We start from the raw sequence: 90,152 nt of genomic DNA, 5'->3' as shown, positions 1-90,152 counted from the left end.
CCGCCCCGCGCCCGCTGGTCCGCAGCCGGTGGCCGTACCGCCGGAGCAGATCCGGCACCACCCGCGGCCCCCGCCGCACCCCGCACCCCGCACCCCGCACCCCGCACCCCGCACCCCGCACCCCGCACCCCGCACCCCGCACCCCGCACCCCGCGGGCCTCCGTACCCGAACCACCCCGAATCATCCCGAACTATTCGAAACCATTCCGAATAACCCCCCGACGGTTTCCGAACCGCCGACACCGACCGGAAGGCACCCATGTCCGCCGCCCCACCCCCGAGTAGCCCCGTCAGGAGGGCCGGTGCCCGCGAATGGGCCGGGCTCGCCGTCCTGGCCCTCCCCACCCTGCTCATCTCCCTCGACCAGAGCGTGCTCTTCCTCGCCCTGCCGCATCTCGCCGAATCCCTTGCGCCCAGCGGCAGCCAGACGCTGTGGATCATGGACATCTACGGCTTTATGATCGCGGGCTTCCTGGTCACGATGGGGACGCTCGGCGACCGCATCGGCCGCCGCAGGCTGCTGATGACCGGCGCCGTCGCCGTCGGCGCCACCTCCCTGCTGGCCGCCTTCGCCACCAGCGCCGAAATGCTGATCGTCTCCCGGGCCCTGCTCGGCGTTGCCGCCGCGACCCTGATGCCCTCCACGCTCTCGCTGATCAGCAACATGTTCAAGGACCCGCTCCAGCGCGGCCGGGCGATCGCCGTCTGGGCCTGCTGCTTCATGGGCGGCACCGCGCTCGGGCCGGTCGTGGGCGGCATCATGCTGGAGTACTTCTGGTGGGGCTCGGTCTTTGTCCTGGGCGTCCCCGTGATGCTGATCCTGCTGGTCGCGGCCCCTCTGGTACTCCCCGAGTACCGGGACCCGGACGGCGGGCGGATCGACCTGCCGAGCGTGTTCCTCTCACTCGCCGCCATCCTGCCGGTGATCTACGGGCTCAAGGAGAGCGCCCGCCACGGCTGGGAGCCGGCCGCCGCGGCCGCGATCGCCGCCGGTCTCGTCTTCGGCGCGCTCTTCGTCGCCCGGCAGCGCGGGCTGAGCCATCCGCTGCTGGACCTCGGGCTGTTCCGGCACCGGGCCTTCACCTTCGCCCTGCTGGTCCTGCTGCTCACCATGGCCGGGATGAGCGGGATGTATCTCTTCATCACCGGCTTTCTGCAGATGGTGGAGGGACTGTCGCCGTTCGAGGCCGGTCTGTGGATGGTGCCGTCCGCGCTGGCGTCCATCGTCTCCGCGACCCTGGCGCCCACCCTGGCCAGGAGGCTGCCGCTGGGCACCGTCATCGGCGGGGGGCTCGCGCTGACCGCGGTGGGCTATCTGCTGCTCGCCTTCGTCGACCCGGCGGGCGGCTTCCCTCTGCTGATCGCCGGATTTGTGATCGGCTTCTTCGGGACCGGCCCGATCGGAGCCCTCGGGACCGATCTGGCGGTCGGCACCGCGCCGCCGGAGAAGAGCGGCTCGGCGGCCTCCCTGAACGAGACCAGCGGAGAGTTCGGGGTCGCCTTCGGCCTCGCCGCCTTCGGCAGCCTCGGCGGTGCGCTGTACAGCGGCGGGGTCGAGGTACCGGACGGGCTGACCGGGGAGCAGGCGGAAGCGGTGCGCGGCAGTGTCGAGGGCGCGCTCGCCGTCGCGGCCGGTCTTCCCGGCGGCGCTGCCGACGAGGTGCTGGCCGCGGCCCGTGAGGCGTACGTCGGTGGACTGAACACGGTCGGTCTGGTCTGTGCCGTACTGGCGGTGGCCACCGCGCTGGTCGCCGCGACCGCGCTCCGCGGGGCCGGCCCGGCGGCCGCGACCGCGGCGGACAAGGAGGCCGGGGGCGGCAGCGGGCAGGACGGCACCCCGGCGGACGGCCCGCATCCCGAACCCACCGGCGCCGCCCGCGGCTGAGCCGCCGGCCCGCCCGGGTCGGAGCCGTATCGCGAAAGGGGCGGGGCCGGACCCCCAGAGGGTCCGGCCCCGCCCCTTTCGCGGACCGTGACGCGGCGGCTACGCCCGCGCCGGACGCAGCCTCCGCCGCTCCGGCTCCCGTACCGGCACCTTCGGCAGCCGGTGCGGCAGCGCCTGGTACCAGAGGTACGAGAGCAGGAAGCCGAAGCCGAGGCAGAGCACGCCGCCCACCGCGTCCAGCCAGAAGTGGTTCGCCGTCGCCACGATCACCACGAGGGTGGCGACCGGGTACAGCAGGCCGAGGATCTTCGCCCAGGGCGCCTTGGCCACCGCGAAGATGATCAGCCCGCACCAGAGCGACCAGCCGATGTGCATCGACGGCATCGCCGCGTACTGGTTGGACATGTTCTTCAGATCGCCCGAGGCCATCGAGCCCCAGGTCTCGTGCACCAGGACGGTGTCGATGAAATTGTGCCCCTCCATCAGCCGAGGGGGAGCGAGCGGATACAGGTAGTAGCCGACCAGGGCGACCGCGGTGGTGGCGAAGAGCACCAGCCGGGCCGCCGCGTACCGCCCCGGATGCCAGCGGTAGAGCCACACCAGCACGCCGATGGTCACGACGAAGTGCAGCGTGGCGTAGTAGTAGTTCATCGTCACGATGAGCCATGTCACGGAGTTCGCCGCGTGATTGACCGCATGCTCGAAGTCGAGCCCGATGGCCCGCTCGAAGCCCAGGATCCAGTCCGCGTTCTTCAGGGCCTGGGTCTTCTGCTCCGGTACGGCATTGCGGATCAGCGAGTACGTCCAGTAACTCACCGCGATCAGCAGGATCTCGAACCAGATGCGCGGGCGCCTCGGCGACCGCAGCTCCTTGAACCGCGCGAAGCGCGAACGCGCAGGTCCGGCGGGCTCTTCCGCCATGGGTGACGGGGTGGCCGTCCGGCCTTCCAGTGTCTTCACGGTCGTTTCACCCATGGAACGAGAGTCTGCCAGATTCGCGCCCACCGACCGATCATCCCTCGGTCCCGTTCAGGGCGCACGCTCTCCACCCTGCGGACGACACCACGGAGCGTATCCCGGAGGGGACGGCCCTGGTCAGGAACGCCCGCCCGGCCCCGGTACGGAGGCCGTCGAGCCCCGTACGACCAGTTCAGGCATGAAGACGAACTCACTGTACGCGGCCGAAGCGGAACCGGGAGCGCTGGGGGGCAGGTTTCCGGAGATCTCCTCCAGCAGGGTCCGGACCGCGGCTTGCCCCATCGCGGGGACCGGCTTGCGGACCGTCGTCAGCGGGGGATCGGTGAAGGCGATCAGCGGGGAGTCGTCGAAACCGACGACGGAGACGTCGTCCGGCACTTCGAGCCCCCGTCGGCGGGCCGCTCTGACCGCCCCCAGGGCCATCATGTCGCTGGCGCAGACCACGGCGGTGCACCCCCGGTCCAGCAGGGCCGAGGCGGCGGCCTGGCCGCCCTCCAGCGTGTACAGGGAGTGCTGGATCAGTTGCCCGGTGACGGTCTCCGCGTCCAGGCCGAGCTGCTCCCGCATCGCCTCGGTGAAGCCTTCGATCTTCCGCAGCACCGGGACGAAGCGGAGCGGCCCCAGCGCCAGCCCGATCCGGCTGTGCCCCAGCGACACCAGATGGGTCACCGCGAGCCGCATCGCCGCCCGGTCGTCCGGGGAGATGAACGGCGCCCGCACCTTCGGCGAGTAGCCGTCGACCAGGACGAAGGGGACCCCCTGGGCCCTCAGTTGTTCATAGCGCTGGGTGTCGGCGGTGGTGTCCGCATGGAGGCCGGAGACATAGATGATGCCCGCGACCCCCCGGTCCACCAGCATCTCCGTCAGCTCGTCCTCGGTGGACCCGCCGGGGGTCTGGGTGGCGAGCACCGGGGTGTAGCCCTGGCGGGTCAGCGCCTGCCCGATCACCTGGGCCAGCGCCGGGAAGATCGGGTTCTCCAGCTCCGGGGTGATCAGGCCGACCAGGCCCGCGCTGCGCTGGCGCAGTCGTACGGGGCGTTCGTAGCCGAGGACGTCCAGTGCGGCGAGGACGGCCTGGCGGGTGGTCGCGGCGACGCCGGGCTTTCCGTTGAGAACCCGGCTCACCGTCGCTTCGCTGACCCCCGCCTGGGCCGCTATGTCTGCCAGTCGTGCGGGTGCGGTCACGGGATGGGACTGTACCGGGCGCATCTCAGACTGCCCACCACACGCAGGTCCCGGCCGGGACGCGGACCGTGGAGCCGGTGGCGTCCAGGGGGGCCGAGGAGAGCAGCGGACGGCCCGGCGCCGGGATCTCCACGGCCTCTTCGAGGGTGTTCAGGGTGCAGACGAAGCCGGGCCTGGCGAAGGCCAGTACGCCGGCGGGCGCGGGCCGCCACTCCATCGCGCCGTCGCCGAGGCCGGGCAGCTCCCTGCGGTGGGCGAGCGCCGAACGGTACAGCTCCAGGGTCGAGCCGGGGACGCCGGTCTGCGCCGCCACCGAGAGGCCCGCCCACTCCCCGGGCTGGGGCAGCCAGCTGCCGCCGGGCCCGAAGCCGTACGGAGCGGTGCCGCCCGACCAGGGGATCGGCACCCGGCAGCCGTCCCGCAGTCCGTCCTGGCCGTCGCCGCGGAAGAACGCCGGGTCCTGGCGGACCGCGTCCGGCAGCTCCGTCACCTCCGGCAGGCCCAGCTCCTCGCCCTGGTAGAGATAGGCGGACCCGGGCAGTGCCAGGGTGAGCAGCGCCGCCGCCCTGGCCCGCCGCAGACCGCGCTCCCCGCCGCCGTACCGCGTGGTGTGGCGGACGACGTCGTGGTTGGAGAGGACCCAGGTGGTGGGGGCGCCCACCGATCCGGTGGCCGCCAGGGAGTCGTCGATGACCTCGCGCATCGCGGCCGCGTCCCAGTCGCAGGTGAGGAACTGGAAGTTGAACGCCTGGTGGAGCTCGTCGGGGCGGACATAGAGCGCGAGCCGCTCGGCGGTGGGCGCCCATGCCTCGGCGACGCCGATGCGCTGGCCCTCGTACCCGTCGAGCAGCCGCCGCCAGGAGCGGTGGATCTCATGGACCCCGTCCTGGTCGAAGAAGGGCAGCACCTGGGCGCCGATCAGCTTCGCCTGCTCCCGCAGCCCGATGTCCGGCAGCCCCTCGGCCTTGACCATGCCGTGCGCGACGTCGATGCGGAAGCCGTCGACGCCCAGGTCCAGCCAGAAGCGGAGGATCGACTCGAACTCCTCGCGGACGGCGGGGTGGTCCCAGTTGAGGTCGGGCTGCTCGGAGGCGAAGAGATGCAGATACCAGTCCCCGGCGGTCGTCCGGGTCCAGGCGGGTCCGCCGAAGACGGACTCCCAGTCGTTCGGCGGCAGCTCGCCGTCCTCGCCCCGGCCCGGGCGAAAGTGGTAGAGCGCGCGCTCGGGCGCTCCGGGGCCGCCCTCGACGGCGGCGCGGAACCAGGCGTGCCGGTCGGAGGTGTGGTTGGGCACGATGTCGACGATCACCCGCAGCCCCAGCCGGTGGGCCTCGGTGATCAGATCGCCGGCGTCCCGGAGGTCGCCGAAGAGGGGGTCGACGGAGCGGTAGTCCGCGACGTCGTATCCGCCGTCGGCCTGGGGGGAGGCGTAGAACGGGGTGAGCCAGACGGCGTCGACGCCGAGCCCGGCGAGATGGGGGAGGCGCTCGCGGGCGCCGCGCAGATCGCCGATCCCGTCGCCGTCGCTGTCCGCGAACGAGCGCACGTACACCTGGTAGATGACGGCGTCCCGCCACCAGTCCGCCGGGGGTTCGGCGGACCGGTCGCGAAGGGTGGGAGCAAGCTCCTGGGTCATGTCGTTCCCTTGAAGGTCGTCACTGGCGCGGTGCGTTGCCGGTGTGGCGCACTGCTGGTGCTGGTGCTGGTGCTGGTGCTGGTGCTGGTGCTGGTGCTGGTGCCGGTGCTGGTGCCGGTGCGGTGCGCCGCCGGGAGGGCGCGCCGTCCGAACTGTCAAAGCTTGGGGTGATCTATAAGTAATTGGTGGCATCTGCGGCATGTACAGGGCTGTTCTGCCCCCTATGTCGATGGTCAACGCGCATCCTCATGGCGTGGATACGCCACTTCGGGCCGTGGTTCCGGTGGATCGCGCCGGAGCCACGGCCCGGGGCCGTCAGCCCTTGGTGCCGCCCGCGGTCAGACCGGCCACCAGATGCCGCTGGGCGAAGAAGAACAGCAGCCCCGCCGGGAGCATGATCAGCACCGAGGCCGCGGTCATCAGCCCCCACTCGGCGCGGTGCGGTCCGACGAAGGTCTGGAGACCGACGGCCAGCGTGTACTTGCCCTCGCTGCTGAGGAAGGAGGTGGCGAAGGCGACCTCGCTCCAGGCGGTCAGGAACGTGTAGAACATGGTGACCGCCAGGCCCGGCCGGGCCAGCGGGACGATCAGCCGCCAGAAGGTGCCGAACGGGGTGAGCCCGTCCACCCGGCCCGATTCGTCGATCTCCACCGGGACGGTGTCGAAGTACCCCTTCAGCATCCAGGCGCAGAACGGCACGGACACCGAGCAGTAGGTGATGATCAGCCCGCCGTAGCTGTCCAGCAGCTTCAGCTCGCCCAGGATGTTGTAGAGCGGCACGATCAGCACCGCCACGGGGAACATCTGGCAGATCAGGAAGGTCCACATCAGCGATTTGTGGCCGGGGAACCTCATCCGGGAGACCGCGTAGCCCGCGCTGGCCGCGATCAGCACACCGACCAGCATGGTGCCGCCCGCGATGATCACGGAGTTGAGGAACCAGGTACTGAACTCGGTCTTCCCCAGCAGATGGGTGTAGTTGGCGAGGGTGAACCCCTCCAGCTCCATGGGGTGCGTCCAGCCGTTCTCCCCGCGCAGCGACACCAGGACGATGAACACGATGGGGAAGAGCGCGATCAGGGACGCGCAGACCAGGGTGGTGTGGAGCGCGGCCGACGAGAGGCGGGACCGCTCGCCCCGGCGCCGTACCGCCGGACGCGGTGTCTCCCCGGCCCGGGCCCCGGCCGTCCGTACGGTGCCGGTCGCCGCCCCGGCGGCCTCGGTGCTGCTGCTCACTTGGCGGCCTCCTGACGGTTGAGCATGCCGCGGTAGAACACGGAGAAGACCAGGAGCAGCGAGAGGATCACGATGCCGTACGCGGCGGAGCCCGCGTAGTCCCGCACTCCCTGGAAGGCCAGCCGGTAGGCGTAGGTCACCAGGATCTCGCTCTCGGTGCCGCCGGCCTGTCCGATCACCAGATAGATGATGGGGAACATATTGAAGGTCCAGATGGTCCCCAGCAGCACGATCGTGGTGCTGACCGGCCGCAGCCCGGGGAGCGTGACATGGACGAACCGCTGCCAGGGCGTGGCACCGTCCATCTCGGCGGCCTCGTGCAGTTCGCGCGGTACGGACTGGAGCCCGCCCAGGATGGCGACCATCATGAACGGCACGCCCAGCCAGGTGTTGACCACGATCACCGACAGCTTCTGGACAAACGGATCGCCCAGCCAGTCCACCGGGGCCATGCCGATCTTCCCCAGCAGCGCGTTCAGCACCCCGTTGTCGGTGTTGTACATCAGCTTCCAGGCGAACGCGGCGACGAACGCGGGCACCGCCCACGGCAGCACCAGCAGCACCCGGTAGAGAGAGCGGCCGCGCATCCGCCGGTTGAGCAGCAGCGCCAGCCCGAGGCCGATGCCGTAGTGGAGCACCACACAGCTCAGCGTCCACAGGACCGTCCAGGTCAGCCGGGGGTAGAAGGAGCCCTCCCGGCCGGAGAGGATGTTCCAGTAGTTCTCCAGGCCGACGAAGGTGTACGTCGACGGGACGGAGAAGTCGCCGATGGTCCGCCCGATATTGGCCTCGTTGGCGTCCGTGAAGGAGAGGTAGATCCCCCGGCCCAGCGGATAGCCGACGAGCACGCCGAGGACGACGACCACGGGCAGGACCATGGCCCAGGCGTACCAGTGGGTGCTGAAAGACCGTCTGGCCTTGAGTATCAGGGTGCTCATCTCTCTCCGTACGTCGTCCCTGCGGGCCCGGGGTGTGCGGCGGGCCCCCGCGCGGCCGGGCGGCGGGGGCTCACGGGCCGCGGTCAGCCGATGGCGTAGTCCTTCAGGAGCTTGGAGTTCCACTCCTTCGCGAGGGCGTCCAGGCCCTCCTTCGGCGAGGCGTCGCCGCGCAGCACCTTCACGTAGTGCTGGTCGAAGGCGACGAAGAGGTCACCGACGCCGGGGATCACCGGACGGGACTTCGCGACCGCCAGTGCCTGCTGGAAGGCCTTCTTCGCCGGGTCGGCGGTGACCGCCGGGGTGTAGGCGGACTTCCGGGTCGGCAGGGTGTTGATCTCCTTGGCCGTCAGCTCCTGGTTCTGGGCGGAGGCCATGAACTTCACGAAGAGGTAGGAGGCGTCCTTGTTCTTCGAGCCCCGGTAGACGGAGTAGTTGTGGCCGCCGATCGGGGCCGCGGCCGTCCCGGAGGGGCCGGCCGGGATATTGGCGATGCCCAGGTTGTCCTTGGTCTTGAACGCCTTGCCGGTGTAGTCGTCGGAGACCGACCACGGACCGTTGATCACCATGGCGATCCGGCCGTCCTTGAAGGACGTCTGGGCCGCGACATAGCCGTCGGTGGAGGCCGGCTTGAGGGCCACGTCGGACTGCGCCAGCTTCAGTGCCGTCTCCATGCCCTTGACCGCGCCCGCGGAGTTCACGGTGATCTTCTTGCCGTCGACGTCGAGCATGTCGGCGCCCTCGCCGTAGAGGAACGGCAGCGAGAAGTAGCCCTCGGGGTTGAGCTGGGTGCCGGTGACACCCGTCTTCGCCTTGATGGTCTTCGCGGTGGCGATGAACTCGTCCCAGGTGGCCGGGGGCTTGGCAATCCCCGCCCTGGCGAAGATCTCCTTGTTGTAGAGGAGCGCCAGGGTGTCGGTGACCTGCGGTACGCCGACGGTCTCGCCCTTCCACTTGGCCGTGGACAGCGGGCCGGGCAGGAAGTCCGCGGCGTTGTCGAGGGCGGGGGTGCCGTCCAGCGGCTGGAGATAGCCCAGATTGGCGAACCCGGCGGACCAGCCGACATCGGTACGGATCACGTCCGGCGCGCCCTTGCCGTTCTGGGCGGCGGTCTTGAACTTCTGCTCCGCCTGGTCGAAGGAGACCGAGGTGCGGTTCACCTTGATCTTCGGGTACTCCTTCTGGAAGGCCGCGACGAGCTTGTCGTACGTCGGCCCCTCGGCCTCGTTCGACGTGTCCCACCAGGTGATCGAGCCGGAGACGCTCTGCGGGTCCTCGGCCGCCTTGCGGCCGCTGCTGTCGCCCGATCCGCCGCCGTCGCCGCCGCAGGCGGTCGCCGTCAGAGCCAGTACGCCCGCGATCGCGGCGGCCGTCATGCCCTTGCGCATCATGAACTCCTCATTGAGGTCAAGGCCCCGCCAGTCCTCAACGGGCCGGGCTGCTGCGGCGTGAAGCTAACAGTCCTGCAAGACCTTGCGAAAGGTCTTGCAGAAAGAAAACAGCCAGATTTCCAGGTTGTGACCTCCCTGTGTCCTACGGATTTCGTAGAGACACCGGGATCAAGCCGCAAGGTCTTGACCGCAGTTCCGGCCATCTCCTAGCGTCGGCCGCCGTGCGCACCGGAGTTGTTGCAAGAACCCTCAGCTCCTTGCAGCAACCGGGTACAGGGTTCCGTACCGGGTACCGGCGCGCGCACGGCCCCGGCGGCCCGGCCGCCGACACAACCGAGGAGATAAGACGTGCTCCGCAGCAGACGCACCCGCCACGGCACCGGCGGACGGAGGCGCGGCGTCGTCGCCGTCCTCGCCGGCGCCCTGTGCGCCGGACTCCTGCCCACCGCTCCCGCGCTCGCCGCCCCCGCGGCCGGGCCCCGCGCCCCGAAGCCGCCCTCCGACGCCTCGCTCGCCGCGCAGCCCGCCCGCCACGACGCCACCCGCGAGCAGTTCTACTTCGTCCTGCCCGACCGCTTCGCCAACGGCGACCGGGCCAACGACCGCGGCGGACTCACCGGCTCCCGGCTCGACCACGGCCATGACCCCGCCGACAAGGGCTTCTACCACGGCGGCGACCTCAAGGGCCTGACCCGGAAGCTCGACTACATCAAGGGCCTCGGCACCACCGGCATCTGGCTCGCCCCGATCTTCAAGAACAAGCCCGTCCAGGGCAGCGGTAAGGATGTTTCCGCGGGCTACCATGGCTACTGGATCACCGACTTCACCCAGGTCGACCCGCACTTCGGCACCAACGCCGACCTCACCGCACTGATCGACAAGGCCCATGCCAAGGGCATGAAGGTCTACTTCGACGTCATCACCAACCACACCGCCGACACCGTCGACTACGCCGAGAAGGAGTACGGGTACCGGCCCAAGGGCGCCCACCCCTACCTCGACCGCACCGGCCGTCCCTTCGACGACACCGACGGCGTCCCGAAGGACGTGGGTACGGACTCCTCCCCGTACACCCCCGTCCCCCGCGACCGGGACAAGGTCCCCGCCTGGCTCAACGACCCCCGGATGTACCACAACCGCGGGGACTCCACCTTCGCCGGTGAGAGCGGTGAGCACGGCGACTTCGCCGGTCTCGACGACCTCTGGACCGAACGCCCCGAGGTCCGCCGCGGTATGGAGCGCATCTACCAGCGGTGGGTGAACGACTTCGGGATCGACGGATTCCGTATCGACACCGTGAAACACGTCGACATGAAGTTCTGGACCGAGTGGGCCACCGCCCTCGACGCCTTCGCCGCGAAGCGCGGCCGCCCCGACTTCTTCATGTTCGGCGAGGTGTACTCCGCCGACCCGGCCGTCACCGCCCCCTATGTCACCCGCGGCAGGCTGGACTCCACCCTGGACTTCCCCTTCCAGGACGCGGCCCGCGCCTATGCCTCCCAGGGCGCCCCCGCCTCCCGGCTCTCCGCCGTCTTCGCCCAGGACCACCGCTACACCACCGACAAGGCCAACGCCTACGGCCAGGTCACCTTCCTCGGCAACCACGACATGGGCCGGATCGGCACCTTCCTCCGCCAGGACCGCCCCGGCGCCACCGACGCCGAACTCGTCCGGCGGGCCCGGCTCGCCAACGAGCTGATGTTCCTGGTCCGCGGCAACCCGGTGGTCTACTACGGCGACGAACAGGGCTACACCGGCAACGGCGGCGACAAGGACGCCCGCCAGACCCTCTTCGCCTCCACCACCCCCGACTACCTCGACGACGACCAGCTCGGCACCGACCGCACCCACGCCGCCGACGCCTACGACCCCGGCCACCCGCTCTACCGGTCCATCGCGCAGCTCTCGAAGCTCACCCGCGAACACCCCGCGCTCCGCGACGGCGTCCAGGAGGAGCGGTACGCCGAAGGCTCCGTCTACGCCTTCTCCCGTACCGACGCGAAACGGCCCCACGAATATCTGGCCGCCCTCAACAACGGCACCGCACCGAAGACCGTCCGGCTGACCACCGGCTCCCCGGACACCGTCTTCCGCACGATCCACGGCAACGGCAACGGCAACGGCAACGGTGACGGCACCGGGGCCACCGTCCGCACCGGCGCCGACGGCACCGCGACCCTCACCGTCCCCGCCCTCTCGGCGCTGGTCCTGCGCGCCGACACCCCGCGCCCGGCACCCGCCGCCAAGCCCGTGATCAGCCTGAAGGACCCCGCCGCCGGAGCCACCGGCACCGTCGAGATCTCCGCCGACGCCGACGGCGGCCCCCTCGGCCGGGTCGTCTTCGCCGCCCAGCGCGGCAATGAACCCTGGCAGGTCCTCGGCACCGCCGACCGGGCCCCCTACCGGGTCACCCAGTACCTCGGCGCCGACACCCGGGCCGGTACCCCGCTCCGCTACAAGGCCGTCGTCGTCGACGCCCGCGGCCGTACCGCGAGCGCGCTCGGCTCCACCACCGCCGGAGCCGTACCCCCGCCCGCGAAGCCCGTCGCGGTCGAACGGACCTACGCCGTCGTCCACTACCAGCGGCCCGACGGCGACTACGACGGCTGGGAACTGGTCGCCAACGGCACCCGCGCCCCCTTCACGGGACGCGACGCCTACGGAGCCTTCGCCTGGATCCGCCTCCCCGAAGGCGCCTCCGCACTCCCGTACACCGTCGAGAAGAACGGCACCGCCGACGGCCCGCAGCGCACCGTCCCGCTCGCCCGCACCGGCCAGGTATGGATCGCCCAGGGCAAGGACGGCCAGTCCGACACCGCGCCCGCCGGGGTCTACCCGCCGCAGGACCGGACCAAGGCGCTCATCCACTACCACCGCCCCGACGGCGACTACGACGGCTGGGGCCTGCACACCTGGACCGGCGCCGCCAACCCCACCGACTGGGCGAAACCACTGATGCCGGTCCGCAAGGACTCCTACGGCGTCACCTTCGAAGTGCCCCTCGCGCCCGGCGCTGGCACGCTGAGCTACATCATCCACAAGGGGGATCTCAAGGACCTCCCCGACGACCAGTCACTCGACCTCACCGCCCACGGCCACGAGGTCCGGCTCCTGGCGGGCCGCCCCGGCCATCTGCTGCCGCAGGCCGGCGCCGCCCCGCAGCTCGACCTCGGCAAATCCGAGGCCCAGTGGATCGACCGCACCACCGTCGTCTGGAAGACGAAGACCACCGCCGCGGCAAGCCGGCAGCTCGTGTACGCGGCCGGGAAACCGATCACCGTCGAGAACGGCGCCCTCACCGACGAGGGCCGCTGGCTGCGGCTGCGGCCGGGCACCCTCACCGACGCCCAGAAGGCGAAGTTCCCCCACCTCGGGGACCATCCGGCGTTCACCCTCGACCCGCGTGACCTGCGCCGGGTACCCGAAGCCCTGCGCGGACAGCTGATCGCCACCCAGCGGACCGCGTCCGGCGCCCTGCTCGCCGCCACCGGCGTCCAGACCGCCGGGGTGCTCGACGACCTGTACGCGGCGAACGCGAGCCGCGCGGCCCTCGGCCCGGTCTTCGGGAAGAACGGCGTCACCCTCTCCGTCTGGGCGCCCACCGCCCGTACCGTCTCCCTCGAACTCGACGGCCGTACGGTCCCGATGCGCCGTGACGACACCTCCGGCGTCTGGTCGGTCACCGGCCCCCGCGCCTGGACCGGCAAGCCGTACCGCTACCGGGTCGCCGTCTGGGCCCCCACCGTCCGGAAGAACGTCGTCAACCTGGTCACCGACCCCTACTCCACCGCCCTGACCACCGACTCCGCCCGCAGCCTCGCCGTCGACCTCAGGGACCCGGCACTCGCCCCCAAGGGCTGGCAGGCCCTGAAGAAACCGGCCGCCGTACCCCTCGCGGACGCCCGGATCCAGGAACTCCATATCCGCGACTTCTCCGTCGCCGACCGCACCGCGAAGCACCCCGGCACCTACCGCGCCTTCACCGAACGGCAGTCCGCCGGAATGAAGCACCTGTCCGGACTGGCCCGCAGCGGCACCACGTACGTCCATCTCCTGCCCGCCTTCGACATCGGCACGATCCCCGAACGGAAGAGCGACCAGCAGCGCCCGGACTGCGACCTCGCCGCCCAGGCCCCCGACTCGGAGAAACAGCAGGAGTGCGTCGCCGCGAGCGCCGCGAAGGACGCGTACAACTGGGGCTACGACCCGCTGCACTACACCGTCCCCGAGGGCTCCTACGCCACCGACCCCGAAGGCACCCGGCGCACCGTCGAGTTCCGCGAGATGGTCGCCGCCCTCAACGGCACCGGACTGCGGACCGTGATGGACGTCGTCTACAACCACACCGTCGCCGCCGGACAGTCCGACAAATCGGTCCTCGACCGCATCGTGCCCGGCTACTACCAGCGGCTCCTCGCCGACGGCAGCGTCGCCACCTCCACCTGCTGCGCCAACACCGCCCCCGAGAACGCGATGATGGGCAGGCTCGTCGTCGACTCGGTGGTCACCTGGGCCAGGGAGTACAAGGTCGACGGCTTCCGCTTCGACCTCATGGGCCACCACCCCAAGGCCAATATGCTCGCCGTCCGCAAGGCCCTCGACGCCCTCACCCCCGAGCGCGACGGAGTCGACGGTAAGAAGATCCTCCTCTACGGCGAGGGCTGGAACTTCGGCGAGATCGCCGACGACGCCCGCTTTGTCCAGGCCACCCAGAAACATATGGCCGGAACCGGCATCGCCACCTTCTCCGACCGGGCCCGCGACGCGATCCGCGGCGGCGGCCCCTTCGACACCGACCCCGGAGTCCAGGGCTTCGCCTCCGGCCTCTTCACCGATCCCAACCCGGCCGCCGACAACGGCACCCCGGAACAGCAGCGCGCCCGGCTCCTCCACTACCAGGACCTCATCAAGGTCGGACTCACCGGAAACCTCGCCGACTACACCTTCACCGACACCCGGGGCCGCCGGGTCAAGGGCTCCGAAGTCGACTACAACGGCGCCCCCGCCGGATACGCCCGGGACCCCGGCGACGCCCTCGCCTACTCCGACGCCCACGACAACGAGACCCTCTACGACGCCCTCGCCTTCAAACTCCCCCGGGACACCGCCCCCGCCGACCGGGCCCGGATGCAGGTGGTCGCGATGGCCGCCTCCCTGCTCTCCCAGGGCCCGGTGCTCTCCCAGGCCGGCACCGACCTGCTGCGCTCCAAATCGCTCGACCGCAACTCGTACGACAGCGGCGACTGGTACAACGCCATCCACTGGGACTGCCGCGACGGCAACGGCTTCGGCCGCGGCCTGCCGCCCGCCGCCGACAACAAGGACAAGTGGGAGTACGCCCGTCCACTGCTCCGCACCCCCGCCCTGGCCGCCGGGTGCGGCCCGGTCGAAGCCGCCTCCGCCGCCTACCGCGATCTGCTGACGATCCGCAGCACCGAGAAGGCCCTCGGACTGAGCACCGCACAGCAGGTCCAGGAGCAGGTCTCCTTCCCGCTGTCGGGACCGGACGAGACCCCCGGAGTGATCACCATGAAGGCCGGTGACCTGGTGGTCGTCATCAACGCCACACCCCAGCGGCAGCACCAGCGGGTGGCGCCCCCGGCCGGTACCGGCTACACCCTGCACCCGGTGCAGGCGGCCGGGTCCGACCGTACGGCGGCCGGCGCCTCGTACGAGAAGGAGTCCGGCACCTTCACCGTCCCGGCCCGGACCGTGGCGGTGTTCACCGCCCGCTGAGCCCCCGCGGGGCCGGTCATGCGCCCGGTCAATGCGGCCCGGTCACGCGGTCAGGAGTACGGACGAGGCCTGGGCCCCCGAGCGGGGGTCCGGGCCTCACCCGTACGCGGTGAGGGCCGGAGTGTCGCCGTGCCCGGCGGCCCCGGCTACCCAGGCCCCGGCTACCTCGGCGGCGGCACCGACGCCGGGGTGAGGCGCATCAGCCTGCTCAGCAGTTCGGAGACCGGCCCGTCGGCCGGCTCGTCCGCCAGCATCCCGGCGACGATCGCCGCCATCTCGTCGTCGTACGCCGCACTGACCGCGCACAGCGCCGCGAAATCGTGTACGAGCTGCCGCTCCAGCTCGGCCCGCGGGATCCGCCGGCCGTCCAGCCACTGGAGGGCCGTGGACTCGGCCAGCGACACCCAGGAACGGATCACCAGGGCCAGCCGCACCGGTGGTTCACCGATCCGCAGATGCGCCAGGATCTGTTCGTACGCCGCCTGCCGCACCTCGTCGATCATGGCGTTGGTGGTGGTCGAACCGGCCGCCGGGCCCCCGCGCATCAGCGCCGAGAACCCGGGGCCGTGCTCGTCGACGAAGTCGAAGTAGCGGCGCATCACCCGCAGCAGCCGGGCCCCCAGCGGGCCTTCGGGCGGCTCCCGGAACCGGTGCGCCAGATCGTCGGCCGCCCGGCGCAGCGCCGCCTCGTACAGGCTCTGCTTGCCGGGGAAGTAGTGGTAGACCAGCGGCCGGGAGATCCCGGCGGCGGCCGCGATCTCGTCGATGGACACCTCGTCGGGGGAGCGGGCGCTGAAGAGTTCCAGCGCCACACCGATCAACTGCTGTCTGCGCTCCTCGACGCCCATTCTTCGGCGTACCCCGGTCGTCATGGCCACCAGCGTACCCACTGGCACCCGTTCATCCGCTCATTCGTTCTAAAGGTCGAGTGTCAGTGCGGTGCCGTGGCAGCGGGAGACGCAGAGCAGCATGGCCCCTTCGCGTTCGGCGTCGGCGAGCAGGGTGTCCCGGTGGTCGACTTCGCCCGCCAGCACCCGCTGGGCGCAGGTGCCGCAGAAGCCCCGGCGGCAGGAGTACGGCAGCTCCGGCAGCACGGTCCGGACCGCGTCGAGCACACTCCGGCCGGGCTCCACGCGTACCGTCCGCCCCGAGCGGGCCAGTTCCACGTCGAAGGCGGTGTCCCCGGCGGCTGCCGCCCCCGGAGCCGCGGCGGTGAACCGCTCCCGGTGCGGTGTCCGTCCGGCGGGCAGCAGGGCGGCGACCGCGTCCGCCAGCTCCTCCGGGCCGCAGCAGTACACCGCGGTCTCCGGGGCCACCGAGGCCAGAAAGCCCAGCCCGGCCCGGCCGGTTCCGTCCCCGGCGGCCACCGCCACCCGGTGCCGGGAGCCGTCCGCGCGGGTGCGCGCACCACGGTGCGCTGGGCCGTTCCAGCCGGTTTCCGTGCCGGTGCCGGTGCCGGTGCCGGTGACCGCGTGCCCGTCCCCGCCGGTGCGCGCCGCGAACTCCGCGCTCTCCCTGAACTCCGTGCTTGCCGCGCACTCCGCCATCCCCTCGATCTCGTCGAGGAACGGCATCGCGGCCCGGCGGCGGCCGCAGTACAGCAGCCGCCAGTCGGCCCCGGCCGCCGCGGCCGCCCGCAGCATCGGCAGCAGCGGTGTGATGCCGATCCCGCCCGCGACGAAGAGATACGAGTCCGCCGCTACCAGCGGGAAGCGGTTCCGCGGGCCGCGCAGCCCGGCCTCCGCCCCCTCGGTGAGCACGTCGTGCACCTCGCGCGAGCCGCCCCGGCCGCCGTCGGAGGCCCCGATGAGCCGTACGGCAACGGTGTACCCGCTCCGGTCGGCCGGGTCGCCGCAGAGCGAGTACTGCCGGATCCGGCCGGACGGCAGCACCAGATCGATATGTGCGCCCGGCTCCCACGGCGGCAGCGCGGGCCCGCCGGGCACCGGCTCCAGCCGCAGCCGGACGACTCCTTCGGCCGGGACGGTCCGCCCGGCGACCACGACCCGGCGGGTGACGGTCGTCCCGCGCCCCGGCCGGTCCCGGCCGGACACCGGCTCCGTGAGGGCGGGCAGCGGCCAGAGCGGGGAGTCCGCGATCCGGCGGCGGGCCGCCCGCCGGGCGGCGAAGGCCGCTCCCGCGGCGAGGAACAGCGGCAGGGCGCGCGGGGGAGTCATTCCGGGCGGTCTCCGTCCGCGCCGCCGGGGCGGGGGAGGAGGCCGCCGTTGGCCCCGGGGGAGGCGGCCAGATAGGCGACGGCCTGGGCCGTACTGCCCTCCTGCGACGGATGGTACGAGCGGCCGAGATAGCGCGGCACCGACCGGAGCATGTCGCCCGTCGCGGGCAGGGTGCCCGCCCGCCCCGCTCGGTGGAACTGTGCGAAGGTCGCCCGGCCGCCGGTCAGCAGCGGATCCTTCGCCATGAAGAAGCGGGCGCCGCGCTGCCAGAGGAAGACCAGGGTGGCGAAGGCCGTCGCCCAGGTCCGCACCCGCCGCCGGTAGGAGCCGTCCAGATGGGTGAAGAGGTCGAAGGCGACCGAGCGGTGCTCCACCTCCTCGGCGCCGTGCCAGCGCAGCAGGTCGAGCATGACCGGATCGGCCCCGCGCCGGTCCAGTTCGGCGGCGTTGAGCACCCAGTCGCCGAGGAAGGCGGTGCAGTGCTCGATGGCGGCGATCAGCGCCACGCGTTCCAGCAGCCACCAGCGGCGGGCCCGGCCGGGCGGCAGCGTCCGGTCACCGAGCAGCTTCTCGAACATCCAGTCCACCTGGGCGGTGTACGGCGCGGGGTCGAGGCCCAGCTCCCGGAGGTGGGGGAGGACATCGTCATGGGCCTGCGCGTGGACGGCCTCCTGGCCGATGAAACCGGTGACGTCCGCGCGCAGCCGGTCGTCCCGGATCAGCGGCAGGGTCTGCCGGAAGACCTGCACGAACCAGCGCTCACCGGCCGGGAGCAGCAGGTGCAGGACATTGACGGTATGAGAGGCGAAGGGGTCCCCGGGCACCCAGTGGAGAGGGGTGCCGCTCCAGTCGAACGCCACTCTGCGGGGGTGCAGTTCGACCCGTTCGCCCTGCTCCTCGGGGTCGTCCCGCCCCGGGGCGTCCCGCCCGGGGTCGTGCCGCCCGTCCCGGGCCGCCGTGCCGGGCGCCGGGGAGCGGCCGGACCGCTCGGCCGCCCTGGTGGACCACGAGTACTCCGCCCGTTCCGGTGGCACGGGCCCGGGCCGCTTATTGGACATGGCGTCAATGTACTGACGGGTAAAGGGTGCTGGCCAGATCCGTGCGTGAGGAATCGGGGGCGGACGGGCGTACCGCCGCCCCCGCCCCCGCCCCGGGCTCTCAGCGCACCGACCACCCGCTGAACCGGACCGTCCCGCGCGCCCCGCTCCCCCCGTTCATGGCCGTCATGAAGAAGCCCACGTCCTGGGCCTCGGCCGCCCCCGGTACCGTCACCGTGGCCACCGTCCGCCAGCTCGCGCCCGCGTCCGTGGAGAGCGCCCCCGTGTACGCGTTGGCCGCCGTGCCCTTCCCCCGGGTCAGCCGCAGCAGCACCGGCGCCCTGACACCGGTGATGCGCCGGTAGGTGTCCAGGGAGCCGTCGCCGTTGGAGTCGTACGACAGGGCCACGCCCTGCGCCGGGGTGACCGCCAGATTGACGAAGCCGGGTGCGCCGGGCCGGTCCAGGCCGTTGCGGGCGATGATTCCGGCCCTGGCCCAGCCCCCGGTGTCCGCCTGGGCGTCGACCCGGACCGTCACGCTCGTCCCCGGCCGCAGCGCCCCGGCCCGGTAGGCCGTACCGAAGTGCGCGGTGCCGCGCCACAGGTCGTTTCCGGCGCCGTTGACCGCGTAGCGCCCGCCGAGCTGGCCGAAGACGGCCGCGTTGTTGCTGTACGTCTTCCAGGCGGCGGCCAGCGGTGCCGCGGTCTGCACTTCCCCGGACTGGGTGACGGAGACCGGGGCCTCGCCCTCCGGCGCGTACCGCGCGGTCAGCCGGTACGGGACCGCCCGCAGCGGCTCGGCCAGTGCCTCGTCCGGTACGGCGACGCCCCAGGAGACCGAGCCCGAACCGCCCGGTGCCACCTCCGGCAGGGTGCGGGTCGCCGGGGCCTCGGGGGAGAGGCCCGGTCCGGTGAGGGTGAGTTCGACCGGGCCGGTGGCGCGCAGCCCGCTGAGATTGCGGAAGGTGGCGGTCAGCCGGCCCGTACCGCCCGGCCGGAACCCGCGCGGGTTCGAGGCGACCGAGGTCACGCCCTGGTACGGCGCGGCCGCCAGGGCGTCCCGGACCCGGAGGGCCGTGGTGTACGGATCCCCGGTCGGCGCGGACGGATAGACCCGGCGGTCCTTCGTCCAGGCCTCCTCCTGCGGATACCAGTCGAAGGACTTCGGCGCCCGGCCGGCCTCCAGCGCGTCCGCGACCTCGGCCAGATAGGCGTCCCACTGCGGGAGGTGGACATCGGCGATCAGCCCGTTCCAGTCCCGGTTGGCGTAGTTGGAGAGGGCGTTCGCCGCCGGGCGGCCGGCCCAGGTCGTGATCAGCGCCCGGGCGGTCCGCTCCAGCTCCACCGCCTCGGCGGGGCCGGTCGCCAGCCGTTTGGCGTCCTCCAGCCAGGGCCCGAGGAGGAAGGAGCGGTGGCAGCCGGCCATGGTGTCGGCGAGCCGCATCAGCCGCAGCCAGAGCGCCGACACCCCGCGGAAGGCGGCCGTGTCCCCGCTCGCGCGGGCGGCGCGCAGCGCGAACTGGAGGGTGCGCGACCGGTTCGCCAGCGCCTGCCGTGCCAGCTCCGTCAGATCGTGGCGGTACGCGTCGGAGTCCCGCAGCGCGGGGTCCGCGTTCAGCAGCGCGGCGAAGGCGGTGTCGAATCCGGCCGGGTCGAAGGCGGTTCCGATCGACGTGGTCAGCGACGGTCTGCGCAGGAAGTGCGAATCGTAGGGCCGTCCGTCGGTACTGGTCAGCTTGTACGCGGTGGCGGCGAGCGCGCCGAAGGCGGCGGCCGCGGAGGCGTCCTCGGCGCCGTAGCGGATCCGCGCGTACTCCCGGAACCACGCCCCGCGGTCGATCTTCTCCCGCCGCCAGGCCAGTTCGCTGAAGAGCTCGAAGGCCGCCGGGTCGCGCTCGGCCGCCTCCGGCATGTAAGCGGTGCCCACCAGGGCGCTGCCGCTCTTGTCGCGCCAGGCGGTGAACCGGGCCGTCCAGCGGTCGGTGTTGGCGCCGATGGTGGTGCGTCCGCCGAAGTTGGGGATGGTGCCGAAGGCGTACGGCGTCCCGCCCCACTCGGCCTCCCGGTCCCGGGTGGTGTCCAGATCGGACAGCCCGTCGACGATCAGCATCCGCCGTTTGTCGACGGCGTCGAGGAGCGCCCGGCGGGGGTTGGACTGCCAGCCCAGGATCACCCAGGTCGCGCCGGGCCGGGCGGTCCGCAGGGCCTTCTCCACCGCGCGTGCCGCGTCCGGCACGGGTACGTCGCCGGCGTGGCCGCCCTCGTGCAGCAGGTCCATCTTGAACAGGTCGCAGGCGCCGAACAGCTCCGCCTGGTGGCGGTAGAAGGCGGCAGCCACCTTGGGGAAGACCTTCGTACGCGGATCCAGCCAGTCGGGGCGCGGCAGCCCGTTCCACAGGCCCTGGGCGACCACCCGGGCGCCCGGATTGCGTTCGGTGAAGCCGCCGGGGACGGTGCCGAAGTAGCCGGGCAGCACCGGGCGCATGCCCAGCTCCCGCAGCCGGGCGGCGATCCTGCCGCCCAGTTCGGCGCGGGCGTCCAGCAGGGCGGGCGAGACCGGGCCGCCGTACTCGCTCATGTTCTGGAGCAGCCACCACGCCTGGTGGGAGGGGGCGGGCAGCCAGGTGCGGGCCTCGGTGTCGGAGTAGCCGAAGTCCTGGAGCAGCCGGTGGTACACGGCCTCCTGGCCCGGGGTGACCAGGACCTCGTTGCAGCCGTGCAGCGCGAGGACGTCGATCAGCCGCTCCCAGCGGGCCCAGTCGGCATAGGGCGCGGTGTAGCCGTCGTGGGTGTCGTTGTAGGCGAAGCGGTGCGGTACGGTCGCGGACCGCTCCAGCGCGGGGCGCGGCGCGGGCAGTACGTCCGGCAGCTCGACCCGGCTGCCCGACCAGGAGATATGCGCCCGGCAGACGTACTTCAGATACCAGTGGACACCGGTGAGGAGGACCGCGGGCGAGGTGCCCGCCACCTCGATGCGTCCGGCCTCGCCGGTCACCGCGAAGCGCTCCGCCCCGCCGGTGAGCGTCAGCCGGAACTGGTCCGCGTGCCCGGGCAGCAGCCGTCGCAGCGCCGCGCGGGCCGCGTCCGCGGAGGGCGCGGCGGCCGGGGGGCGGGCCGGCGGTCCGGTACGGGGCGCGGCGGCGGCAGCCGTGCCGCCGAGGGCCGCCGTGGTGCCGATCGCCCCCGCGGTGCCCAGAACCGCACGTCTCGACAGCTCGAACATCAGGCTCCTCCGTGCACATACGAGTGAATCCGTACAAAGTGCTGCAACCCACGTCATAGCGGTACCGCGCGTGGCGCACGTTACCCGCCGTTCCGCCTCCCGCACGGGCGCCCGCGGGGCACCATGGCCGGATGCGGACGCCGAAGACGACGGGCGCGGTCCCGAAGACCCTGATGGCACTGGCAGTTGTGGCGCTGGGACCGCTCACGGCCTGCGGGCCGGGCGACGACGGCGACGGGCGTGGCGGTACCGCGCCGCCCTCCCCGGCGGCGACCGGCACCCTGGAACAGCTCGCCGCCCGGGCCGGGTGCGAACCCGAGATCCGGGCGGGGGCGCAGGAGCTGCGCCAGGCCCGGTGCGCGACCGGGGACGGCACGTACATCCTGGTCACCTTTGCCACCGACCGCGGCCAGCGGGAGTGGATCAACGCGGCCAACGACTACGGCGGTACCTACCTGGTGGGCCGCCGCTGGGTGGCCTCGGGCGCCGAGGCCACGGTCACGGCCCTGCGCGCCCGGCTCGGCGGCGAGCTGGAGAAGGGCGCGGACCACGGCGGCGGGACCGGTACGCCGGGCCCCGGGGAGCACGGGGGCCACGGAGCGCAAGGGGGCTGATCCGGCGGGCCCGTAAGAGGGTTGGTACGGCGGAGCCGGGTCCGGCCCCGTGGGGCGGGCCGGACCCGGCGGTCTCCCTGTCGGCCGCCGGGCGGCCGCGGTTGGACAGCGGTATACGGCGGCGCGGCGGTACGGCGCCGGTGCTCAGCGGCAGCGGCGGCCCTCGTTGATACAGGCGGTCATCCGCCGCATCAGCCCGTCGTCGAACACATTGATGAAGTCGCCGTGGTCCGTGACCGGTTTGTGGAGCTGCTCGGGGAAGGAGTCCACGGCGAACCCCGGCCCCGGCGGCAGGCTGTAGACGATCCGCTGGACCAGTTGCGGAATCGCCCGGAAACCCGCCGGACAGCGCCCGGCCCGGTCGGTGAAGGCGACATGCGTCCGGTGGTTGGCGCTGTCGGTGTTCCGGCCGTCCCAGCAGCTCTGGAAACGGAAGGTGCGGACCACCTGGCTGCCGCGCGGACAGAGCGGGTACTTGTCCTTCAACTGCCGGTCCTCGAAGCCGGTGCAGCTCCAGGAGGCATTGGCGTTGGCCGGGCCGTTGACGAACGCCTTGGCATCACCGGTGATGATCCGCAGCAGCCGGGGCATGGCCGTGACCCGGCCGTTCGGATTCCCCGTGAACGAGAGCGTCACCCGCGCCGGGGTCTGGATCTCGCCGACGTTCTTGTCCCGGCCGCCGCCGTCGGCGTCCGCGTCGCTCTCGGACCGGCCGTTCTGGAGCCGGAGCACCGGCCAGTAGTACGAGGAGCGGTCACCGCGGTTGCGGCAGGTGGTGGCGCCGCGCGCGAGGTCGTCGTCGCTCGCGAACGCGTTGTTGGCCTGGTTGCCGATGTAATCGTGCATATGGTGCGCGCCGTTGGACACACCCGGCGCGACGATCACATTGTCGGAGTTGAACAGGCCGTTGGCGTTGGTGCCGCAGTCGGTTGTGAAGACACCGCGGGAGGCGCCGCGGCGGTTCGGCGGCAGCTCCGCATTGGGGCGTACGGAGCGGATATCGGCGAAGTCGGAGCGCACCGGCCCGTTCCCCGCCTGCCCGTTGCCGCCTCCGTTGTTGCCGTTGCCGTTGCCGTTGCCCTTGTTGGGCCGGGCCGCCGCGCCCGCGTCGTCCGCCCGCAGGGTGCACTGAGCCAGCTCCCGCATCCCCTCGAAGAGCAGCCCGCCCTCGTTCACCGCGGTGACGATCCGCTGGATTCCCGCCCGCCGCTGCTCCAGCAGCGGCCCGAGCAGCTCCTTCCGCGCCAGCCCGGGATCCCGGCCGAAGCGCTCCCGGCCGTCCGCGAACCGCCGGTAGGCCTCCGTGATCCCGCTGTCCATCGCGGCCAGCTCCCGGTCCACCACCGGCCGGGCCGCCGGGGGCAGCGCCCGCGGCAGACCGTCGGCCACTTCGGGACAGTCGATGGTCGAGACCGGCGCCGCCCCGCCCGGAGGCGGTCCGGCACCGGTCCGGCCGGGTCCGTCCTCGCCCGCGGAGGCGTACACATCGACGAGCACCACCCCGCCCCCGCCGAGCACCAGGGCGGCCACCGCGACGACCGCACGGGTCACCGGGCCGGAGCGTTTCCTTCTGTTGCGTCCCATGGAACTCCTCAGCTGCTTCGTTGCCGGGGAGGGGTCGGATGAAAGCCCCGGCAGAGGGAGAAGCGCGTCGTTCCATACGCGGCGCGGGCCCCGGATGTTCACCCCGGAACCGCCGAAGGGAAGCCCGCGGCCGCGTGGCTACGCCGGGCCGTGGTCCAGATACGCCAGGACCGCCAGCACCCGCCGGTTGTCGTCGTCGGAGACGGGCAGGCCCAGCTTGGCGAAGATATTGGAGGTGTGCTTGGCCACCGCCCGCTCGGTGACCGTCAGCTGGCCCGCGATCGCCGCGTTCGACCGGCCCTGGGCCATCAGCTCCATGACCTCCAGCTCCCGCGGCGTCAGCCCGCCCATCGGCCGGTCCTGGGACCGGCGGGTCAGCAACTGGGAGATGACCTGCGGATCCATCGCCGTACCGCCCCGGGCCACCCGCCGTACCGCGTCCACGAACTGCTCCGCGTCGAAGACCCGGTCCTTGAGCAGATAGCCGACGCCGCCGTTCCCGTCGGCCAGCAGCTCCCGCGCGTACAACTGCTCCACATGCTGGGAGAGCACCAGTACCGGCAGCCCCGGCCGGGCCCGCCGGGCGGCCAGCGCGCACTGGAGCCCCTCGTCGGTGTGCGACGGCGGCAGCCGGACGTCGACGACCGCGACGTCCGGCGCCAGCTCCGTGAGGGCCCGGCTCAGCTCGGGCCCGGTCTCCACCGCCGCCAGGATCTCGAAGTCGTAGGCCTCCAGCAGCCGGACCAGGCCGTCGCGCAGCAGGAACAGGTCTTCGGCTAGGACAACGCGCACGGAATCTCCATGGTGACCATGGTGGGGCCGCCGGCCGGTGAGCTGACGGCGAGGACGCCGTCGAATGTACCGAGGCGCCGCTCCACCCCGCTCAGCCCGGAGCCCCCGCCGACGACCGCCCCGCCCCTGCCGTCGTCGGTGACGGCGATCCGCAGCGAGCCCCCCTCGTACGAGATGTCCACCCAGATCCGGGCGGCCCCCGCGTGCTTGACCGCGTTGGTGAGGGTCTCGCTGACCGCGAAGTACGCCGCGGACTCCACCGGCGCCGCCATCCGGCCCGGCAGTTCGACGTCCACCTCGGTGCTCACCGGCAGCCGCAGCGCCAGTGCCTTCACCGCGTCCCCGAGCCCCCGCTCCGCCAGCACCGGCGGATGGATGCCCCGGACCAGGTCCCGCAGCTCGGTCAGGGCCTCCGCCGACGACTCACGGGCCTTCGCGATCAGCTCCTTCGCCTTCGCCGGATCCCTCTCCACCAGCGCCTCGATGGTGCCCAGATGCATACCCATCGCCACCAGCCGCGCCTGCGCCCCGTCGTGCAGATCCCGCTCGATACGCCGCAGCTCGGCCGCCGACGAGTCCAGCGCGTCGTGCCGGGTCTCGGTGAGCCGGTCGATGCGCTGCTCCAACTGCTGCTGCCGGTCCGGTGTGAGCACCGTGCCCACCAGCAGGAAGTGCGCCCGCACCAGCCCCGGACCGAACCTCAGCCCGCTCGTCAGCAGCACCGCGCCCAGCAGCGCCGCGAGCAGCGCCGTACCCCAGCCGCCGATGGGGACGAAGGCGTACCAGTACGGGTCCTCCAGTGAGGTCACCGGCAGCCACAGCCCGGCGCCCAGCAGCAGCCCGAAGAGGCCGTGCAGCACCAGCCCCGGCGCCAGCAGCGCGATCACCGCACCCGCCGTCATATCCATCAGCAGCCACAGCAGATCCCGCCAGGTCGCCGGGTCCTTCAGCAGGAGGGTGCACCGCTCGACCTGCCCGGTCACACCGGTCCGCAGATCGTGCGGAAAGGGGCGGTACGAAGCGGGTATCGGTATCCCGCCCCAGCGGCCCGAGAGCAGCCGCCGGTGCGCCGAGTGGGCGCGGACCAGACCGACCAGGACGGGGGTGGTGAACACCCCCACCCCCAGCGGGATCAGCACGACCGACACCAAGGTCAGTACGAAGAGGACGATGGAGACCGTCAGCGCGAGCAGCGAGAGCACGAATCCGCGTACCGGCGCCACCAGCAGCTCCCGTACGGAATCACCGGCTTCACCGGCCACCGCCCGGAACACGGCACTCCGGCCCGGTGCTCCCGCCCGCGCGGCCGCGCCGCTCCCCGCCGGTTCCGTCGGCACCGTACCCATGAAGCTCTCCTCACCCTCTCGACCGCCCCCGGCCGCACGGCCGCGGCCCGTTCTCCGGTCTCCGACCAGTCTCGGCCCCGCGTCCGCCACGGGACACTGGGCCCCGCACCCCGCCCGGGGTGGTGCCGGCACCACCCCCCGGCCCTCGCCCTACGGCTCCGCACAGGGGGCTCTGACGGCTGGGACGCACCGGCCGTGGTTTCTAGCGTCGGAGGCGACCTGAAAACAGGCGTTCCGACCTTGGGGGCCGGCACCATCATGAGGCGCAATCTCGCCGCACGCATCGGCATATGGAGTGCGTACCACCGTAAGACCGCGATCTTCGGCTGGCTGTTGTTCGTCGTACTGGCCGCGGCCGTCGGCGGATCGTCCGGAGTGGTCGAGATGACGGACTCCGAGAGCGGCGCCGGCGATTCCGCCCGCGCCCAGCGGATCCTGGAGGAGTCGGACCTGGAGGGGCCCGCGACCGAACTGGTACTGGTCGGCAGCGCGGAGAAGGACGGCTGGAAGGCCACCGCCGCCGAGCTGGTGCGGGCCGTCGAGGCGACCGGCGCCACGGCGAAGACGGAGCCGCCGCTGCCATCTGCCGACGGCAAGGAGGCCCTGATCCGCTTCGAGATGAAGGGACCCGCCGACGAGGCGGCCGACCGGGTCGAACCGGTGCTCCGGGCGGTCCGGGAGGCCGGCGAAGCGCGCGAGGGCGTCGAGGTCCACCAGTTCGGCGAGGCCAGCGCCGACAGATGGCTGAACGATCTGCTCGCCGACGACTTCACCAAGGCCGAGTTCACCGCCGTACCGCTGGCCCTCGGGATCCTGGTGGTCGCCTTCGGCGCGGTCGTCGCGGCGCTGCTGCCGGTCGCGCTGGCCCTGACCGCCTGCGCCGCGGCCTACGGACTGCTGGCCCTCGCCAGCCACCAGCTCCACCTCTTCCAGACCACGTACTCGGTGATGTTCCTGATGGGGCTGGCCGTCGGCGTCGACTACTGCCTCTTCTACCTGCGGCGCGAGCGCGACGAAAGGGCCGCGGGCCGGGACGCCGAAACCGCCCTGCGGATCGCCGCGGCCACCAGCGGCCGGGCCGTCCTGGTCTCCGGGATCACCGTGATCCTCGCCATGTCCGGGATGTTCCTCTCCGGGCTGATGCTCTTCGAGGGCTTCGCGCTCGCCACCATCATCGTCGTACTGATCGCCGTCATCGGTTCGGTGACCGTGCTGCCGGCCCTCCTCGCCTGGCTCGGCGACCGGGTGGACGCCGGGCGCGTGCCCTTCCTGCACCGCCGCCGGCGGGCGAAGGGCGGCCGCGGCGACGGGGCGTTCGCCGGTACGGTGCTCCGGCCGGTGCTCGCCCGGCCCGGACTCTTCGCCGTCCTGGGCACCGTCCTGATGCTGGCCCTGGCGGCCCCCGCGCTCGGTATGAAGACCGAACAGCTCGGCATGGAGAAGCAGTTCGGCTCCGACTCGGCGCTCACCGTCGCCTACGAGAGGATCACCGGCAGCTTCCCCGGCGGGCCCGACCCGGCGCGGATCGTGGTCGAGGCCGACGATATCGACGCGGCACCCGTCCGCGAAGCGCTGGCCGCCTTCGACAAGGAGCGGACCACCGTCCACAGCGCCGAGGACATCGCGGTGATCGAGGTCCCGCTGCCCGGCGACGGCAGCGACGGCCGCTCCCGGGCGGCGCTCGCCGAACTGCGGGACCGCACCGTCCCCGCGGCCTTCGCGGACAGCGGCGCCCGCGCCCATGTCACCGGTGAACTGGCCGAGTCCGTCGACTTCACCGCGCAGTTGAAGGACGACATCGTCCCGGTCTTCGTGTTCATCACCGCGGTGACGTTCCTGATCATGCTGTTCTGCTTCCGCTCCCATGTGATCGCCGTGACGTCCGTGCTGCTCAACCTGCTGTCGGTGGCGGCGGCGTACGGAGTGATGGTCGCGGTCTTCCAGCACGGCTGGGGCGCGTCGCTGCTGGGCACCGAGGCGGTCGGCGCCATCGAGAGCTGGCTGCCCCTCTTCGTCCTGGTGGTCCTGTTCGGGCTCTCGATGGACTACCACGTCTTCGTGGTCTCCCGGATCCGCGAGGCCCGGGACAGGGGAGCGGACACCCGCGCCGCGATCGCCGAGGGCATCCGCCGCACCGCGGGCGCCGTCACCGGCGCCGCCGTGATCATGGTGGCGGTGTTCGCGGTCTTCGGCACCCTGACCATGCAGTCCATGAAGCAGATGGGAGTGGGCCTGGCGGTCGCCGTCCTGCTGGACGCGACGGTGGTACGGATGGTCCTGCTGCCGTCGGTGATGGCCCTGCTGGGGGAGCGCAACTGGCACACGCCGAAGCTGCTGCGCCGCCTTCCCGAACTGGAGCACGGCGACGCGTCGGACGACGTCGCGCCGGTACCGGCGGGCCGCCCGGAGACCACTCCGGTCTGACACCGCCGCCCGGCTTCCGGCCGGGAGGCGCCGGGCGGGGGCGGCTCCGGGGGAGGCGCTCGGCTCGGGCCGGTGGCTTCCGCGCGGAGGCCCGCACCGCGTCCGGCTTTCCGCCCGGTGGCCCGCGCCCGCCCCCGGCGCACCGCCCGCCCGCCCCCGTACCCGTGCTGCCACGCGGGCCGGGGGCGGGCGTCACGGTTACCGGAGGAGGGCCCGGCCCGTACGGCCGGGGGACCGGCCGGGCCGTACCGCGCCGCCGGTATACCGTCCCGCCCGGCTCACCCTGCGGGCCTGCTCCGCCCGGCTCACTCCGCCAGCAGCCGGGCCTCCAGTTCCGGGGAGATACCCACGCCCGGCACGGACAGTTCGCCGCCGGCCTCCCGCAGCCAGTCCCAGGTGTCGGCCACCGTCTCCGCGAGCGGCCGGGTCCGCAGGCCCGCGGCCAGCGCCCGGTCCACGTTCAGGGTGTACAGCGCGCCCACCAGATCCGGTGCCTGCTCCGGCGGAACCCACACCGGGAGGTCCGTCCACGGCGAGACACCCGCCGCGAGGATCCGGTCCGCGGGCGTCCAGCGCAGCTCCACCGGCTCGCGCCCGGCCCCGCCGGTGACCCGGACGCACTCGTCGAGGAACTCCCCGAACACCGTCCGGCGCTGCTCGCCCACCATGTTGTACGGGCCGCTCAGCCCGGCCTCGGCCGCCGACAGGATCCACTCGGCCATATCGCGGATGTCGATGTACTGCACGGGCGCGTCCGCGGGTTCCGGCGCGAGCACCGTCCCGCCGCGGGCGATCCGGGACAGCCACCACGGCAGCCGCCCGATGTTCTCCCAGGGCCCCAGCAGCAGCCCGGCCCGGACCAGCAGCGATCGGTCCGCCCCGAAAGCCGCCACCGCCGCGAGCTCACCGCCCCGCTTGGACTCGGCGTACGGCACGTCCTCGTCGTCCGCGGACGCCTGCACCAGCGGCGCGGACTCGTCCGAATCCGGCGGCGCGGGCCAGGTGTAGACCGAACAGCTCGACACGTACACATACCGTCCGGCGCGGTCGGCGAGCAGCCGCGCCGCGTCGCGCACGGCCGTCGGCGAGGACGCCCAGGTGTCGACCACGACATCCCACTCCCCGTCGGCCAGCACCGCCAGATCCTCCGGCCGTGTCCGGTCGCCGACGAGAGCGGTGACCCCGTCCGGCGCGGGCCTGCTGCCCCGGTTGAAGACCGTGACGTCCCAGCCCCGCGCCAGGGCGGCCGCCACCACCGCCCGTCCGGCGAATTCCGTACCACCCAGCATCAGAAGTCTCATGCACCGACACTGCCTCCAACCGCCCCCACCGGGCCAGAACTTCCGCTGACGGAGTAACCCCGCGCCCGCGCCGCTCCGGGCACGGCCGGGCTCGCGCCCGCCGCTTCCACCGGGCCCGCCGCCCCGCCCTCCCCGCACCGGTGGTCCGCCCTGGTGGCCCGCCCTGCGTCGGGCCGGTGGCCGAAGCCCCGCCCTCCCCGCGCCGCCGCCCCGCACCGGTGGCCCGCCCTGCGCCGGGCCGGTGGCCGACGCCCCGTCCGGTCCGTCCCGTCCGTCCCGTCCGCCCCGGCCGGTCCGTCCCATCCGGTTCGGCCGGTCCGTCCCATCCGGTTCGGTCCGCCTCGTCCCGTCCCGTCCGCCCCGCGCCGGGGACGCTTCGCGCGGGTCCGGCAGAGCCACCCTCGCCGCCTTCGTCGCACGGCCCCACGTCACGGCGTCGGCCGGGAGCCCGGCCCCGGCCGCTCCGGCGCCCGCCGTGGAGCAGGTGCCGCGCCAACACCGGCAAGCGCGCCGGTCCCGCCGACCCCGCCGGAGGCGCCCCGCGGCACGTTGACACGTTTATCCGCCCGGCTCTTCCCGCCCCCGGGCGGCGGTGGCAGCATGTGGGGACCATGACAGAACCCCGGCCGCCGATGCGCGCTCTGCGGGCCGCACTTTTCGCGGCGGTGTGCACCGCATTGTCGGCTGTGGGGCATATGTTCATGTCCGGTCATGATCTCCCGGCGGCCGTGCTGCTGCCCGCCTTCGCCGTGGCCGCCGTGACCGGCTGGCTCGCCGGAGCCCGCCGCCGCGGTCCGCTCGCCATCGGTACGGGGCTGCTCGCCGCCCAGGGCGCACTGCACTATCTCTACGCCGGCGCCCAGGGGCACTCCACCACTCCCTCCGGCGGCCACGGGCCCGGCTACGGGACGGGCACGGGCACGGCCATGGGCACCGCGAGCACCGGCACGGCCCCCGGCACCACCCCCACCGGCGGACTCGCGGGCACCGGCCTGCCCGAGAACCTGCTGACCGGCGGTACGGGCATGCTCGTCGCCCATGTCCTCGCCGCCGCCGTCTGCGCCCTCTGGCTCGCCCGCGGCGAGAAGGCGTTCTTCGAACTGGCCCGCGCCTGCGCCGCCCTCGCCTTCACCCCGCTGCGGCTGCTGCTCGCCTCCCCGGACACCCCCCGCACCCCGCGCCGCCCGGCCGTATCCCGGACGACCTCGCCCGCCCGCGCCGGTGCCGCCGTACTCCTCGGCCACACCCTGGTGCGCCGCGGCCCGCCGCGGCCGCCGTACCGCCACCGTGCCACGGCCCCTGGAGCCGCTGTCTGACCGGGGGCCGCATCCCCCCATGTCAACACACTCACCTTCAGGAACACCCATGGCCATCGACACCCCTGCCCACGGCAGAACCGAGACCGAACAGGAGGCGGTGACCGGCTCCCTCTGGAGCAGGCTGCGCCCCCTCGTCCTCCGGATCCACTTCTACGCCGGTCTGCTCATCGCCCCCCTGCTGCTGATCGCCGCCGTCAGCGGACTGCTCTACGCACTCTCCTTCCAGGCCGAGAAGGTCGTCTACCGGCAGGAACTGACCGTGCCCGCCGGCGACCGCTACGAGGGCCCGCTGACCCTCGCCGACCAGGTCGCGGCCGCCCGCAACGTACGCCCCGACGGCACCGTCACCGCGGTCTGGCCCGCGACCGGCGAACGCGACACCACCCGGGTGCTGATGGACGCCCCCGGGATCCCCGAAGGCACCTCCCTCGCGGTCTTCGTCAATCCCCGCACCGGTGAGATACGCGGCGAGCTGCCCTCGTACGGCAGCTCCGGTGCCCTCCCGCTGCGGACCTGGCTCGACGAGCTGCACCGCGATCTGCACCTCGGCGAGTTCGGCCGCAACTACAGCGAACTGGCCGCGAGCTGGCTCTGGGTCGTCGCGCTCGGCGGACTCGCCCTCTGGCTCGGCCGCCGCAGGGCCTCCCGGCGCGCCCTGTTCGTGCCCGAACGCGGCACCAAGGGGCGCCGCGGGACCCTCTCCTGGCACGGTGTCGTCGGCCTCTGGGCCGTCGTCGGACTGGTCGTCCTCTCCGCGACCGGACTGACCTGGTCCCGCTACGCCGGTGAGAACATCGGCGCCGTCCAGGACCAGCTGGGCGGTGCCACCCCCGCGGTCTCGGCGAGCCTCGACGGCTCCTCCGGCGGCGGCGACCACGCGGGCCACGGCGGCGGCGGTGGCGGTGCCGCGCACCAGGGCCCGGACGTCGGCATCGACGCCGCGCTGGCGTCCGCCCGCGCGGCCGGCATCGGCGGAAAGCTGGCGATCACCTTGCCCGGCGAGGGCACCGGCTATGTCATCAAGGAGACGGACGCCACCTTCCCCGTCCATCTCGACTCCGTCGCCGTCGACCCGGCCGACGGCAAGGTCATCGACGAACTCCGCTTCTCCGAGCACCCGATGCTCGCGAAGCTCACCCGATTCGGTATCGACGCCCATATGGGAGTCCTGTTCGGGCTGGTGAACCAGCTTCTGCTGGCCGCCCTCGCGCTGGCCCTGATCCTGGTGATCTTCTGGGGCTACCGGATGTGGTGGCTGCGACGGCCCACCAAGGGCCGCTCCCCGGTCGGCCGCCCGGTGCCCCGCGGCGCCTGGCGAAAGGTTCCGCCACTCGCTCTTGCGCTGCTGGCGGCGCTGACCGTCCTGGTCGGCTGGTTCATTCCGCTGCTCGGGATCAGCCTGCTGGCGTTCCTGGTGGTGGACGCGGTCCTCGGACTGGTGGCCAAGGCCCGGGCCGGCCGCGCGGCGGCCTGACGCACCGCGGTACCGCACGGTCCGTACGGCTCCCGCCGACCCGTACGGACCCGCGGGCACCTCGGGAACACGGCGCTTCCGCGAAACGCCGCGGTCCCCGGCCCCGGGTACGGCACCCGGGGCCGGGGACCGGCCCGTACGAGAAAACAGGTGTCCGGCCGGGCACGCCCCCGGAACCGGCGTACCGGCCGCCGCGCGCCCGGCCGGACACGCTCATGGCGCCCCGCCGGGCACCCGGCACCCCCGGCCCGGGGCGCGTACCCGGCTCAGGGGGCGTACTTGTAGCCCACGCGCCGGACGGTCTGGATGGTGTGCCGGTGCTCGGCACCGAGCTTTCGCCGGAGCCGGGCGATATGGACGTCGACCGTACGGCCGTCACCCACGTGCCCGTACCCCCATACCGTCGTCACCAGATGGTCCCGGGTGTGCACCCGCTGCGGCCTGGCCACCAGATGCGCCAGCAGCTCGAACTCCAGATACGTCAGGTCCAGCGCCCGGCCCCCGACCCGGGCCACCCGCTCGGCCGGGTCGATCGCCACCGGCCCGTCACCGCCCTGGACGGACGGCAGGGAGCCGCGGGCCGCCGGAGCCGCGGCGGGCGCGGCGGCGGGCACCGCGGGGTCCCGGACCGCGGACGGGGCCGGGGCGGACGGCAGTTGGTCCGCGGGCACGAGGACCAGATAGCCGACCATCGGCGGCCGCCCGGGCAGGGCGGGCACCTGGTGCTGGGGCGCGGGCAGCCAGGTCGCGCCGGGCGGCAGCAGCTCGGTGAGCGTGCGCAGCGCGCCGGGCGGTACGACCTCGTCGGGGGCGACGGCCCGCAGCCGGTGGCGCTCCGGGCGCGCGGCGGGCGGCAGGACCCCGGCCCGGCCCGGGGCGGTAACGGCGGCGCGGGGCGCGCCGACCGCCGCGGCCTGCGAGAACGTACGGGTACGGGAGTTGACGATATTCGCCATGAGAGGTCAGCTCTCTTTCGCGCGGAGGGGTCGACGAGTCGGTGGTACGGACGTACGTCGTGCGCGCTGGCCGAAGGCCGGAAGACCGGTTTTAGAGGGCCCGCGCGTTCACCGCGCGGCAACACACCCGGTCGAAGTCGTGGTGCTGCCGGGAAGGCCAGAACGGTTCGAGGTCACTGGGACCCGTCACGGAGTTCTGGAAGCCGGTCATGTGCTCATTGAACCAGATGAACTCCCCGTTAAGGAGGGAGTCTCTCACCTGTCGAGATGCCTGTCTCATCACACCGGCGGGAGGTTTGCGCCGCCGGGGAACGCGCGAGGGTGCGGGCCGTGGGGGCCCGGATGCGTGCCGAAACCGCGGCCCCGCAACGACGGCCCCGCCACGACGGCCCGTCACCGCGGCCTGCAACGAAGGCCCGTCGCCGCGGCCCGTACCGGTGGCCCGCAACGGCGGCGTACGGCCGGGGCGGCGCACCCGCCCGGGCGTGCGAAAGGGGTGCACGCCGTCGCCCGGCGTACACCCCTTCACCCTTCACCCTTGCCCCGTCGGTCTGCCGGCCTGCCGGCCTGTCGATCCGTCAGACCTGACCGGCCTTCTCCAGCGCCGTGCAGCACGTCTCCACCAGGAGCCGGGTCACCACATAGGGGTCGACGTTCGCGTTCGGCCGGCGGTCCTCGATGTACCCCTTGCCGTCCTTCTCGACCTGCCACGGGATCCGGACCGACGCGCCCCGGTCCGACACGCCGTAGCTGTACTCGTTCCACGGGGCGGTCTCGTGCAGACCGGTCAGCCGGTCGTCGATGCCCGCGCCGTAGTTCTTCACGTGGTCCATCGGCCGGGAGCCTTCGCCCAGCGACTCGCAGGCGGTGATGATCGCGTCGTACGACTCCCGCATCGCCTTCGTCGAGAAGTTGGTGTGCGCGCCCGCGCCGTTCCAGTCGCCCTTCACCGGCTTGGGGTCCAGGGTCGCGGCGACCTTGAAGTCCTCGGCGGTGCGGTAGAGCAGCCAGCGGGCGATCCAGAGCTGGTCCGCGACCTCGACCGGCGGCAGCGGGCCGACCTGGAACTCCCACTGGCCGGGCATGACCTCGGCGTTGATGCCCGAGATGCCGAGACCGGCGGTGAGACAGTTCTCCAGGTGGGCCTCGACCACGTCACGGCCGTGGATCTCGTCCACACCGACACCGCAGTAGTAGCCGCCCTGGGGCGCCGGGAAGCCGCCGACCGGGAAGCCGAGCGGACGGTCGCCGTCGAAGAACGTGTACTCCTGCTCGATACCGAAGATCGGCTCCTGCGCGGCGAACCGCTCGGACAGCTCCACCAGCTCCGCGCGGGTGTTGGAGGAGTGCGGCGTCATATCCGTGTTGAGGACCTCGCACAGCACCAGGAGGTGCTCCCCGCCGCGGATCGGGTCCGGGCAGGAGTACACCGGCTTCAGGACCCGGTCGGACGCGTGACCCTTGGCCTGGTTGGTGCTGGACCCGTCGAAACCCCAGAGGGGAAGCTCGGCACCGGCCGGAAGGATCCGGGTCTTCGAACGGAGCTTGGCCGTCGGCTCGGTGCCGTCGATCCAGATGTACTCAGCCTTGATGCTCACGGGCCTCATCCTTTGCGGGTGCTGCGGGGTTGCTCCGCAGCCTGTCAACGGGCGATTTCCCATCCGTTGCCCGTTTGTGAACCCCGTGTTACGCCTGTGGCCGCTGCGCTCCGTGCTTCAGCAGTGAAGCGAAGCCCGCGCTGGTGATCCGCCGCACCAGCTCCTCGGCGGTCGTCCCCAGCGCCGCCGCGGTGCGCTCCGGATGCCAGTCCTCGCGGTGCAGCGCGTCCAGCAGATGCCCCCGGCGCACCTGCGCCTCCGAGAGCCGGAACGTCTTCAGATAGGCCGTCCGCCCCTTGTGGTCGCGGATCAGCTCCCCGATGTGCTGCTCCCGTCCGGGTTCGAACCCCGGCAGGAACCTCTGAACGGTGAAGCCGTCCATCGTGTACACCCGCTCGAAGCGGTAGCCGCCGGTCAGCAGGCCCGCCGCCAGTACGGTGTCGTGATCACGGCGCCAGGCCGCCTCCGCGTTCCGGGCGGCGGCCCGCAGATCCGCGAGGGACCGCAGATGCCGCCCGTCGCCGAGCCGGGCCTCGAAAGCGGGCACCGGGCGCGCGAAGTAGGCGTACTGGTACACCAGCTCCCCGTACAGGTCCTCCACCAGCGTGCCGTGCAGGGCACGGTAGTCGGCCGGATGCGGCACCACGAAGGCCGCGGCGAGGGCGTCGGCCGCGTAGAGCAGCACTCCGCACTGCCGGGGGTGGATCTCGAAGATCCGCAGGGCTTCACCGAGCCCGGGGACGGACGTCCCGGTGTACGCCGCTTCCTCCCGCGGCGAAAGGCCGTTCCGCACCGCCGACCGGGACCACTCGTCCCAGGCGACCGACGGGCCGCGGAAGTGCAGCGACAGATAGCCCGCCAGCGCGACCTGGAGCGGCAGGAACCGCAGGCGGTCCGAGGCCCGGGACGGACGGCGCGGGCCGCGCCGCCCCGAGTCCCGGAGCCGGCGGACCGGGCGCCGGTGCGCGGATACCGGGATCCGTACGGGCTCCGCCGGACCGCCGCCGGGGCCCAGCCGGGTGCCGTACGAGGCCCCGGGACCGCCGCCGCCCGACCAGTCGGCGACAAAGGCGTGCGGAACGTACGACACACCGCCGCAGGGCCCCTCGTACTCCTCCGCCTCCTCCTGCGCCCCGTCCGTACCGCGCAGGTCGCGGTGGAGCCGGAGCCCCGCGACGGGCGCGTCGCGCAGCAGCGGCACCAGCCGGATACCGCCCCATACCTGAGCCGGACCGGTGGTGAGTCCGGTCATGTCCAGCCCGCTCATCCCCGCCCGCCCTCCGTACTCGCGTCGTCGTTCCGTTTCCCGCGCGGCTTCCCCCGCTCGCGGGCGCGCTGCTCCTGGGTGTCCCGCTCCCGGGCGCGCTCCCCGTCGGCGCTGCGGTCATGGGTGAGCCGGTCCCGGGCGCGCCGGTCATGGGTGCGCCGCTCATGGGCGAGCAGAAACCGCTCCGAACGGCGGTCCAGATAGGCCCGCAGCTCGGCGGGGCGGGTCCGGCCCTCCGCGAACCTCGCGATCTCCACCAGGGCCGCCAGGTCCTCCGCGTCCCGGATGCCCACCGTCGGCACCGAGGGCGCGAGCCGCCGTACGTCGAATCCGTCCGCGTCGTACACGGGATTCACATGGACGACCGCGGTGGCCCGGCCGGGGGCCGGGATGCCGCGCCACAGCCGCAGCACCTCGCCCGCCAGCCCGGGCGGCGCGTTGTCCCAGCCGTCCGAGACGATCACCAGCCGGGCGGGGGAGTCCGCCAGGGCGTCGAGGATCCGGGTGCCCAGCGGGGTCGGTCCCACGGGGTGTGCCATCAGCGGATCGGTCAGTCCCGACGTCCAGTGCGGGCGGTACGCCGCGGCGAGCGCCTCCAGCAGGAAGTGCGCCGCCAGCGCCACCGCGAGGGGCCGCCGCCGCTTCACCCCGGAGCCGTACGAGGAGTAGCTGTCGTCCAGCACCGCCGACACCCGCCCCCAGGTCCCCGCCGCGGGCCCCGCGGCACGCCGGGCGGCCGCCCGCAGCGCTGCCGTCAGCACGGTCCGGCGGGCGGCCCGCTCGGCGCGGGGGAGAGCAAGTACATAGAGCGCCAGCCGGGTGAGCGGCAGCTCCGACAGCTCCTGCTCCGCCGTGCGTCCGCCGGTCGCCTCCGCCGTGCGCAGCTTCTCCAGCCGGGTCATCCGGGGCGCGATGCGCTCCAGGAACCGTTCCCGGGGAATGCCGTGGCGCGCGGCGAAACCCTCGGCGACGGTGAACGGCAGCTCGTAGACCGCCTGCTGTTCGTAGTGGGCGCGGCGGTGGGCGTCGAGGAGCGGATGGGCGTAGCGGGGCCGGGCGCCGGGCCGGAACAGGAAGTCGCCGAGCTCGCCCGCGCGGCCGGTGTCGAGGACCCGGGCCGGGAGGTGGGCGTGCCGGACGGCGGCCTTCAGCTCCCGCCGGTACTTGACCGCGTCCAGGCCGAGATCGGGCCGGGCCGCCAGCCAGTCCCGCTGGACCGCGCGGGTGCGGCGGTTGTTCACTCCCGCGGTGCGCAGCGCCCGGAAGAGGCGGTAGACGCGCTGCGGCGGGAGCAGGGCGAGCCGTGCGGCGATCAGCCGTCCCTCGGTGCGCTTCTGCTCCGGGGTGGCCTCGCGCGCGGTGCGCAGCAGCCGTTCGGCGATCAGGGCCGCGTTGTGGTCGTTGATGTCGAGGGCGAGCACCGCGGCGTAGAGGGAGCGGTGGTTGACTTGGACGTACTCATGGAGGAAGGCCAGCGACAGCCGCTGCTCGGCGGCGCCGGAACGGAACTCGCGCTGACCGGTGGCGGTGATCGCCGCATTGACGAGGAGGAGCAGGTCCTCGGCGGCGACGAGGTCGGAGCGGGTGTCCCCCACGGCCTCCTCGGGTTCCGCGTGCTCTTCTGCCCCTACGGGCCCTACGGGATTCACGGCCGGCCCGCCCTCCATCCACTCCGGGTACGACAACCACGGCCCAGGGGGCACGCAGGCAGGAAAAACCGGCCGGGGAATGGGGGTGCGAACAGCGTCGACATCGCTTCAGAGGCAAGTTCCGGAAGTCGCACCGGAGTCCCGCGGCCGGTGCGTTCAACCTAACATCGCACCATTGTCCGGCGCTGTGGATAAAACGGGGGCCGGGCGGAGAGCGGCGGGCAGACTGTCCGCATGACGAATCAGCGGACGACAGCGACAGCCGGCACGGAGCATCCGGACACCCCGGCGGGGAATCTCTCGGCGGATCTTCCGGCGGACGGCTCCCGGGCGGCGGACCCCGGGCGCGGGCCGGGGCGGCTCCGGATCGGGCTCGTCGGGGCCGGACCATGGGCCGGGGCGACCCAGGCGCCCGCCCTCGCGGCTCATGACGATGTCGTGTTCAGCGGAGTCTGGGCCCGCCGCCCGGAGGCCGCCGGCGCCCTCGCCGAGGCCTGGGACACCGCCGCGTACAGCGGTGAGGAGGGGCTCGACGACCTCTTCGCCGCCTCCGACGCGATCGCCTTCGCGATACCGCCCGACGTCCAGGCGCCCCTGGTGGTCCGGGCCGCCCGGGCGGGCTGCCATGTGCTGCTGGACAAGCCGGTGGCGACCCGGGTGCCGGAGGCCCGGGCGGCGGCGGACGCCGTGGCCGAGGCGGGTGTGGCCTCGGTGGTCTTCCTGACGCTCCGGTTCGCCCCGGCGACCCGTGCCTGGGTAGCCGAACAGGCGGCGACGGAGGGCTGGTTCACCGCATCCGCCCACTGGCTGGGCTCGTTCTACCACCCGGGGTCCGAGGCCCCGGCCGTCGACTCCCCCTGGCGGCGGGAGAAGGGCGGCCTCTGGGACCTGGGCCCGCATGTGCTCTCCGTACTGATCCCCGTCCTGGGCGAGGTGACCGCGGTGACGGCGCTCCGCGGCCCCGAGGACACGGTCCATCTGGCACTGCGCCATGCCTCGGGAGCCTCCAGCACGGCGACGGTGGGCCTGGCCGCCCCGCCGAAGGCCGCTGTCGTCCGCCTCGAACTCCTCGGCGACCAGGGCCCGGCGACCCTGCCCGGGTGGTCCGACCCCGTCACCGCGTTCCATGCCGCGGTGGACGCCCTCCTGGAGAGCGTGCGCACAGGCCGCCCGGCGGACTGCGACATCCGCTTCGGCCTGCGCCTGACGGAAATCCTCGCCGAGGCGGAAGCCCACCTCACCGGCCCCTGACCGCCAAGGCGGGCGCCGCTGACCCGGGGCCGACTGTCAGCGGCGTCGGAGACGATGGGACTCATGACCGATGAGCGGTACTCCCGGCTTGCTGCCGAACATCTACCCAGCGATCTTGCGGGGCGCTGGACGGCGCTGCTCCGCCCCTGCCTGCGCCTTCGCCGGACCGCGGCGGGCGAGCAGACCGTGGCCGTCCTCGGCGGGAGGCCGGAGCTTCCGGCCGGGACCGACTGGCCCGAGTGGCCCGGATACGGACCACTGTCGTTCATTGCTTCAGTGCGGTGTGCCGCGCTGCCCCGTGACGGGCTCGCCGAGCAGTTCCCACCGGACGGGACTCTGCTCTTCTTCTACTTCGACGGTCAGGCCGACGAAGACGCCGTCGTTTCCGTCTACGACCCCGAAACCCGGCCCGGGAGCCGGGTGCTGTACATCCCGGAGGGCACCCCCGTCCTCCCGGCGGACACACCCCCGGCCCTGGCCGCGTTCCCCCGCGTGGAGCTCGCTGCGCACATCGAGCAGAGCGCTCCCGACCAGGGACTTCCCCAGGTGCGGCAGGTCCTGCTCGGCGACAGCCGGGACTGGCCCCACCCCCGGGAAACCCCGGCCGGGCTCAAGCCGTTCCTGCGGGCCTTCGCCCACCTGCGCGGCTGGATCGGCCACCAGCTCGGCGGCCACGCCCTGCCCATCCAGGGCCCGGTGGAGTACGAGATCGCCTACTCCGTATTCGACGGCCCCCACCCGGAGGAGGACCGGTCTCTGGACCAGGAGACGGAGCGCTGGACCCTGCTCGCCCAGTTCAGCAGCGACAGCGACGCGAGGACGACATGGGCGGACGAGGGCACCCTCTACTGGCTGATCGCCCCCGAGGACCTCGCCGCCCGCCGCTTCGACCGGGCCCGGCTCGTCGTGCAGTGCTAAGCGCTGCGGCGTAGGGCGTCGCGGACGGCCTCGTCCGTGCGGCCGATCACCGCGGTGCCGTCGTCGGCCGTGATGATCGGCCGCTGGATGAGCTTGGGGTGGGCGGCGAGCGCTTCGACCCAGCGGTCCCGGGACTGCTCGTCCCGGGGCCACCCCTTCAGCCCCAGCTCCTTGGCCGCGGCCTCCTGGGTGCGGGTGATGTCCCACGGCTCCAGCCCGAGCCTGCCGAGGACCTCCCGGATCTCACCGGCGTCGGGGACGTCCTCCAGATAGCGCCGGACGGTGTACGACGCCCCTTCGGCGTCGAGCAGACCGAGGGCGCCACGGCATTTGGAACAGGCGGGATTGATCCAGATCTCCATGCCCCCAACGGTAGCGCGCACCCCGTCTGGCCAGGGCCGATTGTCAGTGGCCCCCAGTAGAATGGACACCAGTTCGGGATGGTCCCGCCACCGCAACTGGAGGTTGTCGATGGCCGTATCCAGACTCATGAGGAAGCCTGCCGCGGGGCACACCGCGGCGCCCGCCCCCCTGACGAAGGCACCCCTCCCGGCCGGCCGGCCGCGTGAGTGGTATGTGACGCACAACCGCCGGCTCAAGGCGATGCGCCTGGCGATAGCCCTGCTGGACTCCGGCGTTCACCACCCGGCGACCGCCGACAACATCCGGATCCGGACGACGGCCGACAGCATCGGTATCCACCCGCCGTCCGACACCACCTGCCGGATGGTCAGGGCCCTGATCCGGTACGGCCGCTGAGCCCACGGCGTCCGTACGTGCCCGGTCCGGTGCCCCGCAGCGCGGCGGGGACACCGGACCGGGCAGTACCGCCCGCCTTGGGCCCCCGGGCCGCGGGAGCCGTGCCTCAGTGCGGAATCTCGTCGATCAGCTCCCGCGCGCCCTGCCGCAGCAGGGCGACCGCGACCGAGGTGCCCAGGGTCGCCGGGTCCAGCGGCCCCGCCCACTCATGGGCGTTGAGGACCCGCTTGCCGTCGGGGGTGAAGACCTTGGCGCGCAGTGACAGCTCCCCACTGCGCTCGGCCCTGGCGTACCCGGCGATGGGGGAGTTGCAGTGCCCCTGGAGCACATGGAGGAACATCCGCTCGGCGGTGGCCTCCCGATGCGCGGCCGGGTCGCCGAGCCCGCTGACCAGGTCGATCGTCTCGGTGTCGTCCTGACGGCACTGGAGGGCCAGGATGCCCGCGCCGATCGGCGGGCACATGGTCTCCACCGAAAGGACCTCGCTGATCACGTCCGTACGTCCGATCCGCTCCAGCCCGGCGGCGGCCAGCAGCAGGGCGTCCGCCTCACCGGCCGCCAGCTTCTCCAGCCGCCGGTTGGCGTTGCCGCGCATCGGCACACATTCCAACTCCGGATGGGAGGCCGCCAGCTGGGCGATCCTGCGCACGGAGGAGGTGCCGATCCGGGTGCCCGGAGGCAGCCGGTCCAGCGTGAGGCCGTCCGGGTGGACCAGCGCGTCCCGGATGTCGTCCCGGGCCAGGAAGGCGGCGAACACGGTCCCCGCGGGCAGCGGCCGGTCGGCCGGGACATCCTTGACGCAGTGCACCGCGAGGTCCGCCTCCCCGGCGAGCAGAGCGGCGTCCACCTCCTTGGTGAACGCGCCCTTCCCGCCGAGCTTCGAAAGATCGCCCATCCAGCGGTCCCCGGAGGTCGTGACGGGCACGACTTCGGTCCGGATCCCCGGGTGCAGGGCGGCCAGTTCGGCCCGTACGCGCTCCACCTGGGCGAGGGCCATGGGGGAGGAGCGGGTGACGATACGGATGAGTTCGGGAGCGGCCATGCGGAACACCATAGGGCTTCCGGCTCCATGGTCATTTCACCGCGCCCACGAGTACGCCGGAAATACGCCGCCCCCGCGCCCCGCGCACCGTTCCGGCGCCAGCAGCCGTACCGCGCAACGCCGTTCACCGGAACCGGCCGTGCCGCGCCGCGAACCGGCCGAACTCCTCCGGCTCGGGGACGTGGACCGTACCCGTCCCCGACGATGCGCTCAGGAAGAGGAGCGGACAGGAGGAAGCATGGGAAAGCAAACCAAGTGCGGTTCGACCGAAACCGCGAACGGCAGACCATGCCAGAACCCGGCGATGATCGGCTACTCCCGCTGCCAGCACCACCGTGGCGCATGGACACCGAAGCAGCAGCGGAAGCGGAAGAAGCGCTGACCGCTCCCGGCGAAGGCGGTGTCCTTCCGGACCGGTGGCCCACGCGGCTGACCGCACGACCGAGGGCCGCCACCTCCAGCGGGAGGTGGCGGCCCTCGGTCGTTCAACGGCTTACGGCACGTGTCCGGGCCTCGGGCCCGGGCAGGGGCCGGTCCGCGGCTTAGAGGTCGAAGTACAGCTCGAACTCGTGCGGGTGCGGGCGGAGCTGGATCGGGGCGATCTCGTTGGTGCGCTTGTAGTCGATCCACGTCTCGATCAGGTCGGAGGTGAAGACACCGCCGGCCTGGAGGTACTCGTTGTCCTGCTCCAGGGCTTCGAGGACGGCCGGCAGGGAGGTCGGGACCTGGGGGACGCCCGCGTGCTCCTCGGGGGCCAGCTCGTAGAGGTCCTTGTCGATCGGCTCGGCCGGCTCGATCTTGTTCTTGACACCGTCGAGGCCCGCGAGGAGGAGGGCCGAGAAGGCCAGGTACGGGTTGGAGGACGGGTCGGGGGCGCGGAACTCGACGCGCTTGGCCTTCGGGTTGGAGCCCGTGATCGGGATGCGCATCGCGGCGGAGCGGTTGCGCTGCGAGTAGACCAGGTTGACCGGGGCCTCGAAGCCGGGGACCAGGCGGTGGTAGGAGTTCACCGTCGGGTTGGTGAAGGCCAGCAGCGACGGGGCGTGCTTCAGGATGCCGCCGATGTAGTAGCGGGCGGTGTCGGAGAGGCCCGCGTAACCCTGCTCGTCGTAGAAGAGCGGGGAGCCGTTCTGCCAGAGCGACTGGTGGACGTGCATGCCCGAGCCGTTGTCGCCGAAGATCGGCTTCGGCATGAAGGTCGCGGTCTTGCCGTTGCGCCAGGCGACGTTCTTCACGATGTACTTGAAGAGCATCAGGTCGTCGGCGGCGGCCAGCAGGGTGTTGAACTTGTAGTTGATCTCGGCCTGGCCGGCCGTGCCCACCTCGTGGTGCTGGCGCTCGACCTGGAGGCCCTGACGGTCCAGCTCCAGGGAGATCTCGGCACGCAGGTCGGCGAAGTGGTCCACCGGCGGGGCCGGGAAGTAGCCGCCCTTGTAGCGGACCTTGTAACCGCGGTTGTTCTCGACCGCACCGGTGTTCCAGGCGCCGGCCTCGGAGTCGATGTGGTAGAAGCCCTCGTTCGCGGAGGTGCTGAAGCGGACCGAGTCGAAGACGTAGAACTCCGCCTCCGGGCCGAAGTACGCGGTGTCCGCGATGCCGGTGGAGGCGAGGTAGGCCTCCGCCTTCTTGGCGATGTTGCGCGGGTCACGGCTGTACTGCTCGCCGGTGATCGGGTCGTGGATAAAGAAGTTGATGTTGACCGTCTTGTCCCGGCGGAACGGGTCGACCCGGGCCGTGGACAGGTCGGCGCGCAGCGCCATGTCGGACTCGTGGATCGCCTGGAAACCGCGGATCGACGAGCCGTCGAAGGCCAGCTCCTCCGCCGGGTCGAAGATGCCCGCCGGGATGGTGAAGTGCTGCATCACACCTGGCAGGTCGCAGAACCGGACGTCGATGAACTTGACGTCCTCGTCGGCGATGAACTTCTTCGCGTCGTCGGCGTTCTGGAACATCCAACTCCTCCTACTCCCGTCCCGGGCGGGGGCGGGTTGGTAGCTCGTCCGTACGGCCAGTGCGGTGGCCACACGCAGGCCCGACGATAGGCAGAGGGGATTTCTCCAGCATGACCCGATTGTTTCGGCCGCGTTAACCGGGCGGGTCGCCGGAGTCGGATACATCACCCCGGACCGGTCCGGGAGCACCGTCCGGGGGCTGCCCCGGCCCCGGGGGACGGACCGGGGCGCAGTACCGTGGACGGGTGGACAACAGGCAAGCAATCGGATCGTGGCTCTCCGGACCCCGCGCGGCGGCCGAGGACATGGGCGTCGACTTCGGGTACCGGGGCAAGCGGCTCGGGCTGCCCGAGGAGGGGCCCGGCTCCATCGCGCCCACCGGGCGGCGGCTGGGGGCCATCTTCGTGGACTGGGGGCTCTGCTTCCTGGTCGCGAGCGCGTTCTTCGCCGACGGCAACCGCCAGACCGGCGGCAACTGGGCGCTCGGCATCTTCCTCGTGCTGAGCGTGCTGACGCTCGGGACGGTCGGCTTCACCCCCGGCAAGCGGCTCTTCCGGCTCCGGGTGGTCGCGGTCGAGGGCGGCCCGCTGCCCTTCGGCCGGGTCCTCCTGCGCAGTGTGCTGCTCTGCCTGGGGCTCCCGGCCCTGATCTGGGACCGCGACGGGCGCGGACTGCACGACCGGTTCGCCAAGGCCGTCCAGGTACGGATCTGATCCGGATCCCGGTGCGGTGCGGTGCGGTCCGGTTCGTTCCGGTACCGGCCAGGACCGATCGGAACCGGGCGCGCGGGCGGGGTTCGGAGGCGGTCTGATCAGGGCCGGGCGCGCGGACCGGGTCCGGAGTGGTCCCTCGGGCCGGCCGGACCGGGCCGTACGGTGTCGGGCCGCCGACCGATGGACCGGAGCAGACCGGGCCGGAGCCGGGTACGGCCGGAGCGCGGACCGCGGGCCCGGGTCCGAACGAGGGCCCGGTGATACGGCCCCGCGCCCCCCGGTGACGCAGCCCCGCCGCCGGGCGCGCCCGCACCGGCGGTGAACAGCAGAGAAGCGGGGGCGCCCGGAGATCCTCCGGGCGCCCCCGCTTCTCGTTTCAGGCGGGATTCGGTCAGCGTGTCTTCGGGCCGCCGCGCGGCATCCGCATGCCCTTGGGCATCGGGCCCTTCGGCACCGGCATATTGCTCAGCAGGTCGCCCAGCGCGCGCAACCGGTCGTTGGTCGCGGTCACCTGGGGGCCGGAGAGCACCCGGGGCAGCTTCAGCATGGTCGTACGGACCTTCTTCAGCGGCACCTGGCCCTCGTCCGTACCCACGACGATGTCGTGCACCGGAACGTCCATCACGACCCGCGACATCTTCTTCTTCTCGGCCGCCAGCAGCGGCTTCAGCCGGTTGGGGTTGCCCTCGGCGACCAGGACGATGCCCGCCCGGCCGACCGCCCGGTGCACCACGTCCTGGCTGCGGTTCATCGCCACCGCGGGGGTGGTCGTCCAGCCGCGGCCCACGTTCTGCAGGACGGCGGCCGCCGCACCCGGCTGGCCCTCCATCTGGCCGAAGGCCGCCCGCTCGGCCCGGCGGCCGAAAATGATCGCCATCGAAAGGAAGGCGAGCAGGAAGCCGAGAATGCCGAGATAGATCGGGTAGCCGACCCAGAAGCCGATTCCGAGGAAGACACCGAAGGTGACGATTCCTACGGCCGCGATGACCAGACCGACCAGCGGGTCGGCCTTGCGGGTCATCTTGTAGGTGAGGGCGATCTGCTTCAGTCGCCCCGGGTTCGCAGCAGCGTCAGTGCTGTCCGTTTTTGCCTTCCTCGCCATACAGCGAAGTTTACGTGGCCCGGGGCGTGCGCTCAGCCACGGCCTCCAGTACGTGCTCCGTCTCGACCCGGTCCCTGGCGCGGCGGCGGTCCTCCAGGACCGCCGTCCACGCGTTGCGGCGGGCGGTGCGCTGGCCGCTGCCGAGCAGCAGGGACTCCACGGCGCGCAGCGCGCCGGTCACGGACGGGAGGGCGGTGGCGCGTACGGTACGTGCCTCGGCGGCCTGCATGGCGGGACCCCCTTCGGGAACGGTGACCGCGGCCGGGGCCGCCTGGCGGCGGGGGAAGACCGGTCACGGTCGGGCGGACGGTGCGGTTCGTACAGGTGGGTGCGGTGCGGTACGGGTCGTACACGGTGCGGGTCGTGTCCGGCGTGTGGTGCCCGGCGGGCGGTGCGCGTCGGCGCCCACGGCTCCCCGCAGGTTCCGCGGAGGCGCTCACGACCACCGGCCGGCCCGCTCCGGTCGCCGTCGACCGGATGCTTTCGAAGCCGTCCCACCAGGGTCACTGCTTGGTGTTACCAGTGCGTGACCGACCGGTCAAACGCCGGTGAAACCCTGATATCCGGGCCCGGAATCCCGGCGCGGCCCGTACGCCGTCCCCACCTGCGGGAAGCATACGGGCCGCGCCCGCCCCCGTATTACCGAGGGGTAATCACTTGTGCCCGACTTCACACGACGGGCAGCGTGGCCCGGTCGCCCGACAGCCGCTTCTCCATCGCCTGCTGGTACAGCCGTCCCGCCCGGTACGACGAGCGCACCAGCGGTCCCGACATCACCCCGGAGTAGCCGATCTGCTCGGCCTCCTCCTTCAGCTCCACGAACTCGTGGGGCTTCACCCACCGCTCCACGGGGTGGTGGCGCACCGACGGCCGCAGGTACTGGGTGATCGTGATCAGCTCGCAGCCCGCGTCGTGCATCTGCCGCAGCGCGTCGGAGACCTCGGCGCGCTCCTCGCCCAGCCCCAGGATCAGGTTCGACTTGGTGACCAGACCGGCCTCGCGGGCCCGGGTCAGCACCTCCAGCGACCGCTCGTAACGGAAACCGGGGCGGATCCGCTTGAAGACCCGCGGCACCGTCTCGACGTTGTGCGCGAAGACCTCGGGACGGGAGGCGAAGACCTCGTCCAGCAGCTCGGGCACCGCGTTGAAGTCCGGGGCCAGCAGCTCGACCTTGGTCCGGCCGTCCGCGCGCCCGGCGGTCTGCCGGTGGATCTCCCGGACCGTCTCCGCGTACAGCCAGGCGCCGCCGTCCGGGAGGTCGTCCCGGGCGACACCGGTGATCGTCGCGTAGTTCAGGTCCATCGTGACGACGGACTCGCCGACCCGGCGGGGCTCGTCACGGTCCAGCGCCTCCGGCTTGCCCGTGTCGATCTGGCAGAAGTCGCAGCGCCGGGTGCACTGGTCACCGCCGATGAGGAAGGTCGCCTCGCGGTCCTCCCAGCATTCGAAGATGTTCGGACAGCCCGCCTCCTGGCACACCGTGTGCAGATCCTCGCTCTTCACGAGGGCCTGCATCTTCGTGTACTCGGGGCCCATTTTCGCCCGGGTCTTGATCCACTCGGGCTTGCGCTCGATGGGGGTCTGGCTGTTCCTGACCTCCAGGCGCAGCATCTTGCGTCCGTCGGGTGCGACAGCGGACACGTGGCGCCCCTTTCTGCTATCGCGGCATTCGATTCTGCGGCGCACACCAGGGTACGCCCGTGCTTTGTACGGCCCTGCCTCGTGACAACCCGGTCACGCTGAGGCGCATTCCCCCGAACGGCTGTGTACGGCTCTGGACGGCTCCCGTACGGCGCCGCGCGGCTCCGGCCCGGACTCCCGGACCGGCCTCCCGACGTCACCGCTCCCGGAGCGGTGACGTCCGGTTCCGCCGCCGGTTCAGCCGGTGGTCCCGACCGCCCGCGGCAGCGGTGCGGCGCCCTCCAGCACCTCCCGCAGATGCCGCTCCACCACCGGCAGTACCTCGGCGATCGTGAGGTCGCGGCCCAGCTCGCCCGCGAGCGACGCGACGCCCGCGTCCCGGATCCCGCACGGCACGATCCGGTCGAACCAGGTGTTGTCCGGGTTCACATTGAGGGCGAAACCGTGCATCGAGACGCCCTTCGCGATCCGGATCCCGATCGCGGCCAGCTTGCGGTCCTCCCGCCGCTGGCCCGCGTTGGACGGCGCGTACTCCGGCCCGCTCAGCCGCGGGTCGAACTCCTCGTCGTGCAGCCGGGGGTCGAAGTCCAGGGAGAGACCGCCGAGAGACGGCCGCTGCTCCACCGGATCGCCCAGCACCCAGACACCGCTGCGCCCCTCGACCCGGCTCGTCGCAACCCCCAGCTCGGCACAGGCGCCGATCAGCGCCTCCTCCAGCCTGCGGACATGCGCCACCACGTCCACCGGGCGCGGCAGCTTCAGGATCGGATAGCCCACCAGCTGCCCCGGGCCGTGCCAGGTGATCTTCCCGCCGCGGTCCACGTCGACGACCGGAGTGCCGTCCAGGGGCCGCTCGCTGTCCTCGGTCCGGCGGCCCGCCGTGTACACCGGCGGATGCTCCAGCAGCAGACACGTGTCCGGGACCTCGTCCGCGAACCGCGCCGCGTGGACCTCGCGCTGCTTCTGCCACGCCTCCCGGTACTCGACGGCGTCCTCGCCGAAGCCCAGATGGACGAACCGCAGCTCACCCACGGCACTGCCTCCTTCGAACCTTGCTTCGCGCCGTCGCGGCCGCCGCACTCCCGCCACTGTACGGCGGGGCGCACCGGCCACGGCCGGGAGGCTCCTCCCGTCAGCGCACCCCCCATCCTCACACGTTCGGATGAAGCTCCCGCGAAGCCCGCGGGCCGGGCCGGACGGGCCGCTAAATTCGCGCCGTTCCATGAGGGCTGTGACCGGCCCGGAAGGCAGGAGACCACACGGCTGATGACGGAACGACCCCCGCAGCGCACCCCCAACCGCCAGCTCGCCGCACTCATCGCCGAAGCCGGATTCTCCAATGCAGGGCTCGCCCGCAGAGTGGACCAGCTCGGACTGGAGCACGGTCTCGACCTCCGCTACGACAAGACGTCCGTGACCCGCTGGCTCCGCGGCCAGCAGCCGCGGGGCACCACCCCGGCACTCATCGCCGAGGTCTTCACCCGCCGCCTCGGCAGACGGCTGTCCGCGCAGGACCTGGGGCTGGACGCGTGTGCCCCGGTCTACGCGGGGCTGGAGTTCGCCGCCACCCCGGAGGAGGCCGTGGAGATCGTCGGCGGGCTCTGGCGCAAGGACTCCGGCAGCCATGCCGAGCTGCGCAAGATCGCCTTCACTCCCGCCGGTCTCGTCGTCCCCAGCCGCGACTGGCTGATCGGGCGCGCCGACGAACGCGTCGGGCGCGGCGATCCCACCCCCGGCGCGGGACCGGGCGGGCCGCGCGTGCCCGTCCAGGGCGGTACCGGCGTCCCCCGCCAGCGCACCGCCGACCGGATCACCGAACGGGGCCCGGGCCAGCGGGTCTCCAGCGGCGATATCGCGGCGCTGCGCTCGGTCGGCGAGCTGTTCCGCACCATCGACAACGCGTACGGCGGCGGCCACGCCCGCCAGGCCCTGGTCCGCTATCTGGAGCACGAGGCCGAGCCGATGCTCCGCGGTACGTACGGGGAGGTCACCGGCCGCAGGCTGTTCGGCGCGGTCGCGGATCTCACCCGGCTCGCCGGGTGGACCTCGTACGACATCGCGGCACACGGTCTCGCCCAGCGCTACTTCGTCCAGGCGCTGCGGCTGGCGCAGGCCGCCGGTGACCGGGCGTACGGCTCGTACGTCCTGGTCACCATGAGCCGTCAGGCGGTCTATCTGGGCCACGGACGCGAGGCGGTCCAGCTCACCAGGGTCGCCCAGCAGGGTCTCGGCCCCTCCGCCCCGCCGGTGGTGCAGGCGCTGCTGCATGCGGTGGAGGCCCGCGGCCACGGTGTCCTCGGCGAGGCCCGCGCCTGTACAGCCTCCCTGGTCAGGGCCGAACGCGCCCTGGAGTCGGCCAGGCCCGGAGACGATGTGCCGCACTGGGCGCGCTTCTTCGACGAGGCGCAGCTCGCGGACGAGTTCGGGCACTGCTACCGCGACCTCCAGCAGTACCGCCCCGCCGTCCAGCACGCGGAACGCTCCCTCCAGCTCCGCCCCCACGGGCTGGCCCGCAGCAGGCTCTTCTGCCGGGTGGTCCTCGCCACGGCCCGCCTCGGCCTCGGCGAATTGGACCAGGCCTGCGCGCTGGGCGCCGAGGCCGCGCTCCAGGCGTCGGAGATGCGCTCGGTACGGGCACTGGAGTACGTCCGCGACTTCGAACGCCGCCTGGAGCCGTACCGCGAGGCGGCGGCCGTCCGCACCTACCGCGAGCGGGTCGCGGCGCTGGGCTAGGGCGCCAGGGGGCCGGGCGGGCCGTCCGCCCCGCGGCCCCGCCGGGAGCACCCGGCGGGGCCGGTGGCGGGTTTCGTCAGGCCGCCAGGGGCAGCTCCGGGGTGCCCGGGACGCCGAAGTCGCGCAGCACGGCACGGGCGGCCCGGCGGCCCGAGCGGAGGGCGCCCTGGACCGTGCTCGTGTCGCGGTGGTCACCGCACACGTAAAGGCCGGACAGCACCCGGACCCGGCGGCGCGGATCGTGCGGGGCGGGCATCGCCGGGACCGCGTCGGGTGTCCGGTGGACCGCGAGCAGCTCCCAGCCGTCCGTCGGCACCCCGTACACCCTCGCCAACTGGGCCCGGACGAGCGCGTCCAGACCGGCCGGCGGGGTACCCAGCACCGCCGACGTGATCAGCGCCCGGCCGTCGGGCGCCCGCGTCGGGTCGACCGCGCTCATCACCGAGGTGTGCGCCACCGGGCCGGTGCGGTCGGCGTCCAGTACCAGCGCCGCGCCCGTCGGGGGCGCCTCGGGCGCGGCATGGTGCACCAGGGTCACCGGGTGGAAGTCCGGCACCCGCAGCCCCGGCAGCAGCTCCGCCGCCTCCCGGGCGCCGGTGGCCAGGACCAGCGCCCGGCAGGACAGCTCGCCGTACTCCTCCGTGCTGACCCGGTTGATCGAAGCCTCCTTGACCCGGACCCCGGTCAGTACCGTGCCCGCCGGCAGCGCCGCCGCCAGCAGGTCCGGGATCGTCCCCGAACCGCCCTCGGGCACACAGAGACGGCCCCGGGCGAAGCCGCGCAGCGTGAGATCGGCGCACCGGCTCGACGTCGTCAGCTCCGGATCGCAGAGCAGGGCCGACAGCAGCGGGCGCAGAAAGCCCCCGACCGTACGGGCGGGGAGCCCCCGGGCGGCCATCGCCTCGGCCGCCGACCGCTCGGGACGGGACACCAGCCGCTCCGCCGAGGTGCCCGCGAGCAGGGCCAGCGAGGCGCTCAGCCGGGCCTCGTCCAGCGGCCGGGGGGCGCTCGCGAGGGCGCGTGCCATGGTCAGTGCTCCCCCCACGCTCCTCCGGGCCGCCCACGCGCCGTGCGCGCCGGAGGGTTCGGCCTGGTCGGGGTGGGTACGGGGGTACGGCACGGCGCCCGGACCCCGGCGGCGTACCACCTCCCCCGTACGGTGCAGCCTGCTGTCCCGGTGGACGAGCACGCCCGGTGCGAACGGCCGCAGGGTCAGGCCCGACAGGGCCGGGACGCGGCGCAGCTCCCGGGAGGAGGTGCTGAGGAGCCGGCCGACCCGGTCGAGCCGGAACCCGTCGGTCTCCTCGGTGGCCGTCCGGCCCCCGGGCCGGTCCGCGGCCTCCAGGACCGAGACACCGATCCCCGCCGCGGTGAGTGCGAGGGCGGCGGAGAGTCCGGCGGTACCGGCTCCCACGACGATGACGTCCGCATGGTCCGCATGGTGTGCGGTGCTGCTGAGCACGTGCCCCTCCCCGAGGTCGGCAACGGCTGGCGGGAGGTCGGGCTCCCACAGGGTCATGCCCTCGACGGGCCCGACGAATACCGGAGTTCGGCACGAGGTTAGGGAGGGGTGGCCGATCCTCGCCGCGCGCGTGCGGCGGGGCACGGGGGCGTGCGGGGCGCATGGCACCGGACGGTGTCGTCGCAGTTCGGCGCGGGGGAGCGGCGCCCGGGCGCCCGGTGGGCCGGTGGCATGCCCCGGTGGAGTGCCGACGGCACATGCCGTACCCGGCGGCCGGGAACGGCGGCACCGGCCCCGGCGCGCGGCCCGTGCGGCGGCCTGAGCCGGGAGGGGAAACCGGGGCGGATATCCGGCGGGCGCACCGGGGTGGGTGTCCCGGACGGTACGGCGGAGACGGGGGCGGCGTACCGCACGGGACCCCCGGCGGGAGTGCGGTGCGTCCCGCCGACGGCCTCCGGCGCCCGGGAGCCGCGCGCCCGCCCGGGGCTGCCGCGGCCCCGGGGGCGGCCGCCGCCCACCCGGTGCCGGGCACCGTGGGACACCGGACAGTTGGCCGGAATACCGCCGCGGCCGCCCGGGTCCGCGGCCCGGTCCGCGGACCAGGTCCGCGAACCAGGTCCGTGCCGCCGCGGTCTCCTCGCCCCCGGCACCGTTGCCGCCGCCGTCCCGGCGCCTCCGCCCGCACCCGGAGCATGCCGCCCGGCCGGTGCCGCGGGCCCGCGGCGGGGCTGGCGGCGGCCACCGGGGGCGCGGCCGTGGTTCCCGCCGCCGCGGTCGTCGCCGCGCCGGGGGCCGTGGGCAGGGAGAGCTGGGCGGGAAGGGCGGGACGTGTCCATGAAGGCCACCGGTACGCACGCGGGCCCGGCCCGGCCGGTGACGGACCCGGGCGTCTTGTCCGCAAGGCAGCGCCGTCCGCCCGGAGGACGGGCCCTGCGGCTTCCCCGGCCCTGCGGCTTCCCCGGCCCTGCGGCTTCCCCGGCCCTGCGGCTCCCCGGCCCTGCGGCTCCCCGGCCCTGCGGCCGGGCGGAGGCACCTCCGCGGGGCCGGGGGCCGGTGCGTGGCCATCGCAAGGCAGTGGGGGCCTCGGCGCGCAGCCGGGGCGCGGTTTCCCCCGTACGTCCGGCGTATCCCCGCCCGGACGGCCGCGGGGCGCGCCCGGGAAATCCCGGCAACACCGCGGGGGCCGCCCTGCCGGCAGCGCACCGGGGGAGCGCATGGGCCGGGCGGGGCCTTCCGGAGAGGGCCCTATCGTGCCCGGGAGTCCTCGGCGAGGGCCGCGGCGACGGCCGCGTCGATGCCAGGGAAAGCGAACTCGAAGCCCGAGTCCAGCAGCCTCCGCGGCACCGCCCTGGTGCTGGCGAGGACGTCGGACGCCATCTCGCCCAGTGCGGCGCGCAGCGCGAAGCGCGGGACCGCGAACACGGCCGGGCGGTGGAGCGCGCGGGACATCGCCTCGGTGATCTCGCGATTGGTCAGCGGTTCGGGCGCGGTGAGGTTCACCGGGCCGGAGAGCGACGGGGTGTCGAGGAGATGCCGCAGCGCCGCCACCTCGTCGTGCCGGGAGATAAAACTCCAGTACTGGCGGCCGTCGCCGAGCCGGCCGCCGAGACCGGCCTTGAACAGCGGGAACATCCGGCCCCACGCGCCACCGCCGCGGGCCACCACCAGCCCGGTGCGGGCGAACACGGTCCGGATGCCCGCTTCCGCCGCCGGGGCCGCGGCCGCCTCCCACTCCACGCACACCTCCGGCAGGAAACCCGCCCCCGCCGGGGCGCTCTCGTCGACCGCGCGGCCGCCCGTGTCGCCGTAGTAGCCCACCGCGCTGCCGCACAGCAGCACCCGGGGCGGGGCGTCCAGGGAGGCCACGGCCTCGGCGAGGGCCGCGGTGCCCAGCACCCGGCTGTCCCGGATCTCCTTGCGGTACGCGGCCGTCCAGCGGTGGTCGCCGACGCCCGCGCCCGCGAGATTGACCACCGCGTCACAGCCGGCCAGGCCCGCCGTGTCGACGTACTTCCGCCGGGGGTCCCACTCCACCTCGTCCCCGGCGCGCGCGGGCCTGCGCACCAGTCCGACCACCTCGTGGCCGTCGGAGCGCAGGGAGTGGACAAGCGCCGTGCCGATGAGTCCGGTTGAGCCGGAGACCGCGATCCTCATAAAGGCCATCCTGCCCCGTGACGGGGTGTGAAACAGTGACCCGCATGTCCGAACTTCCTGTAGCGGCCACGCACTCGTTCCGGGTCCGGGCCGCCCGTACCGGCGACGGCCCCGCCCTCGGGGCGCTCGACCGTGCCACCTGGTCGACGCTGCACGCCGTGATGCCCCAGCCGGAGCCCCCGTACGACCCCTTCTTCGACTCCACCCACCGCCCCGAGCACTATCTGGTGGCGGAGAACGTGGCGGAGAACACGGCGGCGAGTACGGCGGCGAGTACGGCGGAGAGCACGGACGGCTCCGGTGCCGGAGGCGGCGGCGGCGAGCCGCTCGGCTATATCCGGCTGGTGCCCCCGACCCCGCTGCCCTGCAACCGGCATGTCCGCCAGATACAGGGGCTGGCCGTATCGGAGGCCGCCCGCGGCCGCGGAGTCGCGCGGGCGCTGCTCCGGGCCGCGTACGACGAGGCCCGGCGGCAGGGCGCCGTACGGATCACGCTGCGGGTCCTGGGCCACAACGCACCCGCCCGTGCCCTGTACGAGAGCGAGGGCTTCACCGTGGAGGGCGTCCTGCGGGACGAGTTCCTGCTCGGCGGGGAGTACGTGGACGACGTCCTCATGGCCCGCCGGCTGGACTGACGCCCTTCCGGCGCCCGGGCCCGGCAGCGGCCGCCCGCCTCCGTCACTCGGGGCCGAAGCGCTCCCAGAGCCGGGGGAACCTGCGGGCCAGGTCCGCGTCGTCGTCGAAGTCGAAGGGGGTGCCCAGCGGCTCCGCGGGCTGCGGCGGGAGCCCCAGATCCGGCGCGATCGCCCCGGTGAGCTGCTCGTACGCCTCGTCGGCCGCGTACCCCAGCTCCTCGCCGTCGCCGTCGATGTCCTCGTCGAAACCGTCGAGGAGCTCGGCGAGGGAGTCCGGTTCGTGCACGCCGCCCTCGAAGACCTCCCGCCCCTGGCCGATCAGCCAGCAGCGGAAGTAGTCGAAGGCGTCGTCGCTGGCACCGCCCAGCAGCACGGCCGCCGCGCCCCACAGATCCCAGGTGTACGCACGGTTGTAGCGGGCCTCGAAATGGCGCGCGAAGTCGAGCACGGAATCGGGGTCGAGCCGGAGCAGCCGTTCGACCAGCAGGTCCGCATGGTCCTCGGGATCGCCCTCGGCGGCCTCGCGGGTGCTGTCGACGATCTCCCAGAACTCCGTCTCGTCCATCACGCGTCCAGCATCGTGCGTCGGGGCGGCCCGCGCACGCGGAGCGGGGTAATCCGCCGGAGCCGGGGTGCCGGCGCGGGGCGGGACGGGCCCGCGGCGGCAGGCGCGTGGCGAGGGGTGGTGCGGGTGAAGGGCTGCGAAACACCCGCCAAGCCGGACAGAGGATGTCGGGATTGCCTGGCACGGTCGTCGTCATGACTGCGAGCACACCGAAACAGCAGCCCCTCGCCGGACGGATCGCGCTGGTCGCGGGGGCCACCCGCGGTGCCGGGCGCGCCCTTGCCGTGGCCCTGGGCGCGGCGGGCGCCACCGTGTACGCGACGGGACGCACCACCCGCGACCGGGTCAGCGAGATGGGCCGCCCGGGCGAGACGATCGAGCAGACCGCGGAGCTGGTCACGGCGGCGGGCGGCGAGGGCATCGCCGTACCCACCGACCATCTGGACGCGGCGCAGGTACGGCGGCTGGTCGACCGGATCGACCGGGACCACGGCCGCCTCGACATCCTCGTGAACGACGTCTGGGGCGGCAATCCGCTGCTCGACTTCGCCACCCGGATGTGGGACGTCGACCTGGACCGCGGACTGCGGATGATCGACCTGGGGGTCCGCACCCACATCATCACCAGCAGCATCGCCCTGCCGCTGCTGGTCCGCCGCCCCGGCGGGCTGGTCGTCGAGGTCACCGACGGCACCGCCCGCACCAACCGGGGCCTCCGCGAGAACTTCTACTACGACCTGGCCAAGAACGGGCCCATCCGGATGGCGTACATCCTCGGCGAGGAGCTGAAGACCGTCGGCGCCGCCGCGGTCGCGGTCACCCCCGGCTTCCTCCGCTCCGAGGAGATGCTCGACCACTTCGGGCTGACCGAGGAGGACTGGCGGGACGGCATCGGGCGGCTCGACGAGCACTGGGCGCTCTCCGAGTCGCCCGCCTATCTCGCCCGCGGGGTCGCGGCCCTCGCCGCCGACCCGGACCGGGCGCGGTTCAACGGGCAGTCCCTCGACAGCGGGCAGCTCGCCCGGGAGTACGGCGTCACCGACACCGACGGCAGCACACCGGACGTCTGGGGCTTCATCCTGGCCGAGCGAGCGGGGGAGCGGCCGGATCCGGCCGGCTACCGCTGACGGTCCGCGGACCGGCCCCACCGGGGTCGCCCCGCGACTGCCCGACACCCGACGCCCGACGCCGCACGCCCGGCGGACGGGCCGGGGGACCGGTGCACGGCGGACGGCGGACGGGCCGGGGGGTACGGCCCTACGGCCCCGGCGCCCGGCCCGGCCGGTTCAGTCCCGGTCCTCGGCGGCGGGCGGCGGTGCGCCGTACCGCTCCGCCATCCGCTCCGCCGTCCGGGCGAAGGCGGCCCGCAGCTCCGCCGGGGCCAGCACCTCGGCCTCCGGGCCCAGGGAGAGCAGCTGGACGTACGCCACCTCGGACGATTCGACGGGGAGGGCGACTGTCACCAGGCCCAGGGCGTCCGGTTCGGCGGCGGCCAGGGCCTGCCGGGCGGCGGCCCGGTCCGTCGCGTACGGAAGACGCCGCGCGCCCTCCTCCGTGAGTCTGACGACGACCTCGGACCGCAGGAGGGAGCGGGCGAACTCGTCCGCCCGCTCGTCCCAGAAGGCGGGGAGGTCGAAGTCCGGGTCCCGGTCGAAGAGTCCGTCGTCGCCGAAGGGACCGGCGGCGGTGGGTTCGACGGCGGAGAACCGGTCGATGCGGTACACCCGGAACGGCGCGTCGGGAGTGGCGGAAGCGTCGGGAGCGGTCGGAAGGGCGGGAGCGGTTGGAACGGCGGGAGCGGCGGATTCCGGCGGGGGTGGTGCGGAGGCCCGGGCGGCGCGGCCGGGCGACGGCGCGGCCGTGGTGCCTGCGGCGTGACCCTGCGGCTGCGCGGCCTCGGTGGTGCGTACGGGAGTCGGCGGCGCGGCGGCCGTGGGAGCCGCGGATCCGGTCGGCGCGGCGGTACGGGCCGGATCCGGACCGTCGCCGCCCACCCGCGCGCACAGGTACCAGACGCCCGCCTTCAGCACCAGGCCGTGCGGCTCCAGCACCCGCTCCACCCGTGCGCCGCCCCGGTTCTCGTACGCGACCGTCACCCGCCGGTCGCCCCACACCGCGTCCGCCAGCGGTGCGAGCAGCGGAGGTGTCTCCGGCTCCTGGTACCAGCCCGGCGCGTCGAGATGGAAGCGCTGCGCCGCGGAGTGCGGGGCATCGCTGAGCGAGGGCGTCAGAGCGGCGGAGACCTTCAGCCGGGCGGCCGACGCCGCGTCCTCCAGGCCCATCTCGCGCAGGGCGCCCGGCAGCCCCGACAGAAAGAGCGCCTCCGCCTCGCTGCGGCCGAGACCGGTCAGCCGGGTGCGGTAGCCGCCGACCAGCCGGTAGCCGCCGGCCCGGCCCCGGTCCGCGTAGACCGGCACCCCCGCCTCGGACAGGGCCAGCGCGTCACGGGTCACGGTGCGCTCGGAGACCTCCAGCTCACGGGCGAGCTCCGCCCCCGTCATCGAGGGCCGCGACTGGAGCAGGAGCACCATTTTGATCAGCCGGGCAGCGCGCATCTCCCCATCATGCCCGCGCCGCCGCCCCGACCGCCCGGTGCGGCGGTCCGGCCAGCGGCTCCTGGAGTTCGGTGACCCACTTCGACCGGTCCGGCGGGCATTCCAGGGTCACCTCCCGGGCATAACCGGCGGAGCGGTGGCCATGGGCGTCCACCCAGCGGGCGAGCGCCTGCGACGCCGGGACCACCGCGTCCATCGAGCCGCGGTGCACCAGCGTGGCGGCCCGCTCCAGCGCCGGGAGCACCACGACCGCCGTCCCGGTGTCACCGGGCCGGACCTCGCCGCCCAGCGCCACGGCCGCGTGCACCACGACCGCGCCCCCGCCGCCCGGCGCGTCCTCGTAGTACGCGATACCCGGCCCGGCCGGGGAGACCCCGGCCGCCGCCAGCCGCCGGAACAGCTCCTCGTACAGCGGGCCGATGACGGGGCTGATGTCCTCGGGGCCGTAGCTCCGGGCCGTCGCCGTCAGCTCCGCGACCCGGACCGCGGGGACGGACTTCACGACGACCTCGTCGGCCGGCATCCGGCCCTCGTCCTCGATGGACCGCAGCCGCGCCTCGACGCCGGTCAGCCGCCCGGCGGCCGCCGCCATCGCCGCCTCCAGCTCGGCCCGGCGCAGCAGCAGCATCCCCCGCAGCTCCTCCGTACCGATCCGCTCGTCGAGGATCCGCCGCACCTGCTCCAGGGTGAAACCGAGATCCTTGAGGGCGACGATCCGGTTGAGCGCGGACAGCTGCGCGGCCCCGTAGTGGCGGTAGCCCGTCCGGGGATCGGTGTGCTCGGGGCGGAGCAGGCCGATCTCGTCGTAGTGCCGGAGCATCCGGGCGGACACCCGGCCGTGCCGGGCGAAGTCCCCGATGGTGAACACGCATCACTCCTCGGCCGGTCGATCGGACCGCTCCAGGATGCACCGGGCACAGGGCCCGGCAGTCCCCCCGGCCCCGGGGTACCGGCGCCCGGGACCGGAAACAGGATCACCCCCGGCCGGAGGACAGGATCACCCCCGGCCGGAAACGGGATCCCCCGGGACCGGAAACGGGATCACCCCCGGGCGGCGAACCGCCCGGGGGTGATCTTCGTCGGTGACGGCCGGAGCCGGACCCGTCAGAGCCCGTAACGCTCCCGGGCCTCCTTCACGGCGGAGGCCGGAACCTCGCCGCGCCGCGCGAGCTGTGCCAGCGCCGCCACGGTGATCGACGGGGCGTCCACGCCGAAGTGGCGGCGCGCCGCCTCGCGGGTGTCCGACAGACCGAAGCCGTCGGTGCCCAGCGAGGACCAGTCCTGCTCGACCCACTGGCTGATCTGGTCCGGCACCTGCCGCATCCAGTCGCTGACCGCGATGACCGGGCCCGGCGCCCCGGCCAGTGCCTTGCGGACGTACGGGGTGCGCTCCTCGCCGCGGAGCAGCGCCTCGTCCGCCTCCAGGGCGTCCCGGCGCAGCTCGCCCCAGGACGTCGCCGACCACACGTCGGCCGTGACGCCCCACTCGTCGGCGAGCATCCGCTGCGCCTCCAGCGCCCAGTGGATCGCCGTACCGGACGCCAGCAGCTGGAGCCGCGGGGAGTCCTGGCGGGGCGCGGTGCCCTCGCGGAACCGGTACAGGCCCTTGAGGATGCCCTCCTCGACGCCTTCCGGCATCGCGGGCTGCGGCTTGGGCTCGTTGTAGACCGTCAGGTAGTAGAAGACGTCCTCGGCGTCGGGGCCGTACATCCGGCGCAGACCGTCCTTGACGATCACCGCGATCTCGTACGCGAACGCCGGGTCGTAGTTGAGCGACGCCGGGTTCGTGGACGCGATCAGATGCGAGTGGCCGTCCGCGTGCTGGAGGCCCTCACCGGTCAGCGTGGTGCGGCCCGCGGTGGCACCGACGATAAAGCCCTTGCCGAGCTGGTCGGCGAGCTGCCACATCTGGTCGCCGGTGCGCTGCCAGCCGAACATCGAGTAGAAGATGTAGAACGGGATCATCGGCTCGCCGTGCGTCGCGTACGACGAAGCGGCGGCGATGAAATCGGCCATGGCGCCGGCCTCGGTGATCCCCTCGTTGAGGATCTGGCCGTCGGTGGCCTCCTTGTAGTACATCAGCTGGTCGCGGTCGACCGGCTCGTACGTCTGGCCCAGCGGCGAGTAGATACCGGCCGACGGGAAGAGCGACTCCATACCGAAGGTACGGGCCTCGTCGGGGACGATCGGCACCCAGCGGCGGCCGGTCTCCTTGTCCCGCATCAGGTCCTTCACCAGGCGGACGAAGGCCATCGTGGTGGCCATCTCCTGGTTGCCGGAGCCCTTCTGGAGGGCCTTGAAACCGCGCTCCTCCGGCTCGGGCAGCACCACCTGGTGCACCCGGCGGGCGGGGGCGGGGCCGCCGAGGGCCGCGCGCCGCTCCTGGAGGTAGCGGACCTCGGGGGAGTCCGCGCCCGGGTGGCCGTAGGGGACCAGGCCGTCGGCGAACGCGCTGTCCGGGATCGGCAGCCCGAGCAGCTCCCGCATGTCCTTGAACTCGTCGACCGTCAGCTTCTTCATCTGGTGGTTCGCGTTCTTCGACGCGAAGCCCTTGCCGAGGGTGTGGCCCTTCACGGTCTGCGCGAGGATCACGGTCGGCGCGCCCTTGTGGGCGAGGGCGGCGCGGTAGGCCGCGTACACCTTGCGGGCCTCGTGGCCGCCGCGGGAGGTGTAGAAGCAGTCGGCGATCTTGGCGTCCGTGAGCACCTTCGCCAGCTCGGCGAGGGCGGGCTCGGCGCCGAAGAAGTGCTCGCGGATGTACGCGATGTCACGCGTGGCGTACGTCTGGAACTGGGCGTCCGGCACCTCGCGCAGCCGGCGGACCAGCGCGCCGGTGGTGTCCAGGGCGAACAGCTCGTCCCAGGCGTTGCCCCAGAGCGTCTTCACGACGTTCCAGCCGGCGCCGCGGAACTGGGCCTCCAGCTCCTGGACGATCTTGAAGTTGGCGCGGACCGGGCCGTCGAGACGCTGCAGGTTGCAGTTGATCACGAAGGTCAGGTTGTCCAGGCGCTCCCGGGCCGCCAGCGCGATGGCGGCGGTCGACTCGGGCTCGTCCATCTCGCCGTCGCCGAGGAAGGCCCAGACGTGGGAGTTGGAGGTGTCCTTGATGGACCGGTTGTGCAGATAGCGGTTGAACCGCGCCTGGTAGATCGCGGAGAGCGGGCCGAGGCCCATCGAGACCGTGGGGAACTCCCACAGCCAGGGCAGTCGCCGCGGGTGCGGGTACGACGGCAGACCGGCGCCGCCGGCCTCCTGGCGGAAGTTGTCCAGGTGGGCCTCGGTGAGACGGCCGTCCAGGAAGGCGCGGGCGTATATGCCGGGCGAGGCGTGGCCCTGGATGTAGAGCTGGTCGCCGCTGCCGTCGCCCTCCTTGCCGCGGAAGAAGTGGTTGAAGCCGGTCTCGTAGAGCCAGGCCGCCGAGGCGAAGGTGGCAATGTGGCCGCCGACGCCGAATCGCGAGCCGCGGGTGACCATGGCGGCCGCGTTCCAGCGGTTCCAGGCCGTGATCCGGGACTCCATCGCCTCGTCACCGCCGAAGGCGGGCTCGGCGGAGGTGGGGATGGTGTTGACGTAGTCCGTCTCCAGCAGCCGGGGTACGGGTACGCCCGCCTTCTCGGCGTGCTGGAGGGTGCGGCGCATCAGATACGCGGCGCGGTGGGGACCGGCGTGCTGGGTTACGGCATCGAGGGATGCCGCCCATTCGGCGGTCTCCTCGGCATCGCGGTCCGGGAGCTGGTCCAGCTCGCTCGGAAGCTTGCCTACGGGGTCGGTCATGATCGCCGCCTTCCGGACTGGGAGGTGGGGTGGAGATGGTGGAGGCAGGTGGTACTGGGTTGGTACGCGATGCCTTGGGGGGTGCCTTGTCTGGCAGGACAGGGCGCTCGGGGCGTATGTGCCCCGAGTGACTGTAAGCCTCTGATCGATGATCGATCAAAGTACTTGGAGGTAAAACTTCTCCGGAGGGCGAAATTGGCATTCCGTGCCACGAAATAGGGCACGCGGTGCCGGTGACCTGGGACTTTGGGTAACCTCGCGCTCACGCTGAGCCCCACCCTGCGGGGCGGTTCCCTCTTTCAGGTGCAGCGCCCGCACAGACGAGGACGGGCAGACCAAGAAGGGGCGCGGGGAACTGCGCGACAAGCGACTACGGTCCGCGGTCGGCACTCTGCCGCGGGCGCGCTGCTCGGCGGCCGTGCCCGGAGGGGCCGGAGACTCCGGGCTGCGGTACCCCGGGGCGGTCCCGGGACCCCCGGCCGGGCCCGGGACCCCGGGGCGGCCCGCCCCCCCCGTGACCGCGCCGTCAGGCGCGCGGCGCGCAGCCCAGGACGTGGGCCTTGACCAGGGGGCCGATTTCCGGGTCGCGGCGCTGGAAGGCGTCCACCAGCGCCTGGTGCTCCTCCGCGTACGACTGCTGGACCGTGCCCAGCCAGCGGATGGAGAGCGCCGTGAAGACCTCGATGCCCAGGCCCTCCCAGGTGTGCAGCAGGACCGCGTTGCCCGCGGCCCGGACCAGCTCGCGGTGGAAGCCCACGGTGTGCCGCACCTGGCCCGCCGAATCGCCCGCCCCGTCGGCCTCGTACAGCGCCGCGACATGCGGGGTCAGCGCCGAGCAGTCGCGGGCCAGCTTCTCCGCCGCCAGCTCGGCCGCGATCTGCTCCAGGCCCGCCCGGACCGGATAGCTCTCCTCCAGGTCCGCCGCGGTCAGATTCCGGACCCGGACGCCCTTGTTGGGCACCGATTCGATCAGACGCAGGCTCTCCAGCTCCCGCAAGGCCTCGCGGACGGGCGTCTGGGAGACCTGGAGCTCGGTGGCGATACCCCGCTCCACGATCCGCTCTCCGGGCTTCCAGCGTCCGCTGACGATGCCCTCCACGATGTGCTCGCGGATCTGCTCCCGGAGCGAGTGGACGACGGGCGGGGTCATGAGAGCTCCCGAGGGGGGACCGGAGATGGGATGCCCGCCCATTATCGCCGCCGTGGTCCGGGCCCGGTCGGCCGGTGGTGCCCCCGGCGCGCTGCGCGCCCCCGGAGACGCCCGTACGGCCCCGTAGCGGCGGCCTGCCCAGTACGGCCGCGGCACGGCCCTGCACGGCCCTGCACGGCCGGGGCACGGCCCCGTACGTCCCGGTACGGCCCCGGAACACCGCAGCGCCCCCGCCGGGTGTCCGGCGGGGGCGCTGCGGTTGCCGTACGGGCCTCACGGCCGCACGAGGAGCCAGGAGCCTTACAGGCCGAGCTCGACCTCGAACTCACCGGCCTCCAGGATCGCCTTGACCGTGGTCAGGTAGCGGGCGGCGTCGGCGCCGTCCACCAGACGGTGGTCGTAGGAGAGCGACAGGTAGACCATGTCGCGGACACCGATGACGGTGCCCTCCGGGGTCTCGATGACCGCGGGACGCTTCACCGTGGCGCCGATGCCCAGGATGGCGGCCTGAGTGGGCGGCACGATGACGGTGTCGAACAGCGCACCGCGCGAACCGGTGTTGCTGATGGTGAACGTCGCGCCCGCCAGGTCGTCCGGACGGATCTTGTTGGTGCGCACGGCACCCGCCAGCTCCGCGGTCTTCTTGGCGATACCGGCGAGGTTGAGGTCACCCGCGCCCTTGATGACCGGGGTCATCAGGCCCTTCTCGGAGTCCACGGCGATGCCGATGTTCTCCGAGTCGAAGTAGGTGATGGTGCCCTCGTCCTCGTTGATCCGGGCGTTGACGATCGGGTGGGCCTTCAGCGCCTGGGCCGCGGCCTTCACGAAGAACGGCATCGGGGAGAGCTTGACGCCCTCACGGGCCGCGAAGGCGCCCTTCGCCTGGTTGCGCAGCCGCATCAGCTTGGTGACGTCGACCTCGACGACCGTGGTCAGCTGGGCCTGGCTGTGCAGCGCCTTCATCATGTTGTCGCCGATGAGCTTGCGCATCCGGGTCATCTTGACCGTCTGGCCGCGCAGCGGGGAGACCTCCAGCACCGGAGCCTTCGCGGCGGCGGCCGGGGCCTGCGGCGCGGCGGCAGCGGCGGGCGCCGGGGCGGCGGCCCGGGCGGCCTCGGCGGCGGCCACGACGTCCTGCTTGCGGATCCGGCCACCGACACCGGTGCCCTTGACCGCGGACAGGTCCACGCCGTTCTCGGAGGCGAGCTTGCGGACCAGCGGGGTCACGTACGCGTCACCGGCCGACACCGCGGCGGGGGCCGCGGCGGGCGCGGGTGCGGCCGGGGCGGCCGGAGCCGGAGCGGCCACCGGAGCCGGAGCCTGCACCGGCTGCGGGGCCGGGGCGGGCGCCGCCGGAGCGGGCGCGGGAGCCGGGGCCTCGGCGACCGGGGCGGGCGCCGCGGGGGCAGGAGCCGGAGCCGGAGCGGGGGCGGCGGGCGCGGCGGCGGGAGCCGGAGCGGCGGCCGGAGCCGCACCCGCGGCACCGATCACGGCCAGCTTGGCGCCGACCTCGGCGGTCTCGTCCTCGCCGACCACGATCTCCAGCAGCACACCGGCGGCCGGGGCGGGGATCTCGGTGTCGACCTTGTCGGTCGAGACCTCCAGCAGCGGCTCGTCCTCCTCGACGGAGTCGCCGACGGACTTCAGCCAGCGGGTGACGGTGCCCTCGGTGACGCTCTCACCGAGCGCGGGCAGCACGACGTCCGTACCGGACGCGCCACCCGCGGGGGCGGCGGCCGGGGCGGCCTCGGCGGCCGGCGCGGGGGCCGGGGCCTCGGCGACGGGGGCCGGAGCCGGAGCGGCGGCGGGCTCGGCGGCCGGGGCGGGCGCCGGCGCGGCCTCGGCGGCGGGCGCCGGGGCGGCGGCCGGGGCACCCGTACCGTCGTCGATGATCGCCAGCTCGGCGCCGACCTCGACGGTCTCGTCCTCGGCGACCTTGATGGACGCCAGGATCCCGGCGGCCGGGGCGGGGATCTCGGTGTCGACCTTGTCGGTCGAGACCTCCAGCAGCGGCTCGTCGGCCTCGACGCGCTCGCCCTCGGCCTTCAGCCAGCGGGTGACGGTGCCTTCGGTGACGCTCTCACCGAGCGCCGGAAGGGTTACGGAAACCGGCATGGTTTCTGTTGCTCCTAACGGATGGGTCTCCCCAGCTCCGGCGCGCGGGCGTGGGGAAGTGCGGAAGTGGTCGTCGGGCCGCGGCGGGCCCCGGCGTCAGTCGTGGGCGTGCAGCGGCTTGCCGGCCAGGGCCAGGTGGGCCTCGCCGAGAGCCTCGTTCTGCGTCGGGTGGGCGTGGATGAGCTGCGCCACCTCGGACGGCAGGGCCTCCCAGTTGTAGATCAGCTGGGCCTCGCCGATCTGCTCGCCCATCCGGTCGCCGACCATGTGCACGCCGACGACGGCACCGTCCTTGACCTGCACGAGCTTGATCTCGCCCTGAGTCTTGAGGATCTTGCTCTTGCCGTTGCCGCCCAGGTTGTACTTGAGCGCGACGACCTTGTCCGCGCCGTAGATCTCCTTGGCCTTGGCCTCGGTGATGCCCACGGAGGCGACCTCGGGGTGGCAGTACGTCACCCGGGGCACGCCGTCGTAGTCGATCGGGACGGTCTTCAGACCGGCCAGGCGCTCCGCCACCAGGATGCCCTCGGCGAAGCCGACGTGCGCGAGCTGGAGGGTGGGGACCAGGTCGCCGACCGCCGAGATGGTGGGCACGTTGGTCCGCATGTACTCGTCGGCCAGGACATAGCCGCGGTCCATCGCGACGCCCTGCTCCTCGTAGCCGAGACCGGCGGAGACCGGGCCGCGGCCGACCGCGACCAGCAGCACCTCGGCCTCGAAGACCTTGCCGTCGGCCAGGGTCACCCGGACGCCGTCCTGGGTGTACTCGGCCTTCTCGAAGAAGGTGCCCAGGTTGAACTTGATGCCGCGCTTGCGGAAGGCCCGCTCCAGCAGCTTGGAGCTGTTCTCGTCCTCGACCGGGACGAGGTGCTTCAGGCCCTCGATCACGGTGACCTCGGCGCCGAAGGAACGCCAGGCGGAGGCGAACTCGACACCGATGACGCCGCCGCCGAGCACGATCGCGGACTGCGGGACACGGTCCAGCTTCAGCGCGTGGTCGGACGAGATGATGCGGTTGCCGTCGATCTCCAGGCCGGGCAGCGACTTCGGAACCGAGCCGGTCGCCAGGAGGATGTGGCGGCCTTCGATCCGGCGTCCGTTGACATCGACCGAGGTGGGGGAGGACAGACGCCCCTCACCCTCGATGACGGTGATCTTGCGGGAGGCGATCAGCCCCTGGAGCCCCTTGTAGAGGCCGGAGATCACATCGTCCTTGTACTTGTGCACGGCGGCCACGTCGATGCCCTCGAACGTGGCCTTCACGCCGAACTGCTCCGACTCGCGGGCCTGGTCGGCGATCTCGCCGGCGTGCAGCAGCGCCTTGGTGGGAATGCAGCCGTAGTGCAGGCAGGTACCGCCGAGCTTGCCCTTCTCGATCAGGGCGACATCGAGCCCGAGCTGGGCCCCGCGCAGGGCCGCGGCATAACCACCGCTGCCGCCGCCGAGGATCACTAGGTCGAAAACGGTGCTGGCGTCGTTCGCCACGTCACGTCCTCCATGCATGTGCGCCGGTCACCGGTTCCCCTCGTTCGCCGGGGCGACCGGCCTGTCGGCTGGTGTGCGGCCGATGTCTCGTCGGCCCTGTGGTGAGGGCCCTGTCCTGCCGAGGCCCATCTTCGCACTTGTCGCGGGAAGACGGGACGCGGGGCGGCGGTCGGGCGGCGTTCGCTCGGTCACCTTCTCCGTTACCGGTGCGTAGAACCTCCCGTACCGTCCCCTGATTCCGGGGTACGCCGGACGGCCCACCGGTTTCGTCCACAGCGAACGCGCCCCGGCGCAGGCACCCCGGCAGCGGCCGGGAGGCGGTGCGGCGGGGGTACGGGTACGGCCCCGGGCGGGGAGCCCGGGGCCGTACCCGTACCGCGGGGCCGGATCAGCCCAGCTCGCCCTCGCCCAGCTTCTCCGCCAGCCGGACCAGGGTGCGCACCGAGGAGCCGGTGCCGCCCTTCGGGGTGTAGCCGTACGGCGCGCCCTCGTGGAACGCCGGACCGGCGATGTCCAGGTGGGCCCAGGTGATGCCCTCGCCGATGAACTCCTGGAGGAAGAGACCGGCGACCAGGCCGCCGCCCATCCGCTCGCCCATGTTGGCGATGTCCGCGGTCGGCGAGTCCATGCCCTTGCGCAGGTCGGCCGGGAGCGGCATCGGCCAGGACTGCTCGCCGACCTCCTCCGCGGTCTCGTGCAGGGCGGTGCGGAAGGCGTCGTCGTTGGCCATCACACCGAAGGTGCGGTTGCCGAGCGCCAGCACCATCGCGCCGGTCAGCGTCGCCACGTCGACGATCGCGTCCGGGTTCTCCTCGGACGCCTTCCACAGCGCGTCCGCCAGCACGAGCCGGCCCTCGGCGTCGGTGTTGAGCACCTCGACGGTCTTGCCGCTGTACATCCGCAGCACGTCGCCGGGGCGGGTGGCGGTGCCGGACGGCATGTTCTCGGCGAGCGCCAGCCAGCCGGTCACATTGACCGGCAGCCCGAGCCGGGCGGCGGCGACGACGGCCGCGAACACGGCGGCGGCACCGCTCATGTCGCACTTCATCGTCTCGTTGTGCCCGGCGGGCTTCAGGGAGATGCCGCCGGAGTCGTAGGTGATGCCCTTGCCGACCAGCGCCAGGTGCTTGGCGTCCTTGGCGTGGGTGTAGGTGAGCTTCACCAGGCGCGGCGGGTTGGCCGATCCCTGGCCGACGCCCAGGATCCCGCCGAAGCCGCCCTTGACCAGCGCCTTCTCGTCGAGGATCTGGACCTTGACACCGACCTCCTTGCCGGCCGCGCTCGCCACCAGGGCGAACGCCTCCGGGGTGAGGTCGTTCGGCGGGGTGTTGATCAGGTCACGGGCCCGGTTGACCTCCTCGGCCAGGACCAGGGCGCGCTCCGCGGCCGCCTTGTACGCCTTGTCGCGCGGCTTGGCGCCGAGCAGGGCGACCTCGGCGAGCGGGGCCTTGCCGGCGCCCTTGCCGTCGCCGCCCTGGTAGGCGGTGAAGGCGTACGCGCCCAGCAGCGCGCCCTCGGCGACGGCCTGCGCGTCGGCGGGGGAGGCGATCGGCAGGGCGAACGCGGCCTTCTTTGCTCCGCCCAGGGCGCGGGCGGCGGTACCGGCGGCGCGGCGCAGCGCCTCGGCGCCGTACGCACCGTCCTCGGGCGCGGCACCCAGGCCGACCGCGAGGACGACCGGGGCCTTCAGCCCGGCGGGGGACGGGAGCTTGACGGCCTCGCCCTCGGCGCCGGAGGCGCCCAGGGTGTCCAGGACGGTGGCGAGCCTGCCGTCGAACGCCGTGTCCACGGCCTCGGCGCCCGGCGCGACCACCGGGCCCTTGGCGCCCTTCGCGACACCGACGACCACGGCGTCGGCGCGCAGCGTCGCTGCGCCGGCAGTGCTGAGAGTGAGTGCAGTCACGGTGCTGTTGTCTCGCTTCCGTTGAGTTCAGGGCCGGGTGACGGCCACCAGGCGGCGGGGACGGCTCGGCGTCCTGTCCGGACAGAGCCTACGCGCGCCCGCCGGGCTCCCTCACGGCGGCGGCGGATCACCGGCCGGCGGCCGGTGCTTCCGGGGCGGGCGGGAGGTCCGGGTCGTGGCCGGGGCGCCGGTCCGGGGGCCCGGTCCGGGCGTCCCGCCGGGTGTCCGGAGGGCCTGCCGGACCTCGCCGCAACTGGCTTCCGGGCGGCGGGACTTGGGTGCGGCCGGGCTCAGCCGCCCAGGACGAGGACGGTCAGCGCGACGGTGGCCGCGGTCTCCGCGAGCGCCCCGAAGACATCGCCGGTGACCCCGCCGAAGCGGCGGCGGCAGTGCCGCAGCAGCACTTCGGCCGCGGCGATCGCGGCAAGGACGGCGAGTCCGTAGCGGGCGCCCGTGCCCGCGCCGTGCACGGCGCCCGCGCCCGCGCACAGCGCGGTGGTGAGCACGACGGCCATCAGCGCGGGGACCGCCGGGACGGCTCCGGCGACCGCGGCGCCCAGCCCCTCGGGCCGGGCCGCCGGGACCCCCGCCCGGGCGGCGGCGGTCAGCGCCAGCCGGGCCGCGACGGCCGCCAGGACCGCGCCCCCGGCGGCGTACTCCCAGCCCCGTCCGTACAGGGTCGCGACCGACGCGACCTGGGCGAGCAGCACGAACAGCAGGGTGATCACCCCGAACGGCCCGATGTCCGACCGCTTCATGATCTCCAGCGCGGCCGCGGGGGGTTTGGCGCTGCCCAGCCCGTCGGCGGTGTCCGCGAGGCCGTCCAGGTGCAGGCCGCGGGTGAGGACCGCGGGTACGGCGACGGTCGCCACGGCCGCGGGCAGCGCACCGGCCCCGGCCAGCCAGAGGGCACCGCCCGCCGCTGCCGCCGCGGCCCCGACGACCAGCCCGGCGAGCGGTGCGCACAGCATTCCGGCCCGGGCGGCGGCCCGGTCCCAGCGGGTGAGCCGGACGGGCAGCACCGTCAGGGTGCCGAACGCGAACCGCAGGCCGGTGACCGGACCGGCGGGTGCGGGGTCGGGGGCGGGATCGTTCACCGGCGAAGGGTAGCCCACGGTCCCAAGGCCCCCGCCGGAGCGTTCCGGATGGCCCTGAGACCACCCGGAAAAGTGGATAAAACAGAGAAAACGGGAACGGTGCAGGGGGAGAGGGAGGTGACGGCACCCATGGGGACGTGGTTCCACGACAACATCACCGAGCCCGGCAAACTGCCGATGCTGCTCGCGCTCGCCGCCTTCGTCCTCACCTTCCTCCTCACCCGGACGGTGACCCGGCTGATCCGGGCGGGCCGCGGCCCCTTCCGCAACGTCACCCCCGGCGGTCTCCATATCCACCATGTCGTCCCGGGCGTCATCCTCACCGTCGTCGGCGGCTTCGGTGCCGTCGGCAGCGGCCGCCAGGGCTGGGGCGCCGCCGTCTTCGCGGTCGTCTTCGGCATCGGCGCCGGGCTGGTCCTCGACGAGTTCGCGCTGATCGTCCATCTCGACGACGTCTACTGGACGGAGGAGGGCCGCCGCAGTGTGGAGGTGGTGGTCGTGGCCACCGCCCTGGCCCTGCTGGTCCTCGGCGGCTTCTCGCCCCTCGGGGTGGACACGCTCAGCGACAGCGAACGGCAGGACCGGGCCACCCTGATCGCCACCCTGGTCCTCAATCTCCTGCTGGTCCTCGTCGCCTTCTTCAAGGGCAAACCGGTGACGGCGCTGATCGGGGTCCTGGTGCCGTTCGTCGCGCTCTTCGGCGCGGTACGGCTGGCCCGGCCCGGCTCGCCCTGGGCCCGCCGGTTCTACCGCACCCGGCACCGGGCCAGGGCCCGCGCACGGCTGCGCTCGTACCGCCACGACCGCCGCTGGGACGGGCCCCGGCGCCGCTTTCAGGACCTGATCGCCGGGGCGCCCGACCGGCTGCCGTCCCGGGCCCGGCCCCCGGGGCCCGGCGGCTGATCCCCGCGCCGCCGGAACACCCCGGCCACCGCGCAGAGCGCCACCGCCGCCGCGATCGCGGCCAGATGCTCCTTGCCCGCCAGATTCGGCTTCACCACCACCTCGGCGACCATGGCCGCCACCACCGCCGCGGCCGTGAACCAGGCCCGCCACCGCAGACACACCACCACCGCGAGCCCCACCACCGCCGCCGAAGGGCCGGTGTCCACGACCCGGGCGTCCGTCTCCGGCAGCCCCAGCGGCCCGCCCGGCCCGACCGCGATGCCCAGCCGGGCGTACAGCGTCCCCGCCAGGGTGCAGACATAGGCGACCAGCAGGGTGCGGCGGCGGCCCAGCGAGATCTCGGCCACCCCGAACACCAGCAGCACCTGCGCCAGCGCGCCCCACACCGGCAGGTCGAGCGCCGGGACGAACAGCGACAGCGGGGTACGGAGCAGGGCGAGCCACAGCGGATCCTCCGCCCGTACGAAACCGGCCGCGCGGACCGCGCCGTACCCCCACTCCTGGTGCTGCACCAGCTGGAAGCCGGCCGTCAGGGCCACCGCGGCGAGCGTCAGCGGCACCGCCCGCCAGGTCCGTACGGCGAGGGCCCGGCGCACCTCGCCGAAGAGCGGCCCCCACTCGCGCCGCGCGAAACCGGCGGCCGTCTCCCGTACTGTCACCGGGCGCCCTCCGCCCGGCCGCCCTCCAGATGCCTGCGGTGCAGCCACTTCGGCAGCCCCGGGGCCTCCAGAAAGCCTTCGGCGCGGCCCGCCGCCAGGCCGATCCGCGGCAGATCGGCGCTCTTCTCGAAGAGCAGGAAGCGGGGCTCCCAGATCGGCCGGTACTTGGCATTGGCCCGGTACAGCGATTCGATCTGCCACCAGCGGGAGAAGAAGCTCAGCAGCGACCGCCACAGCCGCAGCACCGGCCCCGCGCCGAGCCGGGAGCCGCGCTCGAAGACCGAGCGGAACATCGCGAAGTTCAGCGACACCTGGGTCACACCGATCTCGCCGGACCGCTCCAGCAGTTCGATGACCATGAACTCCATCAGCCCGTTGTCGGAATCCCGGTCACGCCGCATCAGGTCCAGCGAGAGCCCCTTTGGACCCCAGGGGACGAAGCTCAGCAGCGCCCGCAGCTCCCCCTCGGCATCGGTGCACTCCAGCATCACGCACCGGCCGTCGTCCGGATCGCCGAGCCGCCCCAGCGCCATTGAGAAACCCCGTTCGGTGGCCCCGTCGCGCCAGTCGTCGGCACGCCGCAGCAGCACGTCCAGCTCCGCGGGCGGAATCTCCTCGTGGCGGCGGATCCGGACCGAGTACCCGGCGCGCTTCACCCGGTTGTAGGCCTGCCGTACGGTTCGCATCGCCCGGCCCTCCAGGGTGAACTCGTCGGTCTCGACGATCGCCTCGTCGCCCAGCTCCAGCGCGTCCAGGCCGTGCCGGGCGTAGATCGTCCCGGCCTCTTCGCCCGCCCCCATCACCGCCGGGATCCAGCCGTGCTCCCGGGCCTGCTCCAGCCAGGGGACGATGGCGCCCGGCCAGGCCTCCGGATCACCGATCGGATCCCCGGAGGCCAGACAGACCCCGCCGACCACCCGGTAGGCGACTGCTGCCTTGCCGGTCGGCGACCACACCACGCTCTTCTCGCGGCGCAGCGCGAAGTAGCCCAAGGAGTCCCGCTCGCCGTGGCGGCCGAGGAGTTCGCGCAGCCGCTCCTCGTCGCCGGGGCTGATCGGATCGACCGCGCGGCGGGAGCGGAAGGCCGCGTACAGCACCCCCAGGAGCAGCAGGGTCGACATCACGTTGATCGTCACATCGACCCACCCGGGCGTGTGGATCGCCGGGACGTCGGTGTCCTTGGCGGCCAGCGAGATCAGCCGCAGGACCCCGTACCGCCAGCGCTCCAGGAAGGACGGCGAGCCCGGGGCGGTGTTGGTGACGGTCACCAGCACGGCGGCGAGCAGTGAGGTCACCAGCAGTCCGCCGGCCGCGACCGCCGCGGCCAGCTTGGGGTTGGCCCGGTCGCCCTTGGCGTAGAACTCCCGCCGCCCCAGCAGCAGCGCGCCGCAGAAGGCGGTGGTCAGGACCAGCGACACCCAGTTCTGCGCATGGGCCCTGATCGCCTCGTCCCGGGCGAAGGCCAGCACGAACAGCAGCAGAAACGCCCCCGCCAGCACCATGTTGAGGATCCACGCCGCCCGTTTGCGGCGCCGCATGGTGATGGCCAGAAAGAGTGTGAACACCCCCGAGGCGAAGCCCGCGGTGAGCAGATAGGGGGTGAAGTAGTCGTCGATGTTGTGGCGGCGGATGTCCTGGCCGAACGAGACCCAGACGGCGCTCAGCAGATTGACGAAGGTGACGGCGCGCAGATACCAGACGGTGAACGCCCAGCTCCGGCGGGCGCGGGCGGTGGTGACGGGGCGCTGAGCATCGCTGGACAAGCGGACCTCTCCCATGAAACGCGATCATATGGGGCATCGCTGGACATGGTGGGTCAGGATGCGGCCGCCGCCCGTCGGTGGCGGCGGCCGCGTCCGTCGCGTCAGTCCCCGGCTTTCTCCGCCGTACGGCCGTCCGTCGCGGCGCCGTTCGCCGCAGCGGTGTCCGGCGCACCGGCGTCCGTGGTGCCGGCCTCCGGCACCTCCGCCGGCCCGGTGTCGCCGTCCACCGCCTCGGCGGCGGGCTCCGGCTCCACCTGCTCCGCCCGCTCGGGCAGCTCCGCCAGCAGTGCGGCAGCCGCCCGTACGAGGGGGAGTGCGAGCAATGCCCCGGTTCCTCCACCTGTAGTGACGCCCTGCTCCAACAGCGGGTTGAGCGCCATCCGGTCCAGAGCCTTCGCCTGGCCCGGCTCACCCGCGAGCTGCCCGGCCAGCCACCAGTCCGGCGCCCGGAACGCGGCCCGCTGCCCCACCAGCGCACACGCCGCCGAGACGACTCCGTCGAGGATCACGGGGGTACGGCGCACGGCGCACTGGAGCAGGAAACCGGTCATCGCCGCGATATCGGCGCCGCCGACCGCCGCCAGCAGCTCCATCTGGTCGCCCAGCACCGGGCGGGCCCGGCGCAGCGCGTCCCGGATCGCCGCGCACTTGCGCATCCACGCCAGATCGTCGATCCCGGCGCCGCCGCGGCCCGTCACCACGGACGCGTCCGTACCGCAGAGCGCGGCGATCAGCACGGCCGCCGGGGTCGTTCCGCCCACGCTCAGATCACCCAGGACGATCAGATCCGTCCCGGCGTCCGCCTCCTGGTCCGCGATCGCCGCGCCGAGGCGCACCGCCGCGTCCACCTCGTCCGCGGTGAGGGCGTCCTCGATGTCGATCCGCCCGCTGCCGCGCCGGATCCGGTGCCGTACGACCTCCTCCGGCAGCAGCCCCGGATCGCAGTCCAGCCCCGCGTCCACGATCCGCACCGGGACCCCGGCGGCCCGCGCCAGCACCGCGACCGGGCCGGTGCCCTCCAGCACCTCCCGTACCAGGAGATACGCCTCCCCGGCGCGCCGCCCCGACACATCGAGCCCGGCCACCCCGTGGTCACCGGCGAACAGCACCACCTTCGGCCGCTCGATCACCCGCGGCGGCGACACCCCCTGCGCGGCGACCAGCCACTCCCCGAGCTCGTCGAGCCGCCCGAGCCCGCCGGGGGCGACGGCGAGACGGGCGCGGCGGTCTTCGGCGGCCTGGCGCAAGGCGCCGTCGGCGCGGCCGATCAGATCGGAGAAGTCATCGAGATTCACCCTGCTCATTCGCCGAACAGTACCGGGACGCCTCCCGCTGCGGGGTACGCCCATGAACCTCCCGGGCCCCGGGGCCCTGCCGTACCGCGGGCCTCGCGCCTCGGGCCGGGCCTTGCGCCGGGGGCGCAGCGAGGGCGGCGAGCGACGCGCAGGGCCCGGGGCGCCGGTCCCTCCGGGCGCGGTTCCGGAGCAGCGCGCCTGCGGTGGAGTGCCGACTGCGGCCCGTCGGGGGCTGTTCGCGCAGTTCCGCCCCCTATGCCTTCGGCATGGTGGGACCCCCAGCGCCCCTTCTTGTTCGTATCGCCCCTGTATGGGCCGGACTCCAGGCGGTTGGCCCTTTCCAGCAGGGCGAGGGACGGGTACCCAGGGGCGCGGGGAACTGCGCGACAAGCCGCAGACGGCGGATCGTCGGCAAACTGCACCGGCCGGGCAGGACGCAACCCGACCCGAGGCCACGCCACCAGGCACAGGCGGAGGAGCCGTGCGAACGACCACAACGAGCCGCAGCCGGAATTCGGGCTCCAGCCGAAACGGAGCTTCCCGAGGGGAGGTCCTTGACCCGGCAGGTGCCTGGAGGGAAGGGCACCCCCGGGCAAGGCGCGAGCCGCTCGGGCGCGAACCCCTTGGCCGTCAAGCACGCAGCGGGACCGCCTGGCCCGCCACCACCAGGAGCAGATGCTCGCACTCCGCCGCCACCGCCGCGTTCAGCCGGCCCAGCTCGTCCCGGAAGCGGCGCCCCGCCGCGGTCGGCGGGACCACCCCCGACCCCACCTCGTTCGTCACCGCGACGACCATCCGCGGAGTCTCCCGCACCGCCCGGACCAGCTCCGCCGTCCGCTCCCGCAGCGCCCGCTCGCCGCCGCCGTACCAGGTGTCGTCCGACCATGCCCCGACCCGGTCCATGGCATCGGTGAGCCAGAGCGACAGACAGTCGATCAGCAGCGGCGGTCCCGGCTCCGCCAGCAGCGGTACGAGTTCGCAGGTCTCCTCGGTCCGCCAGGACGCCGGGCGCCGCTCGCGGTGGAGCCCCACCCGCTCCGCCCACTCGCCGTCGCCGTCCCGGGTGCCGCTCGTCGCCACGTACAGCACGTCCGGGAAGGACTCCAGCCGCCGCTCCGCCTCGACGGACTTGCCGGACCGCGCGCCCCCGGTGACCAGCGTGCGCCGGGGGACGTCGGGCACCGCGTGGTACTCGCCCACCAGCAGGGTCGACCCGTCGGGCACGGCCCGGGCACCGGCCGCCGCGAGCCGGCGGTCCAGCTCCGGCCCGCCCGGCACATCGTGGTCCAGATGGACGGCGACGATATCGGTGGTCGGCCCGATCGCGCCCACCGCGCGCAGCCGGGCGACCGCGTCGGGCCGCCCCACGACGTCCGCGACGACCATCTCGTACGGGCGGGACGGCGCCGCGGGGGCCGCGGGCGCGCCGCCCGGCGGCAGATACAGCAGCCGGTCGCCGTCGGGCGAGGTCACCTCGTACCCCGTCCCCGGGGCGTCCATCGGCACCGCTCGCACCCGGTGTCCGCTGATCAGGGTCAGCACCCGCCCGTCGGGGACCCGGCCCGCGGCGGGCAGCCCGGCGGGGAGCTCGACGGCGGGCCCGTCGTGCGGATGGGTCAGCAGGACCTGGCGCACGCCCACCAGGGAGTGCCCGGCGCGTGCCGCGGCGAGTGCCGCGCCCGGGGTGAGGTCGAGCAGCAGCGCCCCGTCCACCAGGAGCGCGGTCGCGGCCCGGGCCCGGGACCCGCGGGCGAGGGCGCAGACCGCGCAGGGACAGTCGGACCTCGGGAGTCCGGCGGGGGCACCGGTGCCGAGCAGAGTCAGTTCCACCCCTTGATCCTCCCGTGTCCCCGGCACCGTTGCGCGCCCGGCTACGCTGCGGGCAGGACGGAGATCACCTACAGCCCTCCGGAGGCGGACATGGCATGGACGTGGCGGTTCGAGAAGTCCGACGGTACGCAGGTCCCGCCCGCGGTGGAACCCGAGGAGTTCACCACCCAGGGAGATGCCGAATCGTGGATCGGTGAGCACTGGAAGGCCCTGCGGGCGGGCGGTGCCGATCAGGTCGTCCTGCTGGAGGACGCGACGGTGATCTACGGCCCGATGGGCCTGGACGCGCCCGAGTAGCCGCGGCCGGAGGTGGTGCGGCGCCCGCCCGGCGGGCGCCGCCCCCTGCTCAGATCTCGCCCAGCGTCACCTGCGCGCTCTTCCGCTCCCCGTTCCTCGTATAGACCACGGTCACCTTGTCGCCGGGCCGCTCGGCGGCGAGCGCCTCGGCCAGCGAGGTGATCGTGGTGACCGGTGTGGCGCCCAGCTTGGTGATGATGTCGTTGGGCCGCAGCCCCGCGTCGTCCGCCGGGCCGCCCTTCTCCACCTCGACGACGGCCGTCCCGGCGGGCTGGTAGCTGTCGTCGAGCACGGTCCGCGCGGTGATGCCGAGCGCGGCCCGGCCCGAGTCCGTGACCCGCCCGTCCTTGATGATCTGGTCGGCGACGGTCCTGACCATCGACGCGGGGATGGCGAAGCCGATCCCGGGTGCCGCGCTGTTGCCGAGGTCGGGGTCGGTCGCGGCGAGGGTGGGGATGCCGATCACCTCGCTGTCGAGATTGACGAGCGCGCCGCCGCTGTTGCCCGGGTTGATCGCGGCCGAGGTCTGCACCATGTTCCCGATGGTGGCGCCCGTACCGCCGCCCGACGAGCTTTCGGTGACGGTCCGGCCGACGGCCGAGACGATGCCCTGGGTGACGCTCCCGGACAGCCCCAGCGGTGAGCCCATGGCGAGAACGATCTGCCCGACCTCCACCTTGCTGCTGTCGCCGAAGGTCGCGGGCTTGAGACCGGCGGGGACCCGGTCGAGCCGGAGGACCGCCAGGTCCTGTTCCGGATAGGCGGAGACCAGCTGTGCCGGCACCGGCTCCTCGCCGGTGGCGACGGTGACCTGGAAGGTCTGCCCGGAGTCGATGACATGGGCGTTGGTGATCAGATGGCCCCGGGTGTCGTAGACGACGCCGGAGCCGAGATTGTCGCCGGTCTCGATCTGCACGACCGACGGAAGGACGTTCCGGATGACGGTCTCGTAGTCGTTCTGGAGATCGTTGGCGGCCCTCGGGGCGGACGCCAGGGTCGAGCCGGCCGGTACGGCGCCGGGCGCGGGCTCGCTCCCGCACCCCGCGACCAGCCCGGCCAGGGATATCGCGGCGGTCAGGGCGAGCAGACGGCGGCGTACGGGCGGGCGGGAGCGGGGTGCGTCGTCCATGCTCGGAGTCTCCCCGCGACCCGCCCCGGACGGCCTGTTGTACGCCTCCGATCAGGTGGCCGCGCCCCGCCCCGCCGTCCGCCGCCGCGGATACCCCGCGGACCCCGCGCCCGGTCCGCACCGCCCCGCCCGCCGGGCCCGGCCGGGCACCCTCGCCCGGCCCCGGGCCGCCCGGCCCCGGGCCGCCCGGTCCCGAGGGAGGCCGCGCCCGGCCCCCGCCCAGGTCAGACCCGTACCGCCGCCGTCTCCCCGGCCCCGTCCGCCGCGCTCCCGGGCACGGCGGGCACCCCGGGGACCGCGGCGGAGGCCAGGAACTGGGTCGCCGCCAGCTCCCCGTACAGCGGGTCCCGTTCGACCAGCTCGGTATGTGTGCCCACCGCCCGCACCCGGCCCGCGTCCATCACCACGATCCGGTCGGCCAGGGTCACCGTCGACAGCCGGTGGGCCACCACCAGCACCGTCACCTCCCGTGCCACGTCCGCGACGACGTCCCGCAGGGCCATCTCGTTGACCGCGTCGAGCTGGGACGTCGCCTCGTCGAGGAGAAGCAGCCGGGGGCGCCGCAGCAGCGCCCGGGCGATCGCGACCCGCTGGCGCTCCCCGCCGGAGAGCTTGGAGCCGCGGTGGCCGACGACGGTCTCCAGACCGTCGGGCAGCCGGTCGACGAGTCCGTCGAGCCGGGCGCGTACCAGCACCTCCCGGACCGCGTCGTCGTCCGCGTCCGGGGCGGCGAAGACGAGGTTCTCCCGCAGGGTGCCCGAGAGGACCGGAGCATCCTGCTCCACATATCCGATGGACGCCCGCAGCTCGGCCAGCGGCCACTCGCGGACATCCCGCCCGTCGACCAGGATCCGGCCGCCGGACGTCTCGTAGAACCGCTCGATCAGCCCGAAGACGGTGGTCTTGCCCGCGCCGGAGGGGCCGACGAACGCGGTCATCCCGGGGCCCGGCACGGTGAAGGAGACACCGTGGTGGACATCCGGCAGTTCCGGGCGGTAGCGGAACCGGACGTCGTCGAACTCGACCGTCGCGGCCCCGGTCCGGTCCGCCGCGGGGGCTCCGGCCGGGGGCTCCGGGTCCTCCGCAGCCAGCCGCTCGGCCTCCACGATCCGGGCGATCGCGGCGGATCCGACCTGGTACTGGGTGGCCGCGTCCACCAGCGAGGTCACGGGCTCGATCAGATAGAAGAGGAAGAGCAGGAACGCCACCAGGGTGGAGACCGGGATCTCCCCGGACGCCACCCGCGCGCCGCCGACGCCCAGCACCGCCAGGAACGACACCTGGACGGCGAGCCCTATCGACGTGAAGGCCACGGCCTCCCACTTCGAGGACCGTACGCCGTACTTCCAGGCCCGTACCGCCGCCGCGTCGACCACCGCGGTCTCACGCGCCTCGGCCCCCGACGCCTTGATGGTCCGGAAGGCGCCGAAGGCCCGCTCCAGCACCGTCGAGATCTCGCCGACCGCCTCCTGGGACTTCTTCGCGGCCTTGGAGATCTGCGGCATCACCATGGCGACCGCCCCGCCGATCAGCACGATCACCCCCAGGGTGACCCCGAGCAGCACCGGGTCCATCACGGCCATCAGCACGATCGTGGCCAGGAAGGTCACCCCGCCGCTGATCGCCGAGACCACGGAACGGGTGGTGACCGCCTTCAGCAGGGTGGTGTCCGAGGTGACCCGGGACATCAGATCGCCCGGCTGGGTCCGCTCCACCTCCGGGAGCCTCAGCCGCAGCAGCCTGCCGATCAGGGTGCGGCGGGCGGCCAGCACCACCGATTCGGCGGTGCGGTCGAGGACGTACGCCCCCACCGCCTCGATCGCGGTACCGACCAGCACCAGCGCCGTGAGCAGGATCAGCACCCCGGCGATCGCGTCGTCGCCGCCCAGCTTGTCCACCAGCGATTTGGCGGCCAGCGGCTGGGCGAGCCCGGCCGCGGCACCGGCCAGCGCGCAGAACGCGCCCAGCGCCACGGCCCGCCGGTGCGGCCGGAAGTGGCCGTACAGGGCGCGCCAGGTCTCCCCGGCGGTCAGCGGGGGAGTGGTGGACGGACGGACCTCGTCAGCGGCCCCGGGCCGGGCGGGGTCGTCATTTCGGGTGGTGTCGGTGGTGCTCACGTGTCCGGTGACGCGGAAAGTGCCTGCCGTGCCTGACAGCGGGCCGGAAATCACCGGCGATCGCCGGGTCGGGGCGGACCGGAGCGGCCCCGTACCGGCGGATCAGCCCCGGACCCCGCAGAGGTGCAGCAGCGCGGCGGTCCTGCGGTACGGATCCGTCCGCCCCGCCCGGTCCTCCGCAGCCAGCAGCCGCTCCAGGTCCGGCGGCAGCACCCGGGCGCCGTCCGGCGGTACCGGGAGGCGGGCGTCGTCGGCCCACTCGCTGAACACCTGTACGCCGTACCAGACGTGCAGCGGGGCGGCGATCCCGGCGAGGGTCGAGGAGAGCGCGTCCAGCCGGTCGGCCCGCAGAGTGCGGCCGGTCCGCTCGTCCGTGAAGGAACCGGCGTCCGGCTCCAGGGCGGCGAGCGCCCCGGCCCAGTCACCGGCGAGGCCGGGCCCGAAGGCGAGCGCGTCGGCGTTCCGTACGACCAGGGAGAGCAGTCCGCCCGGCGCCAGCACCCGGGCCAGGCCCGCCAGCACCGCGTCGGGTTCGGTGGAGCACATCAGCACCCCGTGGCAGAGGACCACGTCGAAGCTGCCGGGCGCGAAGTGGGCCCCGGTCTCCCGGCCGTCGCCCTCGATCAGCCGGACCCGCTCCTGGATGCCCGCGGGCTCGGCGGAGAGCGCCTCACGGGCGTCCGCCAGCAGTCCGGGATCGGCCTCCAGACCGGTGACGGTGTGCCCGGCCCGGGCCAGCCGCAGCGCCTGGAGCCCGCGCCCCGTGCCGACGTCGAGGATCCGCAGCCGCTGCCCCACCGGATAGCGGGCGACGATCTGCTCGTCGAGCTGGCGGGCGAGCAGCTCCTCGCGGAGCAGCTCCCGTACGGCGCCGGGGGAGGGGGGCCCGGCGGTGCCGGGGGCCGGGACGGGGGATGCCGGGAGCACCGGATTTCCGGGCAGGCCGGACGGAGGACCGGCGAGTGCCGGTCCGCCCGGCGGCGAACCGCCGGGCGACTGACCGCTCAGGGCCGCTCTCCGCGCTTGACCTGGGGCTTCGGCAGGCGCAGCCGGCGCATCTGAAGGGTCCGCATCAGACCGTAGGCGACGGCACCGCGCTTGGGCTCGTCCGGGAAGCGCTCGTTCAGCTGCTTCTTCATCCGGATCGACAGCCCCACCGAGTCGATGATGATCATGACGATCACACCGAGCCAGAGCAGCAGGGCGATGGTCTGGAGCTGACCGACGCGGACCATGCTCAGAATGAGGATGATCACTGCCATCGGCAGGAAGAATTCCGCGATGCAGAAGCGGGAGTCCACAAAATCGCGGACGAAGCGGCGGACCGGACCCTTGTCCCGGGCGGGCAGATACCGCTCGTCCCCGTTGGCGAGGGCCTCGCGCTGGCGCGCGAGCTCCACCCGCCGGGTCTCCCGCGCCTGCTTCATCGCGGCTTTGCGGTCGCGTGGCTGCGTGGCGGCACGGCGGCGCTGGCTCTGCGCCTCGCTCCGCTTGGGAGTCGGGCGGCCCTTCGGGGCCTGCGGGTCACGGGTCTGCTGGGAGTCGGCCGCCGTCAACTGCTCGGTGGGGGCCTTCTCCGTCTTCGCACGGCTACGGAACACAAAGCCCAAGGGTACGGGGTCGAGTGCATGGACCCAACGCCGGAGGGGAACGAATCGGCAACACCGTGCGTGTACCGGGTGGAGGCTGCACCGACATCGGCACCGGTGCGGCCGCCGCGGCCGGGGCCGCCCGAGGGCGGACCGGCCGGTGCGGGGAGTGAGCGCAGGACGTCCCGGAGGACCCCGCCGGGGCGGCGACCCTGACACTCGTCTACTCCTTGCGCCGGATCGGACGCCGTCCGCAGTCGTCCTTGGGGAGGAGCGCATCCGTGCTCGAACAGTGCGGTAATGGAGGCAGGGCCCGTACTGTGGGTTCTGTTGGAGTGCTGGAGCTGTAGTCCGTCAGAAGGGGGCGCGCGAAGCCCATGAGCGGTGTCATGAAGCGTATGGGGATGATCTTCCGCGCGAAGGCGAACAAGGCCCTTGACCGGGCCGAGGACCCGCGCGAGACCCTTGATTACTCGTATCAGAAGCAACTGGAGCTGCTGCAGAAGGTGCGCCGCGGAGTCGCCGACGTCGCGACCTCCCGCAAGCGCCTGGAGCTCCAGCTCAACCAGCTGCAGGGCCAGTCCTCGAAGCTGGAGGACCAGGGACGCAAGGCGCTGGCGCTCGGCCGGGAGGACCTGGCCCGGGAGGCACTGTCCCGCCGCGCCGCCCTCCAGCAGCAGGTCAGCGACCTGGAGACGCAGCACACCACCCTCCAGGGCGAGGAGGAGAAGCTGACCCTCGCCGCCCAGCGGCTCCAGACCAAGGTCGACGCCTTCCGCACCAAGAAGGAGACCATCAAGGCCACCTACACCGCCGCCCAGGCCCAGACCCGGATCGGCGAGGCCTTCTCCGGCATCTCCGAGGAGATGGGCGACGTCGGCCTGGCGATCCAGCGCGCCGAGGACAAGACGGCCCAGCTCCAGGCCCGCGCCGGGGCCATCGACGAGCTGCTCGCCTCGGGTGCCCTCGACGACCCGACCGGGATGGCCAAGGACGACATCGCGGCCGAACTGGACCGGATCTCCGGCGGCACCGACGTCGAGCTGGAGCTCCAGCGGATGAAGGCCGAACTGGCGGGCGGCAGCACCGGCACCCCCCAGCAGGCCATCGAGGGCGGCACCCAGGACAACCAGGGCCGGCCGGACTTCAACAAGCACTGAGCGAGGGGCTCGTCATGATCGTGGTACGGATCATGGGGGAGGGCCAGATGAGGCTGGCGGACAGCCACTTCGCCGAACTCAACAAGCTCGACGACGAACTGCTCGCCGAGCTGGAGCGGGGCGACGAGGACGGCTTCCGCCGCACCTTCACCGCCCTGCTCACCCGGGTCCGGGAGCTGGGGGAACCCCTCCCGGACGAATCCCTGGAACCCTCCGAGCTGATCCTGCCCGCCCCCGGGGCCACCCTGGAGGAGGTCCGCGGGATGTTCGGCGACTGGGGCTTCATCCCCGGCTGACGCTCCGGCCGGGCCCGCCCCGGCGGAGCGAGCGGGCCCGTCCCGCGCCTCCGGCACGCACTCCGACACCCGCCACGCCCACCGGCCACCGCCGGTGGGCGTGGCGCATGGTGCCCGGATCGCGCCCGTACCGCGCCCGTTGGGGGCTTCCGGGCGGCGGCACGCCGTACCGTTGCTTGACGTGACGACCCTCGCCGACGGTTTCGACCGCTCCCGGTGCTGGCTGCGCGAGCACCCCATGGCGCTCGACGGAGCCCTCGCCGCCATCGTTTTCCTCTGCATGGTGGTGGGCTCGTTCGCCGAGCCCTACGGGTACGGGGAGCACGGCCCCCGGTTCCGGGTCCGCACCCCCGACGAGCGCAGCCTGGCCCTGATGACCCTGGCCGCCGCCGCACTGGTGCACCGCCGCCGCAACCCGATGGCGGTCCTGGCCTTCACCGGCGTGCTGACCGCCGTGGAACTCGTCTACGGCAACCGGCCCGCCCCGGTCGCCATGGCCGCCGTCATGGCCCTGTTCACCGTGGCCTCCCGCACCGGCCGCGCCACCACCTGGCGAGCCGGTCTGCTGACGATGACCACCCTCACCGGGACGGCCATGTTCTTCGGCAGCACCCCCTGGTACACCCAGGAGAACCTCGGCATCTTCGCCTGGACCGGAATGGCCGCCGCCGCGGGCGACGCGGTGCGCAGCCGCCGCGATGTCGTGGAGGCCATCAAGGAACGGGCCGAACGGGCCGAACGGACCCGGGAGGAGGAGGCCCGCCGCCGGGTCGCCGAGGAGCGGCTGCGGATCGCCCGCGATCTGCACGACGTCGTCGCCCACCACATCGCCCTGGTCAATGTGCAGGCCGGGGTGGCGGCCCATGTCATGGACCGCCGCCCCGACCAGGCCAAGGAGGCGCTGGCCCATGTCCGGGAGGCCAGCCGCTCCGCGCTGAACGAACTGCGGGCCACCGTGGGACTGCTGCGGCAGTCCGGCGACCCCGAGGCCCCCACCGAACCGGCCCCCGGGCTCGACGTCCTCGACGAACTGGTCACCACCTTCCGGCAGGCCGGGCTCCCGGTGGAGGTGGCCCGCGCCGACGAGGGCACCCGCCGTTCCGCGGCGGTCGACCTCGCCGCGTACCGGATCATCCAGGAGGCCCTGACCAATGTCCGCAAGCACGCGGGCCCCGACGCCAGGGCCGAGGTCAGCGTGATCCGGGTGGGCTCGACCCTGGAGGTCACGGTCCTCGACAACAGCATCTCCGGCCGGCCGCCGTACGCCGCCGCCGGAGGCGAGCCCCGGACCGGCCCCGGGGACGCCGCCCGGGCCCCCGGCGGCCCGGCCCCCGACGCCGTCCCCGCCGCGGGCGGCCCGCCGCACGAGATCGGCGGCACCGGCCACGGCCTGCTCGGCATGCGGGAACGGGTCTCCGCGCTCGGCGGCCGGCTGACCACCGGACCCCGCTACGGAGGCGGCTTCCGGGTCCAGGCGATACTGCCTCTCACCGCACGTTCGGGGGAGGACGTATGACGATCAGGGTCCTGCTGGTCGACGACCAGACACTGCTGCGCAGCGCGTTCCGGGTCCTGGTGGACTCCGAACCGGACATGACCGTGGTGGGGGAGGCCGCGGACGGCGCCGAAGCCGTCGAACTCGCCCGCGCCGAACAGCCCGACGTCGTCCTGATGGACATCCGGATGCCCGGCACCGACGGACTGGCCGCCACCCGCACGATCAGCTCCGACCCCGGACTGGACGGCGTACGGGTGGTCATGCTGACCACCTTCGAGGTCGACGAGTACGTGGTGCAGTCGCTGCGCGCCGGGGCCTCCGGCTTCCTGGGCAAGGGGGCCGAACCCGATGAGCTCCTGAACGCCATCCGGATCGCCGCGGCGGGCGAGGCGCTGCTCTCACCGGCCGCCACCAAGGGGCTGATCGCCAAGTTCCTGGCCCAGGGCGGCCCGGACGAGGAGACGGCCGAGCCGTACTCGGAGCGTCTGGAGGCACTCACCGGACGGGAGCGCGAGGTGCTGGTCCTGGTCGCGGGCGGCCACTCCAACGACGAGATCGCCGAACGGCTCGCGGTCAGCCCGCTGACCGTGAAGACCCATGTGAATCGCGCCATGGCCAAACTCGGCGCCCGGGACCGGGCCCAACTCGTCGTCATCGCCTACGAGTCGGGGCTGGTCCGTCCAAGGGTGGACTGATACCGCGGGCGCATACTCCACCTGCGGTATGCGCGGCATAAAGAACGGGACCTGGGGGCGACGGGTCCGCCCTCCGGGTGGCTGATCGTATAAGCGGGCCGTTGTGCCCCGGCCGTCCCCGGGAGTCTCCCGGGACATCTGCCCCGAAGGAGAGTCGAACCGGTTATGTCCTGGCTGTCCAGCTTCAGCCTGAAACAGCGTGCCCTGGTCGGGCTGATGTCCATCATCGCACTCGTCTTCGGGGCGATCGCGATACCCCAGATCAAGCAGCAGTTGCTGCCCTCGATAGAACTGCCCGTGGTGTCGGTTCTCGCGCCCTACGAAGGCGCCTCGCCCGATATGGTCGAGAAGCAGGTCGTCGAACCGCTGGAGAACTCCATCGAGGCGGTCGACGGCATCAAGGGCATCACCTCCACGGCGAGCGAGGGCAACGCCGTGATCATGGCCAGCTTCGAGTACGGCGAGGGCGCCAAGCAGCTCGTCGCCGATGTCCAGCAGGCCGTGAACCGGGCCAGGGCCCAGCTGCCCCAGAATGTCGACCCGGAGGTCATCGCCGGTTCCACCGACGACATTCCGGCCGTCGTCCTCGCCGTCACCTCCACCACCAAGGACGAGCAGGCGCTCGCCGACCAGCTGGAGACGGTCGTCGTCCCGGCCCTGGAGGACATCGACGGGGTCGGCCAGATCACCATCGACGGCGTACGCGACCTCCAGGTCTCCGTCACCCCCGACCAGGCGAAGCTGGCCGGGGCGGGCCTGACCACCGCGGTGCTCGCCGAGGCCCTCAGGGCGGGCGGCAGCAGCATGCCGGCCGGCTCCTTCAGCGAGGACGGCAAGAGCCGGACCATCCAGGTCGGCACCGGCTTCACCGACCTCAAGCAGATCCAGGAGCTGCGGATCCCCCGCGCCGCGGGCGCGCCGGTCCGCCTCGGCGATATCGCGGTGGTGCAGCAGACCCCGGCCGCCGCGGTCTCCCTCACCCGTACCAACGGCAAGCCCAGCCTCGCGGTCTTCGCCACCATGGACAACGACGGCAGCGCCGTCGCCATCTCCGACGCCGTCAAGGACAAGCTGCCCGAGCTGCGCCGTGACCTCGGCGCCGGATCCGAGGTCACGGTCGTCTCCGACCAGGGCCCGGCGGTCTCCAAGGCGATCTCCGGACTGACCACGGAGGGCGCGCTCGGCCTGGTCTTCGCCGTGATCGTGATCCTGGTCTTCCTGGCGTCCCTGCGCTCCACCCTGGTCACCGCGGTCTCCATCCCGCTCTCCGTGGTGCTCGCGCTGATCGTCCTGTGGACCCGTGACCTCTCCCTGAACATGCTCACCCTCGGCGCGCTGACCATCGCCATCGGCCGGGTCGTCGACGACTCGATCGTGGTGCTGGAGAACATCAAGCGCCATCTCGGCTACGGCGAGGAGCGGGAGAGCGCGATCATCAACGCGGTGAAGGAGGTCGCCGGCGCGGTCACCTCCTCCACCCTGACCACGGTCGCCGTCTTCCTCCCCATCGGTCTCACCGGCGGCATGATCGGCGAGCTGTTCGGTTCCTTCTCGCTGACCATCACCGCGGCCCTGCTCGCCTCGCTGCTGGTCTCCCTCACCGTCGTCCCGGTGCTGTCGTACTGGTTCCTGCGCGCCCCCAAGGCCGTCCGGGACCTCGACCCGGACGAGGCCCGGCGGATCGCCGAGGAGAAGGAGGAGCGCAGCCGGCTCCAGCGCTCGTACCTCCCGGTCCTGCGCTTCGCCACCCGCCGCCGGATCACCAGTGTGGTGCTGGCCTTCGTGATCCTCGCCGGTACCTTCGGCATGGCCTGGCTGCTGAAGACCAACTTCTTCGACCAGGGCGAGCAGGAGGTCATGTCGCTCCGCCAGGAGCTGCCCGCCGGGACCAGCCTGGAGGCCGCGGACGGTGCGGCCAAGAAGGTCGAGAAGGTCCTCTCCGGTATCGACGAGCTGGAGAACTACCAGGTCACCGTGGGCTCCACCGGCTGGATGGCGGCCTTCGGCGGCAGTACGGGCGCCAACCAGGCCACGTACCAGATGACCCTGAAGGACGCCGCCGACTACGAGAAGGTCCGGGACCGGATCGACGACGAGCTGGCGAAGCTCGACGGCATCGGCGACACCACCATCTCGGCCGGTGACGGCTTCGGCAGCCAGGACCTGAGCGTCGTGGTCAAGGCCGCCGACGCCGCGACCCTGAAGACCGCGTCCGAGCTGGTGCGCAAGGAGGTCGCCGGGCTGAAGGACGTCACCGACGTCCAGAGCGACCTGGCCCAGTCCATCCCCCGGATCTCGGTCTCGGCCAAGCCCGAGGCGGCCGCGGCCGGCTTCAACGACGCCACTCTCGGCGGGGCGGTGCTCCAGGCCGTCCGGGGCACCCCGGCGGCCAAGGCGGTTCTCGACGACACCGAGCGCGATGTCGTGATCACCTCGGCGAAGCCCGCGACGACCATGGCCGAACTGCGGGAGCTGCCGCTCGGCGCGGTGAAGCTGGGGCAGATCGCGGAGGTGAAGCTGGCCCCCGCGCCGGTGTCGATGACCCGGATCGACGGCGCCCGGGCCGCCACGATCAGTGCCAAGCCGACCGGTGACAACACCGGAGCGGTCGGCTCCGCCCTCCAGTCCAAGATCAAGGGGCTGGATCTGCCCGAGGGCGCCAGCGTCTCCATCGGCGGTGTCTCCGAGGACCAGGACGAGGCCTTCGCCTCCCTCGGACTGGCCATGCTGGCGGCCGTCGCGATCGTCTTCATGCTGCTGGTCGCGACGTTCCGTTCGCTGGTCCAGCCGCTGATCCTGCTGGTCTCCATCCCGTTCGCGGCGACCGGCGCGATCGGACTGCTGCTGATCACCGGCACCCCGATGGGCGTACCGGCGCTGATCGGCATGCTGATGCTGATCGGTATCGTCGTCACCAACGCGATCGTGCTGATCGACCTGATCAACCAGTACCGGCGGCAGGGTCTCGGAGTCGTCGAGTCCGTCGTCGAGGGCGGCCGGCACCGGCTCCGCCCGATCCTGATGACCGCCCTGGCGACGATCTTCGCCCTGCTGCCGATGGCCCTCGGGATCACCGGCGAGGGCGGCTTCATCGCCAAGCCGCTGGCGGTCGTGGTGATCGGCGGGCTGATCTCCTCCACCCTGCTGACCCTGGTGCTGGTGCCCACGCTCTACACCATGGTCGAACTGCGCAAGGAGCGCCGTGCGGCGAAGAAGGCCGCGAAGCGGGCCGCCAAGGACGGCGGCACCCCGCCGCCGGACCAGGCGGACGAGGCGCTGACCCTTCAGAAGGCGTAGGCCGTACCTGCCGGACGGGCCCGTCCGGCGGGATCCCCGCCGGACGCCCCCGGGGCCCGCTCGCGCACCGCGAGCGGGCCCCGGCCGTTCGCCGCCCGTACGGGCGGGGCAGGGCCCGGGCGGGGATCATTCCCGCACCACGGCAGGCCAAATGCCGCTAAAGCGTACAAATCACTCATGGGTGCGGCACGATGTGGGAATGACGGAGTACGTACTCATTCCCGGCGCCGACGGCCGCGCCTGGTACTGGCACCGCGTCGTACCGGAGCTGCGCTCCCGCGGGCATGAGGCCATCGCCGTCGATCTGCCCGAGAGCAGGACCGCGGGGCTCGCCGAGTATACGGACGCGGTGATCGAGCAGCTCGACGCCGCCCCGGGCCGGCTGGTGGTGGTGGCCCAGTCGCTCGCCGGGTTCATCGCCCCGCTGCTCTGCGAACGGACCTCCGTCGAGAAGCTGATCCTGGTCAACGCGATGGTCCCGGCCGCCGGGGAGAGCGCGGGGGAGTGGTGGGCCGGAACCGGGCATCCGGAGGCCCGCCGGGCCGCGGCTCTGCGGGACGGCCGGGATCCGGACGCGCCCTTCGATCCGCTGGTCGACTTCTTCCACGACGTACCGCCGGAGATCGCCGACGAGGCGCTGGCGATCGGACCGCCCGGTGGCCCCTCCGAGGCCCTCTTCGCCGACCCCTGGCCGCTGGACGCCTGGCCGGACGTGCCGACCCGCTTTCTCCAGGGGCGCGACGACCGATTCTTCCCGCTGGAGTTCCAGCGGAAGGTGGTGGCGGAGCGGCTGGGCGTCCCGGTCGAGCCGCTGCCGGGCGGACATCTGATCGCCCTCGCCCGCCCGGAACAGCTCACCGACTGGATCTGCGGCTGACCCGGGTCCGCGCGGACCCGGGTCAGCCGCAGGCCGGGCAGAACTAGGGGAGCGCGAGCATCCGCTCCAGCGCCAGCTTCGCGTAGTGCTCCGTCTCCTCGTCGACCCGGATCCGGTTCACCAGCGTGCCCTCCGCCAGCGACTCCAGCGTCCACACGAGATGCGGCAGGTCGATCCGGTTCATCGTCGAGCAGAAGCAGACCGTGCGGTCGAGGAAGACGACCTCCTTGTCGGGGTGCGCGTTCGCCACCCGGCGCACCAGGTTCAGCTCGGTGCCGATCGCCCACTTGGACCCGGCCGGCGCCGCGTCCAGCGTCTTGATGATGTACTCCGTCGAGCCGACGTAGTCCGCCGCGGCGACCACCTCGTGCTTGCACTCGGGGTGCACCAGCACATTCACACCGGGGATCCGGGCCCGGACGTCGTCCACGGAGTCCAGCGAGAACCGTCCGTGGACCGAGCAGTGCCCGCGCCACAGGATCATCTTCGCCGCGCGCAGCTCCTCGGCGGTGAGCCCGCCGTTCGGCTTGTGCGGGTTGTAGACCACGCAGTCGTCGAGGGACATGCCCATATCGCGTACGGCGGTGTTCCGGCCCAGATGCTGGTCGGGCAGGAACAGCACCTTCTCGCCCTGCTCGAACGCCCACTCCAGGGCCCGCCGGGCATTGGACGAGGTGCAGATCGTGCCCCCGTGCCGTCCGGTGAACGCCTTGATGTCCGCCGACGAGTTCATATACGACACCGGGACGACCTGCCCGGCTATCCCGGCCTCGGTCAGCACGTCCCAGCACTCGGCGACCTGCTCCGCCGTGGCCATATCGGCCATGGAGCAGCCGGCGGCCAGATCCGGCAGGACCACCTTCTGGTCGTCGGAGGTGAGGATGTCCGCCGACTCGGCCATGAAGTGGACACCGCAGAAGACGATGTACTCGGCCTCCGGGCGGGCCGCGGCGTCCCGCGCCAGCTTGAAGGAGTCACCGGTGACATCGGCGAACTGGATGACCTCGTCGCGCTGGTAGTGGTGGCCCAGCACGAAGACCCGGTCGCCGAGCTTCTCCTTCGCCGCCCGGGCCCGCTCCACCAGATCCGGATCCGAAGGGGAGGGCAGATCGCCGGGGCATTCGACGCCGCGCTCGCTCCTCGGATCGGCCTCCCGGCCGAGCAGCAGCAGCGCGAGCGGCGTCGGTGCCACGTCGAGCGCGGCGTTCCGCGGCTCCGTACCAGTTGGGGTGGTGGTCACGTCCCACACACCTTTCTCTCTGCGATCAGCCTTTTCGTCTGTTTGACGTTATCTATGATAACCACTTCGTGTCACTTTGACGATCTCGATAGCGTCAATGTGACGCACCTCCCGATCCGCCACCGCCCGCCACCGCACGGCCCCGGCGGCCGCCCGGTGCCGCCGGGGCGATGTGCGAGCATGAAGGGGAACGACGCGCCCCCGGCCCGGAATGAATCCGCGGCCGCCCCGGTTGCAATGTCGGCAAGCAGTCTCCGTACCTCCCCCTGCCTCCGGCGGGGAGAGCCCATTCCGGGAGTGATGAAGCAGATGTCCGTATCGGACGAGACCCAGACCGTGAGCGACGGCATCCTCCTGTCCGACGCCGCCGCGGCCAAGGTGAAGGCCCTGCTCGACCAGGAGGGCCGCGACGATCTGGCGCTGCGCGTCGCCGTCCAGCCCGGCGGCTGCTCCGGCCTCCGTTACCAGCTCTTCTTCGACGAGCGCTCCCTCGACGGCGATGTCGTGAAGGACTTCGACGGCGTCAAGGTCGTCACCGACCGGATGAGCGCTCCCTACCTGGGCGGTGCTTCGATCGACTTCGTGGACACCATCGAGAAGCAGGGCTTCACGATCGACAACCCGAACGCCACGGGCTCCTGCGCCTGCGGCGACTCCTTCACCAGCAGATCGGCCCGCTGCCGGTCACCCTGGAGAAGTCCGCGCCGGGGCAGTGGAGCGCCGGGCATGTCGGGATCGCGATGCCCGGCGACTGG

Annotated in this window: 68 protein-coding genes and 1 pseudogene; 24 read left to right on the top strand and 45 right to left on the bottom strand. The window is 73.0% G+C overall.

Annotated elements, in window-relative coordinates:
- Nucleotides 1-259: 259 nt before the first annotated feature.
- Nucleotides 260-1,885: an MFS transporter gene (locus tag ACWDR0_RS15070; protein WP_456352107.1), complete on the top strand. Its 1,626-nt coding sequence runs from the start codon at nt 260-262 to the stop codon at nt 1,883-1,885.
- A 99-nt stretch (nt 1,886-1,984) separates the two neighbouring features.
- Here ACWDR0_RS15070 and ACWDR0_RS15065 read toward each other — a convergent pair whose 3' ends face one another.
- From ACWDR0_RS15065 to ACWDR0_RS15055, 3 genes are all read right to left on the bottom strand, one after another.
- A complete protein-coding gene (locus ACWDR0_RS15065) occupies nt 1,985-2,860 on the bottom strand; it encodes a phosphatase PAP2 family protein (protein WP_456352106.1) in 876 nt (291 codons plus the stop codon).
- A 120-nt stretch (nt 2,861-2,980) separates the two neighbouring features.
- Nucleotides 2,981-4,072 (bottom strand): LacI family DNA-binding transcriptional regulator, encoded by a 1,092-nt coding sequence (locus ACWDR0_RS15060; protein WP_456352105.1) that lies wholly within the window; start codon nt 4,070-4,072, stop codon nt 2,981-2,983.
- A 1-nt stretch (nt 4,073) separates the two neighbouring features.
- The gene (locus tag ACWDR0_RS15055; protein ID WP_456352104.1) at nt 4,074-5,684 is read right to left on the bottom strand and encodes a glycoside hydrolase family 13 protein; all 1,611 of its coding nucleotides are present in this window, start codon (nt 5,682-5,684) and stop codon (nt 4,074-4,076) included.
- Between the two features lie 30 nt (nt 5,685-5,714).
- On the opposite strand from ACWDR0_RS15055, the gene ACWDR0_RS15050 reads away from it, so the two are divergent.
- A complete protein-coding gene (locus ACWDR0_RS15050; RefSeq protein ID WP_456352103.1) occupies nt 5,715-5,855 on the top strand; it encodes a hypothetical protein in 141 nt (46 codons plus the stop codon).
- A gap of 144 nt (nt 5,856-5,999) precedes the next feature.
- Here the strand turns inward: ACWDR0_RS15050 and ACWDR0_RS15045 are convergent, their stop codons facing one another.
- The 3 genes from ACWDR0_RS15045 to ACWDR0_RS15035 all read right to left on the bottom strand — a co-directional run bounded on the left by ACWDR0_RS15045 (nt 6,000) and on the right by ACWDR0_RS15035 (nt 9,243).
- Entirely contained in the window at nt 6,000-6,920 is a 921-nt protein-coding gene (locus tag ACWDR0_RS15045) for a sugar ABC transporter permease (RefSeq protein WP_456352102.1), read from the bottom strand.
- The gene (locus ACWDR0_RS15040; RefSeq protein WP_456352101.1) at nt 6,917-7,858 is read right to left on the bottom strand and encodes a carbohydrate ABC transporter permease; all 942 of its coding nucleotides are present in this window, start codon (nt 7,856-7,858) and stop codon (nt 6,917-6,919) included. The genes ACWDR0_RS15045 and ACWDR0_RS15040 overlap by 4 nt, the downstream gene beginning before the upstream one ends.
- 83 nt (nt 7,859-7,941) lie before the next feature.
- Nucleotides 7,942-9,243: an extracellular solute-binding protein gene (locus ACWDR0_RS15035; RefSeq protein WP_456352112.1), complete on the bottom strand. Its 1,302-nt coding sequence runs from the start codon at nt 9,241-9,243 to the stop codon at nt 7,942-7,944.
- Between the two features lie 426 nt (nt 9,244-9,669).
- Between ACWDR0_RS15035 and pulA the strand changes: the two genes are divergently transcribed.
- Nucleotides 9,670-14,982 carry a pullulanase-type alpha-1,6-glucosidase gene (gene pulA / locus ACWDR0_RS15030; RefSeq protein WP_456352111.1) on the top strand — a complete coding sequence of 1,771 codons (5,313 nt, stop codon included), beginning with the start codon at nt 9,670-9,672 and terminating at the stop codon, nt 14,980-14,982.
- A gap of 161 nt (nt 14,983-15,143) precedes the next feature.
- Here pulA and ACWDR0_RS15025 read toward each other — a convergent pair whose 3' ends face one another.
- From ACWDR0_RS15025 to ACWDR0_RS15010, 4 genes are all read right to left on the bottom strand, one after another.
- Nucleotides 15,144-15,854 (bottom strand): TetR/AcrR family transcriptional regulator, encoded by a 711-nt coding sequence (locus ACWDR0_RS15025; protein ID WP_456352100.1) that lies wholly within the window; start codon nt 15,852-15,854, stop codon nt 15,144-15,146.
- A gap of 45 nt (nt 15,855-15,899) precedes the next feature.
- Nucleotides 15,900-17,159, bottom strand: a complete 1,260-nt coding sequence (locus ACWDR0_RS15020) for a PDR/VanB family oxidoreductase (RefSeq protein ID WP_456352099.1) — start codon at nt 17,157-17,159, stop codon at nt 15,900-15,902.
- Nucleotides 17,156-18,217 (bottom strand): metal-dependent hydrolase, encoded by a 1,062-nt coding sequence (locus ACWDR0_RS15015; RefSeq protein WP_456352098.1) that lies wholly within the window; start codon nt 18,215-18,217, stop codon nt 17,156-17,158. Before ACWDR0_RS15015 ends, ACWDR0_RS15020 begins: the two co-directional genes overlap by 4 nt.
- A 100-nt stretch (nt 18,218-18,317) precedes the next feature.
- On the bottom strand, nt 18,318-21,419 hold the full coding sequence (locus ACWDR0_RS15010; protein ID WP_456352097.1) for an alpha-N-acetylglucosaminidase TIM-barrel domain-containing protein: 3,102 nt from the start codon (nt 21,417-21,419) through the stop codon (nt 18,318-18,320).
- A 131-nt stretch (nt 21,420-21,550) separates the two neighbouring features.
- Between ACWDR0_RS15010 and ACWDR0_RS15005 the strand changes: the two genes are divergently transcribed.
- Nucleotides 21,551-22,033 (top strand): hypothetical protein, encoded by a 483-nt coding sequence (locus tag ACWDR0_RS15005; protein ID WP_456352096.1) that lies wholly within the window; start codon nt 21,551-21,553, stop codon nt 22,031-22,033.
- A 144-nt stretch (nt 22,034-22,177) separates the two neighbouring features.
- Here the strand turns inward: ACWDR0_RS15005 and ACWDR0_RS15000 are convergent, their stop codons facing one another.
- The 3 genes from ACWDR0_RS15000 to ACWDR0_RS14990 all read right to left on the bottom strand — a co-directional run bounded on the left by ACWDR0_RS15000 (nt 22,178) and on the right by ACWDR0_RS14990 (nt 25,755).
- Complete coding sequence (locus ACWDR0_RS15000; protein WP_456352095.1) at nt 22,178-23,617, bottom strand: DUF1996 domain-containing protein; 1,440 nt, start codon at nt 23,615-23,617, stop codon at nt 22,178-22,180.
- Nucleotides 23,618-23,755: 138 nt separating this feature from the next.
- Nucleotides 23,756-24,409 (bottom strand): response regulator transcription factor, encoded by a 654-nt coding sequence (locus tag ACWDR0_RS14995; RefSeq protein ID WP_456352094.1) that lies wholly within the window; start codon nt 24,407-24,409, stop codon nt 23,756-23,758.
- On the bottom strand, nt 24,394-25,755 hold the full coding sequence (locus tag ACWDR0_RS14990) for a histidine kinase (protein WP_456352093.1): 1,362 nt from the start codon (nt 25,753-25,755) through the stop codon (nt 24,394-24,396). Before ACWDR0_RS14990 ends, ACWDR0_RS14995 begins: the two co-directional genes overlap by 16 nt.
- A 258-nt stretch (nt 25,756-26,013) precedes the next feature.
- Between ACWDR0_RS14990 and ACWDR0_RS14985 the strand changes: the two genes are divergently transcribed.
- Nucleotides 26,014-28,179, top strand: coding sequence for an MMPL family transporter (locus tag ACWDR0_RS14985; protein ID WP_456352092.1), 2,166 nt, complete (start codon nt 26,014-26,016; stop codon nt 28,177-28,179).
- A 305-nt stretch (nt 28,180-28,484) separates the two neighbouring features.
- On the opposite strand, the gene ACWDR0_RS14980 is transcribed toward ACWDR0_RS14985, so the two are convergent.
- On the bottom strand, nt 28,485-29,480 hold the full coding sequence (locus ACWDR0_RS14980) for an NAD-dependent epimerase/dehydratase family protein (RefSeq protein WP_456352091.1): 996 nt from the start codon (nt 29,478-29,480) through the stop codon (nt 28,485-28,487).
- Between the two features lie 701 nt (nt 29,481-30,181).
- On the opposite strand from ACWDR0_RS14980, the gene ACWDR0_RS14975 reads away from it, so the two are divergent.
- Nucleotides 30,182-30,796 carry a hypothetical protein gene (locus ACWDR0_RS14975; protein WP_456352090.1) on the top strand — a complete coding sequence of 205 codons (615 nt, stop codon included), beginning with the start codon at nt 30,182-30,184 and terminating at the stop codon, nt 30,794-30,796.
- 49 nt (nt 30,797-30,845) lie between these two features.
- Complete coding sequence (locus ACWDR0_RS14970) at nt 30,846-32,273, top strand: PepSY-associated TM helix domain-containing protein (RefSeq protein WP_456352089.1); 1,428 nt, start codon at nt 30,846-30,848, stop codon at nt 32,271-32,273.
- A gap of 266 nt (nt 32,274-32,539) precedes the next feature.
- Here ACWDR0_RS14970 and ACWDR0_RS14965 read toward each other — a convergent pair whose 3' ends face one another.
- The 4 genes from ACWDR0_RS14965 to ACWDR0_RS14950 form a co-directional block, all read right to left on the bottom strand.
- The gene (locus ACWDR0_RS14965; protein ID WP_456352088.1) at nt 32,540-33,229 is read right to left on the bottom strand and encodes a winged helix-turn-helix domain-containing protein; all 690 of its coding nucleotides are present in this window, start codon (nt 33,227-33,229) and stop codon (nt 32,540-32,542) included.
- Between the two features lie 578 nt (nt 33,230-33,807).
- Nucleotides 33,808-34,827 (bottom strand): glutamine synthetase, encoded by a 1,020-nt coding sequence (gene glnII, locus ACWDR0_RS14960; RefSeq protein ID WP_456352087.1) that lies wholly within the window; start codon nt 34,825-34,827, stop codon nt 33,808-33,810.
- 88 nt (nt 34,828-34,915) lie between these two features.
- Complete coding sequence (locus ACWDR0_RS14955; protein WP_456352086.1) at nt 34,916-36,094, bottom strand: ARPP-2 domain-containing protein; 1,179 nt, start codon at nt 36,092-36,094, stop codon at nt 34,916-34,918.
- Nucleotides 36,091-37,761 carry a hypothetical protein gene (locus ACWDR0_RS14950; protein WP_456352085.1) on the bottom strand — a complete coding sequence of 557 codons (1,671 nt, stop codon included), beginning with the start codon at nt 37,759-37,761 and terminating at the stop codon, nt 36,091-36,093. Before ACWDR0_RS14950 ends, ACWDR0_RS14955 begins: the two co-directional genes overlap by 4 nt.
- Before the next feature lie 216 nt (nt 37,762-37,977).
- On the opposite strand from ACWDR0_RS14950, the gene ACWDR0_RS14945 reads away from it, so the two are divergent.
- Entirely contained in the window at nt 37,978-38,994 is a 1,017-nt protein-coding gene (locus tag ACWDR0_RS14945) for a Gfo/Idh/MocA family protein (RefSeq protein ID WP_456352084.1), read from the top strand.
- A gap of 63 nt (nt 38,995-39,057) precedes the next feature.
- The gene (locus tag ACWDR0_RS14940; RefSeq protein ID WP_456352083.1) at nt 39,058-39,912 is read left to right on the top strand and encodes a YwqG family protein; all 855 of its coding nucleotides are present in this window, start codon (nt 39,058-39,060) and stop codon (nt 39,910-39,912) included.
- Here ACWDR0_RS14940 and ACWDR0_RS14935 read toward each other — a convergent pair.
- Nucleotides 39,909-40,274, bottom strand: coding sequence for an arsenate reductase family protein (locus ACWDR0_RS14935; protein ID WP_456352082.1), 366 nt, complete (start codon nt 40,272-40,274; stop codon nt 39,909-39,911). The two genes, ACWDR0_RS14940 and ACWDR0_RS14935, sit on opposite strands and share 4 nt — an antisense overlap.
- 127 nt (nt 40,275-40,401) lie before the next feature.
- Between ACWDR0_RS14935 and ACWDR0_RS14930 the strand changes: the two genes are divergently transcribed.
- The gene (locus tag ACWDR0_RS14930; protein WP_456352081.1) at nt 40,402-40,671 is read left to right on the top strand and encodes a hypothetical protein; all 270 of its coding nucleotides are present in this window, start codon (nt 40,402-40,404) and stop codon (nt 40,669-40,671) included.
- 106 nt (nt 40,672-40,777) lie between these two features.
- On the opposite strand, the gene hemC is transcribed toward ACWDR0_RS14930, so the two are convergent.
- Nucleotides 40,778-41,713, bottom strand: a complete 936-nt coding sequence (gene hemC / locus ACWDR0_RS14925; protein ID WP_456352080.1) for a hydroxymethylbilane synthase — start codon at nt 41,711-41,713, stop codon at nt 40,778-40,780.
- Between the two features lie 238 nt (nt 41,714-41,951).
- Here hemC and ACWDR0_RS14920 point away from each other — a divergent pair, with 238 nt between their 5' ends.
- A complete protein-coding gene (locus tag ACWDR0_RS14920) occupies nt 41,952-42,095 on the top strand; it encodes an HGGxSTG domain-containing protein (RefSeq protein WP_456352079.1) in 144 nt (47 codons plus the stop codon).
- Between the two features lie 160 nt (nt 42,096-42,255).
- On the opposite strand, the gene glnA is transcribed toward ACWDR0_RS14920, so the two are convergent.
- A complete protein-coding gene (gene glnA, locus ACWDR0_RS14915) occupies nt 42,256-43,665 on the bottom strand; it encodes a type I glutamate--ammonia ligase (RefSeq protein ID WP_456352078.1) in 1,410 nt (469 codons plus the stop codon).
- Between the two features lie 245 nt (nt 43,666-43,910).
- Here glnA and ACWDR0_RS14910 point away from each other — a divergent pair, with 245 nt between their 5' ends.
- Nucleotides 43,911-44,378 carry an RDD family protein gene (locus ACWDR0_RS14910; protein WP_456352077.1) on the top strand — a complete coding sequence of 156 codons (468 nt, stop codon included), beginning with the start codon at nt 43,911-43,913 and terminating at the stop codon, nt 44,376-44,378.
- Between the two features lie 391 nt (nt 44,379-44,769).
- Here ACWDR0_RS14910 and ACWDR0_RS14905 read toward each other — a convergent pair whose 3' ends face one another.
- The 4 genes from ACWDR0_RS14905 to lipB form a co-directional block, all read right to left on the bottom strand.
- Nucleotides 44,770-45,480, bottom strand: coding sequence for a DUF4191 domain-containing protein (locus tag ACWDR0_RS14905; RefSeq protein WP_456352076.1), 711 nt, complete (start codon nt 45,478-45,480; stop codon nt 44,770-44,772).
- Between the two features lie 10 nt (nt 45,481-45,490).
- The gene (locus tag ACWDR0_RS14900) at nt 45,491-45,709 is read right to left on the bottom strand and encodes an SCO2195 family GlnR-regulated protein (RefSeq protein ID WP_456352075.1); all 219 of its coding nucleotides are present in this window, start codon (nt 45,707-45,709) and stop codon (nt 45,491-45,493) included.
- Between the two features lie 440 nt (nt 45,710-46,149).
- A complete protein-coding gene (lipA, locus tag ACWDR0_RS14895; RefSeq protein WP_456352074.1) occupies nt 46,150-47,121 on the bottom strand; it encodes a lipoyl synthase in 972 nt (323 codons plus the stop codon).
- A 237-nt stretch (nt 47,122-47,358) separates the two neighbouring features.
- Nucleotides 47,359-48,153, bottom strand: coding sequence for a lipoyl(octanoyl) transferase LipB (gene lipB / locus ACWDR0_RS14890; RefSeq protein WP_456352073.1), 795 nt, complete (start codon nt 48,151-48,153; stop codon nt 47,359-47,361).
- Nucleotides 48,154-48,387: 234 nt separating this feature from the next.
- Here lipB and ACWDR0_RS14885 point away from each other — a divergent pair, with 234 nt between their 5' ends.
- Complete coding sequence (locus ACWDR0_RS14885) at nt 48,388-49,854, top strand: regulator (protein ID WP_456352072.1); 1,467 nt, start codon at nt 48,388-48,390, stop codon at nt 49,852-49,854.
- A gap of 76 nt (nt 49,855-49,930) precedes the next feature.
- Here ACWDR0_RS14885 and ACWDR0_RS14880 read toward each other — a convergent pair whose 3' ends face one another.
- Nucleotides 49,931-51,316: an NAD(P)/FAD-dependent oxidoreductase gene (locus tag ACWDR0_RS14880; protein WP_456352071.1), complete on the bottom strand. Its 1,386-nt coding sequence runs from the start codon at nt 51,314-51,316 to the stop codon at nt 49,931-49,933.
- Between the two features lie 1,245 nt (nt 51,317-52,561).
- Nucleotides 52,562-53,479: a TIGR01777 family oxidoreductase gene (locus ACWDR0_RS14875; protein ID WP_456352070.1), complete on the bottom strand. Its 918-nt coding sequence runs from the start codon at nt 53,477-53,479 to the stop codon at nt 52,562-52,564.
- Between the two features lie 35 nt (nt 53,480-53,514).
- Between ACWDR0_RS14875 and ACWDR0_RS14870 the strand changes: the two genes are divergently transcribed.
- Complete coding sequence (locus ACWDR0_RS14870; RefSeq protein WP_456352069.1) at nt 53,515-54,105, top strand: N-acetyltransferase family protein; 591 nt, start codon at nt 53,515-53,517, stop codon at nt 54,103-54,105.
- Nucleotides 54,106-54,148: 43 nt separating this feature from the next.
- Here the strand turns inward: ACWDR0_RS14870 and ACWDR0_RS14865 are convergent, their stop codons facing one another.
- Nucleotides 54,149-54,670, bottom strand: a complete 522-nt coding sequence (locus ACWDR0_RS14865; RefSeq protein WP_456352110.1) for a DUF4240 domain-containing protein — start codon at nt 54,668-54,670, stop codon at nt 54,149-54,151.
- A gap of 194 nt (nt 54,671-54,864) precedes the next feature.
- Here ACWDR0_RS14865 and ACWDR0_RS14860 point away from each other — a divergent pair, with 194 nt between their 5' ends.
- Nucleotides 54,865-55,797 carry an SDR family oxidoreductase gene (locus ACWDR0_RS14860; RefSeq protein ID WP_456352068.1) on the top strand — a complete coding sequence of 311 codons (933 nt, stop codon included), beginning with the start codon at nt 54,865-54,867 and terminating at the stop codon, nt 55,795-55,797.
- 159 nt (nt 55,798-55,956) lie between these two features.
- Here ACWDR0_RS14860 and ACWDR0_RS14855 read toward each other — a convergent pair whose 3' ends face one another.
- The 8 genes from ACWDR0_RS14855 to ACWDR0_RS14820 all read right to left on the bottom strand — a co-directional run bounded on the left by ACWDR0_RS14855 (nt 55,957) and on the right by ACWDR0_RS14820 (nt 68,749).
- On the bottom strand, nt 55,957-57,225 hold the full coding sequence (locus ACWDR0_RS14855; protein WP_456352067.1) for a helix-turn-helix transcriptional regulator: 1,269 nt from the start codon (nt 57,223-57,225) through the stop codon (nt 55,957-55,959).
- 7 nt (nt 57,226-57,232) lie between these two features.
- Nucleotides 57,233-58,093: a MerR family transcriptional regulator gene (locus tag ACWDR0_RS14850; RefSeq protein WP_456352066.1), complete on the bottom strand. Its 861-nt coding sequence runs from the start codon at nt 58,091-58,093 to the stop codon at nt 57,233-57,235.
- A gap of 236 nt (nt 58,094-58,329) precedes the next feature.
- On the bottom strand, nt 58,330-60,999 hold the full coding sequence (gene aceE, locus ACWDR0_RS14845) for a pyruvate dehydrogenase (acetyl-transferring), homodimeric type (protein WP_456352065.1): 2,670 nt from the start codon (nt 60,997-60,999) through the stop codon (nt 58,330-58,332).
- Between the two features lie 526 nt (nt 61,000-61,525).
- Nucleotides 61,526-62,149, bottom strand: coding sequence for a GntR family transcriptional regulator (locus tag ACWDR0_RS14840; protein WP_456352064.1), 624 nt, complete (start codon nt 62,147-62,149; stop codon nt 61,526-61,528).
- Nucleotides 62,150-62,449: 300 nt separating this feature from the next.
- Complete coding sequence (gene sucB, locus ACWDR0_RS14835; RefSeq protein WP_456352063.1) at nt 62,450-64,264, bottom strand: 2-oxoglutarate dehydrogenase, E2 component, dihydrolipoamide succinyltransferase; 1,815 nt, start codon at nt 64,262-64,264, stop codon at nt 62,450-62,452.
- 96 nt (nt 64,265-64,360) lie between these two features.
- Nucleotides 64,361-65,749 carry a dihydrolipoyl dehydrogenase gene (gene lpdA / locus ACWDR0_RS14830; protein ID WP_146479705.1) on the bottom strand — a complete coding sequence of 463 codons (1,389 nt, stop codon included), beginning with the start codon at nt 65,747-65,749 and terminating at the stop codon, nt 64,361-64,363.
- 388 nt (nt 65,750-66,137) lie between these two features.
- Nucleotides 66,138-67,652 (bottom strand): leucyl aminopeptidase, encoded by a 1,515-nt coding sequence (locus ACWDR0_RS14825; RefSeq protein WP_456352062.1) that lies wholly within the window; start codon nt 67,650-67,652, stop codon nt 66,138-66,140.
- 290 nt (nt 67,653-67,942) lie between these two features.
- Nucleotides 67,943-68,749 (bottom strand): adenosylcobinamide-GDP ribazoletransferase, encoded by an 807-nt coding sequence (locus ACWDR0_RS14820; protein ID WP_456352061.1) that lies wholly within the window; start codon nt 68,747-68,749, stop codon nt 67,943-67,945.
- Nucleotides 68,750-68,878: 129 nt separating this feature from the next.
- Between ACWDR0_RS14820 and ACWDR0_RS14815 the strand changes: the two genes are divergently transcribed.
- Complete coding sequence (locus ACWDR0_RS14815) at nt 68,879-69,652, top strand: hypothetical protein (protein WP_456352060.1); 774 nt, start codon at nt 68,879-68,881, stop codon at nt 69,650-69,652.
- Here ACWDR0_RS14815 and ACWDR0_RS14810 read toward each other — a convergent pair.
- The 4 genes from ACWDR0_RS14810 to ACWDR0_RS14795 all read right to left on the bottom strand — a co-directional run bounded on the left by ACWDR0_RS14810 (nt 69,583) and on the right by ACWDR0_RS14795 (nt 75,202).
- Complete coding sequence (locus tag ACWDR0_RS14810) at nt 69,583-70,314, bottom strand: hypothetical protein (RefSeq protein WP_456352059.1); 732 nt, start codon at nt 70,312-70,314, stop codon at nt 69,583-69,585. The genes ACWDR0_RS14815 and ACWDR0_RS14810 overlap by 70 nt on opposite strands.
- On the bottom strand, nt 70,311-72,092 hold the full coding sequence (locus ACWDR0_RS14805) for a phosphatidylglycerol lysyltransferase domain-containing protein (RefSeq protein ID WP_456352058.1): 1,782 nt from the start codon (nt 72,090-72,092) through the stop codon (nt 70,311-70,313). Before ACWDR0_RS14805 ends, ACWDR0_RS14810 begins: the two co-directional genes overlap by 4 nt.
- Before the next feature lie 86 nt (nt 72,093-72,178).
- Nucleotides 72,179-73,381: a nicotinate-nucleotide--dimethylbenzimidazole phosphoribosyltransferase gene (locus tag ACWDR0_RS14800; protein WP_456352057.1), complete on the bottom strand. Its 1,203-nt coding sequence runs from the start codon at nt 73,379-73,381 to the stop codon at nt 72,179-72,181.
- Nucleotides 73,382-74,002: 621 nt separating this feature from the next.
- Nucleotides 74,003-75,202, bottom strand: a complete 1,200-nt coding sequence (locus ACWDR0_RS14795) for a bifunctional adenosylcobinamide kinase/adenosylcobinamide-phosphate guanylyltransferase (RefSeq protein WP_456352056.1) — start codon at nt 75,200-75,202, stop codon at nt 74,003-74,005.
- Nucleotides 75,203-75,292: 90 nt separating this feature from the next.
- Here ACWDR0_RS14795 and ACWDR0_RS14790 point away from each other — a divergent pair, with 90 nt between their 5' ends.
- Nucleotides 75,293-75,499 carry a hypothetical protein gene (locus ACWDR0_RS14790; protein ID WP_456352055.1) on the top strand — a complete coding sequence of 69 codons (207 nt, stop codon included), beginning with the start codon at nt 75,293-75,295 and terminating at the stop codon, nt 75,497-75,499.
- Nucleotides 75,500-75,548: 49 nt separating this feature from the next.
- On the opposite strand, the gene ACWDR0_RS14785 is transcribed toward ACWDR0_RS14790, so the two are convergent.
- The 4 genes from ACWDR0_RS14785 to ACWDR0_RS14770 form a co-directional block, all read right to left on the bottom strand.
- Nucleotides 75,549-76,628, bottom strand: coding sequence for a S1C family serine protease (locus ACWDR0_RS14785; protein WP_456352054.1), 1,080 nt, complete (start codon nt 76,626-76,628; stop codon nt 75,549-75,551).
- 224 nt (nt 76,629-76,852) lie between these two features.
- On the bottom strand, nt 76,853-78,661 hold the full coding sequence (locus ACWDR0_RS14780; protein WP_456352109.1) for an ABC transporter ATP-binding protein: 1,809 nt from the start codon (nt 78,659-78,661) through the stop codon (nt 76,853-76,855).
- Nucleotides 78,662-78,847: 186 nt separating this feature from the next.
- A complete protein-coding gene (locus ACWDR0_RS14775) occupies nt 78,848-79,672 on the bottom strand; it encodes a class I SAM-dependent methyltransferase (protein WP_456352053.1) in 825 nt (274 codons plus the stop codon).
- A 77-nt stretch (nt 79,673-79,749) separates the two neighbouring features.
- Nucleotides 79,750-80,346 carry a DUF3043 domain-containing protein gene (locus ACWDR0_RS14770; RefSeq protein WP_456352052.1) on the bottom strand — a complete coding sequence of 199 codons (597 nt, stop codon included), beginning with the start codon at nt 80,344-80,346 and terminating at the stop codon, nt 79,750-79,752.
- 365 nt (nt 80,347-80,711) lie between these two features.
- Here ACWDR0_RS14770 and ACWDR0_RS14765 point away from each other — a divergent pair, with 365 nt between their 5' ends.
- The 6 genes from ACWDR0_RS14765 (at nt 80,712) to ACWDR0_RS14740 (ending at nt 88,157) form a co-directional block, all read left to right on the top strand.
- On the top strand, nt 80,712-81,494 hold the full coding sequence (locus tag ACWDR0_RS14765; protein WP_456352051.1) for a PspA/IM30 family protein: 783 nt from the start codon (nt 80,712-80,714) through the stop codon (nt 81,492-81,494).
- A 17-nt stretch (nt 81,495-81,511) separates the two neighbouring features.
- The gene (gene pspAA, locus ACWDR0_RS14760) at nt 81,512-81,790 is read left to right on the top strand and encodes a PspA-associated protein PspAA (protein ID WP_456352108.1); all 279 of its coding nucleotides are present in this window, start codon (nt 81,512-81,514) and stop codon (nt 81,788-81,790) included.
- Nucleotides 81,791-81,971: 181 nt separating this feature from the next.
- The gene (locus ACWDR0_RS14755) at nt 81,972-83,306 is read left to right on the top strand and encodes a sensor histidine kinase (RefSeq protein WP_456352050.1); all 1,335 of its coding nucleotides are present in this window, start codon (nt 81,972-81,974) and stop codon (nt 83,304-83,306) included.
- A complete protein-coding gene (locus ACWDR0_RS14750) occupies nt 83,303-83,983 on the top strand; it encodes a response regulator (RefSeq protein ID WP_456352049.1) in 681 nt (226 codons plus the stop codon). The genes ACWDR0_RS14755 and ACWDR0_RS14750 overlap by 4 nt, the downstream gene beginning before the upstream one ends.
- Before the next feature lie 165 nt (nt 83,984-84,148).
- Complete coding sequence (locus ACWDR0_RS14745) at nt 84,149-87,280, top strand: efflux RND transporter permease subunit (protein WP_456352048.1); 3,132 nt, start codon at nt 84,149-84,151, stop codon at nt 87,278-87,280.
- Nucleotides 87,281-87,479: 199 nt separating this feature from the next.
- Entirely contained in the window at nt 87,480-88,157 is a 678-nt protein-coding gene (locus ACWDR0_RS14740; protein ID WP_456352047.1) for an alpha/beta fold hydrolase, read from the top strand.
- Nucleotides 88,158-88,200: 43 nt separating this feature from the next.
- Here the strand turns inward: ACWDR0_RS14740 and nadA are convergent, their stop codons facing one another.
- Entirely contained in the window at nt 88,201-89,406 is a 1,206-nt protein-coding gene (gene nadA, locus ACWDR0_RS14735; protein WP_456352046.1) for a quinolinate synthase NadA, read from the bottom strand.
- A gap of 300 nt (nt 89,407-89,706) precedes the next feature.
- Between nadA and ACWDR0_RS14730 the strand changes: the two are divergent.
- Nucleotides 89,707-90,060, top strand: a pseudogene (locus ACWDR0_RS14730) (HesB/IscA family protein); the annotation flags it as partial.
- Nucleotides 90,061-90,152 lie beyond the last annotated feature (92 nt).

This window comes from Streptomyces sp. NPDC003691, assembly GCF_053981115.1.
The sequence above is the reverse complement of the archived record's forward strand: the minus strand, read 5'-3'. Positions and strand labels throughout refer to the sequence as shown.

What these genes read in the sequence shown, in the direction of transcription:
- ACWDR0_RS15070 (WP_456352107.1), top strand. Translation starts at nt 260, where the DNA reads ATGTCCGCCGCCCCACCCCCGAGTAGCCCCGTCAGGAGGGCCGGTGCC.
- ACWDR0_RS15065 (WP_456352106.1), bottom strand. Translation starts at nt 2,860, where the DNA reads ATGGGTGAAACGACCGTGAAGACACTGGAAGGCCGGACGGCCACCCCG.
- ACWDR0_RS15060 (WP_456352105.1), bottom strand. Translation starts at nt 4,072, where the DNA reads ATGCGCCCGGTACAGTCCCATCCCGTGACCGCACCCGCACGACTGGCA.
- ACWDR0_RS15055 (WP_456352104.1), bottom strand. Translation starts at nt 5,684, where the DNA reads ATGACCCAGGAGCTTGCTCCCACCCTTCGCGACCGGTCCGCCGAACCC.
- ACWDR0_RS15040 (WP_456352101.1), bottom strand. Translation starts at nt 7,858, where the DNA reads ATGAGCACCCTGATACTCAAGGCCAGACGGTCTTTCAGCACCCACTGG.
- ACWDR0_RS15035 (WP_456352112.1), bottom strand. Translation starts at nt 9,243, where the DNA reads ATGCGCAAGGGCATGACGGCCGCCGCGATCGCGGGCGTACTGGCTCTG.
- ACWDR0_RS15025 (WP_456352100.1), bottom strand. Translation starts at nt 15,854, where the DNA reads ATGACGACCGGGGTACGCCGAAGAATGGGCGTCGAGGAGCGCAGACAG.
- ACWDR0_RS15020 (WP_456352099.1), bottom strand. Translation starts at nt 17,159, where the DNA reads ATGACTCCCCCGCGCGCCCTGCCGCTGTTCCTCGCCGCGGGAGCGGCC.
- ACWDR0_RS15015 (WP_456352098.1), bottom strand. Translation starts at nt 18,217, where the DNA reads ATGTCCAATAAGCGGCCCGGGCCCGTGCCACCGGAACGGGCGGAGTAC.
- ACWDR0_RS15010 (WP_456352097.1), bottom strand. Translation starts at nt 21,419, where the DNA reads ATGTTCGAGCTGTCGAGACGTGCGGTTCTGGGCACCGCGGGGGCGATC.
- ACWDR0_RS15005 (WP_456352096.1), top strand. Translation starts at nt 21,551, where the DNA reads ATGCGGACGCCGAAGACGACGGGCGCGGTCCCGAAGACCCTGATGGCA.
- ACWDR0_RS15000 (WP_456352095.1), bottom strand. Translation starts at nt 23,617, where the DNA reads ATGGGACGCAACAGAAGGAAACGCTCCGGCCCGGTGACCCGTGCGGTC.
- ACWDR0_RS14990 (WP_456352093.1), bottom strand. Translation starts at nt 25,755, where the DNA reads ATGGGTACGGTGCCGACGGAACCGGCGGGGAGCGGCGCGGCCGCGCGG.
- ACWDR0_RS14985 (WP_456352092.1), top strand. Translation starts at nt 26,014, where the DNA reads ATGAGGCGCAATCTCGCCGCACGCATCGGCATATGGAGTGCGTACCAC.
- ACWDR0_RS14980 (WP_456352091.1), bottom strand. Translation starts at nt 29,480, where the DNA reads ATGAGACTTCTGATGCTGGGTGGTACGGAATTCGCCGGACGGGCGGTG.
- ACWDR0_RS14975 (WP_456352090.1), top strand. Translation starts at nt 30,182, where the DNA reads ATGTCCGGTCATGATCTCCCGGCGGCCGTGCTGCTGCCCGCCTTCGCC.
- ACWDR0_RS14970 (WP_456352089.1), top strand. Translation starts at nt 30,846, where the DNA reads ATGGCCATCGACACCCCTGCCCACGGCAGAACCGAGACCGAACAGGAG.
- ACWDR0_RS14965 (WP_456352088.1), bottom strand. Translation starts at nt 33,229, where the DNA reads ATGGCGAATATCGTCAACTCCCGTACCCGTACGTTCTCGCAGGCCGCG.
- ACWDR0_RS14955 (WP_456352086.1), bottom strand. Translation starts at nt 36,094, where the DNA reads ATGAGCGGGCTGGACATGACCGGACTCACCACCGGTCCGGCTCAGGTA.
- ACWDR0_RS14950 (WP_456352085.1), bottom strand. Translation starts at nt 37,761, where the DNA reads ATGGAGGGCGGGCCGGCCGTGAATCCCGTAGGGCCCGTAGGGGCAGAA.
- ACWDR0_RS14945 (WP_456352084.1), top strand. Translation starts at nt 37,978, where the DNA reads ATGACGAATCAGCGGACGACAGCGACAGCCGGCACGGAGCATCCGGAC.
- ACWDR0_RS14940 (WP_456352083.1), top strand. Translation starts at nt 39,058, where the DNA reads ATGACCGATGAGCGGTACTCCCGGCTTGCTGCCGAACATCTACCCAGC.
- ACWDR0_RS14935 (WP_456352082.1), bottom strand. Translation starts at nt 40,274, where the DNA reads ATGGAGATCTGGATCAATCCCGCCTGTTCCAAATGCCGTGGCGCCCTC.
- ACWDR0_RS14930 (WP_456352081.1), top strand. Translation starts at nt 40,402, where the DNA reads ATGAGGAAGCCTGCCGCGGGGCACACCGCGGCGCCCGCCCCCCTGACG.
- hemC (WP_456352080.1), bottom strand. Translation starts at nt 41,713, where the DNA reads ATGGCCGCTCCCGAACTCATCCGTATCGTCACCCGCTCCTCCCCCATG.
- ACWDR0_RS14920 (WP_456352079.1), top strand. Translation starts at nt 41,952, where the DNA reads ATGGGAAAGCAAACCAAGTGCGGTTCGACCGAAACCGCGAACGGCAGA.
- glnA (WP_456352078.1), bottom strand. Translation starts at nt 43,665, where the DNA reads ATGTTCCAGAACGCCGACGACGCGAAGAAGTTCATCGCCGACGAGGAC.
- ACWDR0_RS14905 (WP_456352076.1), bottom strand. Translation starts at nt 45,480, where the DNA reads ATGGCGAGGAAGGCAAAAACGGACAGCACTGACGCTGCTGCGAACCCG.
- ACWDR0_RS14900 (WP_456352075.1), bottom strand. Translation starts at nt 45,709, where the DNA reads ATGCAGGCCGCCGAGGCACGTACCGTACGCGCCACCGCCCTCCCGTCC.
- ACWDR0_RS14885 (WP_456352072.1), top strand. Translation starts at nt 48,388, where the DNA reads ATGACGGAACGACCCCCGCAGCGCACCCCCAACCGCCAGCTCGCCGCA.
- ACWDR0_RS14875 (WP_456352070.1), bottom strand. Translation starts at nt 53,479, where the DNA reads ATGGCCTTTATGAGGATCGCGGTCTCCGGCTCAACCGGACTCATCGGC.
- ACWDR0_RS14870 (WP_456352069.1), top strand. Translation starts at nt 53,515, where the DNA reads ATGTCCGAACTTCCTGTAGCGGCCACGCACTCGTTCCGGGTCCGGGCC.
- ACWDR0_RS14865 (WP_456352110.1), bottom strand. Translation starts at nt 54,670, where the DNA reads ATGGACGAGACGGAGTTCTGGGAGATCGTCGACAGCACCCGCGAGGCC.
- ACWDR0_RS14860 (WP_456352068.1), top strand. Translation starts at nt 54,865, where the DNA reads ATGACTGCGAGCACACCGAAACAGCAGCCCCTCGCCGGACGGATCGCG.
- ACWDR0_RS14855 (WP_456352067.1), bottom strand. Translation starts at nt 57,225, where the DNA reads ATGCGCGCTGCCCGGCTGATCAAAATGGTGCTCCTGCTCCAGTCGCGG.
- aceE (WP_456352065.1), bottom strand. Translation starts at nt 60,999, where the DNA reads ATGACCGACCCCGTAGGCAAGCTTCCGAGCGAGCTGGACCAGCTCCCG.
- ACWDR0_RS14840 (WP_456352064.1), bottom strand. Translation starts at nt 62,149, where the DNA reads ATGACCCCGCCCGTCGTCCACTCGCTCCGGGAGCAGATCCGCGAGCAC.
- sucB (WP_456352063.1), bottom strand. Translation starts at nt 64,264, where the DNA reads ATGCCGGTTTCCGTAACCCTTCCGGCGCTCGGTGAGAGCGTCACCGAA.
- ACWDR0_RS14815 (WP_456352060.1), top strand. Translation starts at nt 68,879, where the DNA reads ATGGGGACGTGGTTCCACGACAACATCACCGAGCCCGGCAAACTGCCG.
- ACWDR0_RS14805 (WP_456352058.1), bottom strand. Translation starts at nt 72,092, where the DNA reads ATGGGAGAGGTCCGCTTGTCCAGCGATGCTCAGCGCCCCGTCACCACC.
- ACWDR0_RS14800 (WP_456352057.1), bottom strand. Translation starts at nt 73,381, where the DNA reads ATGAGCAGGGTGAATCTCGATGACTTCTCCGATCTGATCGGCCGCGCC.
- ACWDR0_RS14790 (WP_456352055.1), top strand. Translation starts at nt 75,293, where the DNA reads ATGGCATGGACGTGGCGGTTCGAGAAGTCCGACGGTACGCAGGTCCCG.
- ACWDR0_RS14785 (WP_456352054.1), bottom strand. Translation starts at nt 76,628, where the DNA reads ATGGACGACGCACCCCGCTCCCGCCCGCCCGTACGCCGCCGTCTGCTC.
- ACWDR0_RS14765 (WP_456352051.1), top strand. Translation starts at nt 80,712, where the DNA reads ATGAGCGGTGTCATGAAGCGTATGGGGATGATCTTCCGCGCGAAGGCG.
- ACWDR0_RS14750 (WP_456352049.1), top strand. Translation starts at nt 83,303, where the DNA reads ATGACGATCAGGGTCCTGCTGGTCGACGACCAGACACTGCTGCGCAGC.
- ACWDR0_RS14745 (WP_456352048.1), top strand. Translation starts at nt 84,149, where the DNA reads ATGTCCTGGCTGTCCAGCTTCAGCCTGAAACAGCGTGCCCTGGTCGGG.
- ACWDR0_RS14740 (WP_456352047.1), top strand. Translation starts at nt 87,480, where the DNA reads ATGACGGAGTACGTACTCATTCCCGGCGCCGACGGCCGCGCCTGGTAC.